This is a genomic window from Arcobacter defluvii (genome assembly GCF_013201725.1).
Taxonomy (GTDB): domain Bacteria; phylum Campylobacterota; class Campylobacteria; order Campylobacterales; family Arcobacteraceae; genus Aliarcobacter; species Aliarcobacter defluvii.
Window position 1 is genome coordinate 1,728,607 of record NZ_CP053835.1, and the last position, 115,343, is coordinate 1,843,949.

General features: G+C 26.0%; 100 protein-coding genes and 1 riboswitch (2 of these 101 only partly in view). Of the genes, 36 read left to right on the top strand and 64 right to left on the bottom strand.

Annotated features, from left to right (window positions below; all coding sequences use genetic code 11):
* Positions 1 to 339, bottom strand: partial view of a hypothetical protein gene (locus ADFLV_RS08750; RefSeq protein WP_129010599.1) — the start only. 2,133 nt of this gene lie to the left of the window's left edge; 339 of the gene's 2,472 nt are visible here — the first part of the coding sequence; it begins with the start codon at positions 337 to 339; its stop codon lies off the left edge, out of view.
* Between the two features lie 203 nt (positions 340 to 542).
* On the opposite strand from ADFLV_RS08750, the gene ADFLV_RS08755 reads away from it, so the two are divergent.
* Complete coding sequence (locus tag ADFLV_RS08755; RefSeq protein WP_129010598.1) at positions 543 to 1,058, top strand: DUF8051 family protein; 516 nt, start codon at positions 543 to 545, stop codon at positions 1,056 to 1,058.
* Positions 1,059 to 1,072: 14 nt separating this feature from the next.
* Here the strand turns inward: ADFLV_RS08755 and ADFLV_RS08760 are convergent, their stop codons facing one another.
* The 4 genes from ADFLV_RS08760 to ADFLV_RS08775 are packed head-to-tail and all read right to left on the bottom strand — an operon-like array spanning position 1,073 to position 2,875.
* A complete protein-coding gene (locus tag ADFLV_RS08760) occupies positions 1,073 to 1,318 on the bottom strand; it encodes a helix-hairpin-helix domain-containing protein (RefSeq protein ID WP_129010597.1) in 246 nt (81 codons plus the stop codon).
* Between the two features lie 23 nt (positions 1,319 to 1,341).
* The gene (locus ADFLV_RS08765) at positions 1,342 to 1,596 is read right to left on the bottom strand and encodes a GNAT family N-acetyltransferase (RefSeq protein ID WP_129010596.1); all 255 of its coding nucleotides are present in this window, start codon (positions 1,594 to 1,596) and stop codon (positions 1,342 to 1,344) included.
* Positions 1,590 to 2,591 (bottom strand): GNAT family N-acetyltransferase, encoded by a 1,002-nt coding sequence (locus ADFLV_RS08770; RefSeq protein WP_164968486.1) that lies wholly within the window; start codon positions 2,589 to 2,591, stop codon positions 1,590 to 1,592. Before ADFLV_RS08770 ends, ADFLV_RS08765 begins: the two co-directional genes overlap by 7 nt.
* A complete protein-coding gene (locus ADFLV_RS08775; protein ID WP_129010595.1) occupies positions 2,588 to 2,875 on the bottom strand; it encodes a chorismate mutase in 288 nt (95 codons plus the stop codon). The genes ADFLV_RS08770 and ADFLV_RS08775 overlap by 4 nt, the downstream gene beginning before the upstream one ends.
* Before the next feature lie 121 nt (positions 2,876 to 2,996).
* A riboswitch (FMN riboswitch) is annotated at positions 2,997 to 3,140 on the top strand.
* A gap of 74 nt (positions 3,141 to 3,214) precedes the next feature.
* Here ADFLV_RS08775 and ribB point away from each other — a divergent pair.
* The 4 genes from ribB (at position 3,215) to ADFLV_RS08795 (ending at position 7,303) form a co-directional block, all read left to right on the top strand.
* Positions 3,215 to 3,832: a 3,4-dihydroxy-2-butanone-4-phosphate synthase gene (gene ribB, locus ADFLV_RS08780; protein WP_129010594.1), complete on the top strand. Its 618-nt coding sequence runs from the start codon at positions 3,215 to 3,217 to the stop codon at positions 3,830 to 3,832.
* Positions 3,829 to 4,617, top strand: a complete 789-nt coding sequence (locus tag ADFLV_RS08785; protein ID WP_129010593.1) for an ABC transporter ATP-binding protein — start codon at positions 3,829 to 3,831, stop codon at positions 4,615 to 4,617. Before ribB ends, ADFLV_RS08785 begins: the two co-directional genes overlap by 4 nt.
* A 119-nt stretch (positions 4,618 to 4,736) precedes the next feature.
* On the top strand, positions 4,737 to 5,414 hold the full coding sequence (locus tag ADFLV_RS08790; RefSeq protein WP_129010592.1) for a response regulator transcription factor: 678 nt from the start codon (positions 4,737 to 4,739) through the stop codon (positions 5,412 to 5,414).
* A gap of 2 nt (positions 5,415 to 5,416) precedes the next feature.
* Positions 5,417 to 7,303 carry a 7TM diverse intracellular signaling domain-containing protein gene (locus tag ADFLV_RS08795; RefSeq protein ID WP_129010591.1) on the top strand — a complete coding sequence of 629 codons (1,887 nt, stop codon included), beginning with the start codon at positions 5,417 to 5,419 and terminating at the stop codon, positions 7,301 to 7,303.
* A 24-nt stretch (positions 7,304 to 7,327) separates the two neighbouring features.
* On the opposite strand, the gene dapE is transcribed toward ADFLV_RS08795, so the two are convergent.
* The gene (gene dapE, locus ADFLV_RS08800; RefSeq protein ID WP_129010590.1) at positions 7,328 to 8,428 is read right to left on the bottom strand and encodes a succinyl-diaminopimelate desuccinylase; all 1,101 of its coding nucleotides are present in this window, start codon (positions 8,426 to 8,428) and stop codon (positions 7,328 to 7,330) included.
* Positions 8,429 to 8,541: 113 nt separating this feature from the next.
* Here dapE and ADFLV_RS08805 point away from each other — a divergent pair, with 113 nt between their 5' ends.
* The 3 genes from ADFLV_RS08805 to ADFLV_RS08815 all read left to right on the top strand — a co-directional run bounded on the left by ADFLV_RS08805 (position 8,542) and on the right by ADFLV_RS08815 (position 12,598).
* Positions 8,542 to 11,541 carry a DUF748 domain-containing protein gene (locus tag ADFLV_RS08805; RefSeq protein WP_129010589.1) on the top strand — a complete coding sequence of 1,000 codons (3,000 nt, stop codon included), beginning with the start codon at positions 8,542 to 8,544 and terminating at the stop codon, positions 11,539 to 11,541.
* 89 nt (positions 11,542 to 11,630) lie between these two features.
* Positions 11,631 to 12,179: a hypothetical protein gene (locus ADFLV_RS08810; RefSeq protein ID WP_172658777.1), complete on the top strand. Its 549-nt coding sequence runs from the start codon at positions 11,631 to 11,633 to the stop codon at positions 12,177 to 12,179.
* A gap of 20 nt (positions 12,180 to 12,199) precedes the next feature.
* Entirely contained in the window at positions 12,200 to 12,598 is a 399-nt protein-coding gene (locus ADFLV_RS08815; RefSeq protein WP_014474414.1) for a DUF6858 family protein, read from the top strand.
* Positions 12,599 to 12,610: 12 nt separating this feature from the next.
* Here the strand turns inward: ADFLV_RS08815 and ADFLV_RS08820 are convergent, their stop codons facing one another.
* Positions 12,611 to 14,815, bottom strand: a complete 2,205-nt coding sequence (locus tag ADFLV_RS08820) for an endonuclease MutS2 (RefSeq protein WP_129010588.1) — start codon at positions 14,813 to 14,815, stop codon at positions 12,611 to 12,613.
* A 120-nt stretch (positions 14,816 to 14,935) separates the two neighbouring features.
* Here ADFLV_RS08820 and ADFLV_RS08825 point away from each other — a divergent pair, with 120 nt between their 5' ends.
* Positions 14,936 to 15,406, top strand: coding sequence for a hypothetical protein (locus ADFLV_RS08825; RefSeq protein ID WP_164968485.1), 471 nt, complete (start codon positions 14,936 to 14,938; stop codon positions 15,404 to 15,406).
* A 35-nt stretch (positions 15,407 to 15,441) separates the two neighbouring features.
* On the opposite strand, the gene ADFLV_RS08830 is transcribed toward ADFLV_RS08825, so the two are convergent.
* The 17 genes from ADFLV_RS08830 to ADFLV_RS08910 all read right to left on the bottom strand — a co-directional run bounded on the left by ADFLV_RS08830 (position 15,442) and on the right by ADFLV_RS08910 (position 48,393).
* Positions 15,442 to 16,776 carry an SLC13 family permease gene (locus ADFLV_RS08830; RefSeq protein WP_129010587.1) on the bottom strand — a complete coding sequence of 445 codons (1,335 nt, stop codon included), beginning with the start codon at positions 16,774 to 16,776 and terminating at the stop codon, positions 15,442 to 15,444.
* Between the two features lie 9 nt (positions 16,777 to 16,785).
* Complete coding sequence (gene mog, locus ADFLV_RS08835) at positions 16,786 to 17,322, bottom strand: molybdopterin adenylyltransferase (protein WP_129010586.1); 537 nt, start codon at positions 17,320 to 17,322, stop codon at positions 16,786 to 16,788.
* On the bottom strand, positions 17,319 to 17,834 hold the full coding sequence (bioV, locus tag ADFLV_RS08840) for a pimelyl-ACP methyl ester esterase BioV (RefSeq protein WP_172658778.1): 516 nt from the start codon (positions 17,832 to 17,834) through the stop codon (positions 17,319 to 17,321). Before bioV ends, mog begins: the two co-directional genes overlap by 4 nt.
* A complete protein-coding gene (locus tag ADFLV_RS08845; RefSeq protein WP_129010584.1) occupies positions 17,824 to 19,293 on the bottom strand; it encodes an AAA family ATPase in 1,470 nt (489 codons plus the stop codon). The genes bioV and ADFLV_RS08845 overlap by 11 nt, the downstream gene beginning before the upstream one ends.
* A complete protein-coding gene (gene mtaB, locus ADFLV_RS08850; protein ID WP_129010583.1) occupies positions 19,274 to 20,542 on the bottom strand; it encodes a tRNA (N(6)-L-threonylcarbamoyladenosine(37)-C(2))-methylthiotransferase MtaB in 1,269 nt (422 codons plus the stop codon). The genes ADFLV_RS08845 and mtaB overlap by 20 nt, the downstream gene beginning before the upstream one ends.
* 17 nt (positions 20,543 to 20,559) lie before the next feature.
* Positions 20,560 to 22,305 (bottom strand): mechanosensitive ion channel family protein, encoded by a 1,746-nt coding sequence (locus ADFLV_RS08855; protein WP_014474422.1) that lies wholly within the window; start codon positions 22,303 to 22,305, stop codon positions 20,560 to 20,562.
* Position 22,306: 1 nt separating this feature from the next.
* Positions 22,307 to 23,341: a 3-dehydroquinate synthase gene (gene aroB / locus ADFLV_RS08860; protein WP_129010582.1), complete on the bottom strand. Its 1,035-nt coding sequence runs from the start codon at positions 23,339 to 23,341 to the stop codon at positions 22,307 to 22,309.
* 81 nt (positions 23,342 to 23,422) lie between these two features.
* Positions 23,423 to 25,315, bottom strand: coding sequence for a bifunctional diguanylate cyclase/phosphodiesterase (locus ADFLV_RS08865; protein ID WP_129010581.1), 1,893 nt, complete (start codon positions 25,313 to 25,315; stop codon positions 23,423 to 23,425).
* Positions 25,312 to 25,914 (bottom strand): transglutaminase-like cysteine peptidase, encoded by a 603-nt coding sequence (locus ADFLV_RS08870; protein ID WP_129010580.1) that lies wholly within the window; start codon positions 25,912 to 25,914, stop codon positions 25,312 to 25,314. The genes ADFLV_RS08865 and ADFLV_RS08870 overlap by 4 nt, the downstream gene beginning before the upstream one ends.
* A gap of 56 nt (positions 25,915 to 25,970) precedes the next feature.
* Positions 25,971 to 36,395, bottom strand: a complete 10,425-nt coding sequence (locus tag ADFLV_RS08875) for an Ig-like domain-containing protein (RefSeq protein ID WP_129010579.1) — start codon at positions 36,393 to 36,395, stop codon at positions 25,971 to 25,973.
* 104 nt (positions 36,396 to 36,499) lie between these two features.
* A complete protein-coding gene (locus ADFLV_RS08880; RefSeq protein ID WP_172658779.1) occupies positions 36,500 to 37,099 on the bottom strand; it encodes a response regulator transcription factor in 600 nt (199 codons plus the stop codon).
* Positions 37,099 to 38,478, bottom strand: coding sequence for an HlyD family type I secretion periplasmic adaptor subunit (locus tag ADFLV_RS08885; RefSeq protein ID WP_129010577.1), 1,380 nt, complete (start codon positions 38,476 to 38,478; stop codon positions 37,099 to 37,101). Before ADFLV_RS08885 ends, ADFLV_RS08880 begins: the two co-directional genes overlap by 1 nt.
* Positions 38,471 to 40,630, bottom strand: coding sequence for a type I secretion system permease/ATPase (locus ADFLV_RS08890; protein WP_129010576.1), 2,160 nt, complete (start codon positions 40,628 to 40,630; stop codon positions 38,471 to 38,473). The genes ADFLV_RS08885 and ADFLV_RS08890 overlap by 8 nt, the downstream gene beginning before the upstream one ends.
* Positions 40,631 to 40,654: 24 nt before the next feature.
* On the bottom strand, positions 40,655 to 43,219 hold the full coding sequence (locus ADFLV_RS08895) for a TolC family outer membrane protein (protein WP_129010575.1): 2,565 nt from the start codon (positions 43,217 to 43,219) through the stop codon (positions 40,655 to 40,657).
* An 867-nt stretch (positions 43,220 to 44,086) separates the two neighbouring features.
* Complete coding sequence (locus ADFLV_RS08900) at positions 44,087 to 44,773, bottom strand: response regulator transcription factor (RefSeq protein ID WP_014474432.1); 687 nt, start codon at positions 44,771 to 44,773, stop codon at positions 44,087 to 44,089.
* Positions 44,773 to 47,730, bottom strand: a complete 2,958-nt coding sequence (locus ADFLV_RS08905) for an ABC transporter substrate-binding protein (protein ID WP_129010574.1) — start codon at positions 47,728 to 47,730, stop codon at positions 44,773 to 44,775. The genes ADFLV_RS08900 and ADFLV_RS08905 overlap by 1 nt, the downstream gene beginning before the upstream one ends.
* Before the next feature lie 24 nt (positions 47,731 to 47,754).
* Entirely contained in the window at positions 47,755 to 48,393 is a 639-nt protein-coding gene (locus ADFLV_RS08910; protein ID WP_129010573.1) for a hypothetical protein, read from the bottom strand.
* A 258-nt stretch (positions 48,394 to 48,651) separates the two neighbouring features.
* Here ADFLV_RS08910 and ADFLV_RS08915 point away from each other — a divergent pair, with 258 nt between their 5' ends.
* On the top strand, positions 48,652 to 49,878 hold the full coding sequence (locus tag ADFLV_RS08915) for a DEAD/DEAH box helicase (protein ID WP_129010572.1): 1,227 nt from the start codon (positions 48,652 to 48,654) through the stop codon (positions 49,876 to 49,878).
* 6 nt (positions 49,879 to 49,884) lie between these two features.
* On the opposite strand, the gene ADFLV_RS08920 is transcribed toward ADFLV_RS08915, so the two are convergent.
* Entirely contained in the window at positions 49,885 to 50,199 is a 315-nt protein-coding gene (locus ADFLV_RS08920) for a helix-turn-helix domain-containing protein (protein WP_129010571.1), read from the bottom strand.
* Between the two features lie 216 nt (positions 50,200 to 50,415).
* Here ADFLV_RS08920 and ADFLV_RS08925 point away from each other — a divergent pair, with 216 nt between their 5' ends.
* A complete protein-coding gene (locus ADFLV_RS08925; RefSeq protein ID WP_129010570.1) occupies positions 50,416 to 51,282 on the top strand; it encodes a GGDEF domain-containing protein in 867 nt (288 codons plus the stop codon).
* Here the strand turns inward: ADFLV_RS08925 and hemH are convergent, their stop codons facing one another.
* The 10 genes from hemH to ADFLV_RS08975 all read right to left on the bottom strand — a co-directional run bounded on the left by hemH (position 51,283) and on the right by ADFLV_RS08975 (position 59,798).
* On the bottom strand, positions 51,283 to 52,218 hold the full coding sequence (hemH, locus tag ADFLV_RS08930) for a ferrochelatase (RefSeq protein WP_129010569.1): 936 nt from the start codon (positions 52,216 to 52,218) through the stop codon (positions 51,283 to 51,285).
* A 1-nt stretch (position 52,219) separates the two neighbouring features.
* Positions 52,220 to 52,669, bottom strand: coding sequence for an SRPBCC family protein (locus ADFLV_RS08935; protein WP_129010568.1), 450 nt, complete (start codon positions 52,667 to 52,669; stop codon positions 52,220 to 52,222).
* 80 nt (positions 52,670 to 52,749) lie between these two features.
* Positions 52,750 to 53,451: a LytR/AlgR family response regulator transcription factor gene (locus ADFLV_RS08940; protein WP_228712363.1), complete on the bottom strand. Its 702-nt coding sequence runs from the start codon at positions 53,449 to 53,451 to the stop codon at positions 52,750 to 52,752.
* A gap of 5 nt (positions 53,452 to 53,456) precedes the next feature.
* Positions 53,457 to 54,452, bottom strand: coding sequence for a sensor histidine kinase (locus ADFLV_RS08945; RefSeq protein WP_129010566.1), 996 nt, complete (start codon positions 54,450 to 54,452; stop codon positions 53,457 to 53,459).
* Positions 54,453 to 55,160 (bottom strand): SIR2 family NAD-dependent protein deacylase, encoded by a 708-nt coding sequence (locus ADFLV_RS08950; protein WP_129010565.1) that lies wholly within the window; start codon positions 55,158 to 55,160, stop codon positions 54,453 to 54,455.
* Positions 55,161 to 55,188: 28 nt separating this feature from the next.
* Entirely contained in the window at positions 55,189 to 56,598 is a 1,410-nt protein-coding gene (locus ADFLV_RS08955) for an NAD(P)-binding protein (RefSeq protein ID WP_129010564.1), read from the bottom strand.
* Entirely contained in the window at positions 56,585 to 57,937 is a 1,353-nt protein-coding gene (locus tag ADFLV_RS08960) for a cryptochrome/photolyase family protein (protein ID WP_129010563.1), read from the bottom strand. Before ADFLV_RS08960 ends, ADFLV_RS08955 begins: the two co-directional genes overlap by 14 nt.
* Positions 57,937 to 58,893, bottom strand: a complete 957-nt coding sequence (locus tag ADFLV_RS08965) for a YbgA family protein (RefSeq protein WP_129010562.1) — start codon at positions 58,891 to 58,893, stop codon at positions 57,937 to 57,939. The genes ADFLV_RS08960 and ADFLV_RS08965 overlap by 1 nt, the downstream gene beginning before the upstream one ends.
* 66 nt (positions 58,894 to 58,959) lie before the next feature.
* The gene (locus ADFLV_RS08970) at positions 58,960 to 59,475 is read right to left on the bottom strand and encodes a 3'-5' exonuclease (protein WP_129010561.1); all 516 of its coding nucleotides are present in this window, start codon (positions 59,473 to 59,475) and stop codon (positions 58,960 to 58,962) included.
* Positions 59,472 to 59,798, bottom strand: a complete 327-nt coding sequence (locus ADFLV_RS08975; protein ID WP_014474447.1) for a DUF309 domain-containing protein — start codon at positions 59,796 to 59,798, stop codon at positions 59,472 to 59,474. The genes ADFLV_RS08970 and ADFLV_RS08975 overlap by 4 nt, the downstream gene beginning before the upstream one ends.
* Positions 59,799 to 59,925: 127 nt before the next feature.
* Between ADFLV_RS08975 and ADFLV_RS08980 the strand changes: the two genes are divergently transcribed.
* Positions 59,926 to 60,753: a flagellin gene (locus ADFLV_RS08980; RefSeq protein ID WP_129010560.1), complete on the top strand. Its 828-nt coding sequence runs from the start codon at positions 59,926 to 59,928 to the stop codon at positions 60,751 to 60,753.
* Positions 60,754 to 60,780: 27 nt separating this feature from the next.
* On the opposite strand, the gene ADFLV_RS08985 is transcribed toward ADFLV_RS08980, so the two are convergent.
* The 5 genes from ADFLV_RS08985 to ADFLV_RS09005 form a co-directional block, all read right to left on the bottom strand.
* Positions 60,781 to 61,206 (bottom strand): glycine zipper 2TM domain-containing protein, encoded by a 426-nt coding sequence (locus ADFLV_RS08985; protein WP_014474449.1) that lies wholly within the window; start codon positions 61,204 to 61,206, stop codon positions 60,781 to 60,783.
* 68 nt (positions 61,207 to 61,274) lie between these two features.
* Positions 61,275 to 61,622 carry a hypothetical protein gene (locus ADFLV_RS08990; protein ID WP_014474450.1) on the bottom strand — a complete coding sequence of 116 codons (348 nt, stop codon included), beginning with the start codon at positions 61,620 to 61,622 and terminating at the stop codon, positions 61,275 to 61,277.
* Complete coding sequence (locus ADFLV_RS08995; protein WP_041654811.1) at positions 61,616 to 62,803, bottom strand: sensor histidine kinase; 1,188 nt, start codon at positions 62,801 to 62,803, stop codon at positions 61,616 to 61,618. The genes ADFLV_RS08990 and ADFLV_RS08995 overlap by 7 nt, the downstream gene beginning before the upstream one ends.
* Positions 62,760 to 63,428 carry a response regulator transcription factor gene (locus ADFLV_RS09000; protein ID WP_129010559.1) on the bottom strand — a complete coding sequence of 223 codons (669 nt, stop codon included), beginning with the start codon at positions 63,426 to 63,428 and terminating at the stop codon, positions 62,760 to 62,762. Before ADFLV_RS09000 ends, ADFLV_RS08995 begins: the two co-directional genes overlap by 44 nt.
* Positions 63,418 to 63,660 carry a DUF1104 domain-containing protein gene (locus ADFLV_RS09005; RefSeq protein WP_129010558.1) on the bottom strand — a complete coding sequence of 81 codons (243 nt, stop codon included), beginning with the start codon at positions 63,658 to 63,660 and terminating at the stop codon, positions 63,418 to 63,420. The genes ADFLV_RS09000 and ADFLV_RS09005 overlap by 11 nt, the downstream gene beginning before the upstream one ends.
* Positions 63,661 to 63,818: 158 nt before the next feature.
* On the opposite strand from ADFLV_RS09005, the gene ADFLV_RS09010 reads away from it, so the two are divergent.
* From ADFLV_RS09010 to ADFLV_RS09025, 4 genes are read left to right on the top strand one after another with little or no spacing between them, the layout of a single operon-like run.
* A complete protein-coding gene (locus ADFLV_RS09010; protein ID WP_014474454.1) occupies positions 63,819 to 64,109 on the top strand; it encodes a hypothetical protein in 291 nt (96 codons plus the stop codon).
* Between the two features lie 30 nt (positions 64,110 to 64,139).
* Positions 64,140 to 64,787, top strand: a complete 648-nt coding sequence (locus tag ADFLV_RS09015; RefSeq protein WP_129010557.1) for a winged helix-turn-helix domain-containing protein — start codon at positions 64,140 to 64,142, stop codon at positions 64,785 to 64,787.
* 12 nt (positions 64,788 to 64,799) lie between these two features.
* A complete protein-coding gene (locus ADFLV_RS09020) occupies positions 64,800 to 66,572 on the top strand; it encodes an ABC transporter ATP-binding protein (RefSeq protein WP_129010556.1) in 1,773 nt (590 codons plus the stop codon).
* A gap of 37 nt (positions 66,573 to 66,609) precedes the next feature.
* Entirely contained in the window at positions 66,610 to 67,656 is a 1,047-nt protein-coding gene (locus ADFLV_RS09025) for an AI-2E family transporter (protein WP_129010555.1), read from the top strand.
* Between the two features lie 18 nt (positions 67,657 to 67,674).
* Here ADFLV_RS09025 and ADFLV_RS09030 read toward each other — a convergent pair whose 3' ends face one another.
* The 4 genes from ADFLV_RS09030 to ADFLV_RS09045 are packed head-to-tail and all read right to left on the bottom strand — an operon-like array spanning position 67,675 to position 70,356.
* Positions 67,675 to 68,775 carry a glycoside hydrolase family 3 N-terminal domain-containing protein gene (locus ADFLV_RS09030; RefSeq protein ID WP_129010554.1) on the bottom strand — a complete coding sequence of 367 codons (1,101 nt, stop codon included), beginning with the start codon at positions 68,773 to 68,775 and terminating at the stop codon, positions 67,675 to 67,677.
* 10 nt (positions 68,776 to 68,785) lie between these two features.
* Positions 68,786 to 69,214, bottom strand: a complete 429-nt coding sequence (locus tag ADFLV_RS09035; RefSeq protein ID WP_014474459.1) for a phosphate-starvation-inducible PsiE family protein — start codon at positions 69,212 to 69,214, stop codon at positions 68,786 to 68,788.
* A 10-nt stretch (positions 69,215 to 69,224) separates the two neighbouring features.
* Positions 69,225 to 70,079 (bottom strand): ADP-ribosylglycohydrolase family protein, encoded by an 855-nt coding sequence (locus tag ADFLV_RS09040; RefSeq protein ID WP_129010553.1) that lies wholly within the window; start codon positions 70,077 to 70,079, stop codon positions 69,225 to 69,227.
* Positions 70,080 to 70,089: 10 nt separating this feature from the next.
* Positions 70,090 to 70,356, bottom strand: a complete 267-nt coding sequence (locus tag ADFLV_RS09045) for a DnaJ domain-containing protein (RefSeq protein WP_014474461.1) — start codon at positions 70,354 to 70,356, stop codon at positions 70,090 to 70,092.
* A 99-nt stretch (positions 70,357 to 70,455) separates the two neighbouring features.
* Between ADFLV_RS09045 and ADFLV_RS09050 the strand changes: the two genes are divergently transcribed.
* Entirely contained in the window at positions 70,456 to 71,079 is a 624-nt protein-coding gene (locus ADFLV_RS09050; protein ID WP_129010552.1) for a DsbA family protein, read from the top strand.
* A gap of 31 nt (positions 71,080 to 71,110) precedes the next feature.
* Here ADFLV_RS09050 and ADFLV_RS09055 read toward each other — a convergent pair whose 3' ends face one another.
* The 3 genes from ADFLV_RS09055 to ADFLV_RS09065 form a co-directional block, all read right to left on the bottom strand.
* Positions 71,111 to 72,802 carry an L-lactate permease gene (locus tag ADFLV_RS09055; protein WP_129010551.1) on the bottom strand — a complete coding sequence of 564 codons (1,692 nt, stop codon included), beginning with the start codon at positions 72,800 to 72,802 and terminating at the stop codon, positions 71,111 to 71,113.
* Between the two features lie 135 nt (positions 72,803 to 72,937).
* Complete coding sequence (locus ADFLV_RS09060) at positions 72,938 to 75,340, bottom strand: PAS domain S-box protein (RefSeq protein WP_129010550.1); 2,403 nt, start codon at positions 75,338 to 75,340, stop codon at positions 72,938 to 72,940.
* Positions 75,341 to 75,350: 10 nt separating this feature from the next.
* Positions 75,351 to 76,136, bottom strand: a complete 786-nt coding sequence (locus tag ADFLV_RS09065) for a substrate-binding periplasmic protein (RefSeq protein WP_129010549.1) — start codon at positions 76,134 to 76,136, stop codon at positions 75,351 to 75,353.
* A gap of 262 nt (positions 76,137 to 76,398) precedes the next feature.
* Between ADFLV_RS09065 and ADFLV_RS09070 the strand changes: the two genes are divergently transcribed.
* On the top strand, positions 76,399 to 76,770 hold the full coding sequence (locus ADFLV_RS09070; protein WP_228712362.1) for a J domain-containing protein: 372 nt from the start codon (positions 76,399 to 76,401) through the stop codon (positions 76,768 to 76,770).
* Positions 76,771 to 76,772: 2 nt separating this feature from the next.
* Here ADFLV_RS09070 and ADFLV_RS09075 read toward each other — a convergent pair whose 3' ends face one another.
* From ADFLV_RS09075 to ADFLV_RS09095, 5 genes are read right to left on the bottom strand one after another with little or no spacing between them, the layout of a single operon-like run.
* Positions 76,773 to 78,893: a site-2 protease family protein gene (locus tag ADFLV_RS09075; protein ID WP_129010547.1), complete on the bottom strand. Its 2,121-nt coding sequence runs from the start codon at positions 78,891 to 78,893 to the stop codon at positions 76,773 to 76,775.
* Positions 78,893 to 80,239: an efflux RND transporter periplasmic adaptor subunit gene (locus ADFLV_RS09080; protein ID WP_129010546.1), complete on the bottom strand. Its 1,347-nt coding sequence runs from the start codon at positions 80,237 to 80,239 to the stop codon at positions 78,893 to 78,895. The genes ADFLV_RS09075 and ADFLV_RS09080 overlap by 1 nt, the downstream gene beginning before the upstream one ends.
* Positions 80,240 to 80,259: 20 nt before the next feature.
* Complete coding sequence (locus ADFLV_RS09085; protein WP_129010545.1) at positions 80,260 to 87,273, bottom strand: DUF4347 domain-containing protein; 7,014 nt, start codon at positions 87,271 to 87,273, stop codon at positions 80,260 to 80,262.
* A 17-nt stretch (positions 87,274 to 87,290) separates the two neighbouring features.
* Entirely contained in the window at positions 87,291 to 88,013 is a 723-nt protein-coding gene (locus ADFLV_RS09090) for an efflux RND transporter periplasmic adaptor subunit (RefSeq protein WP_014474470.1), read from the bottom strand.
* An 11-nt stretch (positions 88,014 to 88,024) separates the two neighbouring features.
* Complete coding sequence (locus ADFLV_RS09095) at positions 88,025 to 89,536, bottom strand: TolC family protein (RefSeq protein ID WP_014474471.1); 1,512 nt, start codon at positions 89,534 to 89,536, stop codon at positions 88,025 to 88,027.
* Positions 89,537 to 89,702: 166 nt separating this feature from the next.
* On the opposite strand from ADFLV_RS09095, the gene ADFLV_RS09100 reads away from it, so the two are divergent.
* The 3 genes from ADFLV_RS09100 to ADFLV_RS09110 are packed head-to-tail and all read left to right on the top strand — an operon-like array spanning position 89,703 to position 94,134.
* Positions 89,703 to 90,377 carry a response regulator transcription factor gene (locus ADFLV_RS09100; RefSeq protein WP_014474472.1) on the top strand — a complete coding sequence of 225 codons (675 nt, stop codon included), beginning with the start codon at positions 89,703 to 89,705 and terminating at the stop codon, positions 90,375 to 90,377.
* 7 nt (positions 90,378 to 90,384) lie between these two features.
* Entirely contained in the window at positions 90,385 to 93,591 is a 3,207-nt protein-coding gene (locus ADFLV_RS09105) for an ABC transporter substrate-binding protein (RefSeq protein ID WP_129010544.1), read from the top strand.
* Between the two features lie 48 nt (positions 93,592 to 93,639).
* Positions 93,640 to 94,134, top strand: coding sequence for a type II toxin-antitoxin system antitoxin SocA domain-containing protein (locus tag ADFLV_RS09110; protein WP_014474474.1), 495 nt, complete (start codon positions 93,640 to 93,642; stop codon positions 94,132 to 94,134).
* A 24-nt stretch (positions 94,135 to 94,158) separates the two neighbouring features.
* On the opposite strand, the gene ADFLV_RS09115 is transcribed toward ADFLV_RS09110, so the two are convergent.
* The 9 genes from ADFLV_RS09115 to rpmJ all read right to left on the bottom strand — a co-directional run bounded on the left by ADFLV_RS09115 (position 94,159) and on the right by rpmJ (position 100,740).
* Positions 94,159 to 94,716, bottom strand: coding sequence for an LOG family protein (locus ADFLV_RS09115; protein WP_129010543.1), 558 nt, complete (start codon positions 94,714 to 94,716; stop codon positions 94,159 to 94,161).
* A 128-nt stretch (positions 94,717 to 94,844) separates the two neighbouring features.
* Positions 94,845 to 96,290: an IMP dehydrogenase gene (gene guaB / locus ADFLV_RS09120; protein WP_014474476.1), complete on the bottom strand. Its 1,446-nt coding sequence runs from the start codon at positions 96,288 to 96,290 to the stop codon at positions 94,845 to 94,847.
* 20 nt (positions 96,291 to 96,310) lie between these two features.
* A complete protein-coding gene (gene gatA / locus ADFLV_RS09125; RefSeq protein WP_014474477.1) occupies positions 96,311 to 97,672 on the bottom strand; it encodes an Asp-tRNA(Asn)/Glu-tRNA(Gln) amidotransferase subunit GatA in 1,362 nt (453 codons plus the stop codon).
* 160 nt (positions 97,673 to 97,832) lie between these two features.
* Positions 97,833 to 98,183 carry a 50S ribosomal protein L17 gene (rplQ, locus tag ADFLV_RS09130; protein ID WP_014474478.1) on the bottom strand — a complete coding sequence of 117 codons (351 nt, stop codon included), beginning with the start codon at positions 98,181 to 98,183 and terminating at the stop codon, positions 97,833 to 97,835.
* A gap of 13 nt (positions 98,184 to 98,196) precedes the next feature.
* Positions 98,197 to 99,195: a DNA-directed RNA polymerase subunit alpha gene (locus ADFLV_RS09135; protein WP_014474479.1), complete on the bottom strand. Its 999-nt coding sequence runs from the start codon at positions 99,193 to 99,195 to the stop codon at positions 98,197 to 98,199.
* Between the two features lie 17 nt (positions 99,196 to 99,212).
* Positions 99,213 to 99,839 (bottom strand): 30S ribosomal protein S4, encoded by a 627-nt coding sequence (gene rpsD, locus ADFLV_RS09140; protein WP_014474480.1) that lies wholly within the window; start codon positions 99,837 to 99,839, stop codon positions 99,213 to 99,215.
* Positions 99,840 to 99,849: 10 nt separating this feature from the next.
* Positions 99,850 to 100,242, bottom strand: a complete 393-nt coding sequence (rpsK, locus tag ADFLV_RS09145) for a 30S ribosomal protein S11 (RefSeq protein ID WP_014474481.1) — start codon at positions 100,240 to 100,242, stop codon at positions 99,850 to 99,852.
* A gap of 10 nt (positions 100,243 to 100,252) precedes the next feature.
* Positions 100,253 to 100,621 (bottom strand): 30S ribosomal protein S13, encoded by a 369-nt coding sequence (gene rpsM, locus ADFLV_RS09150; protein WP_014474482.1) that lies wholly within the window; start codon positions 100,619 to 100,621, stop codon positions 100,253 to 100,255.
* Between the two features lie 5 nt (positions 100,622 to 100,626).
* Positions 100,627 to 100,740, bottom strand: coding sequence for a 50S ribosomal protein L36 (gene rpmJ, locus ADFLV_RS09155; RefSeq protein WP_014474483.1), 114 nt, complete (start codon positions 100,738 to 100,740; stop codon positions 100,627 to 100,629).
* A gap of 355 nt (positions 100,741 to 101,095) precedes the next feature.
* On the opposite strand from rpmJ, the gene ADFLV_RS09160 reads away from it, so the two are divergent.
* A complete protein-coding gene (locus ADFLV_RS09160) occupies positions 101,096 to 101,458 on the top strand; it encodes an HIT family protein (protein ID WP_129010542.1) in 363 nt (120 codons plus the stop codon).
* 9 nt (positions 101,459 to 101,467) lie between these two features.
* Here ADFLV_RS09160 and ADFLV_RS09165 read toward each other — a convergent pair whose 3' ends face one another.
* Together ADFLV_RS09165 and leuB are read right to left on the bottom strand one after the other, a co-directional pair.
* Positions 101,468 to 102,397 (bottom strand): DHHA1 domain-containing protein, encoded by a 930-nt coding sequence (locus ADFLV_RS09165; RefSeq protein ID WP_014474485.1) that lies wholly within the window; start codon positions 102,395 to 102,397, stop codon positions 101,468 to 101,470.
* Positions 102,398 to 102,441: 44 nt separating this feature from the next.
* Positions 102,442 to 103,476, bottom strand: coding sequence for a 3-isopropylmalate dehydrogenase (leuB, locus tag ADFLV_RS09170; protein WP_172658821.1), 1,035 nt, complete (start codon positions 103,474 to 103,476; stop codon positions 102,442 to 102,444).
* Positions 103,477 to 103,611: 135 nt separating this feature from the next.
* Here leuB and ADFLV_RS09175 point away from each other — a divergent pair, with 135 nt between their 5' ends.
* Positions 103,612 to 104,694, top strand: a complete 1,083-nt coding sequence (locus ADFLV_RS09175) for a tyrosine-type recombinase/integrase (RefSeq protein WP_129012098.1) — start codon at positions 103,612 to 103,614, stop codon at positions 104,692 to 104,694.
* A 307-nt stretch (positions 104,695 to 105,001) separates the two neighbouring features.
* On the opposite strand, the gene ADFLV_RS09180 is transcribed toward ADFLV_RS09175, so the two are convergent.
* A complete protein-coding gene (locus tag ADFLV_RS09180) occupies positions 105,002 to 105,388 on the bottom strand; it encodes a helix-turn-helix domain-containing protein (protein WP_129012099.1) in 387 nt (128 codons plus the stop codon).
* Positions 105,389 to 105,569: 181 nt separating this feature from the next.
* On the opposite strand from ADFLV_RS09180, the gene ADFLV_RS09185 reads away from it, so the two are divergent.
* The 13 genes from ADFLV_RS09185 to virB9 form a co-directional block, all read left to right on the top strand.
* Positions 105,570 to 105,767: a helix-turn-helix domain-containing protein gene (locus ADFLV_RS09185; RefSeq protein WP_129012100.1), complete on the top strand. Its 198-nt coding sequence runs from the start codon at positions 105,570 to 105,572 to the stop codon at positions 105,765 to 105,767.
* A 2-nt stretch (positions 105,768 to 105,769) separates the two neighbouring features.
* Positions 105,770 to 106,177 carry a hypothetical protein gene (locus tag ADFLV_RS09190; protein ID WP_129012101.1) on the top strand — a complete coding sequence of 136 codons (408 nt, stop codon included), beginning with the start codon at positions 105,770 to 105,772 and terminating at the stop codon, positions 106,175 to 106,177.
* Positions 106,177 to 106,458, top strand: coding sequence for a hypothetical protein (locus ADFLV_RS09195; RefSeq protein ID WP_129012102.1), 282 nt, complete (start codon positions 106,177 to 106,179; stop codon positions 106,456 to 106,458). The genes ADFLV_RS09190 and ADFLV_RS09195 overlap by 1 nt, the downstream gene beginning before the upstream one ends.
* Positions 106,455 to 107,546: a hypothetical protein gene (locus tag ADFLV_RS09200; protein ID WP_129012103.1), complete on the top strand. Its 1,092-nt coding sequence runs from the start codon at positions 106,455 to 106,457 to the stop codon at positions 107,544 to 107,546. Before ADFLV_RS09195 ends, ADFLV_RS09200 begins: the two co-directional genes overlap by 4 nt.
* Before the next feature lie 314 nt (positions 107,547 to 107,860).
* Positions 107,861 to 108,160 carry a TrbC/VirB2 family protein gene (locus tag ADFLV_RS09205; RefSeq protein WP_228712412.1) on the top strand — a complete coding sequence of 100 codons (300 nt, stop codon included), beginning with the start codon at positions 107,861 to 107,863 and terminating at the stop codon, positions 108,158 to 108,160.
* Positions 108,161 to 108,174: 14 nt separating this feature from the next.
* The gene (locus tag ADFLV_RS09210; RefSeq protein WP_129012105.1) at positions 108,175 to 110,940 is read left to right on the top strand and encodes a VirB4 family type IV secretion/conjugal transfer ATPase; all 2,766 of its coding nucleotides are present in this window, start codon (positions 108,175 to 108,177) and stop codon (positions 110,938 to 110,940) included.
* 56 nt (positions 110,941 to 110,996) lie between these two features.
* Positions 110,997 to 111,431, top strand: coding sequence for a cag pathogenicity island Cag12 family protein (locus ADFLV_RS09215; RefSeq protein WP_129012106.1), 435 nt, complete (start codon positions 110,997 to 110,999; stop codon positions 111,429 to 111,431).
* A 132-nt stretch (positions 111,432 to 111,563) separates the two neighbouring features.
* The gene (locus ADFLV_RS09220) at positions 111,564 to 112,268 is read left to right on the top strand and encodes a type IV secretion system protein (RefSeq protein ID WP_129012107.1); all 705 of its coding nucleotides are present in this window, start codon (positions 111,564 to 111,566) and stop codon (positions 112,266 to 112,268) included.
* 50 nt (positions 112,269 to 112,318) lie between these two features.
* Positions 112,319 to 112,606, top strand: coding sequence for a hypothetical protein (locus ADFLV_RS09225; protein WP_129012108.1), 288 nt, complete (start codon positions 112,319 to 112,321; stop codon positions 112,604 to 112,606).
* 46 nt (positions 112,607 to 112,652) lie between these two features.
* Positions 112,653 to 113,597, top strand: coding sequence for a TrbL/VirB6 family protein (locus ADFLV_RS09230; protein ID WP_129012109.1), 945 nt, complete (start codon positions 112,653 to 112,655; stop codon positions 113,595 to 113,597).
* Positions 113,598 to 113,709: 112 nt separating this feature from the next.
* Positions 113,710 to 113,877, top strand: coding sequence for a hypothetical protein (locus ADFLV_RS09235; RefSeq protein ID WP_164968547.1), 168 nt, complete (start codon positions 113,710 to 113,712; stop codon positions 113,875 to 113,877).
* On the top strand, positions 113,877 to 114,596 hold the full coding sequence (locus ADFLV_RS09240) for a VirB8 family type IV secretion system protein (protein WP_129012110.1): 720 nt from the start codon (positions 113,877 to 113,879) through the stop codon (positions 114,594 to 114,596). The genes ADFLV_RS09235 and ADFLV_RS09240 overlap by 1 nt, the downstream gene beginning before the upstream one ends.
* Positions 114,593 to 115,343 carry the 5' portion of a P-type conjugative transfer protein VirB9 gene (gene virB9 / locus ADFLV_RS09245; RefSeq protein ID WP_129012111.1) on the top strand. It continues 134 nt past the right edge of the window, so the window shows 751 of its 885 coding nt (coding positions 1–751); the start codon lies at positions 114,593 to 114,595; the stop codon falls past the right edge of the window. The genes ADFLV_RS09240 and virB9 overlap by 4 nt, the downstream gene beginning before the upstream one ends.

The window sequence follows — 115,343 nt, forward strand, 5'->3', positions numbered from 1 at the left end:
ATATTCATTTTCTTTAATTTTAAACAAATCATTTTCTATCACATAAAAATTGTTATTTTCTTCATAAATGCAAATAGAATATTCATTTTTTTTATCTCTTATAGAGTTTAAAAGTACACTTTTTCCTGTTCCATTTTCACCAATAAGCACACCAATATCAATATTTTTTGAATAAAAATCTTCTATAAAATTTGGATTTTCTTCCTTATTAAAATAAAATTCATTTTGCGTAGATTTTTCTTTATCAAGAGTAAATTTATATTTTTTTGATAGATGAATTATCGAACCTTTTTCAAAAGTTCCAAAGTCATCATAAAAGTAGATAAAAAGTAGTCGCATTTTGTTTCCAAGTTTTTAAATAATAAATTATTCTATCAAAACAATTGTTTATTTATCATCTAATAAAACTTGATAATTCAAATTATCTATTTTCTTTCTAAAACTCAAATGTTAAAAACAGTATTTTTACTTTCCGATAGTATTTTTAACCTTTATAAAACAACATTTTAAATAAAATAATTTTTTATTTATAAAGGTTATTTATGTTTTTAAAAAATATTCACTATGTTATAGCTTTTTTTCTAATTGTTTTATCTGTTTTGCTAACTATTTTAGTTCCAGGTGGACCAATTGAAACAAGAGATTTTTCGCACTATAGTGAGACTATTTTAACTTTATTTAATATCTTTCTTACTTCTTTAGGACTTTTGAGTTTTGTAGTTGCATTTCTAATAGTAAAAAAGAAAAAACATTCTATTATTTTGAGTACTATTATTGCCCTACTTTATATTTTTATATATTTAATTGATTTATTTGAAATTTTCCCAACAAGTCCTATGTCTATGTCATCAAGCCTATTTTTCATAGAAATTTTTAGTACTATTTTAGGGATTATTCTGATATTTTTGTGTAGCAAATACAATAATTTAGAGATAGACAATAGTGAAAATATCACTATAATAAAATTCTCTTTTTATAAGATTCTTACTCTAGTTCTTATTTTACTATTTGCTATTGGGATAGTAATCTTCGCAACAAAATCTGCAATGGGACAATAAATATATTTTTTATTTTAAAAATTTAAAGTCCTCTCTCTCGCAAACTCAATAGCATTAGAAACAGCTTTTTTAGCTTGTGGGGAGTTTTTCCAACAACTACTTCCTAAAATATCTGAAACTATATCTGTTATTTCTTCTACACTACTATTTGAAAGTTTTTCTAAAGAGTCAATTCCTATTTGTTCAAATCTTTTTATTACAGTTTCGCCTACAAACTTTATTTTTAAAAGTTCTTCTTTTTCTTCTTTTGAAAATGCCATAAAATATCCTTTTTTATTTTAATTTATTTTTCCATACTAAAATTTATTAGCTCAATATCATCTCTTTTTACTACATTTTTCTTAACTTCCATAAACTCAAACTTTTCAAAAAATGATTTTGCAGTTATACTTACATCAACTTTGATTTTAGCTATGTTTTCTTCTTTTACGATTTTAAATATATGATTTAAAAGTAATTTTCCAATACCACTATTTTGATATTTATAATGAACATAAAAACAATCATAATTTATAAGAAAAAATTGTTTATTTAACATCTATAATTCATTGGTTGATATTTTAAACCTAGATGCTCTTTTTGTTCACCACTTATTTTAAAACCAAAAGATTCATAAGTTTTTATAGCATAAATTGATGAATTTACACTCACAGTTGAAACATCAAAATTCTCTTTGATATAGTTCCAAAGCTCTTTTGCAATTCCTTTTTTATGATATTTTTCATCAACAAAAAGATGAAAAAGTCGAGTTTTATCTTTGATTGCTATAAATCCTACGATTTCATCTTTTATCACATAAACAAAATGCTCATACTCTAAACTAGAAATTCTTTTTTCAAAACTCTCTTGTGAAAGTTCATCTTCAAACCATTTTGGTACTTCTTTTTCAAAAATATATTTTGTTAAATCTTTTGATATTACACTTAATCTCAAAGCATCTAAAGTTTTTGCTTTTCCTATAAAATATTCAACATCAGGAAAAATATTTATCATTTCATCATAAGTTTTATTTTTTTTCAAAGCTTCAACTACAACATCTAAAGGTTTTGAATAAATCTTTGCTAAATCAAACTCATTTTTTTCTAGTTTAAAAGCGAGTTGTTCCAAAGGTGGAGTAAACTGTGCATTTACACCTTTTTTATTTCCTCTTGCATCGATTTTATACCAACCAAACTTTTTTAAATAAATCGCATTTAATCCATGTAAACAATAAATATCTTTTTTATATTCACTACAAGATAATCTTTGATAACAAAATCCCGTGGGAATACCATTTGCTCTTAAAAGTGCTGATAAAAGATGAGATTTTGCATAACACCAACCAGTTTTGTATTTCAAAACATCACTAGCTTTATAAGTAGTTATTTCATCTTTAAAATCACCACTATGATTGATATTGTCTCTTACATAAATAAAACAATTCTTCGCTATTTCTTCATCTGTTTTACAATCTTTTGCCAACTCTTGTGCAAGAGCTAAAACTTCTTTATTGTTAAAATCAATTATTTGGGTTTCTTCTAAAAATTCTTTCATTTTAAATTTTCAAACTCTTTCATCTCAAGCTTTATAAAACTTTCTATCATAGCTTTATAAACGTTTTCAACAACTTCTTCATTTGCACCATTTAATCGTGCAATATTTTTTACTTTTGAAATTACTTCTTCCACTCTTTTAGAAGCTTTTACAGCATCACTATCTTTTTTAAATTTAGCAGCTTGTTTTACAAAAGTACCTCTTAAAGCGATTAATTTTACTATTTGCTCATCGATATTATTTATGTTATTTCTTACTTCATCTATTGAATTACATTCAATCATTTTACTTCTTTATTTTAAATTTTTTAAGATATTTTTTTATATAAGGTTTGAAAGATTCTAACAAGTATTTACTAAATAAATCACTTTTATATAAGAAACTATTAGTTAAAATTTCACAAATTTATTTTCTCAGGGCAAGGTGAAATTCCTTACTGGTGGTAACTATTTTATAGAAGTCCACGAGCGCCTTATATTTTATAAGGGTCAAGCAGATTTGGTGAGAATCCAAAACCAACAGTCATAGTCTGGATGAAAGAGAAGATTAAACTTTATTATTTGTTAAAAAAATTAGGTTTATTGCCCTGATTCAATAAGTTTACTTTATAAAAAAGGAAAACTATGAATCAACAAAAAAATATTGAAAATGCTATAAAAGCACTTCAAAATGGAACTGGTATTATCATCACTGATGATAAAAATAGAGAAAACGAAGCTGATATTATCTTTCATGCAAATACGATTACTGAAAAACAAATGGCACTACTAATAAGAGAATGTAGTGGTATCGTATGCTTATGTTTGACACCTCAAAAGGTAAAAGAATTAAATCTTCCTATGATGGTTGAAACAAATCATTCTAAATTTCAAACACCTTTTACAATTTCAATAGAAGCAAAAGAAGGTATATCTACTGGTGTTAGTGCAAAAGACAGAGTTACAACTATAAAATCAGCTCTAAAAAAAGATGGGATAAATCATATAATCTCTCCTGGACATATATTTCCATTGTGTGCAAAAAATGGTGGTGTTTTAGAAAGAAATGGACATACTGAAGCAAGTATTGATATAATTAAAATTGCAAATTTAGAACCAAATGCTGTTTTATGTGAGATAACAAATGAAGATGGTTCTATGGCAAAAGGTGAACAAATTATAAATTTTGCAAAAAAACACTCTATGCCAATTATTAGTATTGAAGAAATTATTGAATATAGATTAAAAAAGGAAATTCTATGAATATAATCGATTTTGAAAATTTAAATGTAGGATATGATGAAAAAATCGTTTTAAAAGATGTAAATCTAAAGATTAAACAAGGTGAACATTGGGCAATTTTAGGAGCAAATGGAAGTGGAAAATCAACTTTGATGAAAGTTATCCAATCTGAAATTCATCCAAGAAGAGATAAACCATTTAAAAAAGAGATTTTAGGAAAAGCAACTTATTCTATTTTTGAGCTTAGAAAAGAGTTAGGAATTATAACAAATGATTTACATAACTATTTTGCAAGAGAAGCTGGTTATCTTAGTGGATTTGAAGTTGTTTTAAGTGGACATTATAGTTCTGTTGGGATATTTACACATCAAGACTTTACAAAAGAACAAATCACAAAAGCAAAAGAGGTTTTAGAGTTTTTGGATATTATTGATTTAAAAGATAAAAGAGTTGCTGAGATGAGTACAGGACAACTAAGAAAATGTATAGTTGGACGGGCACTTATTCATGAACCAAAAGCATTTATTTTAGATGAGCCAACAGTTGGACTTGATATAAAAGCTCAAATAAATTTTATAAAAATGTTAAAAAAACTTTCTATTAATTCATCTATTATTTTGGTAACTCATCACTTAGAAGAGATTTTTGAAGAAATTGAAAATGTAGCATTGATTTATGATAATACAATCTATAAAAGTGGTAAAAAAGAAGAAATTCTAACAAGTGAAAATTTATCAAAGATTTTTGAAACAAAACTAACAATAGGTGAAAAAAACAATAGATATTTTGTAGAAGAAATTTTATAAATAATTTAAAAAAATATATATTTATCTAAAGTCATACTAAAGTAATAAAGCCTTAAATTTTGATTTCTTTTAAGTTATAATAAAAATTTAAATAGAAATTAATAATTTTAAGGCTTTTTTTGACAAATTTTAAAAACTTATCAATTTTATATGTAGAAGATGATTTTGAAGTTCAAGCAAATATTAGCAAAATATTATCTCTTTTATTTCAAAAGGTTTATACTGCTTCAAATGGAGCTGAAGCTTTAGAAATATTTAAAGAAAATGAAATTCACATGATTTTAACTGATTATGAAATGCCTAATTTAAATGGTTATGAATTAATAGTAAAAATTAGAGAACTTTCAGAAACAATACCTATTGTAATACTTAGTAACCATACTGAAAAAGAGAAACTTTTAAAATGTATTCCTTTAAAACTTATGCAATATTTAGAAAAACCTATAATTTATGAAAAATTATTTCAAGTATTATATGAATGTAAAAAAGAAGTTGAAAAATATACTAATATCAAACATATTATAAATGAAACAACTTCTTATGATCCAAATGTGAAATTATTATTTGTAAATGATAAAAAGATTGAATTAACTGCCCTTGAAATAGAAGTTTTTGAATATTTATTTAATAAAAAAAATCAATTAGTAATGAAAGAAGAATTGATTGCTTTTATATGGAAAGAGCAAAATCATGGAGAGGATGCTTTAAAAAATCTTATTTATAGACTCAGAAAGAAAATAGGAAAAGAATTAATTGAAAATCATAAAAACCTCGGTTATTCACTAAAAAGTAATTAAATATGAGAATAATTCTTTTTTTACTGTTTTTTATATCTTTTTCATTTTCTAATACTTTTATATTAGAAAAAAATAATATTCCACAGATTTCTCTTGAAACATTTAGCGATACTTATATTGACAAAAATCATAACAAAACTATAGATGAAATAAAAAATGAACCTTTTAAAAATATTTCTAAAACAAACTTCAAAGCAACAAAAAGTCATATTTGGTCGAGATTTTCTATTTTAAATAATACTTTAGATACAAAAGAGATCTTTTTTAAAAATAGTAAAGCTGGCGTTGATATTATAGATGTATATATTTTCAAAAATGGAAGTTTTTATAAAAAAATTGAACTTGGAGATATGAGAGATATAAAAAATAGAGAACTAAAAACAAAAAAAAGCACTTTTTATTTAAATCTTGAAAAACAAACTCTTTATGATTTTTACATAATGCATAAAAGTTATAGTAGTATTTCAACTCTTTGGACTTTACAAAATAGAGTAACATTTGAAAAATTTGAAAATATCGAATCGACTGTTTGGGGTATTTTTATAGGTATAATATTTACTTTATGTTTTTATAATCTTGTTCTATTTTTTTCTATAAAAGAGTTTGCTTTTTTAAACTATATTTTTATGTCTTTATCTTTTGCAACTTACCAACTTTGCGTAAATGGAGTAGCATATCAAATATTTGAAAACGTGAATTTACAATATCTAAATAATCTAAATTGGATAATTGGTTTTTTAACACAAGTATTCACTATTTTATTTCCTATTTTATTTTTTAAACCTAAAAAAGAGACTTTTATTTTTAAATATTTTATTTCAATTTTAATCATTGATATATGTACTGTAATACTTTACTCTTTTTCATTTACTAACCCAGAGATTAGATATTTTACAAAATATACAGATTTTATAACATTTATTAGTATCCCTAGTTTACTTCTTATTTCTATTTGGGCAATAAAAAATAAACGTTCAGGAGCAATGTATTATTTATTTGGGCAAGTTTTTTACTTATTATTAGTTGTTTATGTTGTGATGGTTACTATTGGATATTTTGAATCTTTTGAATATATTTGGGTTATTGTTCCTATTGGTATTATTCTTGATGTAATTTTCTTATCTCTTGCTCTATTTAGTAGACTAAAAGAGATTGAACAAAGGAAAAATGAAACAGAACAACTTTTGATTTCACAAGCAAGATTTACAACAATAGGACAAAATATTGCAAATATAACACATCAATGGAAAACACCTATTGCACAACTTGGTTCGCAAATATTTTTGCTTGAAGCTATCTATGAACTTGATAAAAATAATTTTGATAAAACTATAAAAGAAACTTTACCTAAGATGAAATATAGTATTACATTTTTAAATCATACAATTGATGATATTTATAATTTTTACTCAAATCCATCATCAAAAGAAAATTTCAATATAGAAGAAGAGATAGAATCACTTCTAAGAATGATAAAAGATGCGATTAAATCAAATTCAATAAGTATTATAAAAGCTGTTGAACCTTTATCTTATTATGGTTATAAAGGAAGTTTTTTAAATGCTTTAATGATTGTTTTAGAAAATGCAATATATCAACTTAAAAATTTCAAAACTTCAAATAGAGAAATTTTTATATCTGTGAAAAAAAATAAAAATACAATAGTTATAAAAATAGAAGACAATGGTGGAGGAACAAAAAATATTGATATAGAAAAACTTTTTGATTTAAATTTTAGTTCTAAAAAAGAAGAAGGTAGTGGAGTTGGATTGGCACTTGCAAAAAAATTGATAACAAAAAGATTAGAAGGTGAAATAAAAGCAGAAAAAACAAAAGAAGGATTAGCTTTTATGTTTATTTTTCCTTTAAAAGAAGAAATCATAAACTAAAAATAGTTTATGATTTTAATATTTCTAAAATTTTTCTATAAGATTTTCAAAAACTTTTGTAAGACCTTCAACCTCTTTTACAGTTGTTCTCTCCCCTACACTATGAATAGTATCATTTATAACACCAAATTCAATAGCTTCGATTCCAAATGCTCCAAAATATCTAGCATCACTTGTTCCACCAGCCGTACTATGTTTTGTTTTAACTCCTAAAATTTCTTCAATTGAGTTTTCCATAGCCTTCACAACTTTTGATTCTTTATTTGTAACAAATGGATATGAACCTTGTGTTGTTCGTAAACTATAATTTAAATGCCCAAAAACTTTTTCTATATAAGCTTCAACATCTTCTTTTTTTGTGTTTGTAGAATTTCTAACATTAAACATCAAATCAAGTTTATTTGGTGTTACATTTGTTACTTGCATTCCTGCACGTATATCTGTGATTACCAGTTTACTTGGAGCAAAATATTCATCTCCATTATCCAAATCATAACCGGCTATTTTTTCTAAAAGAGGTGCTATTTGATGAACTGGATTTATTCCTTTTTCTGGATATGCCGCATGTCCTTGTTTTCCTTGGATTGTTAAATATCCATTGATACTTCCTCTTCGCCCTACTTTTATAGCATCACCAAAAACTACTTCACAAGTTGGCTCTGCTACAACTGCATAGTTTGGAATCATATCTATCTCTTTTAAATGCTCAAGCATTTTAATAGTTCCATATGTTCCTTCACCCTCTTCATCGCTAGTTAGTAAAATAGATAAAGTTCCATCAAAATTTTTTGCATTTTTACAAGCATATAAAAAAGCAGCATCTCCACTTTTCATATCTTGCGAACCCCTAGCAGTTATAATTCCATCTATCACATCAGCAGCAAAAGGATCAACACTCCAACCTTCTCCTGTTGGAACTACATCTATATGACCTGCAAAACAAAGATGTTGTGGGTTTTCATTGAATTTTTTATAATAAAATCTATTTTTTACACCTTCCATATCAACTTTAAGACAAGTCCAATCAGCTCCCAAATACTCTTCTATAAAATCAAATGCTCCATCATCATTTGGAGTTAATGATTTAAATCTTAATAATTTTTGAAATAATTCTATAATAGTCATTTAATATCCTTTTAATTAGGGGGAATTTTAGCTAACTTAACTTTATTTTGTTATAATAAAAAAGTTAAAAAAATTTTTAATTTTGTTATTTAATTACAAAAAAGGAACTTCAGGTGGGAAAATTAGAAAAATCATTTTATTGGTTATGCTTTATACTTTTAGTATATATAACTATAGGATTTAAACTTATTCCAATTATTTTAAAAGACCAATTAATCAAAAATTTAGATGAAAATCTAACTACAAAAACTTCTATTGAGAAAATAGAATTTAATCCATTTACAATTGCTTTAAAAATTCATAATTTTAAACTTTCAGATGAAAACAATAATTCAGATATTTCTTTTAAAGAATTAGATGTTGATTTTGCGCTAATGCGTTCTATTGAAAAAAGACATATCAGTTTTCAAACTATTTTTTTAGATGAACTTTATTTAAATATATTAGAAAATAAAGATGGAACATTAAATCTTACAAAACTTGTAAAACCTACACCTGAAAAAACAGAAGAGAGTTCTAGTTCATTTGATATTAAATTTCTTATTTCAAAAATTGATTTAAATAATGCAGATATTAATTTTACAAGCAATATAGATGAAAAACCTTTTACTCTTACTTTAAAAGATATTGATTATACTATATATGATTTAGGTACATATAAAGATGCTTTATCTTCAAATAATTTAACATTTAGAATAAATGAAGATACAAATGTAGCAATTGGAGGAGCATTTAAACTTGAACCATTTAAAATGTATGGAAAAATTGATATATCAAATCTAAAAATAAAAGAATTATTAGACTTTAAAAAAGATTTTTTTAATTTTAATTTAAATGAAGATGCAAATATAAATCTTGTTTTAAACTATAATATAGATACTACAAAAGATTTTGATTTAAAATTAAATAGTGAAAAACTAGAAATTAATAATATTGATTTAAAACAAAATAATAAATCAATAGCCTCATTAAAAAAACTTGATATAAAAAGATTTGATTTTGATTTAATCAATCAAAATATTAAACTTGATGGAATAAATATAGATACTTTAAATGCAAATATGATTTCAGATAAAAATGGAATAAATTTTGCTAATTTAATAAAAAGTGAACCTTCAAAAGAAGAAATTAAAACTGAACAAAAAGATGAAAATACACAAAATAATATATCTAAACCTTGGATTTTAAATCTTTCGAATATTCAAGCTACAACAAATTTTGATTTTGATGATAAAACAAATAATAGTTTGATAAATGCAAAAGCTACAACTTTAAATCTTAAAAATTTAAAAATAGTTGATTCAAAAATTGATTTAAATTTTCTTGACATAAATAATTCAAATCTAAGTTTTATTGATAATACAAATAAATTAAATATAAAATCAAAAAATACGAAAATCAACCTAAATACTTTATCTTTGAATAACTCGATTATAGATATTGATTCTATTAATCTTTCAAAAGAGAATTTAAATTTTGATGAAAAGAAATCAAATCTAAATATAAACTCAAAAAATCTTAATTTAGCTGTAACTAATCTAAAAATAGATGGGAATAAAATATCTTTAAAAAACTCTTCTTTAAAAACACCTAACTTAAATTTTGAAGATAAAAACTCAAAAATGAAAGTAGAAAGTACAAATATCAATCTAAATTTAAATGATTTTTTATTTAATAATGAAAAAATTACAGTTAATGAGATCAAACTTTCTAAACCAAATATAAATTTCAAAGATTCGATAAACAAATTAGATGTTAAAGCAAAAAACCTAGAGTTAAGCATAAATAAACTATCAAATAAAGGTAGTGACATATCAATAGATTATATAAGATTATTAAATCCAAATCTTGATTTTATAAATTTAGAAAATAATACTAAAATTGCAGCAAAAAATCTGGACTTAAGAATTAAAAAATTATCAAATCAAAAAAATCTATTTAAAATAGAAAAAACTGATTTAAATAATCCACATATTTCAATAATTCTGCCAAAAAACATATCAACTACTACAGAAGAAAGTATTGCACAAACAACAAAAAATACAAAAGTAGATAATAATAAAGCATCAACAAGTAAAACTAAACTAAACATTGGACCTGTTAATATCAATAATGCAATCTTTGATTTTGAAGATAAAAATTTACCAATTTCATTTAAAACAACTGTTTCTAAACTAAATGGAAAAATTTCTGAAATAAAAAATACAAAATCAAGTAAAACAAACCTTGAGTTAAATGGTGTTGTTGATAAATATGGAGTTGCAAAAATCACAGGAATTGTAAATCCAAATAATATAAAATTTTTAACAGATATAAATATGAAATTCCAAAATATAGCCATGGAAAACTTCACACCTTATACGGGGAAATTTATTGGTCGTGAACTAAAAAGTGGGAAACTTGATTTAGATTTAAAATATAATATTGATAAGTCTAATCTTGATGCAAAAAATAATATTGTTATTACAAAATTAGAGTTAGGAGATGAAGTACAAAGTCCTGATGCAGTATCTTTACCATTAGGAATTGCAATATCTTTACTTGAAGATTCAGATGGTGTTATAGATATAAATCTTCCTATTTCTGGTAATGTAGATGATCCACAATTTTCTATTGGAGCAATTTTATGGAAAGCTTTTGTAAATCTAATTACCAAAGCTGTTACAGCTCCTTTTTCATTACTTGGAGCTATATTTAATTTTAATGAAGATGAAATAAAAAGTGTAAAATTCGACTCTTTAGAGAGTGAAATTACTCCTATTCAAAAAGAAACTTTAGACAAAATAGCTCAAATTTTAACTGCAAAACAAGATATTGCTATAAAACTTCAAGCTTCTTATGATAAAGATAAAGAAACACAAGCTTTGAAAGAAAAAAAATATCTTGCAAGAAAAGATGATGATAGAAATCTAAAAAAAGAGCAAATTGATGCTTTAATCTCAAAAGAAACTATCAAAATTTCTGAACTTGAAAAGGTTGCAAAAGATAGAATTTTAAATATCAAAGAGTATTTAGTAAAAGAGAAATCTATCAATAAAAAACAAATTATTTTAATAGATGAAATATTAACTTCAAATTCTTCAATAGATTTAAAAATCGAACAACTTAAATAAGAATTATTAAATTTACTTATAAATAAAGAATAATATTGACTTATTATTCTTTATTTGTTATTATCCTCCAAATTAATAAAAGGGATAAAATGTTTAATAAAATAATACCCATAATTGTGATATGTTTATTTAGTTTGATTTTTTATGCTGTTTTCACAAAAGCTTCTCATAGTGCAAAAAGTAAAAGAGTAGAATGTCAAACAAAAACTACAACTTTTGAAAAAATATTTGTAGAAGAACCTATAAAAGAAGCAATTCAATCCTTCAAAGCAGGAAATTATGAAATAAATTCTTCAATTGAATACTCAAAATATATGAAAAGCCATTTAATTGATATTCTAACTAAAGAACAAAGTGACAAAATTTTACAAAATATTATAAATAAATATTTAATTCAAAGTGAACAACAAATACAGGATAAAAAACTTTTTATAAACTACTATATTTATGAAAATGATAAAGCAGATAGTGGGAAAAAAAATAGTGAAGCAAAAAAATATGCAGGTTATTTGATGTTTGATTTTAAATATGACAAAAAATTAGTTTATAAAATCCAAATAGATTATATGGATTTAGATGCAAAAGATTTGGAAGATAGAATGAATTGTGCTATAAATTCATTTTTATTGATTGACTAAAATTTAATTAAAGGAAAAAAATGAAACAAAAAATTTTTAAAGATAAATATCATATTTTTGAAATAGAATATAAAAAAAGTGAACTAACTTATAAAAGTGTAGATGAGATTATCTCTGCTTTACAAATAAGAATTGATGCTCACCCTGTTATTGCTTTTATAGCAATTTTTGATCAATACAAACATACAAGTTCATTGAAAGATGGAGAAATTAATCCAAAAATAAAAGCTGCAAAAAATATAATTTTTTGTTTTGGAAAAGAGTTACCAACTCCAGAAGTAATGGCAGTTCGTCCTAGAAGTATCGGTGTTTGTGAAACAGAAGATTCATTTATATTAAACTTTTTAGAAGCACCAAATGAAAATGCAAATAAAACAATGGAAGAGTTTGTAAAATCTCTAAAAACTTATATTTATTAAAAAATTTGGAAACTAAAGTTTTATAACTTTAGCTCCAAATCCTCCACTGCTTGGATGAGCATCTTCAAAACCTTTTACTTTTGGATGTTTTTTCAAAAACTCTTTTACTGCAAATGCCAATTTTCCAGTTCCAATTCCGTGATAAACTAAAACTTCTTCAAATCCAGCAAGTAAAGCATCACTTAAAAACTTATCTAAATTTTCAATTGCTTCATCTGCTCTTTGTCCATGAAGGTCAAGTTTTATACTTCCAGTTTCTGGTCGTTGAATAGTTACAGTTGCTTTTTTAGAAGGAATTTTTGGAGGTGGTGGATTTCCACTTCTACTTAAGTCACTTAACATTACTTGAACTTTCATTCCCATGTCATTTTCAATGTAAGCTTTATTTCCTTTTATTGAAACAATTGTTCCTTTTGTATTTCTATATTTAACTCTATCTCCAACAACTAACTCAACAACTTCTTGAACCTTTTCAACTTTAATCTCTTTTGCTTTTTGATGAGCAATATTTAGATGTTGATGAGATTCACTTACAAGTTTTGCTTTTATAGCTTTTTTTGCTTCATCTCTTGCATCACTATATTCTTTGTGAAGTTTTGATTTTTCACTATAAATATGTTCATCAAGTTTTTCTTTTTGCTCTTTTAAATTAGAAGTAATTCTTTGCATATTTGCAATTTCTTCATCAAGTTTTGTAATTTTTTGTTTATATTCTCTCTCCAATGAACTACTTCTTTCTATTAGTTCATTTAACTTATCTTTATCTTCACCATAAACTTCTTTTGCTCTTTTTACAACACTAAGTGGAATACCATATCTAGAAGCAGTTTCAAAAGCATAAGACCTTCCAATTGTTCCTTGTAAGAACTCATAAGTTGGTCTTTGATTCTCTTCATCATAAAGAGCAGCAACTAATTCTACATTATCATTTGAAGCCATAAGTGCTGCTAATCTTTTATGGTGAGTTGTAATAATAACTTTTATATCTCTTTGAATTAAATCTTCTATTATTACTTTAAACAGACTTGCAGCTTCATCTGAATCAGTTCCAAGTTCAATCTCATCTACTCCAACAATTGCATTTTTTGCACTAAAAAGTTTTGAAAACTCAACCATACGACCTGCAAATGTTGAAATATCATTTTTTACACTTTGAGGGTCATCTAAAACTGCATTAATAAATTTAAAATTACTAACAACTGTATCATGATGAGCTTTATATGGAAGTAAATATTTTGAAAGAAAAACAGCTGATAAAATTGATTTTAACATCATTGTTTTTCCTCCCGCATTTACTCCTGTAATCATTACAACGGATTTTGTAAAATCAATTGTAATTGGTTTTGGATTATGTAAGGCTGGATGACAAAAATCAACAAGTCTATTAACATCATTTTTTGAAGGAAGAATAAAATTTTTATCTCCCATTTTTGCAAAAAACAGTCTTGCTTGATAATGATCAAACCTATCAAACTCTTTATTTAAAAACTTTAAAAATAGAAGATTTTTTTCAAATAAAGATGAAATCTCTTTACAAATTTTATATAAAATCTCTTCTTGTTTATTTTTTAAATCACTTTGTTTTTGTTTTAACTCAGAAATACTATGAGGAACAACATAAAAAAATCCAGAATTTGATCTATCAATTACACTTCCACTAAGAACATGATTAAATCCACCACGAACAAGTAAAGCCTCTTCACCATTTATATAATGAACTTGAGAATCAACTAAATAAGTTCTAACTTTTGAAGAATTTATAATCTTATAAAGGCTTTGTTTTATTGCTTCTTTATTTTTTGAAATTGCATATTTGATATTGTCAAAATCTTCATCTATTCCATCTTTTAGATTTGCCTTATCATCAAAATACTCAGATATTTTTATAACATCTGTTGGAATGATAATTTTATCTAGCCATTCAAGCATCTTCCCATCAAAATTAAATCTTTTTAAATATCTAAAATAGTTTATTATTTTTATAAATTCAAAAATCTCATAAATTTTTAAAATACCTTGTTTTTGTATATGCATCAGTGCACTATCAAGATTTTCTACTTTGTTAGGTGCTTTAAAATCAAATTTTGATAATTCATTTATAAGTTTAAAATGAAGGTTAATATCACCTTCTAAAATAATAGATTTTTCTCTTGCTAATAGCTTTGAAAAACTATCAATATAATCGATTAAGTCTAGTTTTTTTAGTATTTTTTCCATGGCGGGAATTATATCTAAAAGGCTATAATATTTTTATGAATATATCTACAAGAAAAATATCCTTTCACATTAGTTCACAATTTAATGTTAAAATAATAGTATATTAAAAAAGGAGTAGATATGTCGGGGAGAAAAATTGTTATTTCACTTGTTACACTAAGTCTGTTATCATCTTCATTATATGCAAAAAAAGATGAAAATATTATACAAGAACCTTTAAAAGGAAAATATAAAGACTATAAAGAATTAAATGTAAAAGAACACAAAAATAATATCAAAGAAAAAAGTAAAAAAGAATATAAAAATTATAAAGATTATGAAGAAGAAAAATATCATAAAGGACTTACTGAAAAAGAAAAATTTTTACCAAAAGGTTTAGAAAAGAAAGTTCAAAAAGATGGAACATTACCTTCTGGTTGGCAAAAAAAACTTGCAAAAGGTCAAATTGCTGATGATAGAATCTTAAGAAGTGGAACAATGATAAATTCTAAAAATTATCCATTTGTAAAAAATAGTGATATTTATAGAGTTGAAGATAAAGTTTTCAGAGTTGCCCAAGGTACAAATATGATTATGGAAATTTTCAAATAATCCTAGCTTTTATAAAGCTAGGATTTTAAAATCTACTAGATGAAATACTGCCAATAAATTAATGCTATAAAAGTAACCATTAAAATAGCTAAAATATTAATAAAAAATCCAAATTTTGCCATTTCTTTCACTTTTACAGCTCCACTACTCATAGCAATAGCATTTGGTGGAGTTGCAATTGGAAGCATAAAAGCATAACTTGCACAAATAGTAGCAACCATTAAAATAAGAGTCATATCTATATTAGTAACTTCACCTAAAGAATAAATAATAGGAAAAGCTATTGAAATAAGTGCAGTATTTGAAGTAATTTCAGTTGTAAATGTTATTAATGCTGCAACCATTAAAATAAGTATAATTACAGGTAAATTTGTCAATGATAACATATAATTTGCAACTTCATTTGCTAATCCTGTTTTTGAAAAAGCTGTAGCAATAGTAAATCCTGCACCAAATAAAAAGATAATTTCATAAGGAATTTTTTTTGCATCTTCCCACTCAATAAATCCAATTTTTGGTACAAACATCAATAAACCAAAACCTAATAAAATTGCTGTTTCATTAAGTCCTAAACCTGAATAATAAGGTTCAATTTTTGAATTTACAAGTAATAATACAATTAAACCCAATAAGATATATAACAATCTTTTTTGATCTTTTTGTAAAATTTCTGTATGTTCAACTGTATTATCAAGTTTTACATCATTTAAACCTAAAGATAGTAAAAATGGTATTATTATTAACATAATTAAAGCTAAAGGCGCTGTTAATAAAATCCATTGGATAAATGCAATTGGTTCAAGTGAGTGTTGTTGCATAAATCCTAAAAGAATCAAATTTGGCGGTGTCCCAATAGGAGTAATAATTCCACCTATACTACATCCATAAGCGATTGATAAAGCAAGTCTAGCTTTAAACTTGATATTTTCAGTTAAAAATATTGCAATTGGTATAAGTAAAAGTGCTGTTGTAGAATTTGATAAAACTGAACTTAAAAGTGCTGATGTAAAAGCCAAAGAGAATATCATTCCTCTTGGAGTTTTAGGAAAAATTGTCAAAAGTTTATTTGAAATATATTTATGTAAATCTATTTTTTGTGTTGCAATTGCTATCATAAATCCACCCATAAACAAAAATATAGTTGGATTAGAATAGTTTGTTGTGGCTGTTTTTACATCAATCAAACCAAAAGCTGGAAATAAAATAATTGGAAGTAAAGATACTACACCTATTGGTAAAGCTTCATTTGTCCATAAAATTACAAGTAATGCAATTAAAGCAATTAATGTAGCGTGTTGAGTTGTAAAAAATGAACTTGCAACTAGAAAAAATCCTATAGATACAAGAATTGATATAAATATATTTTTCAAATTTTTCCTTTATTTCTTAGGTCTAAAAGCTTTTATAACTTCTTCATTACACTCTAAATATGGACCTTCCATCAAATCAATACAATAAGGAATTGCAGGAAAAACAGCATCTAAACACTCTTTTATTGATTTTGGTTTTCCTGGAAGATTTACTATTAAAGAACTTCCTCTTAAACCTGCTGTTTGACGTGAAAGTATTGCAGTTGGTACAAATTTTAAAGATTCTGCCCTCATTAATTCTCCAAATCCTGGCATCATTCTATCACAAACAGCTTCTGTCGCTTCTGGAGTAACATCTCTTTTGGCAGGTCCTGTTCCACCAGTTGTTACAACTAAGCAACATTTTTCGTTATCTACTAAATCTTTTATTGTATCTTCAATTGTTTTTTGGTCATCTGCAATACATCTATAAACTCTTTCCCAAGAAGATATTAAATAACTATTTAATGTATCAATTATAGCTTTTCCTGATAAATCTTCATAAATACCAGCACTTGCTCTATCACTTGCAGTTATTATTCCAATTTTTGCTATTTCTTTATTCATAATAAATGTCCTTTCTCTTTTATATAATATATTGTTGCAAATTTTTGAAAAAACTCTTTTACTTTTAAAGAATCAATTATTTTATCATCCGCTCCTAAATAAACTTCAATTTTTACACCTTTATCTACTAATTTTTGAAGTTTTTCTTCATTCCAAACATATGTTAAAAGTTCTTCTAGTTCTTGAGCTGTTCCCAATTTAAAATATTTTGAAATATCTTTATTTGAAGGATAAATTACATTATTTAAAAAAGTTTGGACATAAGTATTTTCATCTTTTTTGAAATACATAAGTTGAGTTCTTTTAAATTTTTCATCGAAATTTTGAAAAAATGCAGGTGAAAAGAGTTGAAGTTTATCAACTCTATCTTGTGTGTTTAAAGCTTCTTCAAAAGCCTTTATAGCTCCATAAGAAAAACCAGAAATTGTAAAATCATTTCTTATAATATATTCATCAAAAAGTTCTGATTCATTAAAAAAACAAAAACCAGAAAAAAAACTTTTAGAAATCATCAAGAGTAATTACCTCATTTTTCAACATAATATCTTTTAATCTAATTATCTCATCGCTATTTTGCGATAATTCAGTTCTTAAATCGTTTTTTACATTTATTAAAAGTTCATCTATTGAATTTGCCATTTTATATTTTTTTACTATTTCATTTGCTGTTTTTTCAGCAGATTCTAAATCCTCATGATTTATTGCATATTTCTCTTTTTTAATAACTTCAACACCTATAAATCCAGATAAATCTCTTCTGATATTTTCACATAATTCATGATAAGATGGATAAGTTGGAGCTAACTTTTGTACACTTTCATCAAATAAAGCAACTTTTGTTTTTGAAATAAATGCTTTACTTGCTTGATAAATTGAAAGAATTTCTTTTTGCTTATCATCAAGTATTTTTAACTGTTTTTTACCAAATTCAAGCTTGTTTTTTGCAACTTCAATATCATCATTATCTAGTATTTTTTTATTAGATTTAATCATATTTAATAAAGCTTCATTTATAAGTGTTGCTAAACTTGCTGAACTAAAACCTGCTGTTTCGTTTACTAATTTATCTATATTTATTTCGTAATTTTTACCATTTAAATATAACTCTAAGATTTTTTTTCTATCTTCAATATTTGGTAAGCCTACATGAACACGTCTATCAAATCTTCCTGCACGTAATAATGCATCATCTAAAACTTCTATTTTATTTGTTGCTGCAATTACGATAACACCGCTATCTCCATCAAATCCATCCATTTGAGTTAACAGTTCATTTAATGTTGATTCTCTTTCATCATTTGATTTACCACTTCTTGCTTTTCCAACAGCATCAATCTCATCTATAAAAATAATTGCTGGGGCACTTTGTTTAGCTTTTGCAAAAAGTTCACGCACTTTTTTAGCACCCATACCCACATAAATATGCACAAAACTTGCACCACTTTGATAGAAAAATGGTACATCAGCTTCACCAGCGACTGCACGTGCTATCAATGTTTTTCCAACACCAGGAGGTCCAACTAAAAGTACACCTTTTGGGAGTTTAACTCCAAATTCAAGATATTTTTTTGGATTATTTAAAAAATCAACTATCTCTTCAAGCTCTTCTTTTATCTCTTTTATTCCAGCTACATCTTTAAAAGTTACATTTGAAGTTACAGCTTGAATATTTGAATTTAAATCATCTGTAGAAACTTTTGCTTTGCTTTTTGTAAGCTCATTTTCAAAAGTTGTTGATTCTTTTTTATTTCTATTTAAAAAAGCTCTTACTTTATCTTGTTTTAATTTTAAGAATAAAGCAAAAAAAAGAAGTAAAAATAAAAAAATAATTCCTATATAATAAGATGTTCCTTCAATATGAGAACTACTTTTATATATTGTATACAAAAATAAAATCAACAGTACAACTGCTGACATAGCCATCAATTTAAAATTTTTATCTATATTTTTGTTATTTGAATCTTGCAACATTTTTTTCAAGCCTCACTTCATAATCGTCTAAAAAGACCCAATCTCCAACTAAATCAACAGGAGAATCGATTTCAATTTGATTAAAGAATTGATCTAAACCTATATATTTTCCATTTTTTTCTTGCTCAACTAAAACTTCTAAAGTTTTTGTATTAGCTTTTCTAAATTCATAATTTTTTTGTTCTATTATGCTAGTTAGTTCATTATATCTGATTTTTGCAATATCACCTTTTATCTCTGGTTTCATTGTTGCGCTTGGTGTTCCATCTCTTTTTGAATAAGTAAAAGCATGAACATGAGTTAGAGGAAATTTATGTAGATTTTCCATTGCTTCTTTCCAAATTTTTTCAGTCTCCCCTGGATGTCCAACGATAAAATCAGTTCCTAAAGCATAACCATTATCTCTTAAAAATTCAAAAAGTTCTAAATCAGATAAAACTTTATTTCTTCTATTCATAATTTGTAACATCTCTTTTGAAGTATGTTGAAGGGCAATGTGAAGATGTTTTGCCATAAATGGCTCATTTATCAACTCTTTAAATTCATCATCAATTTGAATAGGTTCAATGCTTCCCATTCTTATACGTCTAACACCTTTAATTAGTGCCATTTTTTTAAGAAGTTTTGCAAGACTTGTATGTTGTTTTTTTCCATAACTTCCAACATTTGTTCCAGTTAAAATAAATTCACCAAAACCATTTGCAGCCAATGTTGTAACTTGCTCTAAAATTTTATCTTCACTATAACTTCTTGCATCTCCCCTTACATAAGGAATAATACAATATGAACATCTAAAATCACATCCTTCTTGGATTTTGATAAATGCTCTACTTTTACCAACAAACTCTTCAACGATTGTTTCATCAATATGAGTTAAATCACCAGCTTGAAAAAATCTCTCTTCTTGCAGTAATAATTCATTGATTTTTTCTTTTTCTGAATGTCCAAATAAAGAATCAACTTTATCTTCTTTAAAAAGTGTCTCTCCCTTTGTCCAAACTCCACATCCAGTAAAAACAACTCTTGGAGTTTTTGGAAGTTTTTTTAAAGAGTTTATATAACCACGTGCTGTGCTATCTGCACTATTTGTAACTGTACAAGAGTTTATTACAACTACATCAGCATCTTTTTCTTCTTGTGTTACTTCAAAATCTTTTAAATTACTCATCATAACTTGAGTATCAAATACATTTGTTCTACAACCAAAAGTTTTAAAATATACTTTTGGTTTAGTTTGTGAAAAATTCATAAATCTTTATTTCCTAATTATCTTCTTATTATTTCGTCTTCCAAATCTTTTGGAACTCTTTTACTTTTCATTGCTGGACCATACGCATTATCTGTTCTATTAATATTAATTTGTTGAGTTGGATATGCAATATGAATATCATCTTCTTTCATAAATGCATCAAGTATTTCTGGACTTATCGTACTTCTTAATACAAGTGCTGCATAAGAATTTGTTAAATACCAAGAAGATATTACTATTCCATGAGGTTCAACAAATGTAAATACTCTTGGTTCAACTCCAGTTGCGCGCAATTGATATTTATTTCTCATTTTTGAAAGTTGTTTTCTTGTTATATCTGTATAACCTTTTGAATAATGTTTTAAAATCTCTCTTGCTATTTTTTGTGCTTTTTTATGATTTGAATCAAAAGTAATTGCTATATCAATTCCATCCCAAACTGTTCTTAAACCTGAATGGGTATAGTTTGCTATTAATTCAGAAAAAATATAGTTATTTGGAATAAAGAAAATTCTTCCTGTTCTTCTATTTGTTGTATATGAAGTTAAAGTAATATCTTCCCTAATTGTGATTTTAAATAAAGAGATATCTAAAACATCTCCAACAGTTTCAACATTTCCTTTACTAACTTTTATTCTATCTCCAACTTGAATAGATCCAGATGTTACAATAACCATCCAACCAAAAATAGACATAAACCAATCTTTTAAAGCAATAGCAATCCCAGCAGATGCAAATCCAAGGATAGTTACAAGATATGAAACATTATCTATATATGAAAATAAAATTACCATCACAATCAAAAATACCAAAGTAAAATTGATTATCTTGTTTATCATATAATAGTTTTCATTTTGAGAAAAATATTTTTTAAGTGCAAGTTTTACTAAAAAAGCGAATATTGATAAAACAACTATTATTATAAAAATGATTAATAACTTTTGTCCTTGTTGAGAAACTTGATTTTTTATTTCTAAAATAACTTGCTCAATTTTTCTTGTATATACTTCTTCTGTAGTAGATACAATATCCAAAACCATTGAGAAGTCTTTTTTTTGTTTATCTAAAAAAGTAATTTTATCTTTGTATTCTGGCTTAGAATCAAGATTAAATAATTCTAAATAAATAACTAACTCTTCTTCTAATTTTGTCACTAAATTATCTATTTCATAATCTAAGTTTTTAAACATTTTTTTATTATTTTCAAGTTTCTTAATATGAGATAAAGCATTTATTATTCCAAAAGGATTTGTGATATTTTCATATTTCTCAATTTCAGGAGGATTTATTAAAGCTCCAATTGGTGAACCTTTATACTCATCAATCAACTCTAATTCATTCTCTTTTACACGAATTTTATTATGTAATTGATATACTTGTTCATCTGTTGTATTTGATTTTCTTTTTAAACTATCTTTTAAACTTTCAAGTTCAGCTGAAATTTTACTATAAGATAAATAGTTAGAATATCTTTTTAATAAAATATTATCTTTTAATTCAAAATCTATTCTTGCAATTTTTTCAAGCAAAATATTTATTTGAGCGATATTTTGCATATTTTGCTCTTTAGTTTTTTGCTCTTCTATTTCTTGAAGTTTTTTTTCTTCTTCCAATTTTTGAGCTTCTTGCTGTTTCTCTTGCATTATATTTTGTTCAATTTTTTTAACTTCTGCTTTGTCTTTTTTACCAACAGTATTGTTTGTATCTTCAACTGCAAATGCAAAACAAATAAATAATAATAAAATTCCTAATTTTTTAATCAATTTAAAAACCTTTTAAAATCTCAATAACATCATCTTTTGTAATTTCATTAGTAATTTTACAATCACCAATACCAATAGGTAAAATAAACTTGATTTTATTATCTAAAGATTTTTTATCTAAAAAGAAATGTTCATAAAAATCTTCAACATTTTTAATTTTATAAGTTGTAGGGATATCATATTTTTCAAGTAATTTATTTACTCTTAGTTCTTCATCTTTGCTCATAAATCCAAGTTTTACTGCAAGTGCATTTGCCATACACATACCAATACTAACTGCTTCACCATGTAAATATGTATTATAATTTGTTTCATTTTCTATTACATGACCAAAAGTATGTCCATAATTTAAAGCAGCTCTTATTCCAAGTTCTTTTTCATCTTGTGAAACTACATTTGCTTTTGTTTCAACTGATTTTGCAATTGCTATTTGAATATTTTTTTCATCATTTAAATCATGAGATTCAAGCCACTCAAAAAAATCTTTATTAAAAGTTACTGCCATTTTTACTATTTCAGCAACACCTGCTCCAAATTCTCTTTTTGGTAAAGTTTTAAGCATAGATGGATCGATATAAACAGCAATTGGTTGATGAAAAGTTCCAACTAAATTTTTTCCAAATTTATTGTTTATTCCTGTTTTTCCGCCAACACTCGCATCAACTTGAGAAAGTAATGTTGTTGGAATTTGAACAAAATCAATTCCTCTTTGATAAATTGAAGATGCAAATCCAGTCATATCTCCAATTACACCACCACCAAATGCAATAAGTAAAGATTTTCTATCAAGTCTATTTGTAAAACAGTGAGCCAATATAGACTCTATTGTTTCCATATTTTTATACTCTTCACCATCTGGAATAGTACAAATACTTAACTCTCGAGCCTTTAATTTTGATTTTAAATATTCTAAATGAAAACCACTAACTGTTGGATTTGTAACAATCACAACTTTTCTATCAAAATATAAATCTTTCAGTTCATCTATAAAAATATCATATGAATTATCATGGGGTAAAGTTATATTAACAGTCATTTTTTATTTATCCAAATTATTTATTTAATAAGGATTTTATAATAGCTAAAAAAAAACTAAAAAGAGGTTAAAACTCTCTTTTTATTTTTCTTCACTTAAATTTTGCATTATAGGACCACAAATAGCATTTATTCCTATTTTAGACAAAATATCTATATCTGAAATATCATTTACAGAAGTTGCAATAAGTTTTATATCTAAAGATTGTGTTAAGATTTTTAAAACATTTAAACTTTGTCTTGATTCTAATAAAAAATATTTAGAAGCTTTAATATATGAAGGTTTTAACTCTTTTAAATATGAGTAATCATCACTATTTGCTATGAAATTAAATATTGCAAATTTAAAGTCAAATTCTTTAAATAAATTTATATAAATAACACTATTATGAAGATTCTTATTAAATGCTTCTTCTTCTATTTCAAATATTATATTTTTATTATTTGATATTTTGGTAAATAACTCTTTAAGTTTTGGATAATTATTTAAATCTTCTATAAATACTGTTGGTAGTTGAATAGATATATCTTCATCTTTATTTTGATTATTTTTTAAAACTTTTTCTATAATATGTAAATAAACATCATTTAATCTACCTAGTTCTAAAATAGGAGCAATAAATCCTCTATATGAAAAACTATCTTCATCATAATTTAGTTCAAAACTTATAGTTTTATGTAAAATATCTTTTAAATTAATATCTACAACATTTCTATAAAGTAATTTGAAATAATCCTCTTCAAGTGAAATATTTATTATTTTTATCCATTCTTCTTTTGTCATACATTTATCAATATCTTTTATAAAATAAAACTCTTTTTCAGTATAAACTTTTGCTTGAGAAATCACATAATCCATTTTAGTTAAAAGTGTACTAACACTTTGTTCAGCTTCATATTTGAATAATCCAATAAACATTTTTTCTTTTATAATTTCTAAAATAGAATAAGCTTTTTTAGTAAACTCTAAAATATCTGCTTTTACTTTTTCTTCATTTATATTTGGAAGTAATAAAACAAATTCTGAACCATTTATTCTTACTACTAAATTTGAATCTTTTTGAAACTCTTCTTTCATTAAATTTGAAAGTTTTAACAAAATATTATTTGTTCTTTCATAACCAAACATTTTATTCAAAATATCAACTTTTAGAGATACAATGGCAACAAATCCCTTATTATTTGGATTATATTTATCTAAATATTCATTTGCTTTCAAAATAAAATATTTTCTATTATTAAGTTTTGTTACTTCATCAAAATATAAAAGTTCTTTATTAAGTTTTAAAACACTATTCGTATTTTCAAACATTTTTTCAATTTTATCTATCATACTATTTATACTTAAAGTTACAGATTTAAACTCTGAAGTAAAAGGTAAATCATTTTGGATAATAAACTCATTTTTCATTACAGCATCAGCTTGTTTTTTTATGACAATAAGTGGTTTTAACATATATTTAAATAGATAAAATAGAATAAATAGTAAAAGAGTAAAACTCAATAACAAAGAAAAAATAAGATTATTAAAAATAGAATATATTTGATTATAAAAAATTGTTCTGTCATTATATATTTCTATATTTCCTAAAACATTCCAACCATTTGAAATTGTAGATTTTGCAGATATTTCACCGATATTTATCAGTTTTATAAACCAAGATGGAATATTTTTTTCATCTAAAACTATCTCTTTTTTTACTTCATAAATGATATTTTCATCTACATCTTTGAAAACGATTTTTTCATAATTTCCATTATCAAAGGTTGCATTTATAACTGTTTTGATAGAACTTATATCAGTTCCGGCATTTGTAATTGATAAACTTATACTTGATACACTATTTTGAACATTTTCATATAAAGATTTTTCTGTTGAATCTTTTATTATTTTAAATGAAACTACTGTTATTAGTATAAATAATATTGCAAAAATAAATGACAATACAAGTGAAACTTGTTTAAATAAACTCATATTTTGTTCTCCCTAAAATTTTTTAATACAACATCCCATTTTTTATGAGCTGCTGTTTTACCACCTTTATCCAAAATATTTGGATTAAAATTATAAATTGGTTTTAAATCACTTCTTTTTGATGCAGGAAAAATTATTTTTCTTATACTATCTAAGATTAAGGGTTCTGATGTTGGTGTTTCAAAATATGTAAGAACCATATGAGCATCTTTTGCTCCTTCAAGTCTAACATAACTTAAAAACATTTTAGATGTAGGAATTCCTAAATGTTTTAATGCAAAATATTTTGCAATAACATAATCTTCACAATCTCCTTTATCTTTTGCTAAAAATTCATAAGGAGAAGCCCAATAATCACTAACTCCATAAATATCTTTATCATCGCCATATTTTACAGCATTAAAAAAATCATTTACTTTTTCAAGTTTTGTTTTTGTATCACTATTTTCTAATTTCTTCAATAACTTATTTAATGCTAAAAATCTGTTTTTTGCAAATTTATTATATATTTTTTCCACTTTCTGAATCAGTGAATCATTTGCAAAATCTGCTGAATAACTTGTAAAGATTAATAATAAAATGATTATAAAAATTTTCATAAAAACATTGTATCAAAATATATAAAGAGATAAAAGAATTTATCTCTTTAATATTTTTAAATTATTTGATCTTGAATGTTTTGTTCAACTTTAACTTGAACAGAATTGTCATTAGTATTTGTATAAATATCAAATCCACTATCAGTTCCTGAACCAGCTGTTTTTGACCATCCTGAATCAGAAAATGAAACTTTATCTTCATTTGTACCAGTAATTTTTAAAGTATTGCTACTATCAGTCATATTAAGTACATCTTGTAAAGTTATATTTTCAAGTTTATTTTCTCCACTTTGACTTAAATCAATAGTATTAATATTTTTTAAAGTACTATTTGATGATAAATCAGCAATTTTGTCAAAATCTAAGCTAACTCCTGAATCAAGAGTGAAATTACCTGAAACATCTGAAAGTTTTAAATCAAATGTTTTAGCTAAACTACTATCACTTTCATCTGTATTTGTTCCATCTGTATCAACTGTTTTAGCAGTTACTGATACACCATTTACAGATTTATCATGTAATAATTCAATATTATTTATTTGATCAAATGCTATTCCTTCTATAGTCCATTTACTTCCACTTTCATCCCAACTAACATCAATAGCTGTACCATTAGCTGTACCATTATATCTAAATTGAGCAGATTCATCTAATCCAGTTAATTCAAGACTCATAGTTTCACTTCCATCTGTATCTTTCATATTTGCATTTAAGTTTAAACTCACCCATGAATAAGCATCACCAAATGTCATAGTTGGATCAATAGTTACACCATCAGCAACAGCATTTATATGTCCTGTCACATTTACTGCAACAGGAGTTGATGTTGATAAATTCTCTTCACTAATTGTAAATTTAGTTATAAAATCAAAATCACCTGACCAATTTGATGGAGCATTAATATAAACTTCTGGCATACTTCCATCAGAAGAAGCTGGAATTAACCATTTGTTTCTTGTAACATTTGTATCTGTATCAATATTTGGAGTTAAATCAAATGTACCATTTGTTACACCAATATTTGTTGCCATTACTAACTCTGAACCAACTTTATACCAAACTGTAAATCCATTTGGTACTTCATCTAAAATAATATTCCCAACTTTTTCAGAACCATCTGTAAATGTACCTGCTGTTATTTCAAGTTTAACTGGATTTGCTAAAGTTGTACTTCCAACTGTAACTGCTACATCTTCAACTCCTGTTGCAGTTACAACAGAAGCATTCAATTCTACATCAATTATAGGTGTCACAGATATTGTTGTACTACCTTTTGAATCTAATGTTACACTACTTCCTGTTTCTTTATTTTGAACACTTACTTCAAAAGTTACATTTCCATCTCTATTTGTTGCAGGAGTATAAACTAATCCTTCAATTGGAGTATCAACAGTAAATGCAGCAACTCCTGATTTTGGAGTAATTGTAAATGTACCATCTCCATTATCAGTAATATTATATTTTCCTGAACTATCTGTTAATGTTCCTTTTGTTCCTTCTCCATTAGCATTAGAATCTAACCAATTTTCAGTTACTTTTATAGTAATACTATTTCCTATAAGTTCTGTTTTAGTTCTATCATTAGGATTTGATAAAGTTATAGAAAGATTACTTGTACCATCTTCATTTATATTATCAGCATTTACACTAATAGTCATCTCATCTGTTAAAGGTAATATAGTCTGTGTTGATGATACTGTATTTCCTTTATCAAATGCTCCATTATAATATGTTGCAATATTAGCTGTAAATGTAAAGTCACCTTGTAAACTACCTTCTTGAAAAGAGTTCATATCTTTTGGAGTTGTTATTTTTACATTTGATAATTGAGTATTCATATCAGCTGCATTTCCACTTCCAACTACTACATAGTAAGTTTTTCCACCCTCTTCATAAGAGTAATCATAGCCCGTGATTGTTGAACCATCTGGAATATCTGAAATAGTAATAACTGCTCCACCATTTCCATCAGTACCACCAACTACTAATGCCTCTGCTAAATTAAACTCTGTATCTTCTGTAATATTAGCTGCTTGAACTGCTAATTCTAAATCAGCTGGTGTTCCAGGTTGAGTTCCAGGAGTATAAGTTTTTTCAATATGGATAGTTTGAGAGGCACTTTTAATTTCTGCATTAACATCTTGTGTATAAGTTGTTATTGTTATATCTCTACTATCAAAATCTGCACCTTGATTTACTTTAAATGTAATATCTTGTAATGCACCATCTGTATCTAAAGTATTATCAGCTGGATTTGAGATAACCCAAATACCATTATGTTCACTTCCTGAATATCCATAATATGTAGCTCCTATAACTTCTACACCCATAGGAACACCTGTTATAACTATTTTTTGTACTGTTTCACTTCCATCTGTATCAGAACTTGTAGTTGTAACTGGAACTTTAAATTCTGAATTTTCAGTTGTAACAGACACATTTGTATCAGTTATTGTTACATTCCCTGATTCTTTTGTAATTGTTCCAACAATTAAACTTGGAGCATCTGTAACTGCTTGAACATTTACTGTATGAGTATGAGTAAAGTCAGCTGTAACATCTGCTGTTCCAGTTGCAGTATCTTTTACAGTATAAACAACTGTTAAATCAAAGTTATCTGTACTATCAGCATCATTTACAGTTGTATTTTTTGCATAAATACTATCTGCTTGTTCTGGTGTTAATATATAATATCCTCCACTTAATGTTGAAGTTATAGATTGAGTCATAGCTGAATCTAAATATAACTCATATCCAGAAGGAACATCTGAAGCTAAGATTTTAACTGTTGTTATAGTTTCACTTCCATCTGTATCAGTTAATGATGGAGCTATATTTATCTTATTTGCACTTCCATCTGCATCTTCATAAATAGTAGAAGAATTTGTAACTGACACATCATCTACAACTGGATTAACAAAAATATTTATAGTTTGAGTATCCCAAGTTTTGCTATCATTTTCTCCTGCTTTTTCAGTAGTTACATAAGTTAAATCAAAACTTGCACTTCCACTAAAATTTTCTGGAACAATTATTTTGATTTTTCCAGCTATTATATCACTTGCTTTTACAACATACATTCCATCTTCTATATAATATGGACTACCTGTATCTACTGTAAATCCAGTTGGTAGAGCTATTTTAACTGTTAATTCTTCGCTAGCATCAGAAGAAGCAAGATTAGCTGGTGTTGTATATATGTCTTTTAGATTAAGCTGATTATCTTCATTTACATTTATATTTGTATTTAAATTTATTCCAACTGGAGCATCTGCAATATTTTTTACAATAACATCTATATTTTTTGTAGCCGTCCAAGCACTTGTAACTTCTGTTGTTCCATTATTATCAACTGTTTGAGAAGATACTTTTAATGTATAATCTGTATCATCATTGTGTGCTGGAATAAATTTTGATAATTTATCATTTTGATAATCATTTATTTCAATTGTATATTTTCCACTATTTTGAGTCACTGTTATATTTCCCGAAGATACAAAATCTTTATCTACTAATACCCAATCACCTGTTCCACTGTTCAAACTTTTATCAAATACATATAATACCGAACCATCAGGGATATCTTCTATTTTTACATTAAATGTTTCAGAACCATCTTTATCATCTGAACTCACTTTAATATTTAAAGCTATTCCAGCTGATGGATTATTGATACTATCATTAGGATTTGAACTATTTCCGTTATCTCTTCCCGCATCTTCATATCCAACTGATTGTGCTACTTGAATAGTTGCTAATTGAGCTACAGGTTCAACAGTAACTTCAAAGTTAACACTATCACTTTCTTCTATTCCTGCAGTATCAGTACTATCAACACCTTTATCTTGCGATGTTAAAGTAATAGTTCCAGTTACTTTTCCACTCCAATAATCAGGGAATTTCATACTAAAATCAGGATCTGCTGTTTTATTTGCATTATCATCAAAGTCTATTGTATATTCATCATTTACATCTTTATAAACTTTAACATCTGTTTTATCACCAATTGTTATATAAATATATTCAGGTAATTCAGTATTTGTACCTGCTGTAAGTTTTATAGTATAACTTCGTTTTTCAGAACCATCTAAATCTAAACTTGTATCCGTACCACCTACCGATGATGTTCCACTTGTATTAGTTAAAAGTGCTTTTAAATCTATTGATGTATCAATAACTGAACCACTTTGTGGATTTGGATTGTACTCTTGAATATTATTGAATACAATAGTTTTTGTTCCTGTATCTACTGATTGTACTTGAGAATTTATAGTACCATCCCAATTTAAAGTAAAACCATCTGTTACTGGATTTATTTTTACAGTCATATTTGCTGTTGTTTCATTTTCTACTTGACTTCCATAAGTAGCTGTGTCTAGTGGTATACCACTATCATCTACTTCATAAGAAGTTACATCAATTTTGATTTTTATATCTGTATCATTGTCTTCAGCATGTTGGATTTGTAATGATTCATACTCTGCTTTTGTAAGATATAAAGTATTAGATGCTCCTAATTGTACATCTTTATGATGATAACTATAATCTACGCCTGATTTATCATCTGTTAAAATCACAATCTTTAAGGTTTGATTTGCAGAATCTATTGTTGCAATTTCATCTGTACCACTAAAGATTTTTGCACCATCAACATTATTTCCATTTGTAAATGTAAGTGTTATTTCTCCATTTCTTTCAGGATTATCTCCTGTACCACTATTTTTATCAGTTTGATCTTTTGATAAAGTAGGAGTAATTAATCCTAAAGGTATTTTATTTTCTCCTTCTGCTTGATTACCAGTATTTGTATCATTATAAGTTGAAGCATCTTCATAAGAAGTTACATCATTTACTGTAATTGTTGGAGCATCTGCAACTGGTTTAACCTCAATATTAACTCTTCCTGCTGCTGTATCACCATCAAAGTCACTAACAGCATATTCAAACCAAGGTTTAGCATTGTAATTACTATAATCTTCAACTGGTGTAAAAGTTACAGTCCCATCACCATTATTTGTAAGTGTTCCTATTTCTTTTGTACTATCATTTGGATCTGTAACTATTTTAGTTTGACCATCACTTAATGTTGTATAAGTTGTACCATCACCATTTACTCTAATTTGAATCTCACCATCTTTAAAGCTTTCAGGAGAGATTACAATATTTAAAGAATTATCTTCATTAACTTCAACATCTCTATCTACATTTATTGGTAAAGAGTCATTTACTTTTACTTTAAATGTTACAGTATTACTTGTTTGTCCTTGGTCTGTTATTTTAAATCCAAATTCAAAAGTTAAATCGTCATCGTTTGTAGCATCTGCTGAATCTCCTGCTATTGGATGGTCAATGTTTTTGTATTGAGTATAAGTATAACTATCTTTTGTAGTTGTACCACTAGCAATATCACTATCTTTATTTAAAACTATTTCAAATACTTTGTTTGAATTAGCTACTGCCCCATTACCCACATCAGCACCTATATATCCAATAATTTTATTACCTATAGTTTGATAATTAATTGTTTGCCCACCAGCTTTTAAGTTTCCTAATCCATAATCTGTTGTACTAGCAAAATCTCCTTGATAAATCTTTGTTGCAGTATCATCAAAAGATAAACTATAGTTGTTATCAGGATTATTTGGTTTTTGAATACCTAAAGATTGAGTATCTGTTATTGTTGAATTAGCATTTGTCACATCAAAATCATCTTCATCAACAGAAGCATTTACAGGAGTTCCTAAAGTAATCCCATCTTTGATAGTTCCTGTTGTAGTTTTATCTGCATGAATCGCAACATTTTCAAAAGCTCCTGATTGAGTAACACTAGAAATAGTTACATTATAAATTTCATTCCCTTCTAAAGTAAAATCATCTTTAGTTACATTTGTAAAATCACTATGATTTGTTCCACCATTAATTACCACTTGTTTTACTATTGTAGATAAATCACTTTCAGTAAAATCTCCACTATTTACAGTATAAGTTAAATTTACGGTTACAGATTGTCCAGCTGGAACAGTTACAGGATTTCCATCTTTATCAACTAAAGTTATTGTATGTACTAAATTTCCACCCTCTATTGTAGAAGGTGTTTGTGTTATTTTTACATAAACCGTATCATCTTGTCCATAGTTTCCATTTGTCGGATCATCATTTCCTGTTCCAGTATCTGGTTGTTCAACATTTGCTGGATTATCTTTTATAGTTGAAATCACTATATCATTTGAAGTATCAATAGATGGTGATTCATATGGTGAATTTATTAAATCTGTAATTTTAACAGTAAAGTTTTCATCACCTTCTGCATAATAATCGTCTTTTGCATTCACACTAAATACTGTTCCTACTGTTGTCGATACAACTGTCGTATTATCATAATCTGTTCCAGCTGTTGCATCTTTATCACTACCATCAGTTATTGTTCCATAATTTACAGTTACTGTTCCTCCTTGAGTTGCAAGAGGTTTTCCATCATTATCTACTGCAACTGCCATATAGTAAAGATTTCCACCTTCAGGAGTTTCATTTGTATTATCTATATTTAAAGTTCCATCAGGATTTGTAATATCTGCTATTGTAGTTGTAAGTAAATTTACAGCAACTAAAACAATTTTTACAGGATCTACATCTGATTCTGTAGTCTGATTAGATGAATTATCATGAATAGTTGTAGTTACATCTTTATAATCACCATTTTTATCACCAATTTTTACATTTTCAAACTCACCTGTATTCTCTATATCTGTTATTGTAAGCTTAAATTTTTCTCCATCATCTTTATATGGATCATCAATTGTGTCAACAGTAAAAGTATTTGAAGAATTATTAGCTGGAATTGTAACTTCTATTGTATTACCATTATTATATTCTGTATCACCATCTTGTGTAGTAGTATTATTGTATGTTACTGTTATTTTCGTATCTTTTGTAACCTTTACTTCATTTCCATCTTTATCTACAAGTTTTATAGTATAACTTGAAGTTGTATTCCCTTCATTTACATCTGCAGGTCCAGTTATAATTGCATAAACAGTATCTTCTTCTCCATAATTCCCATTTGTCGGTTCATCTGTTCCAGTTGATGTATCTGGTTGATCAATTTTTGCTGGATTATCTTTAATTGTTCCAATAGTTGTTATTTTATCACTTGATGCACCATTTGCTACTGTATGAGATGCTATATTTTCAAATGCATTACCTGAATTATCTATATGATTTATAGTAATTTTTAAGCCTTCATCACCTTCTGCATAATAATCATCTTTAGTTGTTACTTCAAATTCAGTATAGCTAGTCCCACCAATAATAGTTATACTTGTCTTAGGTGTATAATCTTCATTTACAGTAGCTTCTTTTGATGTATTTCCCTCATAAGATAAATCTACTGTTAAAGTTTTTCCTGCTGGTACTTTTACCTCTTCTCCATCTTTATTTACTATTACAACTTTATATTTTAAATTACCACCTTCATTTGTAGTATCTGTAATTGCTTCAATTTTCACAAATAATTTTTCATCATGTATTGTAGTAGTTACAGGAGTTGTGTCAATATTTACACTTTCATAATTTCCACTATAAGAGTTATTATCTATTACAACTTTATATTTTTCTGTTGATTCTGAAGATAAATCTTTGAAAACTTCTGTACTAAAACTTTGTCCTATCGATACTGATGTTTTTGGTGTATTATTAAAATCTTGTGTTCCATCTGTTAGAGTTTTAGTTGGAGCACCTGTTGCTGTATCATTTTGGAAACTTATATCTATTGTACCTGTTTGTACAGAAAGTTTTGTAGAATCATTAAAAGTTGTAGTTCCATTTTCAAATGCATATGCTATATAGTTTGCATTTGTTCCCTCTTCTGCTTCGTTTGCTAAAAGATAATTACCATTTCCATCTTTTATAACATTTCCATTTTCATCTGCTGCAAAAAGTTTAATAAGTACTATTTCTTTGTCACTTTCTTGATTGTGATTTGTAGGATCATTTGGATTATGGGGAGTAGTGTTATCAACGGGATTACTATTATCTTTTATTGTTGTAGTAACTGCTTCATTATTTATAGTCACATTTTCATATATAGGTGTTGTTGGATGAGTATATGAACCACTATTTATTGATACTGTATATATCTCATTATTATCAGAAATATAGTCATCTACAGTTACTACTTCAAAAGCAACTCCTATATTTACAACTTTATCTTTAACTAAAATAAAATCTTCTGAACCATCTTCTTTTGTTTGTGTTGTTACACCCACTGCTGTTCCATTTGCTGTATCAACTGTTACTGTTCCACCTTGTAGTGATAACTTTGTTTCTGTTGTAAATGTTGTACTATTTGGTTCAAATGCTAATGCCATATATTTTGCATTATCACCTTCATTTACTTCATTTACTATTTTATATGTTTTTCCATCTGCTTCAAGTATTGGATTTCCAGAAGCATCACAAGCTACAAGTTTAATTATTACAGATTCGTGATTTGCTTCAACACCATCATTTGGATTATTTGGAGTATTATCTGTATCATCTAAAATAGTAGTAGTAACATCTTTATTATTTCCATTTTTATCACCTATTACTACATTCTCAAACTCATTTGTATCTACTTTTGTAATTGCTACATTATATTTTTCACCATTATCTGCAAAATAATCATCTATACTTTCTACTGTAAATGTATTTGATGAACCATTTGCTGGAATTGTTACGTTTATTGTATTATTGTTATTATATTCCGTATCACCATCTTGTGTAGTAACATTTGTATATTTTACTGTTACTGTTGTTGGATTTGTAACTACAACTGCATTTCCATCTTTATCTACAAGTTTTACTGTATATGTTGTTGTATTACCTTCATTTACTGTTGTTGCACCTGTTATAATTGCATATACTGTATCCTCTTGTCCATAATTTATTCCATCATCTGGATTATTTGGATTTGAAGGATCTGTTGGTATTGTTGGTTGTTCTGTTGTTGATGGATTGTCTAAAATAGTAGTAGTAACATTTTTATTATTTCCATTTTTATCACCTATTACTACATTCTCAAACTCATTTGTATCTACTTTTGTAATTGCTACATTATATTTTTCACCATTATCTGCAAAATAATCATCTATACTTTCTACTGTAAATGTATTTGATGAACCATTTGCTGGAATTGTTACGTTTATTGTATTATTGTTATTATATTCCGTATCACCATCTTGTGTAGTAACATTTGTATATTTTACTGTTACTGTTGTTGGATTTGTAACTACAACTGCATTTCCATCTTTATCTACAAGTTTTACTGTATATGTTGTTGTATTACCTTCATTTACTGTTGTTGCACCTGTTATAATTGCATATACTGTATCCTCTTGTCCATATCCACCTGGTTCAGTTGGTGTTCCAGGTGTTCCATTTGATGGATTATTCACTGGATTATCTAAAATTGTTCCTATACCTTGTGGTTTAGAAATATTTGCATTTCCAACAACATTAGAAATATTAATTTTCATTGTTTCACCATTATCTGATACATAATCATCAGTAATTGGAACTTTTATAGTAACAGTTCTACTTCCTGCTGGTATTGTTATTGTTCCTCTGACATCAGTATAATCAATACCATTATTTGTAGCTGTAATTGGTGAAGTTACATAATCAAAAGTTACAGGAGAAGCAACACTTCTATCTAAAGAAACTGTAAATACTAAAAATCCTTCACTTTCATAAGAACTAACATCATTCACACTTAAATTTCCAATAATTACTGTTGGTGTTTCTATCACAGGAGGTGTTACAACTGGTTGTGGAGTCGGAGTTGGAGGAGTTGGAGTCGGTACAGGAGGATTTGTATATTCAGGTCTATCTATATTTCCAGGAGATGTTAATCTATCTTTTGATTCATTTTCAAAAAAAGATTTATCTTCAAATACTTGAGTTCTTGCTTTAAATTGAGCATTTCTTAAATCACTTACTATATCAGTTGCATTTCCATCTCTTGCTTGAAATTCACCAGTTGGGGCTGTTTCATCTTCTGCTTCTTCTTGACCTTCTGCTGTTTCTTCTTTTGTAACATCACTGTTATTTGCATCAGTAAAAGCACCTTCATCATTGGCATCTTTTTGTTCATTTGTAAATTCAGCATCTCGTAAATCACTTACAACATCAGCATTTGAATTATGTTCATCAGCTTTTAAATCTAAACCTTCTCTTGTAAAAAACAACTCTTCTGTTCCAAAAGCTGTTTCAATTAAAGAAGAATCTATTAATTGTTTTTGACCTTCACTTAAAACAATAACATCATTTCCAGAAAGAAGAATTTCTATTTTTGATGATGAAGAATTTCCATTGTCACCATAAACCGTATCATTCTCATAGATTGTATCACCTTCTTGTAAAACTCTAATATTACCATTTTCATCTTTTGCATGAAAAATTCCACTTGATAAGCTTTTTACACTTCCTGCAATTGTTGCCATAGTTTTTCCTTTTTTGATTTTTTTCTATTATATTTGGATTTTAGTCTATATTTTTTTATTTGTATATCACCCAAAAGGGTGATTTTAAGAAGATTTTTGGATTTTTATTTAGAAAATAATCCTGCAAAAGATAATCTATCTTTTACATTTAATTTTTCATAAATATGCTTTATATGTGTTTTTACAGTATTTATTGATATATCTAATTCTTGACTAATATTAAGATTTGTATATCCATTTTTTAGTAACTTTGCTATTTTTTTCTCAGTTTTTGTTAAAATTTCAAAAAGTTTTTCATCATCATTTTTATTATCTTTGTTTTCGACCATACTTTTTAACAATTGTGTTGTAATTTGTGGCATTAACCAAATATAATTATTAGAAATAGCTTCAACGGCTGAATTTAAATATGAAGAAGTCATCAAACAATTTCCATAACCTTGCACACCTTTTTCAAGCCATTTTCTTGCATTTTCAAATTCAGGAACTCTTTTTAAAACTAAAATCTTATTTAAATTTTTCAATAAAAGTGATATTATAAAATCACTATTTTCTAAATTTACACAATCACTTAAAATCAATATTGAATTTTTTAGATTAGATAAATCTTCATAATCTTCTATAATATTTGTTTCATATTTGTTTAAAATATTTTCCCATCTAGAAATAAGTGCAATATCATTGCTATAAAGTGCTATTTTCATTATCTTTCCGTAAATGTATATTGTTTTGTTTTTAATATTGGTTTTAAAATATAATCCAATATTGTTTTTTTACCAGTAATAATATCAACATCAGCAACCATACCAGGGATAATCTTCATAGATTTATCTTTCTCACCAATATAATTTTTTTCTGTTTCTATCCTTACCAAATAATATGTTTTATCATCTTTTTCAGTTATGGTATCTGGACTTATATTTATAACATTTCCATCTAAACCACCATAAATAGAGAAATCATATGCAGAAAATTTTACAATTGCTTTTTGTCCATGATAAATAAATGCAATATCTTTAGGTAAAATTTTTACTTCAACAATCAATTTATAATCTGTTGGAACAATTTCTATTAAATCTTGTGCAGGTTTAATTGCACCTCCAATCGTATTTATATGAAGTTTTTGAACTATTCCATTTGAAGGAGATTTTACAATTGTTCTTAAAACTTGATCTGTTGATGCAACTGAATTTGCTTCCACATCTTTTAATGAAGTAATCGTTTCATTTAATTTTTTTCTTGTTTCTGAATCATTTATTTGATATGTTTCATCAATTTTTTTGTTTATTTCTAAAATCTCTGATTCAATTTTTGTTACAGATAAAATCACACTTTGAAGTTTTTGTCGAGCATCACTTTGTTCTCTTTGAAGTTTTAGAAAATCAACTTGTGAACGAATTCCTCTATCAACCATTGGTTTAGTCATTTCAACTTCTTTTGAAATAGCATCAACAGAAAATCTCATATGAGCAATAGTTTGTCTAGCATCTTTTAGTTCATTTTCTTTTTGTTTAATTTGCTCTTTTAAAATCAATATTTTTGATTCTAGTTGCTTTACATTTGTTTGAAATAACTCATTTTCATTATTTAAAAAATCATTTAGTTGTTGATTATCTGTTAATTCATAAGTAAAAGTTTCTCTTTTTAATTCAGCTTCTAATCTTTTTATCTGAGCTTGTAAATACAATGATTTTAGTTCATTTGAAGCTGCAGTAGAGTTTGATTTTTCATTACTAATTTTTATTAAAATCTGATCTTTTTCTACAAAATCACCCTCTTTTACTAAAATCTCAGAAACTATTCCACCTTCTAAATTTTGAACTATTTGATTTTGACCATTGGGAACTACTTTCCCTGTTCCTCTTGCTATCTCATCTATTTTTGCTACTGATGCCCATATCAAAAATATAGTAATAGTTATTAAAAAAGATATAAGAATCCAATGTAATTTTTTAGGTCTTGTATGAATTACGGCTGCACTTAAACTATTCATATATTCATAATCATTCAAATTTAATGCTTTTTTAGGTAATTTAGGAGTTTTTTGAAAAAAAGCAGAAAATATCTCTTTATAATTAGCCATTATTTGCTCCTAATTTTCTTATTACTTCTATTTTTTCATCATCTAAAATTTTTTCACCATTATTCATAACTATTATTCTTGTAACTAAATCTAGCATATTCATTTTTTGAGTAACTAAAAGTAGTGTTCTATTTTCTATGTTTTCTTTTAAATTAGTTAATATATGATTTTCACTTGTTTGATCCATAGCATTTGTAGGTTCATCAAATAACCAAATATTAGAATCATTTATTAAAGCTCGTGCAATTCCAACACTTTGTCTTTGACCTCCTGAAAGTCCAGCACCTCTTTCACCTATTGGCATATCATAACCCATTGGATGAAGTTTAACAAGCTCATCTGTTCCACTTATTTTTGAACATTCAAGCATCCATTCATCATCAACAAATTTATAGTTTCCTAAAATATTGTTTTTTATGCTATTTCTGAAAAGATGAATATCTTGAGGAACATAACTTATTTTTTTTCTTAAATCAGCAGGATCTATTTGAGAAATATCAATTCCATCAATTAAAATTGAACCACTTTCTGGCTCATAAAGTTTCAATATCAATTTTGCAATAGTTGATTTTCCAGAACCAATTCTTCCAATAAAAGCAACTTTTTCACCCTCTTTTATAGAAAAACTAACATTTTTCAAAGCATAAACTTCACTATCTGGATATTTAAAAGAAACATTTTTAAACTCAATATTTCCTCTTAAAGATGGTCTTTTTACAAACTCTCTTGCAATTGGTCTTTCAAGAGGTTTATTCACAATTTCATCAAGCATTTTAAATGAAGTTTTTGCATCTTCATAATTTGTAATTAATCCAACTATTTGTCCCATTGGAGAGATTGCCCGACCTGATAAAATCATTGTTGCAATTAAACCTCCCATTGTAAGTTCAAAATTTTGAATTTGATAAACACCAAAAACAATAATTAAAACTGTATTTATTCCAACTAATAATCCTGTAATTGTAGGTATTGAAGAAGATATTATTCTTGATTTTAAACTTTTATTTGCAATTTCACCAGTTGATTCTTCCCAATTAAATTGAATATTTCCTGACATTCCTTGGGCTTTTATAGTTTCAATATTTTGTAAGGCTTCTATTAGTATTCCATTCTTTTTTGCACTTGCTTCATAAGTACTTTCAATACTACTTTGTAGAGGTTTTTTAATCATTAAAGCATAAATTATAATAATCAAAATAATAAATATTGGAACTAAAACCAAAATTCCTGAAATATAAAATATTACACATAAAAAAAGTATTGCAAATGGAAAATCAATCAAAACACTCAAAGTTGCATTTGTCAAAAAACTTCTGATACTATCAAAGCTTTTTAAATTATTTGCAAATGATCCAACAGATTTAGGATGAGCTTGCATTTGTAAATCTAAAACTTTTTCAAAAATTATAGAAGACATAATTATGTCACTTTTTTTACCAGCCATTTCTAAAAAATATGTTCTTAGAAATTTTAAACTCGCATCAAGTAGAAAAACTACAACTATTCCAATTGTAAAAACAAGAAGTGTTTCTTGGGCATTATTTGGAATAACTCTATCATAAACATTCATTGTAAAAAGAGGTGTAGCAAGAACAAATAAATTTATTAAGATTGAAGCAAGAATACAATCTAAATAAATTTTTTTGGAAAAGCCTAAAGTGCTCCAAAACCAATGTTTTTGATTTGATATATCTAATGTTTTTTTGCCATTTTCATGTTCATATTCGTATGCTTTTTTTAACATAAAAGCAAAACCCAAATATTCATTTTCTAATTTATCTATCTCAATCCACTCTTCTAAAGGTTCATCAATACCTGCAAAAATAATTTTTACTTTAGTTCTATCATCATTAAAACTATCTAAAATACAGCTATTTTCATTTGATAAAAGTAAAATTACAGGTAACTGTAAATTTAAAAAATCTTTTATTGGTTTTTCAATTATTGTAGTTTTTAATCCTGCTCTTGAAGCAGCTCTTGAAAATAAGGATTTTGAATTAGTTTTAGAAAAAAGCATTTGATCTGTCAGGTTAGAGCCAATTGGCAAACCTGACAGTAAAGATTCACTAGAAAAAGGTTTATGAAATAATCTTGTATATAAAACTAAAGATTCCAATAAGGTATCTTTAGTTTTTAAAATTTTATTACTCACTCTTCACCTTTTTTATATTCTGCATTATTTTTTAATTCTTATAAGTTCAGCTTCAATTCTTCTATTTAAAGCTTGTCCTTCTGGTGTATCATTGCTTGCAATTGGTTCAGCAAAACCTTTTCCAATTGTTTGAATTCTTGAAACTTCAACTCCATTTGCAACTAATAAATCTTTTATTGCATTTGCTCTTTTTTCAGATAATTTTTGATTGTAAGAAGCTGAACTTTTATCTTTACTTGCATGTCCTGTAATTACTGTATTAAACTCTTTATTATCATTTAAATATTTTGCAAAAGCTAATACTTTCTCTTTTGTATCTTCTTTTAGAACAGCCGAATTGTTTTCAAATAAAACTTCTAAATTTATTTTATTTGTACAACCATTTTCATCAACTGTATAACCAGCTGGTGTATTAGGACATTTATCTAATTCATTAATAACACCATCATTGTCATCATCTAAAATAACTTTTTCAGCTTTTTTAGGTACATAAAGGGCAATTGCAACTACATTATTAAGAGTTTTATCTCCTCTATTTGTTTCTAAAAATGCTTTATCATAATCAACTCTTGATTCTTCAATAATTACATCCTTATTAACACCATTCTTTACTAATTCATCTTTTATATTTTTTGCATAATTTGCAGCTTTGTTGTAACTCTCTTCTTTATCTTCCATAGCTTGTGTATGTCCAATAACTGTAACTTTAATATCTTCATCTTTGTATTTATTAATTACTTTTGCAACTTCAGATATATTGTTATCATTTGAATCAAAATTATCCATATTTACAAAATCAAATCTTTTTATTAGTGCAAAATTATCATACATTAAATGATTATCTAAAGGTGTCGATTTTATATTTTTGTTTGCTGCCACATTAAATTCATAATCATATAAACCTAATTTTTCAGATTTTTTTGGACTTTGTTCAGAATAAGCAATTACACTATTTAAATAATCTTCTTTATTTACAGTAAATCTATTTACTGAATTCTCAACTTCACAACCATTTGCATCTACAGTTGCACCAAATACTGTTTCTGGACATTTATCTTTAGAGTTTGGAACACCATCTAAATCAGAATCTTCTTCTTTTTGAGAACATCCATAAGGAGTAATATCATCATTATTTTTAGAATTATCACAAATATCTAAAGAATCAACTATTCCATCATTATCAACATCAAGTTTTACAGGTAATTCATCTTTTATTACCTCAAAAGGTTTAAGTGTTGGAGAAGCTATTTTGTCATAAGCTTGTTCATCTTCAACAACTGCATTTACAAGTAATCCCATCGCATCTAATATTCTATATTGTGCAAAAAGCTTATCCATTTGTGCATTTATAATTTGACTTTTAGAATTTACTAAATCATTTTGTGCAGATAATAAATCAAGTAAAGTTCTTCTTCCCATCTCATATTCACTTTGATAACTATCTAAAGTTTCTTGTGAATATTCATAATATTTGTATAACTCTTCAAGTTGTTGTCCTAACATTTCATAAGCTGACCAAGATAACTCTAATCCTTCGATTGTTTGTCTTTTTAAATCTCTTTGTAATTCAACTTCTTTATTTATCGTACTTTTACTTTTTTGAACGTCAGCTGTATGAGCTCCACCTTTGTATAAATTCCAACTAAGAACAACATATGCTTTTAATCTATCATCTGGCATATCAAAATTATTTCTTCTATTAACATCATTAAATACTTGTTCTACTTCTAAATCTACTGTTGGATAAAATTTACTTTTTTTCTCTTTATATAAAGCCTGTGCACCTTTGATATTAAAATTACTTACTAATATTGAAGGATTATTTTGAATCGCATACATTGTTGCTCTTTCTTTACTTTCAGGCATTGCATAGTTTAATGCAGGAAGCGTAAAAGAAGAAATATCTGCATCTCTACCTAACAATCTTTTAAATCTAAACTCTTTATCTATTGTATTATTTTTTTGAACAACTAAATTTGATTTTGCAAGTGATAAAGAAGCATAAATTTTTGTCATTTCAGATTTAGTTGTTAATCCTTGATCATATAAAGATTGAACATCTTTATAAATTTTTTCATTTATAACTACATTATCTTTTGCATTTTGTAATAATTGATAACTTCTAACAACATCTAAATATGCTCCTACCATTTGAAATGCAATATCATTTGCATTTTCTAAATAATGATGAGCTGCACCTAAAATTCTTGCTTTTTGATAATCAATTTTATGAGTAGTACTAAATCCATTAAAAATATTTTGTGTAAGTTTTAATGACTGTGTGTAGTGATTGTATCCTTCATCTATAACATTATGATTATAACTACTTTCATTTGTTTCATCTTTTAAATTACCAGCTTCATTTCTCCCAAAAGTTGCTCTATAATCAAGAGATGGAAGCCATTCTGATTTTGTAATTTCTAAATCTTGTTGTGTTTCATTAAAGTTTTTAAGTCTTTCTTGTACTATTGGATTTGTATCCAATGCTTCTAAAACACTCTCTTTTAATGTCAAAGCTTGTAAATTTATACTAAATAAACAAACACTTGCGACTACACTTATTAGTCTCTTCTTAACTTTTAATTCCATTTAAATCCCTTTGATTAAAATATAATTTTATAAATTACTAAAAAATAATTTATAGAATGATTACTTACATTGAATTATATATATTAGAAGTATCACAAAAGTATCAGTGACAATAATTTAAGACAGTTTTTTACTTATTTAATTAAAATTAATTTTCTTTTGATAGAATCCTTCATCAAATTGGCTTTTCTAGGGGAAAATGAGTTAATTTTACATTATAAAAATAGGATATTTTATTGCTAAATATTAAAATAATTTTTCTAATTAATACTTTTTTATTATTCATTTTTTCTGTTTTTTTTATTATTTATTTTTTGAAAAATCCGCATAATAAAATTATTAAATTTATTACATATTTTGTTTCATCATATTTTTTGGGATTTGTTTTATTTATTTTTAGAAATCAAATTTCTGATTTTTTTTCAATAGTTATTGCAAATACATTATTTGCAACTGGATCATTAAATTTATATTTAGCAACTAGAGCCATAGTCAATTTAAAATCTAAATGGGAGTTTAGATATTGCTTACCTGTCTTTATTATCTTTATGGGACATTATATTTTCACATATATTGATTTTAATATACATATGAGAGTAATAATTTTTAATCTTTTTGCTATGGTTTATACTTTTTTCTCATTTTTGTTCTTTTGGAAAAATTCTTCAATAAAATACAGAATTTTTGACAAAATATCATCAATAATATTTTTAATTGGTTCTATTATGTTTTTTATTTTATCTTTATACTCTTATTCAATCAATATATCAGCATACTATTTTAGTAATACAGATTTTTTTCTTATCTTACCTAATTTATACATACTTGCATTAAATTTATGGATTATTAGTTTAATAGCATATAGAATCAAAAATTGATTTTATATCCTTCATTAAAAATATTTAAAATTGTATTTTCAGGTAGTTTTTTTCTTAATCTTTTAACCATATTTTTAAGTCCATTTATTGTAATTGATTCATCATATCCCCAAACATGTTCAAAAATTTCTTCATAAGTGAATACTCTATTTTTATGTGAAAAAAGTAATCCTAAAAAATTTCTTTCTTTATTTGTAAGCTCAATTACATTATTGTGATGCTTCAACTCTTTTAACTGAACATTCCAACTATATTCTAAAGACAAATTAATTTTTTGTATAGGAGAAACATCATATTTTAATAATTCACTTATTGTCAATTCTAAAGCTTCATTTATCTCTTTTCTACTAATTGGCTTAACTAAATATTTTGTAAGTTTTAATGTTACAGCCTTTAATAAAAATGATTTATCAGAATGTGCTGTTAACATAATTGCTTTAGTAGAATAATCATTTTCTCTTATTTTCTCAAGTAATTCTAAGCCATTCATTTTTGGAATATTTATATCAACTATCATAATATCTGGTTTTTTTGATTTATAAAGTTCATAAGCTTTTTCTCCATCTTCTGCTTCAAAAACTTCACTAAAAAACATTTTTAAATATGTAACATAATTTTCTCTAATTGCTTTTTCATCTTCAACAAATAATATTTTATATGGATAAATATTTTCCATTATTTTTTTCCTTTTGGTATTTTTATTGTAAAACACGCACCATTTAATTTATTTTCGACACTTAAAGTCCCCAATAAACCATTTTCGATAATCATTTTAGCCATATAAAGACCTAATCCTGTTCCTTGTAATTTACGCTTTGTAGTAAAATAAGGTTCAAAAATCTTATCTAAAAGATCAACATCAACTCCTAAAGCATTATCTTCTATATCTATTACTATATTGTCATCTTGATTAAAGGCATTTATATTAATTTTAGGTGAAGATATTTTCATTATAAGTAAAGCATCTATAGAATTATTTAAGATTGTAAGAATAACTTGTTGTAATTCTTCTAAATGACTATTAATTTCTAAATCTTCTTCTATATCTACAATTACTTGAATATGATGTAAATGTATTAATCCTTTTACAATATCAATTGCTTTTTGAACAGCTGTTTCAATCTTAAAAATACTTGTTTGTTTATTTGGACTAAAAAAATTTTTAAAATCATCAATAGTTTTAGACATATATGCAGTTAAAGATTCAATTTCTGTTAACTTATTTTCAACAATTTGATTTTTAAATTTATTTTTATTCAATACTACATCTATTAAAAGAACCGAAGAGTTAATTTGAGCCAAAGGTTGTCTCCATTGATGTGCAATATTTTCAATCATTTCTCCCATTTGTGCTAATTTACTTTGATGCATTAGCATTATTTGTTGTTTTGTATTTTTTTGAATTTCATTTTCAATTCTTTTTTCTAAAGAACTATTTAATTCTTCTAATTGTTGTTTTGCTTCTTGAAGTGATAATTCATTATTTCTTTGTTGAGTTATATCATAACCTATATGAAGTAATTCATTATTTGGAAGTCTAATATTTGCCCATTTTGTAATAATTTGTCTTCCATCTTTAGTCATTGGCATCCACTCTTGATAAATATTTTCACTATTATCATTAAAAGCATCAAAAATTCTTTTTTGAATCAAAGGATCAGGATAAAATAAATCTAAAGGATTTTTTTCTTCTTTTATTTCTTTAAAACTCCAACCAAAAACTTTTTCACACTCTTTATTCCATAAAACAACTTTTCCATCTTTATCAAAAGCATCTAAAAGAACAGGAGCTATATCAAAAAGTGTTCTAAACTTCTCTTCACTTATTTTTAACTGCTTTTGAATTAGTTCTTTATTTTTTATCTCTTCTGTTAATTTTAAATTCCAATATATAAAAATACAAATTAACACTATTCCAAAAAATAGTGTTTGAGATAATAATTGATAATCACTTTTTACTTGATACTTGATATTATTCCATTTTTGCATAAAATAAGTTCTATCATTACTATCAATAGATAAAAGAGCTTTTTCTAATATCTCATTTAATATATGCTCATCATTCCTTGAAGCTATACTTAAATAAAATATTTCAGAAAATTGTCCCGTTATATTTATATTTGACATATTATTTTTTTGTATTTCATGATTTATAACCATAGAATTATCTAAAAAACCAAAAATCTTTTCTTGTTCAACAAAGGCTAATCCCTCTTGAATTGAATCAACTTCTATTAAATTTATATTAGGATACTTATTTTTTAATAATTCTACAATTGAATAATTTTTTACAACACCTAATGTCTTATCTTTTATACTTTCTAAATTACTAATAAATGGCAAACCTCCTTTTGTTGCAACTACTAAAGGTGTTTTAATATAAGGAGATGTAAAATCAAGATATTTTTTTCTTGATAATGTTTGTTCTGCAAGAGATAAAATATCACAATCTCTTCTTTTTATTTTTTCTAAAGATTGAGACCAACTATGAGTTTCAATAAGATGAATTGGTAATGCAATTTTTTGGGATATTGCTTGTATAAATTCAGCAGCAATACCTATATGTTCTCCATTTTCAATTTTTTCCAAAGGTAACCAGTTTGGATCAACACACATTTTTAATTCTTTTTTATTTGCTAAATATTCTTTTTGTTTAGGTGTTAAATCAAGAGTATTTAAATCATTTTTATATATAAATTCCTCTAATTTTTCTTTTGATTCTTTAGGCAAAAGTAATGAGTTAGCAAAACTATCTGAAATTAACTGAACTCTTTCAAAATCAATACTTCCTATAGGATAAATGTTAGTTAACATTAGATACTCAATTTGATTTGCTTCAAAAAGTAAAGCTTCTTTAGATTTATTTTGAGTATTATATTTTTTTATTATTATATCTGCTAACTCTTCTTTATGTTTTAAAGCATATTCCCAACCTTTTATAGAAGCTTTTTTAAATTTTTCAACTCGTGTTGGGTTATTTATTAGTTCACTTTTAGTTGTAAAAAGATTTAAATCATAAAACTTCGTTCCAAAAGCAGCTGGATCTAAAATATTATATTTTACACCTAATTTATCTAAAGTATAAATTTCGTTTGTAGTAAAAACACTTAAGGCATCAACTTTTTTAGTAATAAAACTCTCTATTCCAAATTCTCTAGGAACATTCCTAAAATCATTTTTTGTAACATTAAACTTATCTAACATTGTTAAAAAAATTTGTTTGTGGCTACTATCTAATAATCCCATAATTTTTTTATTTTTTAAATCAAGAGGAGTAAATATATCTTTTTGAGTTACCAATACTAAAGGGGATTGTTTAAAAAAGTTAGCTACAAAGATAAGAGGTTTTCCATTCATATAATCTGCAATTAATGCTGAATAAGTTAATCCATAATCAGCATTTTTATTTATTACTTCATCAACTATATTTTTTTTAGGATCAAACTCTATAAACTCAACATCAAGTCCCTCATCTTTATAAAAACCTTTTTCTTTTGCCGCATAGAATCCTGCAAATTCAAACTGATGTTCCCATTGTAATTGCAATTTTATTTTTTCTAGATTTGAAAAATCACTATTATTTGCATAAAGATTAGAAAGTAACAAATAAAAAAACAGTAATATATATCTCAATTCTTCCTCTTTATATAAAATTATCTATTTTGAAGATTTTATCAACAAAATACTCAACCATATTGTTATAAAAAACAGATATAAATATACTAAAGTAATCATTAAATCTGTCGTAGCAAGATAATTTATGGGAAATTTAATATTTGAAGCTTTAAAAGTTCGAACAGTAAACATAATAACTCCAATAAAAAATAATAATGAAGATATTAAATCAAAAATTTCAAATTCTTTTCTTCTATTTTTCCAAAATAATAAAGTTATAATAAAACCATAAATAATACAAAAAATTGAAAATATAACTATTCTCATCGCAACATCGTAATAAACATATGTAAACAAAATTAAACCAAATAAAATAACTCCAATAGGAATAAAATAACGATCATGCCATTTTGCATTTAAATTCAATAAATCACGAATTCCAATATATAAAAATATGTATCCTAAAATCAATACTATATTTCCAATTATTATAGATAATAAATCAGGAATAACATTTCTTAAAGTAGTTAATACTTGACCTATAAAAAAAAGCACTGAAAAAAGTGCAAAATATTTAGGATATTTTCTATGAGGTAATTTAAAGTAAAAAATTAAACTTGTTATCATTAAAAAAATCAAACTAAAAAAAGAAATTAAAATTAATATTTTTATATCTAACAAAAATTATTCCTAAATAATAATATTGAAATATTATTTTATTCAATTAATACAAAAGATTTAATAAATTTTTAATAAACAAAAAAATTATACATTTAATATTCAAAATTTTAAGTAAAATTTAAAACTAATATCTTTTTAGATATAATCGCTAAAAAATTAAGATTAAAAGGAAAAATTATTAAAACTTTTACATCACTAAACTTAGATGAAAAAATTATTAATGCATTAAAAGATTTAGAATATGAAGAAGCAACTGAAATACAAAAAAAAGCAATTCCAGTAGCCTTAAAAAGAAGAGATATTTTAGCTGCAGCTCAAAGTGGTACAGGAAAAACAGCAGCTTTTTTATTACCTATTTTAGAAGAATTAATTGAAAAAAAGCAAACAAATAGTTTACCTATTTTAAGAGCTTTAATATTAGTTCCAACAAGGGAACTTGCAACTCAAATAGCAAAAGCTGTTGATGATTATGCAAAATATTTACAAATAGAAAGACTTGCTGTTTTTGGTGGAGTTTCTTCAAAAGAACAAGAAAGAAAACTTGCTAAAGGTGTTGATATCTTAGTTGCAACATCAGGAAGATTGATGGAACACTTAAAAAATAAAACAGTAGATTTATCAAGTGTTACAACAGTTGTAATTGATGAAGTTGATACTATGCTTGACATGGGATTTTTAGAAGATATTGAAAAAATTCTTCCAAATGTTGGACCTCATAGACAAATTATGATGTTTAGTGCAACAATGAATCAAAATGTAAAAAAACTTGCAAAAGAATTTTTAACAGACCCTGTTGTAATAGAAGTTGCAAGTCAACGTTCAAGTGTAAAAATAATAGAACAACAAATAGTTTTAGTTGATGCGCATAAAAAAGCTGAACTATTATCATACTTAATTGGATCAAGAAACTATTCTCAAGTTTTAGTTTTTGTAAATATGAAAAAAGAAGCAGATGATTTAGTAGCACATTTAGAACTTGATGGACTTCCTGCTGAGTGTATTCATGGAGATGTTAGACAATCTGCAAGAGCAAAAGCTCTAAGAAAATTCAAATCAGGTGATATTAGAGTTTTAGTTGCAACAGATATTGCAGCACGTGGGATTGATATAGAACTTTTACCTGTTGTTGTAAACTTTGCATTACCAGAAACAATAGCTGATTACACACATAGGATTGGAAGAACTGGACGTGCAGGAAATGCTGGAACGGCTATTACTCTTTTAAGTGTAAAAGATTATAAATTTATGATTGAAATTGAAAAAGAATTAATCATAAATATTCCAAGAATTGAGATTGAAGGTTTTGAAACAACAGAAAAAAAACCAAGACTTTTTAAAGCAAGACCTAAACAACTTAGCGTTAAAAAAGCAGAAGCTAAAAAAACTGCTCAAAAAACAGGATATACAAAAACAAATACTCCAAAAAAAGTAGCAAAAAAGAAAAAAACTACAAAAAGAGATGTAAATAGAAGTTTCCGAAAATAAAATATCTTAAGATATTTTATTTTTGATATATTCAACTTTAATTAGATGATATATATATTCCTTTTCTTCTTTAGTCGAATTATTTAGCATTTTCAAAATTTCTTTTTCATAGTTTATCTTTATTTCACTATTTCCAGTAAGTAAATAAATTTCATCTTCATAGCAAAATTCTGCTATTTTATTAACAATACTTACTGTTGGTTCATTTTTATTAGATTCATAATTCTGAAGAGTTCTTTTTGAAATATTTATTTTCTTTGCTAACTCTTCTAAGGTTAAACCTGCTTTTTCTCTAGCTTCTTTCAATCTCAAATGCAACATTTTATTTCTTTATAGTAAAATTTTTCCATTTTTACTGACAACGGAGTAATAATTTGCTACTATTTCAGTAGTAATAAAATTATTAAGGGAATTATTTTAATACTTAAATAGCCAATTAACCGGCTATTCTACCAAAATTTTTATTTTATGTAAAATAAGGTATCAATACAATCAAAATTTTTATGATTATTGTAAAAAATAAAAAAGGTCTAATAGTTGGCAATACATATTTATACAAAAAAAGAGATTGAAGACGTTATTTCTAAAAGTAATAAATTTATCTTTAAATGTTCTTTTATTTATAATAATACAATAAGAGAAATAATTTGTAAAAAAACAATAAAAAAAGAAATTATAAAAAAATATACTAATCATTCTTTTAAAGAATTTATTCAATTTATCTCAAAAATAGATTCTCAAAAAAACTATTATGAACTATTAAGAACTCATAAAAAATTTCATTTTTTGATCAATAATATATTATTAAATCATTTAGAAAATAAAATAATAACAGAAGAATTATTTGATAATTTACATTTTAACTATCAGAAATTAACAACTTCACTTAATGAAATTATATTAAGATTTGATTTTACTAGAAATCAATTGGATAAATTAACTGGAGCATGGAATAGAGAAATATTTCTTGAATTTTTAGAAAAAGAACATTCTGAAATGAAAAGAGGAGAAAAAGCTTTTTCTCTTGTTTATTTTGATATTGATTTTTTTAAATTTATAAATGATACTTATTCTCATAGTTCAGGGGATTTCATATTAAAAGAATTAATAAAACTAATAAAAGATAATTTGAGAGAATATGATTCTATTTCTCGATGGGGAGATGATGAGTTTTTAATCTTATTACCAAATACTTCTATAAATGAAGCTCTATTTATTATAAACAGGATAAAAGAAATAATAAATCAAAAGATTTTTTCAACAAACTCTTTTGAAATAAAAATAACTTGTTCTTTTGGTATTGTAGAAGCAACTTTAGAAAAATCAATCAATGAAGTAATACATAAAGCTGATGAATTATTATATACTTCAAAACGATTAGGTAGAGATAAAATTGAGTGTTGATTAATATTTTTTCATTTCCTCATAAATTTCTTTTAAAGCTTCTAAAAAATAGAGATGATGATTTGGTGCCTTTGCTACCCTATAATCTTTTATTCCTAATTCATGTGCTAATTCGCCATACTCAAGAACCAATTCTCCTAAAGTTTCTGAATTATCAACAGTAAAAGATATAGGATAAACAATCACCTTTGAGCTAATTTCTTTAAGTTTATCTTCCATATATGGACGTAACCACTCCATTGGACCAAGTCTTGATTGATAAGCCATATGAATTTTTTTAAATCTTATATTTTGTTTTTCAAGCTCTTTTTTTGCATATTCAACATTTGCTAAAATATGTTTTTGATATAAATCACCTTTATTTATAGTTCTTTGTGTTAATCCATGAGCTGAAAAAATAAGCTCAAAATCGTTTGAATCATCATCTTTTAAAGCCTCTTTTATTCTCTCAACTATAGCTTTGTTATAAAAATCATTGTCATAATAACTATCTATTGTTTTTATTTTATTTTCTATTTTTAGATTTTTAGCAACTTTGATTAAATCTTCCCAAGATGATTTTGTTGTTGTAGTTGAATAGTGTGGATACATAGGAATTGCATAAATTTCTTCATAATCTTTTACTTTTTCTAAAATATCTTTTGCAAAAGGATATGTATATCTCATCTCATAAAAAACATCAGCATCAACTATTTTTGATAAACGTCTAACTAATCTTTTTGTGTGACCAACTATTGGAGAAATTCCACCTAATTTTCTATAATTTTCTTTTGCTATTTCTAATCTTTTTGAAACAATAATTGCACCAATTAATGCTCTTATTGGTTGAGGAGCACCTATAATATATTTATCATTAAACATATTTTTTAGAAAAACTTTTACTTCATCTAAATTATTTGGTCCACCCATATTCATCAATATTATTGCTTTTTTCAAGTTATTTCCTATTTTCTAAAATTTCTTTTGTAATTTTATGTCTATAATCAAACATTTTTTGCAAATCATTTCTAACAAACCATTCAAATAATTTTCCAAAAATTCCAAATGGCATATTAAATGTAATTACATCTTTTAATTCACTCATATTTCCATGTTTTATAAATATATGTTTGTGTTCCCAAAAAGCAAAAGGTGATTTTAAAGCCACATCAACCAACAAACTTGGTTCATCAATTTTTTCTATTTTAACTTCCCAAAGCATAGGAATAAAATATTTTGTACTTTTGATTTTTAATATTTTTGAAATTTGTGGTTTAAAATCTTTTGTTAGTAATTCTACTTTTGTATCAGTTGGAGTTATTTTTTTTATATTATTTGTATCAATATGAAAATCAAATAAAGATTTAATATCACAGTTTATATATGAACTTTTTATAAATGTTTGCATTTTTTGCTCCTTGTATAAATCTTTTATACAAGGATAATTTACAAAAATAAAAGCAAGTTTAGTAGGTCATTTTTGTAGGTTTATAAGCTTCTTCTTTCTATATACTCTCTAAATTCTTTAGCACCCTCTTTTGAACTTGTTATTATTTCACCAATTCCATCAAAAGATATTTCAAGTTTTGATTGTTCTACACTTCTCATAGATTTTATTTTATCAACATTTACGATGTAAGACCTATGAATTCTAAAGAAATTTTTTCCATTTAAAAGTGTCTCTAAATCCCCTATTTTTCTTCTTACATAAGCATCTGCTTCTTTTATTCTTATTATTACTTCATCAAGGTCAGCTTTTATATAATAAATCTCATTTATATCTATCAAATAGAGTTTATCTCCTCTTTTCCCTAATATCTTTTTTGATTCATCTACATTTGAACTTTTAAATAATCTTATTTTTTCTAAAATATTTTTTATATCATTTGATTCAATTGGTTTAACTAAATAACCCATTCCTCCACTTTGAAAAGCTTTTAAAGCAAACTCTTCATAAGCTGTTTGAAAAACTATAAAAGTTTTTGGCTCGATATTTATAATCGAATCAGCAAGTTCAAAACCACTAATATTTGGCATAGAAATATCTAAAAAAACGACATCAAATTTTGTTTTAGTTATCTCTTTTAGTGCAACAACTGGATTATTAAACTCTGTAATATCTTCAATTCCATTTTCATTTAATAATCTTTTTAATCTATCAAGAGCTAATTTTTCATCATCAACAATCATTACTTTCAAAATTTATCCTTTATTTTTATTATAAACTTCATTTTTTCATTTTCTATCTCAAACTCTAAATTTCCAATTTTTTGTAACTCTAATCTTTTTTGAAGATTTGATAATCCTGTACCAAATTTTGGATTTGTAGTTATTTTTCCATCATTTATTACAATAATACTATTTTTATCAAACTTTATATTTATATTTATAATAGCACCTATAAATCCGTGTTTTATCGCATTTTCTACTAAAAGTTGAATTGAAAATTTTGGAACTTTTATATCTTTAAACTCTTCAAAATCATCAATTTTTAAAACAATTTTTTCATCAAATCTTACATTTTCAATATTTACATAAGTTTTTACCATAGAAAGTTCTGTTTCTAAAGTTATTAAACTCTCTTTATTTATAGCATTTCTTAAAAATTTCGAGATTTGAATAACTGCATTTTCAGCTTTTTTTTGGTCTTGATAAATTAATTCTGATACAGAATTTAAAGCATTAAATAAAAAATGAGGATTTAGTTCATTTTCTAAAGCTTTCAATTTTGTCTCTAAAATTTGATTTTTTATCTCTTCATTTTTGTATTTCATAGAAATAAACTGATGTAAAATCAATCCAACTAAAAAAGTCAAAAATCCAATGGTGATTGATATATAAATCCAAAAAGGTGAAATAATATTTAAAATCTTTAAATCAGCAAAAGAAAAAAGTAAAAATGAAAAACTAAAACCAACAAATCCAGATAAAAAAGAGAAAATAAAACTAATCAAATACCAAAACTTTTTTTTCACTTTTGGAAGAATAAATTTATTTGAAATCGTTATCAAAAAAAATGCAAATAAAGAAATAAAGATAGCTGTACTTGTACTAAAAATAATAGTTGAAATATTTTGTAAATCATAACTTAAAAAATAGAAACATAAAGAGATAAAAAATCCAAAAAATGCACCAATTATGATTATATAAAGCCAATCTTTTGGTGATATTTTTAATTCAACTATATTCATTTATTTTCCATTTCTTAAAAATTCTTCAATATCAAAAGCTATTTCATCAATAGCTTTTGTAGCCTCTTTATGTAATACTTTTGTATATAACTCTTCCATCAAATAATCACTTGGCTCTATATTATTTAAAATAGAAAGTTTAATATCCGGATTTAAAAACATATCAGTATTTATAACAGCTCCACTTGTTCCAATTACTACTAAAACTTCGCAATCATTAAACTCCATAAACATATCTTGATATTTAGGTGCCATTTCACCAAAGAATACAATATTAGGACGTAAAAAATTATCACATTTTGGACAAACTTTAAAATTATCTAATTGTTTTTCATAAGAGATATCAACTATATTTTCACAACTTTCACATTTTACTTCTTTCAAAAAACCATGTAAATGTAAAACATCAACACATCCAGCTTTTTCAAACATATCATCAACATTTTGAGTGATAACTGCTATTTTATCTTTATATTTTTCTTTTAAATTAGCTATTACTTTATGGGCATGATTTGGTTCTTTATCTTTTAATTCAACTCTTCTTGAATCATAAAAATTCAAAGTTGCAACTCTATTTTTTTCTAAACAACCTAACATACAAACATCTTCTATTTTATGATTTTCCCATAATCCACCACTATCTCTAAAAGTCGAGATTCCAGATTCTGCACTAATTCCTGCACCACTTAAAATAATTACTTTCGCCATATTTATCCCTAAAAATATATATTTTTCATTATAACATTTTATTCAAAATATCAGCCCCAATAGCAACCCCTGGCCAACCTTGTCCTGCAAAAATAGTGTCACCAACATTATATAAATTTTTAAAAGGAGTATTACAACTAGGAAGTTCTAAAATATTTTTTAAAGTAATTGCTTTACCACCACAATTTGTTCTATTTATATATCTATTAAAAGTTTTAGAAGTTGCAGCAAAAGATATAGAAATCTCCTCTTTTTTTACAAAATCAAAATTTTTTAAAAACTCATTTATAATAAAATCTTTTGTCTCTTCTTTTTTATTTTCATACTCTTCTTTAGTCAAACTTTCCCAAAAAATAGCTTTTGAGTGTGTTGATATAGTTATAGAATAACCATTTGTTGAGAGTTTTTCATCATTTTTATCAGAAAACGAAACAAAAAAAGAGTTTGATATACAATTTGGAATATTCTCTTTTAAAATTATTTGATAGTGATGTAAAAAGTTCTCTTTTGAGTTTAGTTTTAAATAAACAACAAAAGCACTTTGGTCATTGAATGAAAACTTTTCATAATATCTTTTTATATCTTCATCTAAAAAAAGTTTTGAACTCTCAAATATTGTAGAATTTAATATAACTTTTGAAGCTAAATATTCATCTTTTGTCGAAATTATTTTATATTTATCTTCAAATCTTTCTATAGAAATTATCTCTTCTTTATTTGATACATTTACCTCTTTTAATAAATCTTCAACTATTTTTCCCATTCCACCATTTGAGTAATAAACTTTGTGAAAAGGATAAGATAATCCTAAACTCAAAGCAAGAAGTGACAAATCTTTAGAAGTTGTTTGTAAAGTTATCAAAAGTTGTGAATCTATAAAAGCTTTATACTCTTTTGAAATATTTGGTAAAACTTCATTTATATATCCATCTGCTGTTTTGAACAATAAAAATCCGAACTCTTTGAAAAGTTCAACTATAAAAAGTGCTGTTTTAGCGTATGCTTTAAAACTATATTTTGAAAAATAAATATTTTTTAATTTCCAAAATTTTTCATCTATTTCTTTTATGGTTTTCCAAAAAATTCTATTGTTTTCATGATAATAAACACTATTTAAATTTGATAAAAACTCTTCAAAATTTTCAACTCTATCAACTATTTTTTTATTTTGAATAGTTCTAATTGCCACATGACTCTCAATTAGCTCAGGCTTTAATCCAACTTCATCAAATATTTTTTTTATTACATGATTTTCTTCATATCCTACAAAAGTTGTGGCTCCCGCGTTAAAAAATTCTCCAAATCGTTTAAATGTAGAAGCACAACCACCTAAGTTTTTATCTTTTTCAAAAAGTATTAAATCTTTTTTTTGATTTAATGAAGCAATCATTGCTCCACCAATTCCACTGCCAATTACTGCAATTTCAACTTTTTTCATTGTTTGCTCTTTTAAACTCTTCAATTGCCCTATTTCTTGAAAATTCAATACTTACTATTTGAGCTGGATAATTTAAAAATAGATTTGATTGAACACCATTTTCAGTATGGATTAGTTTAGGATTTACCTCTTTTAATTCTAAGATTACTGATTTTATAAAAATTGCATCTTTATCAAATTTTGCACTTTGTAAATATGGATTAAAAATCCTAAAATATGGCACAGCATCAGCACCAGTACTAGCAGCCCATTGCCAAGAACCAATATTTGAGCTTGCTTCATAATCAAGTAGTTTTGAAGCAAAATACTCTTCACCTTTTTTCCAATCTATAAGCAAATTTTTTGTTAGATATGAAGAAACAATCATTCTTAAACGATTGTGCATAGTTCCAGTTAAATTGAAATATCTCATAGCTGCATCAATTAGAGGAACTCCAGTATTTCCATCACACCATTTTTGAAAATTTTCTTCATTTAAAGACCAATTTACTTTAATTTCATTTAGATTTTCAAACTCACTTTTTGGGAAATGAAACAAAATATAGTTATAAAACTCTCTCCAAAAAAGCTCTCGTATATAAAAATCTTTTTGACTTTGAATTGCTCTTACTTTTTTTATTTTATTAAAAAGTTCCCTTGGACTTATAAGACCAAATCGTAAATGAACAGCTAGATTTGAAGTTGCATTTTTATAAAAAAAATCTCTATCTTCTTGATAATTTGAAATTTTTAAAGAAAATTCATCTATAAGTTCATCTGCATTTTTTTCTAAAAATTCTGGTAGTTTTTGTTTTATAAATCCTAAATCCTGTAAACCTAGAATAACATCATAATCAAACTCTATTTTCTTTAGATTTTTATTTCTTTCAAATAAAACTAAACTCTCACTTTCCCAAATAAAACTAAGTGATTTATAAAAAGGAGTAAAAACTTTATATGGAGTTTTATCAGATTTTAAAGCATCTTTTGGATGAATTATAAATGAATCTGTAAAAGTTTCCATTGCAATGATTTTAGATATCTCTTCATCTCTTTTTTTTGCATAATTATCAAAATCAACTGAACATAAAATAGTATCAAAACCCTTGTTTTTTAGACTTTCAAAAACTTCTTTAGGAGTTCCATAAAATATTGCTAAATCAAGCCCAATACTTTTTAAATCTTCTTTTAATTTTAAAACATTTTTATAGATAAATGTTACTCTTTTATCATCTTTAGAAAGTTTATCTAAGATATTTTTATCAAATATAAAAATAGGCAACACTTCATCTTTAGCATTAGCTAATATTGCACTATCAGTTACTCTTAAATCTCTTCTAAACCACAAAATTTGTTTCATTATTTATAAGCCTTAATATCACTTCGTAAAGCTAATTCACTTGGATATGGATTTAAAAATTTTTGGATTTTTAAATACTGTACATCAAATCTTTTTACATATAAATTTATAAGTTTCATAACTGCAATCAAAGGAATAATTTTTTCTTTATACTCAGATAAAGCTTGTAAAATCTCTTCTTTTTCTTCTTTTGTGATTAGCTTTTTGAAATATCCAAAAATATGAAGAAGTACGTTGTAAGTTTTATTTACACTTCCTTTTAAACTTATCGCTTTTAAAAACTCTTCTTTGTACTCTGCTAAAATTTCATTTAATTGTTTTTTATCTTTATTTGCAACAATTCTTCCTAAAGTTGTATAAGCTTTTTGAGATTTTAAATAGATTAAATATTTATAAGAAGTATGAAAAATCACCAAATCATTTAAAGTTGGATTTGATTTTAAAAATTCAAATAGATGTTGATATGCAAAAATCTGCATCAAAAAATTTTCCCTAAGCCAAGGGTCAATCAATCTTCCCTCTTCTTCAACTGGTAAATATGGATATTTTTCTTTTATTTTTTTTGCAAATACTCCAACACCATTTTTCACGCTAGGTGCATTAAAAGGTTTGTAAACTTTTACCCTTTCCATTCCACAAGTAGGAGATGCTGATTTTAAAATAAAACCACATAAATCATCATTTTCAATTCTATTTGCACATTCAGTTGAGATATTTTCAAGTTCAGTTGTTACATCTTTTGGATTTTTTGTTGAAGTTACAATTTTTAGTTGCCCATTTTCATCTAAAGTTTGTCGAATAGCTTCTCGTGGACTTCCCCAAATTATAGTTTCTGGACAATAAGATGATGTTTCAAAATATTTTTGTAAAACATCAACTATAAACTTATCAGTTGCTCCTACACCATCATATCGACATTTTGTTCCAATCAAACAAGCAGAAACTCCTAATTTCATGAGAAATCCTTTTTTTATTTTATTTTATAACAAAAAAAGGTCTATTTGTAGGTAAATTTATTCAGTTTATAGATTCAAATTCATTCTTTTTAAAATCTCATAAGTCTTTGTCACATCATAAGTTGCACTATGATATTTTTCTCCATCAAACTCTATTCCATAATATAAACAAGTTTCATCAAGTTTTGGATTTTTTACTCTTCCATTTTTTCCAAAAACATTTACTATTTTTTTATTTTCATTCATTGTACAAATATGATTTTCAAATTTAACTCGATTGTTTATATGTCTTAATTCAAACTTTATATTATGAGCAATTAAAGTTTGAGTTCCAAAACAAAACTCTTCAAAATCTTCATCTTCAGTGAAATATGAACTATAATTTTTATCTTTTCTATAATCAAGAATTAAATCAGGAGTTAATCTATGAACTGCATAAGAGTAAAAATTCACTGGAAATCGTGATAAATAATATCTATGAAATTTATCCAAGATATTAAAATCTTTGTCTATTTTAACAGCTGCTATTTCTATTACATCACCAATATTTGAACTATTTGTTTCAAAATCTAAAATTATCATTTTATATATTTTTCTCTTTTTTTATAAACTATTTCTTTTATCTTTTTATAATTTTTTGAATTCGTAGTATATAGTTTTTCTATTAAATCTTCATATTTTTTATAGGTATTCCAAACGTTTGATGCATGTTCAAATCTTTGCATTTTTAAAAGTTCAAAACTTACACTTGCATTTACAAAAGCTTTTAAAATAAATGATTCCTCTCTTGTTTTTTCATCATTTTTATATTTTTTCCAAAGTTCTTCTAATTTATTATGTGCTTCAATAAAATTTTCTATTTCTAATAGAAAAATAATGTCATTTAATTCTTCATTTAATTGCATTTTTTAGCCTATTTTAGTTTCTATATTGTATCAAAAGTTAATAATAATTTTAATTGGTTAATAATATTTTAAAACAATAAATACTATGATTAAATAGTAAGATGAATTAATTTTAAAGGAGTTTATCATGCAAATAAATTCAAACTCTGTCTTAAATCAAAATGTTTATTTAAATGCAAATCAAGCACTTACAAGAATAGCAACTGGTGTTGAACTAAATCAATCAAGTGATAATGCTTCTAGTTTGTCAATTGCAAACAGTTTATTAACACAATCAAATGGTTATGCGCAGGCTATTGAAAATACAAATTCAGCAATTGCAGCAACTCAAATAGCTTCAGGTGCAACAAATGAACAATCAAATATTTTAAATAATGTAAAAGAAAAACTTCTCCAAGCTTCAACTGATACAACAAGCCAAGAAGGTAGAGATGCAATATTAAAAGATATACAAAAACAACTAGAACAATTTGATAAAATTGCAAGTAATACAAACTATAATGGAACAACATTACTTCAAAATAGTCAAACAGATACATCTTCTTCTCAAACTTTGCAGTATCAAACTGGATTAGTTGGTCAAGATATTATTGAATCAGGTGGAGTACAATCGAACACACAAGGATTAGGACTTACAAATTTAGTAAATCAAAGTCCAACTACTTTTGACTCAAATACAGCAAAAAGTTTTTTAGAAACTGTAGATAATGCAATAAGTAATTTAAATGATATTAGAGGAAATATAGGTTCTGTTCAAAATCAATTAGAAAGTTCAAATAGAAATCTTCTAACTCAACAAACAAGCACTTTGAGTGCTGCTTCACTTTTTGATACAAATTATGCAAAAGAATCTTCAAACTTTTCAAAACAAAATATATTAGCTCAAATTGGTGCTTTTGGACAAGCCCAATCAAATAATATAAATCAGCAAACTGTTTTAAGACTTCTTTCATAAAAAAAGCTCAAGTTAAAACTTGAGCTTTTATCTTCTATATCCATGATGAAAATCATGGAAATTTCTATGATGGTGTCTAGGAGGATAAAATCCAGGATAGTAATAAGGTCTTGGGAAACTATCATAAATTACAACTACTTCTGTAGGTGGTCTTCTATCATAATAGTCATCGTAATAATCATCCCTTATATATGTTGTAGTTCGTTCATAGCCATTATTATAAGGCGTATTATTATAATTTGAATAATTTCTTGAATCTCGTGAATTATTTGCAATTGTTGCACCTAATAAACCACCAGCTACTCTTGCAACATCTTTGCCACTACCTTTTCCTATTTGATTCCCAATAGCAACACCTAATGTTGCTCCAACTACTGTATCTAAACCAATTGAGTTATTATCTGCAAATACTAAAGAACTTGAAATTAAAAGTATTGATAAAATTTTTTTCATTTAATATCCTTTTATCTTGTTTGGATTAGTATAAGCCTTTATTGTGAATATATTGTGGAAGTAAAAAATTATTTCAACTTACCAAAAATCTTATATTTTTCCCAGTAAATATCTAAAGCTTCATTTAATTTTTTATCAGATAATTTTGTTTTTTTCTTTATTCCAAATCTTGTTATAAAAGATTCAGACATTATAGTTTTTTCTTTAGTTGGATTTTTCAAAAAAGCAAACATTGCTTTTTTTACTTCTGTTTCACTACTATACTTTAGTAAATATCTATAAAAATATTTATCTATAGTTACAGGTATTCTATTATGACATTTAACACAATCTGTTTCATATATATTATTTTTATCATTTTTAGCAGCAAAAAGAGTTAATGAAAATAAACTTATAAATATAAAAATTCTTACCATCTAATCTTTACCTTTGTACCAACATCAATTTCTGAAGTAACTTCAATCTTAAAATCATACTCTTTTGCAATCAAAGAAACAATATTCAAACCAATACCAAAACCACCTACACTTTTATCAAATCTAGAATATCTTTCAAATAATTTGTCAAGATTTTCTTTACTTATTCCTTTTCCACTATCTTCAATACTTAGGCTATTTTTACTCAATACTACTTTTATAAAACCTGAGATTTTATTATATTTTATTGCATTAGAAAGTAAATTATCTATTAATTTTGAAATTTTTTTAATATCACAAAAAATCATAACATCTTCTTTTATGTATATATCAAATCTTATTTTTTTCATTGTTGCGATACTTGAGAAAAAGTCTATTCTTTGTTTTAGAATATTTGATAAATTAATCTCTTCATTATTAGATATTATTTGATTATTTAAAGTTACAAAAGTTAAATCTTCATAGATATTTGAAATAGTTTTTGCTCCAATTTCTATTCTATTTATTTTTTTTGCAAGTTTTTCATCTAACAAATCTTTATTTATCATTTCAATATTTGTAATAATTGCAGTAACAGGAGTATTTAACTCATGAGTTGTATCTTTTATAAATCTATCAAGCAAATGTAAAGCATCTCGCATTGGTTTTAAAAAAAGTTTTGATATAAAGTATCCAATAAGTATCATAAATAAAAAAGCCCCTAAAAAGGCTATAATCATCTTATATTTTATATTTTCAAACCAGATATTATCATCAGGAATTTCTATAATTACATATTTTGAACCTAGATAGTAAGATTCAGGTTCTTTTATAAAATGAATTTGATGACCGCTTAAATAAATGACATCATCCAAACTTACTTCTTCTGATTTTAAAGTAGAAAAGATTTTCTTTTTATCACTATCAAAAATTGCCGATTCAAACTTTTCATCTCGTGGATAAATATTATTTTTATCAATATTAATATGTAAATCTTTTAATCTAAAGATTAGATTATTTGAATAATTTTGTAAAAGTTGTCTCTTTTCTTGTAACATCAAATCTTTTTGGAATTGATAATATAAAAATGTAACAACACTTAAAATTACCAATACAAGAAAAGAGTATAAAAAAGAGAAACCTAGAATAGTTCTAGTTTCACTCTTGGTTAAATCTATACCCGAGTTTTTTAAGACTAACAATTTTATCTTTTCCTAAAATCTTTCTAAGATTTTTAATATAAGTTCGTAAAGAGTTATCACTATACTCTTCATCATAATCCCAAACATAATCATAAATTCTATCATGAACTAAAAGTTCATTTGGATGCTGTAAAAAAAGTTTTAAAAGTTTTAACTCTTTTAAATTTAATTTTACTTCAACTCCATTGTCTCTTAATTCATTAGATATAGAATTAAATGTGATTTTTTCTGTAATATTTATTAATTCATTTTTATTAGAAAATTCTCTTTTTAATATTGTCTGAACACGAATTAAAAGTTCTTTTAACTCGAATGGTTTTCTAATATAATCATCACAACCACAAGAAAATCCTTCTTCTAAAGAATCCATAGAATTTAAAGAAGTAATAAAAATAGCTGGAGTATTTTTGTTTTGATTTCGAACTTCTTTTAAGACATCAAAACCACTTTTATTTGGAACATTTACATCAAGTAATAATAAATCAAAATTATGTTCATAAATAGAAGAAATTGCTTCATCTCCATCATAAACACAAATTACATCAAAACCTTGTTCTTCGAAATAATCTGATACCGTTTCACTCAGATTTAAATCATCTTCTAATAATAATATTTTACTTTTCATTTTCAAGTTGCTTTTCTTCTAATGTTTCATTTAATCTTTTTTCATATTGAGTTCTTTCATATTCACTCATTTTTGGAATTCTAGAATTTAATTCCTTTAAAAAAGATAGTTTATTCTCATCTTTTACATAACCAATTATTTCAATTAATTCTTGTGTGCTCATTTCAGAATAATCTTCTTTGGCAATCAAAGAACTAAATAATAAAAAAATTATTAATACAACTTTTTTCATCTTCTCAACTTTTTTATTTTCATTGTAACATAACAAACGTATAATAATTGTTGAATATACAATATATTTATTCAAAAAAAAAGAAAAATAATTATCAATTGATAAATTTTAGGATTCTCTAAATAATTTTTCACTAAAATCAAATAAAAAGAGAGATTATGTTTAAAAATATATTAATTATGAGTTGTTTAATTTTTTTATTAAATGGTTGTTTTGGTGAAAAAAAAGAAGAAAAATGGACAGCTTTTATATATCCTAAAAAAGAAGATACAAAAAATAAAATAAAAAGTCCTATAACTTTTACTTCTCTTGAAGAGTGCAAAAAAGTCTCTATTTTAGAAATTAAAAATCAAAATTTAGAAAATATTGCTTCATTTAATTGTGGACTAAATTGTATTTATCATGATGGTATGAAACTTGATATTTGTGAAAAAATGTCAAATGAATAAAAATTTTAATTTTAAATAATAAGGATAGTAATGAAAGAATTAAAATATTTTAACATTTGTTACCATTCAAATATTCTTGATAATAAATTTAGTGAATATCTATCTTCTTATTCTAACAACTCTTTTAATTATGATAATCATGAAGAATTAATAGATTTAATAAATACTAAGGATATTCATGTAGTTATTACAAAATATAATTTTGAATTATTAAAACAAGTCAGAGTTTTAGATAAACAAATACAAATAATTGCAATTTTAGACCAATTAAATGATACTCATTTATTACAAAGTCTTGAATTAACTCAAATAAAATTTATCCATAATTTAAATTGTATAAATGATTTTATTGATACATTAAAAATTTGTATAAAAAATTTAGATTCAAAAACTTCAAATATACAAACACTAAAAAATGATTTTGTGTATGATACATATAATAAAATTTTATTTAAAAAGAATGTTTTAATTCCCCTAACAAAAAAGGAAATTTTATTTTTTGATTTTATTTTTAAAAATAGCAATATAGCTTTAAGTTACGATAAGATAAATAATGAAATTTGGAATGGTTCTATGACTCAGGATGCATTAAGATCTTTAATTAAAGAAATAAGAAAAAAAACTTATAAAGAATTAATAAAAAATGTCTCAGGTGTAGGATATAGGATAGATATATAAAGCTTATGTTAAATGAATGAAAAAATATCTTTAAAATATATTTTCAAGCTTTTGCTTGAAAATAAAAAATCACTTATTTTTGGGCAAGTAATAACTATAATTGCTATACTAATAAGTGTCCCTATTCCTCTTCTTTTACCACTTTTAGTAGATGAAGTATTACTTAACAAACCTGATTTTTTTGTAACAAATATTGATAAACTTTGGGGAAATGGCTCAGCTTTTTATTATATTGCAATAGTTACATTTATTGTTTTATTTTTAAGATTAACTTATTTTATTTTTAGTGTAATTATCACTAAAATATTTACAAAAATTTCTAAGTTTGTAACATTTAAAATAAGAGAAAAACTCTTAAATCATCTTGAACTGGTGAATATGAATGAATATGAAAGTTTAGGAAGTGGAAGTATAAGTGCAAACTTAATAACTGATGTTAATACTTTAGATAATTTTATTGTATCTGTTTCAAGTAAATTAATATCTTCTACTTTAACTTTAATTGCAGTTGCAATAGTTGTGATTAAAATAAATTTCATTTTAGGTTTAATGATTTTGTTTATTCAACCTATAATCATGATATTATCAAAAAGAATTGCAAATAAAACAGGTTTATTAAAAAAAGAAGAAAATAAAGCAGTTGAAATTTTTCAAAATAATATAAATGAAACTTTAGATTTATTTGGTCAAATAAAAGCTAGCAATAAAGAAAAATATTTTTTTGAAGATTCAATAAATAAAGCAAAAAATATTCAAAAAACTTCAAATGAATTTAACTATAAAAGTGTTGCTTATGAGAGATTTTCATTTACTATTTTTTTAATTGCATTTGAAATTTTTAGAGCTGTTGGATTGATTTTAGTTGCTTATAGTGATTTATCAATTGGTTTAATGTTTGCAATGTTTGGATATATTTGGTTTATAATGACTCCAATCCAAGACATTTTAACTATTCAATACTCATATGCAAGTGCAAAAACTGCAATAAATAGAATAAATAAGATTTTAGAATTAGAAAAAGAAAAAAATGGAACAATTAAACTAAATAAAAATACAAAAAAAATAGATATTTCTATAAGAAATCTATCTTTTTCATATAATAAAAGCAAACAAACTTTAAAAAATATCTCTTTTGATATAAAAGCAGGAGAAAAAATAGCTATTATTGGAGCAAGTGGAAGTGGAAAAACTACAATTGCTCATATCATTTCAGGCTTTTACTCTAAAACCTCGGGAGATATTTTATATAACAATATTAGTATTGACGAAATTGAAAGACAAAGTTTAAGAGAAAATATCTTTTTAGTTTTACAAATGCCCATTTTATTTAATAATAGTTTACGATTTAATATCACTATGGGAAATGAAGTTATAAGTGATGAAGAAATTTATAGAGCTTTAAAAATTGCTCAATTAAATGAAAGTATTGAAAATATGCCAAATAAACTTGATACGATTGTAGGAAAACATGGAATAAGACTTAGTGGAGGTCAAAGACAAAGATTATCAATAGCAAGAATGATTATAGCAAATCCAGCTATTGTAATTTTTGATGAATCAACTTCTGCACTTGATGTACATACGGAAACAAAACTTTTTAGTGATTTAGAAGAATTTTTAAAAAACAAAACTGTTATTACTATAGCACATAGATTAAGTACAGTAAAAAATGCTGATATGATTTATGTAATAGATGATGGGAAATTAGTTCAAAGTGGAAATCATAAGGATTTAGAAGAAAAAGAAGGTCACTATTTAGAATTTGTAAAACAACAGCTTATTTAAACTATAATAACAAACTAAAAAATTTAAAAGGTATTAGATGGATGCAATAAATTTAAAAAACTATTTTTTCTATTTTGCAAGCTTTGTTGTAATTATAGCTGGAATTAAAATGTCAAGTGAAGTAGTTGTTATACTATTTTTAGCAATTTTTATCTCTTCAATATTTTCATCTTTATTAAAGATACTGCAAAAAAAACATATACCTAAAGTTTTATCATATATATTTATTTTATTTTTAGTAATTTTAGTGAGTCTAATGTTAGCTTATGTAGTAAATATTTCATTAAAAGATTTTATTACAAATCTTCCAGTATATGAAGAAAAATTTAAAAATTTGATTTTAAATTCAATTCATTTTATACAAGCATATGGTGTTGAAATCGATAAAGCAAAAATCATGGAAAGTCTAAACTTTGGTTCTTTTTTTGGTTTTACTACAAATATCATTGGAAGTATTAGTACTTTCTTATCAAAATTTCTTTTAGTTGTAATTGGTGTAGCTTTTATTTTAGCAGAATCAAAATCTTTCCAAACAAAACTAAGAGTTATTTTTAGAAATAATGCAAGAAAACTTGAACATTTTAATCTTTTTTCATATAACATTCAAAGATACTTTGTTGTTAAATCATTTACAAGTTTTTTAACAGGTTTTATAATTGCTATTATGTTGTCATATTTCGGAGTTGATTACCCTATTTTATGGGGTGTTATTGCAATGCTTTTCAACTTTGTTCCTGTTGTTGGTTCTATTATTGCATCATTTCCTGCGATATTATTAGCAATAATGAATCTTGATGTAAATGCAACTATTTGGATTACAATTTTCTATGTTGTAATAAATATTTCAATAAGTAATATACTAGAACCAAAACTTATGGGAAAAGAACTTGGTCTTTCTCCTTTAGTTATTTTTTTCTCTTTAATTTTTTGGGGTTACATCTTAGGAATAGTAGGAATGTTCTTAGCTGTTCCAATAACAATGACTTTAAAAATTGCTTTTGATTCAAATTTAGGAACGCATTGGCTTGGAATTTTAATGTCAGATTTATCAAGAAAAAGAGAAAAAAACAATAAAGAAGCATAAAAAGGAGATAACTCCTTTTTATAATTTATTTAATAAACTATCTATTCTTTTATTTGCAGTTATTATTGTTTCTAAAGATATTTGTTCACTTAAAATTTGAGTATAAACTGTATCAACAATCTCTTTTAATGTTATAGGTTTTGCTAATTGATTTGCAAATAAAAGCATATTTACTCCTGAATTTATAGCTAAAGTTAACGTTTGTTTTAAATCATAATGTTTTGAAATAGCATACATTTGTAAGTCATCACTTACTAAAACTCCATCAAAACCTAATTTATATCTTAATAAATTTGTATTTATATTATAAGATAATGTTGCAGGATATTCTTTGTCTAATTTTTCATTAAAAACATGAGCCGTCATAATCATATTTGCTTTACCATTATTAATTAAATATTTATATGGCTCTAACTCTTTTTGATTCCATGTATTTGTTATATCTACAAAACCTAAATGAGAATCACCTAAAGATGAACCATGACCAGGAAAGTGTTTTAATACAGAAATGATATGCTCTTTTTTTAATTCATCAATAAAAATTGAAGAGTATTTTATAACCTCTTTTGAACTCTCTCCAAAAGAACGTCCTCTTGTTACAATTACTTTATTTTCTTTATTTATAGCCAAATCAACAACAGGAGCAAAATCAAGATTTATTCCTGATTCTTTTAAATCAATTGCAAGATTTTTATATGTTTGTTTTGCAAAAGATTCACCTTTTAAAGCAACTTCACTTGCTTTTGGAGTATTTACAAAACCATCACTACTTTTTAATCGTTGAACTATTCCACCCTCTTGGTCAATTCCAATAAGTAATTTTTGTTTTGATATTGATTGAAGTTCTGAAGTTAAAATCTTTAATTGCTCTTTATTTCTTACATTTTTTACTTTTTTCTTATCATTTGGATCTTTATCAAATAAAATAACACCACCTAAACCTGCTTTAATATTTTGATATATTTCATCTTTTTGGCTTATATTTTCTCCATTAAATCCTAAAATCACCATTTTTGCAATCATTTTTTCTATATCTTCTTTTGAATAACTCTCATTAGCAAAAAGATTATTAAAACCAAAACAACATATAAAAACTAAAACTAAAAACTTCTTTTGCATATAAACTCACTTAATTTAAAAATTTATCTTCTATTTTTTCTTTTAGAAGATTTCTTTGTGATGTTATTACAGATAAATATCTAATAAGCATCAAAAATAAAATAACTCCTGATAATATCAAAAGATTATAATTTATTGGACTTGAGAAAATTGCCTCAATTGTATTCAAATCCTCTTTATTAACTTTTACTACATTTACAATAAACTCTCTTAAAGCCAAAATTATAAAAGCATCAACTAACAAAGTCATAGAAACTCTTTGTTCTCTTACATAATTTACAACTGCTCGTACAATCTCCAAAAAAATCACAAAATAAAGCATATAAATAATAAAATCCATAAGTTTATCAAGAGCAAGTGCAATCAAAAATAGTACTGATGTAATTGCTAATTCGATATACAACTTATCTGAAAAAAAATTTAATATTGTTCTTCTCATAAATGCTCCTTTAAATTTTTTTATTTATATTTAACCACTCTTTTGGTAATTCATTTATATTTTTATTTGCCATAAAAATAGTTGTTGCAATCATTGCTCTTGCACTTGAATCTCCACCAGCTTTTGAGTTATTTATAATCATCTCTTTTAAATTATCATATTTTGCTAAAAGATGAATAACTCCACTAAATCCACCATCTATATCACAAGCTGGCCCAAATTCTCGAATTGCTTTAAAGCTATCTTCATCTTTTGAATTTAAACCTTTTTCTATCATAACTTGAAATGAATCATCATATTCATTTTTAAGTTTTAAAATAGACTTTGTTATGTCATTTTTTTCTAAAACTAAAAGAAGTAATCTTGCAAAAAAATCTACACACTCTTTTGCTTTTTTACTATTGTGGGTTACTTGTACAAAAATTTGTACATTTTTTAAAAATTCTTCTTTATTTTTTGATACTTTTAAAAGAGGAGCAATTCTTCCAACAATTGATAAATCAGTTGAATTTGAGCCACTTGGAGTGGTTTTATTCTCAATATTTAAAATAGTATTTCTTGAAGCAGAATCCAAATATCCTGTATAATTTTTCATTTTTTTATACCAAAAATCTCTATATAAATCCACATCAAAACTATTTTTATCTTTCAAAAATTCATATAACCAAAGAGTTTGATCTCCATAATGAGTAAAATCTCCTGCTTCTTTTCCTTTATGCCATAAAGCTTTAGGAGCATTTAAAACTTGCCAATTAAAGTTTTTATCTAAAAGTTGTTCTTCATCATAAACCCAATGCATTCCTAAACAGTAAGAATCTATAACTAACACAGATAAAACTAAATCTTTTATTTTTTCTTCAAACATTTGTATCTCCTTATTTCACCCAATTTTTATAGTTCGTAAATGCTGGAAACTGATGTCTAAACTCATCTTTATCAAATGAGTAACAATATGAATCCATATAAGCACAAAGTATTTCGTAATTCTTTTTTAATTCAATAAACTTTTCATCACTACCTTCTGGCATATCAGGATGGTATTTTTTTGACAATTTTAAATACTTTTTTTTCAAATCTTTTCTTGAAACTCTTGTTAATATTCCAAACATATCAACAGCTTTTTCAAATTCACTATAATCCATATAAATCCTTTTAAATTCATACATATTGTACTCAAAAAGTTTTAATATCAATTTAGGTAATCTAAATAAAAATAATAATTAATTTTTAGAAGGATTTTTATGGTTTATACTCTATATTATGTACATGACCCAATGTGTTCATGGTGTTATGCATTTAAAGCAACATTAGATGAACTAAAAAAACATTTAGCATCAAATATAAAAATAGTTTATGTGGTTGGAGGTTTAGCAAAACATTCAGATGAGCCAATGCCAAAAGAAATGCAAGAAAAAATAGAAAATATTTGGTATGAAATAGAAGAAGTAACTGGAACTAAGTTTAATCATGATTTTTGGAAAAATTGTATTCCAAGACGTTCAACTTATCTTGCATGCCAAGCAACTATACTTGCACGTTATGAAGATAAAGAAGATGAAATGATAAATGCCATTCAAGAAGCTTATTATCAAAAAGCATTAAATCCAAGTGATGCTTCAACATTAATTAGTTTAGCAAAACAAATAGGAATGGATGAAAAAAAATTTGAAGAGGATTTAAAATCACAAAAAATAGAAGATGATTTACAAGAAGAACTAAACTTTAGACGTTCGCTTTATGTAAAAGTTTTTCCTTCATTGATTTTAAAATATAAAAAAGAACTATATCCAATAAATATAAAATATAATGATTATAAAAGTATGTTAAATCAAATAAATGATTTAGTAGAAAATAGCTATTTTTAAAAAGAAGAAGTTTTTACTTCTTCTTTTTTATTTATTTCATAAGTGGATCAGTTAATCCTAAATAATACATTCCAATTAAACCAACAATTCCAACAACTAAACAATAGTAAATTGTAGGAATAATAGTTTTTCTTAAAGTCTCACCTTCTTGGTCAAGTAATCCAACAGTTGCACTAGCTGCAACAACATTGTGAATTGCTATCATATTTCCAGCTGCTGCTCCAACTGCTTGAAGAGCAACCATAAATGCTGTAGAAACACCTAACGCATCAGCAACACCAAATTGGAATTGACTTAACATCATATTTGAAACTGTATTACTTCCAGCAATAAATGCTCCTAAAGCTCCAACAACTGGTGCAAATAAAGGATAAATATCTCCAACTGAATGAGCAACAAAATTTGCCATTGCAATTGGCATGGAATCAAATCCAGAAGCATTAACACCTGAATTAATTAAAACTCTTACAAGTGGAATAGTAAATACAAGTACAAATCCAGCACCAATCATTACTCTTGAAGATTCACCAACAGCTGCTTTTAACTCTTTAAATTCCATTTTATGTAAAAAATAAGTGATAATTACAACAAATACTAAAATTCCTCCTGGTAAATATAAAGGATTCATAGTAAAGTTTAGACCTTCTCCTAAAATATTTTTGTATGAGAATGCTAAAGACATAACAAAAGCTTTTGCATCAGCACTAACTCTTGTTAATACTAAAATTGCAGCAACTAATACATAAGGAATCCAAGCTTTTGTTAAAGACATAGCTTCTTTTGATGTCATTGCATCAAATTTCATTTCAAATTTAGAAACCCATGCAACTGGCCATTTTTCTCTTGGAGCAAAATCCCAAGATTTTTTAGGAACTAAGAATCCATTTTTAGCTGCTAAGACAACGATTGGTAAACCAACTAATGCACCAATTAATGATGGGAACTCTGCACCTAAAAATACACCTGTTAAAGCATAAGGAATTGTAAACGCAAGACCTGCAAAAATTGCAAAAGGAATTATTGATAATCCTTCACTCCAAGATTTATTTTCTCCAAAAAATCTTGTAAGCATGATAATCATAAATAAAGGAATAAATGTTCCAGCAATTGCATGAGTAATAGCTACTTCTGATGTAATAATTTGAAGATATGAATCCCAAGAAGAACCAAAATTTGATAAAGTTGCTCCAATTCCAGCTGAATCTAATCCTTTATTTACTCCAATTAAAATAGGAGTTCCAACTGCACCAAAAGATACAGGAGTACTTTGGATCATCATACCAACCATAACAGCTGCCATAGCAGGAAATCCAATAGCTACAAGTAATGGAGCAGCAATAGCAGCAGGTGTTCCAAAACCAGAAGCTCCTTCAATAAATGAACCAAATAACCAAGCTACGATAATAACTTGTATTCTTCTATCAGGACTAATATTATTAAATCCTTCTCTAATTACAATAATTGCACCTGAATGTTTTAGTGTATTTAAAAGTAAAATAGCACCAAAAATAATCCATAAAACAGAAATTGTGATTAACATTCCTTCAATCGTTGAAGCAAGAACTCTTTCAAAAGAAACTTCCCAAACCAAAAATGCAACTGCGATTGTTGCAATATAAACTAAAGGCATTGCTTTTTTTGCAGAAACTCTAAGTCCTACAAGTAAAATACCAGCAAATATGATTGGTAACGCAGCAAAAAATGCTTGAAAACCTAAACTCATAAACTTTCCTCCTAATAAAAATTAGACTAAGAATAGTTTTGAGATATGATATTTTTATGAGAAAAAATATCTAGTAAGAAAATAACATAAATTTATCTATAAAAGTGATAATTTTGGTAACAAATTAGTTACATTTTATATAATTATTCTAAATTCTGCTCCAATAAATTTTTGATTTTTATATACAAAATTTTTATTTGAAACAAAAATTTCTCCATTTAATCCTTTTGTAATTATCTCTTCACTCATATATAAACCAATTCCCGTTCCAACTGATTTATGTTTTGTTGTAAAATATGGTTCAAAAACATGGGCAATAACATTTTCATTTATTCCACCTGCATTATCATAAATCTCAATAATTTTTTTTCCTTCTTCTTCATAAAGATTTATAAATATTAATTTTAAATCTTGTTCTTTTTCAATAAAAGCATCTTTTGCATTTATTAAGATATTCATCATAACTTGTAAAAATTGGTTTCTAATACCTTTTATTTCAAAATTATCATCATTGACAAAAACAAGTTCAATATTATGTTTTACTAGCTCTGTTTTTATCAGATTTAAACTACTATTAATAGCTTGTTTTACATCAAAGTTACTTTTTACTGAGTCTTCTTTATAAAAATTCCTAAAATCATCAATAGTATTTGATAAATATTTTGTAGAATTTAAAATCACTTCTATAAAATCAATAATTTCTTCTTTTGAATAAAACCCCTCTTCTTCATGAAGTTTAATAGCACTCGTTGAAGAACTAATCACACTTAAAGGTTGTCTCCATTGATGGGCAATATTTCCTATCATTTCACCCATAGCTGATAATTTTGATTGTTGAAAAAGAAGTTTTTCTTTTTCATGTAAAAGTCTTTCTTGTTCTTTTTGTAAAGTTATATCAGAAAAAACTGCAATATAATTTGTCAATTTATTATTTTCATTATAAACAGCATTTATTTTTATTCTTTCAATATAAAGTTTCCCATTTTTATCTTTATTTGTTATTTCACCTTCCCAATAACCTGTAGAAATCAACTCTGTCCACATATTTTTATAAAAATCTTCTTCTTGAAGACCTGATTTTAAGATTTTTGGATTTCTTCCAACAACTTCTTTTAATGTATATCCAGTATTTAATTCAAATGCTTTATTTACATTTACGATATTTGCTTTATCATCAGTTACAACTATTCCATCATGGGCATTTTTGAAAACAATATGAGCATTTTTAAGTTCTTTTTCTCTTTGTTTTTTTATTGTAATATCTAAAGCAATTAGTACATATTCAATATGTTCATCAATTTCAAAAGATGATATTACGATTTCTAATACTCTTGGTTTTCCATCTAAATCATATATATTTAACTCTTTTTGTACTTTTTCACCATCCGTATAATTTCTAAAAATACTTTCTAACCATTTTTTTTCACTCTCAGGCCAACATGAATATTCCCAAATATTTTTATCTTCAATTTTATTTTCAAAAAATAAAGATAGAAAACTCTTATTTATATCTAAAATTTTTCCATCAGAATCTACTATTAGAGCAAAAAAACTACTTTGTTCAAACAAAATTTTAAATTTTTTATTTAGAGAAAATTCTTTGTTAATTCTTTTATTATAAGTAATTAACCATGAAATTATTAGAATAATAGATAAGATTAATAAAGCAAAAATAGTTACTAAAAAAGTATAACTTTTTTCTTCCCAAGTTTGTAAAGTTTTGTCAAAATTCAATCTTACTATTACTAAAAATGGATAATTTAAAGTGCTGTTATAAGAAAGAATAGTTTTTTCTTTATTAAAATCAAAAATACCAGAAAATGAATTTTTTTCTTTTATAATAGTCTTTAACTCATCACTAATATCTATATTGCTTTGTTCTCTAAAATCGTTTGAAACCAATAATGTTCCATCTATTTTTAAAATATCAATATAACAATGTTCAATATTTAAAAAATTATTATATCGATTAAGTAAAAAATCACCATTTATGGCAATTAAAACTTTAACTCTTTTATAACCTAAAGAAACCTCTTTTAATATAGGAAAAAAATTTATATCCAAATTATTCTTTGAATACTCGATATTTTTTGCATCAAAAAAATCTCTTCCCTCTTTCGTATTTCCAACTCTTAAAATATCTTTACTATAAGTTGGTATTGGATAAAAAGATTCTAAATTTATTAAAAGATTTTTATTTAACTTATTTGAGCTATATATGATTTTATTATTCTCATCTAAAATATTTATTGATCTTATTTCTAAATTCTCTTTTAATAAATTTAGTAGTTTATTATTAATAATTTCCTCTTTTTCTTCATTTTTTAAAAGTACCACTAAACTTTGAGAAAATAAATCCATAGAGTTTATTGTTTTTGTTAGATTATCAACAAAAATACTTGAATATAATTGAACTAATTTTAAATGAGTTTTTATTGTTTCATCTTTTAAAACACTTATAGAAAAAAAAACACCTGAGATTACAAGAAAAATGATAAATAAACTTGCAATAATTATTTTTGAAACTGTAAACTTCATCAAAATATACTTATTTTAATTTAACAATTGGTTCTAAACCATTTTTTTTAGCTAATAAAAGAAGTCTGCCATCTACTTTTATATCATCAATAAATTTCTCAACTCTATTATAAAATTTATCATCACCATATTTCATAGCCCAAGCATAATCAGTTTTAAAATAAGTAGTTTTTGGTTCTATTAATTTTGCCCAATTAGTTTTGATTAGCATTCTTTTAGCAAAAGGATAATCTGTCATAAAAACATCAGCACGACCAGATTGAACTTCTTCTTCCCTTTGATGCATTTTATCCACAACTAAAAGTTCAGCATTTTTTAATTTTTCTTTCATAATTGGCTCATGATAAGTTCCCTTTGCAACTGCAACAATATTACCTTTTTTATCAATATCATCCCAATTTTGAATTCTTCTATTATTTTTTGTAGTAATTGCATAAACATCACTTGATAAATGCGCTGTTGTAAATCTAATCTTTTCTCGTCTTTGGGCAGTGTTTCCAATTGCAAACATTGCAATTTGACAAACATCATTATTTATATCATCAATTAAAGTTGCAAAAGAACTCATTACAAACTCTAAATTTACATTTAAATCTTTTGCCAATTCTTGAGCTAAATCACTATCTATTCCTGAAAATTGTTGAGTTCTTTGGTCTAAATAAGAGATTCCATAATATTCAGGCCAAACACAAACTCTTAGTTTATTTGTTGATTTTATCTCATCAAGAATATCTCCATTTGCAAAAAGAGCTAAAGAGAAAAATAATAGTAAATATAATTTTTTAATGTGTCTCATTTAATATTCCTAATAACGTAAAATATCAATGATTATACAAAATATAGGTATAAACTATATTAAATGAAAATCTTTATCAATAAAATAATTTTTTGTTAATATTGATTAATTTATTTATAGTATAAAGCATTATATAATACGCAACTATTTAAAAAGGGATTTTATGTATAACAACACAATTATTTATATATTTAATAGATTAATAAGACTAGCCATATTATTTTTTATTCTATATTTAATTTTTACAAATTTTGGTACTTTTATGATAATAGTAGGAATTTTTGTTTTGATTATCGCTTTTATTATTTATAACTTTAAGAAAAAAATGAAAGCAAATAGTTTTTCATTTAGATTTGATAGCTCACAATTTCAAAATGGTACAAATTTTGATTTTAGAGATTTTAATAACTTCAATAATTCAGGCTTTCAAGGTTTTGCAAATGCTCCAAGATTTAATGAAGTTGAAAAAGCAAAAGAGTTTTTTGGATTTACTCACTCTCCAACAAAAGAAGAGATAAAAAAAAGATATAAAGAACTTGCACGTAAATATCATCCAGATATGAATGGTGGAAATGATGAAAAAATGAAAGAATTAAACAATTATAGAGATATTTTGATGAAAACTGTAGAGTGAATTTAAAATTCACTCTCTCTTATTAGAACTGAAACTGCTTTTTTAAAGATTCTTGAAATTATACTTGAAGATTCTCCTTGAGTAACTAAAACTCCAACCTTTCTATTTTCTAAATTTAATGAAATATCATTTAAATCTATTGAGATTTTATAATAAGCTTGTTCTGTTTTTATCCCTTTATTTTTATCTTGTCTTGTAGCTATTTCTCCTCCAAAATCAGAAGATAATTCAGGAAATTCTAAATATGGAACAGAAACTTTTGAGATATTTGATATTTTTGAATGAATATCTTTTATATCTCCTGAACTAAAAATAAATTTACTATTACTATTTTCTTTCAATAATTTAAAATCATTTTCATTACAAAAACCAACTATTTTGTAGTTTAAATTATCATATAACACAAAAATTGGCTCTTTTTTATTTATCCATTGATTTACTTTAAAAACATCATTGAAATAGATTTTTCCATCAAAATTTGCTTTTATTTCAAACTTATCTATAACTTTTTTTAAACCATCTAATTCATTTTGTTTTTTCAATAAAGATTCTTCTAAAACAAAACGTTTATTTAGATTTTCTTTAAAACCTGCTTGTTTATTGATTTCAAGTTCAATTTGTGTTATCTCTTTTTGAATTTGTGATATTTTAAACTCAAGTTGTGGAGATTTAATTTTCAATAATAGTTGATCTTTTTTTACATAATCTCCATTTGTAAAAAATATTTTTTCTATAAATCCATCTTCAGCAGAGTAATACTCAATATAGTTCTTTGATTCAATAATTGCTGGCATTTTGATATTTGTATTCCAAGGAATAAATATCAAAAATAAAAATATTATAAATAAAGTTAAAGAGATTTTATTTCTTTTATTAAATTCTACTTGTGCTTTTTTACTCCACCAAAATTTTAACTCTTTAAAAATAGGTAAAAAAATAAACCAAATAATTTCAACTAAAAATAAAACTATTCCTAAAACTTTAAAAGCATAATAATAGACTAAAACAGCTATTCCTAAAAATAAGAAAAATCTATAAATCCAAGTTCCTATGGCATAAACAATAAAAAATCTCTCTTTTTCTTTTGGTAAGATTTCTGGTTTTACTTCATCTAAACCTAAAATATTTTTTCTTATAAACCATCTTGCCATTGCAAAAGAACGAGGTTGTAAATTTTTACTATCTGTAATATCTGATAAAGCATAATAACCATCAAATCGTAAAAATGGACTAATATTTATAAGTAATGAGCTAATCCAACTTGTTGTTGCAATAATAAATAAAATACTTTTTAATATCCCATCAGGAGCAAAAGACCATAAGAAAGTGGCAATTAAACCTAAATAAAGTTCTACTTTCATTCCAGCAACAACGATTTTTAATCTTTGATATTTTGATTTTAATTTCCAAGCATTTGTTGTATCTGTATATAAAACAGGAAATAAAACTAAAAATGCAACTCCCATAGTTGGAACTTTACAACCATATCTTTTGGCTGTAAAAGCATGCCCTAGTTCGTGAAAACTTTTAACAAAAACTAAAGATAAAAAATAGTAAAAAAAACCTTCTTTTGAAAATAAATACATAAAAGTTGAAGTAAATTTTTCCCAATCTCTTAAGACAAAAATAATTCCAATAAAACCTAAAACTAAAACAATATTTTGCCAAAGCTTAGAATATAAAAAATCAACCCTAGTTTTATTTCTTTCAAGCCAAAGGTCTGGTTTTAAAAGAGGAATTCTAATAAATAGATAATTATGAATTAACCATTTAAAAATATTTTGTTTTGATTGTTTTTGAACATTTATCATTCTTGAAGTATATTTTGAATCATCACAAACAATTAAATTATTATTTATTAAAAAATTAACAAAAGTTTGTAAAGATTCTTTATCAATCTCATAATCTTTTTTTTCTAAAATAGTTACAAACTCTTCAAGTTCAATATCACTTTGCCAATTTGAAATTAATTCAAAAGTATCAAGTCCAATATCAAAATATTTATTTTGAATTGGATCAAATAAAAGCCATCTTTTTGAACCATCTTCAGCAACGGAAGTTTCTAAAAGTTTTAAATCATCTCTTATTTTTGGTAATATCGTTTGTTCTTGTTGTTGAAACATTACCAACCTATCCATTGTCTAACGGCAGTTATTGGTTTTCTAAATAAATAGAAAAATAAAGATACTTTTTTTGAATAAATCTTTGCAGTTCCTCTAAGTCCAATTGAAGGGATGTAACCATTTTCTTTTATATCATCAAAATTTGCAGTTATTCTATAAGATAAAATATTTTGTTCTGTAAGTTCTGGTTTATAAGAGATATATTTTATTTTTGCACTCCAAGAGTTTGTTGGATCATTATCAAAAAAAGCTTTTACAATTGCATTTTCTTCTAAAAAAATAGCATCACTAACAGGCAACATAATTTTTAATTCAATATTATTTGGTTTTGCTATTAAAAAAATTCTTTCTCCTGTTGATACAGGTTTTCCTTTCCAATCATTTGGATTATTTATAATTGCAATTCCATCTTCTTTAGCAAATATTTTTGTTTTATCAAGTTGGTCTTTTGCATAATCAAGTTCTGCTTCTTTTAATTTAACTTGATTCTCCAACTGTGAAATTTGACTTTTTTGTTTTGGGTCTAAAAAACTACTCTGTTTTGTACTAAAAAGTTCGGCATTTGTAACATCCAAAGTTCTTTTTGCTACTAAATAATCATTTGAAAAATCCACATCATCAAATTTTACAATCAATTGATTTTTTTCTATTTTATCATTTGGAAAAACTTTCACTTCTTCAATAACTGCATTTAATGGAGATGTTACAACATAAGGATTTTTTGCATCAACTTCAAGTGGTGCTAAAACAGACAACCTAACAGGTAAAAACATCAAAATAAATAGCACAAGAACTGCTATTTTAAAATATTTATTTTTAAATGATAAATTCTTTAAGGTTTGAGAAATTCCACAACTTCGCATTGCAAATAAAAAATAAGTAAGAGAAGAAGACAAGTGTTTAATCATCAAAATATCATTTTCAACCCAAGATTCTTCTTTAAATAGAAGAAAAATATAATCCGTATCACTATTTTCTTTTGATTTCTTTAAAGGAATATATAAGATATTTGATGGTGCAAATTCATGAAGAGATTTAAAATTTATCTCTTTTAAATCATTTTTAGTATCAACAATAAAAACATCTTTTGCTTTGTCATTTTTATGCAAATCAGTTATTACATCTTCTACCCATTGTACATAAGGAGATGTTGAATCAACTACTGAAATATCTGAAATAGCTACAACTTTGTATTTTCCTGTTAAATCAGTAGTTAATAAAATACCTTGTGAATAATTCACAAGGCTTCTTGTTCCATTTACTATTTGAAAATAGAGCTCTTTTTTACTTTCACAATTTCTACAGTTGTGCTCCAACTGTAGAAGTTTTGATATATTTGATTCCAAATTTTATTTTGTCCTTTATGTTAAGCAAACAATTTAGTCAAATAAGAACCATAACCATCTAATTTTTGATTTTCAAAAGCTATTTGCTCTTTTAATCCTATAAATTTCTCATTTACTTCTGCTTGCATTTTTTGTTTTAATTGTTTTAAATCTAATTTCAAATTTAATACTCTTGTTGTTCCATCTAAATTTATGGCTTTAATACTTATTTCAAGTTTTTCTAAATCTTCAGGAATTACTCCACTAATATTACCAGTTCTTGGATCATAAGACAAGCCATTTGGTAATGGAGTTCCATCAATTTGTGTAACTATAAAGTTTTGTGCAGATTTTATATCTACAACTTTAATATCTATATAATTGTTATTTATTTTAATATCTTCAATAGTTATTCCAACTATAGAGAAAGAATCTTGATTATCTTGATTAAATACAACTTGACCATTATTTAATACATTTAAATCTACATTTGCTTGTAAGATTCCTTTTTCGTTAGTATTTCCATTTACTTTATTTGCTGTATTATTTTCTCCTTGATTATCATTTCCTTTTCCATTTTGAGAATCTTTTCCATTATTATCGCCTATAGATTCTGTATCAATAAATCCATTTCCAGTATCAGTACCTATTCCTTCATTTGAATTATAATTTAATACTCCTAAATTATTTTGTCCATTATCATTAAAATTATTTAGTGAAATATCACCATTATTAATATTTGTTTCCCCTATTTTTGGAACTTCTATCAATACTGGAGAATCAGCTTTAGGAGGAGCAATAACTAATAAACTAAATGTTCTTGACACGTTTAAAGTTGGTGTACCAGAATCTTTTACTTTAACTGTTATTTCAAATATTCCTGATTCTATAGCTCTACCTGAAATAATTCCAGTATTAGAATCTATTGTCAATCCTCTAGGAAGATTGTCTGCTTCAAAAGTAAAGGTATCAGTTGTATCCAAATCACTAAATAAATAAGCAACTTCTTTTAGAAAATCTTTTCCAAATGGAGTTTTATCATCAATATCGTCAATAGAAACTATTGGAGTATCATTTGTTCCTACAATTGTAATAGTTACTGTTTGTTCATCAAAAGCATTTGAACTATCATCATCCATCGCTTTTATTGTATATGTTAATGTTAATGTCTCTCCACTTGCTAAATAATCAAATGTTTCTTCCCCTGAGTTAAATGTCCATGAAATTGTCCCTATTTGATTTGTTCCATCTATTGGTGTTTGTGTAATACTCAACATATTTGCTAAATCAATATTTATTGGTTCTAATGAATCTGTACTCATTACATTTCCATTTGCATCTTTTTGTACTGAACTTACACTATGACTTGTTGTTATCACATCTGTTCTATCTAAATCTACTACACTTAAACTTCCTGTACTTGTCAAAGTTGTATTTGTCTCATTTATTGTCACTGCTTCTACATCTGTACTTTCAACTGTTATATTTGGAGTATCATTTGTTCCTACAATTGTAATAGTTACTGTTTGTTCATCAAAAGCATTTGAACTATCATCATCCATCGCTTTTATTGTATATGTTAATGTTAATGTCTCTCCACTTGCTAAATAATCAAATGTTTCTTCCCCTGAGTTAAATGTCCAATTTATAACACCAGTTGTTGAAGAATTTGAAATTATATTTCCACTATCTAAACTTAACATATCTAATAATGTAGCATTATCTGAAAGTAAACCATTAGTTGTTCCACTTGCAACAACATCAACTTTGCTAACACTTACTGTTTGTGTAGTATCAACATCAGTTACGGTTAATGTTCCTAAAGTTGTTAAAGTTGTATTTGTTTCATCTATTGTTGCTGTTTCTTTATCACCTGATTCTACTGTTATAATAGGATTATCATTGCTTCCTTTAATAACAAAACTTACCGTTTTTATAATCTCTTCAGCTCCTGAAACTACTTTTATAGAAACTGTTTCAGTTATACTATCCCCTGGTTTTAAAGCTTGTAATTCAGGAATACTATTTGAAATATAATATGTCATTACACCTGTTGTTGTATCAAAATATACTCCACCGTATTGTGTTGTTCTTGAAACTTGATTACCTTCTAAAAACCAAACTTGTTGAGAAGTTGTTGTTTGAGTATTATTGTCATAAACATTTTCTCTAATATCTGTTAAATAAGTTGTATCAAAAGATACTGCATCATCAACATCAACAGCTGAAAAAGTTATGTTAGCTACACTTGTTCCAACAATATCATTATTAACTCCACCTGCTTCAATTAAATCAGCAGAATTTACATCTGTTGTAACAACTAAACTGTCATTAGCTCCATTTATTGTGATATTTAAAACTGCAATATCATTTCTATTTGTACTATCTTTAATAGCATAGTTAAATGATTCTGTTAATGAATCTCCTACATTTAATGCTTCAACATCACTATTTGTTTCATCTAATGTATAAGTATAAGCACCCGTCGTTTCATTTATAGTCAATGTACCATAACTTCCTGTTATTGTGTAAATTATATTTCCATTTCCATCATCAACACCTGAAACAACACCACTTCCAGCACCCTCAAGACTTCCAACTCTAACTTCAACTAAAGTTTTTGTATCTCCTGGATTTAAATCTGTATCATTTGTAAATAAGTTTCCACTAATTGCTCCACCAGCTGTCTCATTATTTAGTCCTCCACCTTCAGTAACACTTGCTGTATCATTTACAGCAACAGGTGCAACAGCACCTAATTGAACAGTTGTAGGACTAACTGATTCAGGATTATTTAAACTATTTTGGTTATCTGTATATGAAGCTACAACTCTAATATATTTATTTCCATCATCATTTGTTAATGTATAAGAACTTCCTGTTGCACCACTTATTTGTGTCCAAGGTCCAGTATTTGAATTTCCACGATACCAAGTATAAGTTGGTTCAACTCCAACTAACCCATCACTATCATTTATTGTAGCAACAACAACATCACCAGATGCCCAAGTTCCTGATAAACTAACATTTCCTGTATCATCCACATTTGCGATAGATAAAGCATTTGATTCTTGAGTTTCAGCAACATCTCCACCATCTGTATAGAACACTTTAGCTCTTACTTGTTTACCTGCTTCATTATTTGTCAAAGTATAATTTACATTTGTTGCATTACTAATATCTGTCCAAGTAGTTCCATTATCACTTACTTGCCATTGATAAGTTATTCCACCTGATGGATCTCCATCTGGGTCTGTTACAGAAGTCACACTTAATGTTTGCCCTTCTGTTGGTGTTCCTCCAACTGTTACAACTCCTGGATTATTTGCAGTATATGCACCAACAGAACTTGTTGAAGCTGGATCTTGTAAATCTAACTTAAATGTTGTTTCATTACTTGCTCCACCTGAATCTGTTGCAACTAATTTTATATCCAAAAATGGAACATTTCCTATTGGTGTTCCTGATATTGTTGTACCTGTTATTGTAAGCCAAGAAGGTGCTGCTATCCAAGCTGTACCATCCCAAACTTCTGCGCTATAAGTTAAAGTTGAAGTAGTCGCACTTCCATCTGCATTTCCATCTGGATCAGTAAATAAGTTACCAAAGTTATAACTGAAATCTTGTTCTTCTGTTACCAGTTGATCTTGTGCAACTGCTGTACCATTTAATACTGGTGCATCATTTGGGTTTGTAATAATTAAATCAAACTCACTTATTGCAGTTGAACTTTGTCCATTTTCAGTTGCTGTTATCGCTATTACATAAGTAGCAGCAGTACCATAAGGTGGATTTCCTGATAATACTCCAGTAGTTGGGTCTAAAGTCAACCAAGAAGGTAAAGGATTTCCATCAGCCGTTGCACTATAAGTTACAGTGTCACCTACATCATCAAATGTAAATGCATTTGATGGTATTTTAAAGGTATGTTCTCCTGAACCATTCCATATTTGATCGGGAATAGTTTGGTCTGTTGAAATTGTACTATCAGCACCATCATCTACATAAATAACAAATTGAGTTGTTGTTGATTTTCCACCACTATCAGTTGCTGTTAAATCAATAATATATTTTCCAGCAGCTAAAGTTCCATCACTTAAAAATTCTCTTGTTGTTGTATTAAAACTTAAATCTGTTCCATTTACATCATTATCTATTGATTGTCCTGCAATACTTGCTGAATAAGCTAATGCTGAACTATTATCAATATCATCACTAAACATATCTGTACCAGTACCAATTGGGATAGTATAAATAGGTGTTCCTATTGCTCCTTGAACAATAGCAACTCTATCAATTGGTTTTTCTACAACTGGAGCACTATTTTCAACATCACTAAATGTTACTTGGAAAGTATCAGTAGCACTTGCTCCCTCAGGATCTGTTGCAGTAACTTTTACATAAAAACTTCCATCTGTTATAGTGTCTTTATTTCCAAGAAAACTTCTTGTTGCTTCATCAAATGTTACACCTGTTGGTAATGAACCATCACCAACTAAAACACCATTACTATCAACTTGTTGAACAGTATAAGTAAGCCCATTACCTTCTCTATCTAAAAATGTATTTGCAGGAATTTGATAAATCCAATTACCATTTCCACTAAATGTTTGGTCACTTATAGTTTGACTTACTTCTGGTAAATCATTTTCTCCAACAAGAGTAATAACCAAAGATTGATTTGCTTGTGCTCCATTTGAATCTATGATTTTAAACATAAATTCATCAGTATCCGTATCACCAGCTGCAAGAGCATTTAAAGCCTCTTGTTTATTTGGTGTATAAATCCACTCTTTTGTTGTTCTATCTAAGCTTAATACACCATATTTACCCTGTAAAGTGTATGTATTTCCTGATAGTGTTCCACCTTGAATTGAGAAATTTAATGGTGTAGTTGAAATATCATCTTCAACATCTGTTCCACTTAAAGTTCCAGTTAAAGAACCAGAACTTGGTGTTAAAGAAGAAGGTACATCATCTGCTGATGTTTCTGTTATCGTTGCAGCTCCTAAAGCACTTGTAATTACAGGTATATCATTTACAGAGTTTACTTGAACTGATAAGGTTGCTGTTCCAGATGAAGCTAAAACTCCACCTATTCCATTTCCTTGATCTCTTAATTTTACAGTTATTGTTCCTGGTGTTCCAAAATAATTTGCAACAGGAGTAAATCTTATTTTATATGTATCATTCAATATCGCACCAACTGTTACTGTATTCCAGCTTGCTCCATTATCGCTTGAAAACTCATAAACTCCTTGTGTAGCAGAGTCTGCATTTATACTTACAACTTCAACTGAACTTAAACTATCTGGTGAATCCACATCATTAAAAACTGGGTCAAATAAGCTATCAATTCTGCTACCTTTATTGTCTTCACTAGCTACATCTTCATTGATAGATTGAAGTTTAAGATTTGCGTTATTTGTCACTGTTGGAGCATCATTTACAGAATTTACTGTTACATTTACAGTTGCTGTTTCGTATTTTCCTCCACTTAATACTGTATAAGTAAAACTATCACTTCCATGCCAGTTTGCAGTTCTTGGAGTATATCTAACCTCCCCAGTTGAAGCATTTACTATAGTTACATTTCCATAAGCTCCTTGAGTAACTGATGAAATAGAGTCATTTCCTTCAAAAGAGTCATTTGATAAAAGATTATAAGTAACAGAAGAATCTTCATTTACACTTATTGAATCATTTGCTATATCTGCAACAGCTGTCACATTTATATTTATTGTTCGATATACAGTATCTATACCATCTGTTAATTTAAAGGTTATAGCATCACTTCCATTATAATCAGCACTTGGTGTATATGTAAATGTATCACTTGCAGTTGGACTTCCTGATTGTGTTGCAAATCCTGAGATTGTTCCATGAGAAGGACCTGAATGTAAAGATAAAGTTACATTATCATTTAAAGTCATACCATCTTTACCTGAAACAGTTATATTTACACTTCCATCTTCAGCAACAGTTGCACTTGTTCCTGATGTAAATTCAGGAGCAGCATTTCCACTTGTAGTAAAATTTGCCGATTTAACATTATAAACCCATCCTGAAACTTCTCCATAAATTCTAATAGTAGCTGTTCCAGCCGTATTAAAAGTTACATTATTAAAAGTAGTAGTAGAATCTACACCATTAGCTCCTTGTAAATAACCTAGAAATCTTTCACTTGTATCATTTGCATCTTTAAAATAAACAGCATTTCTTTCACCTTGAGCATAATCAACATCATTTGCAACTATTTTAATAGTCCCTGTTCCTGAACCTGCTAAGTTTGCATATAAATATTTACTTGTACCAGCACTTCCACTACCAATAGGACTAAAATTAAAATTTCCATTAGCATCACTATCTAATGTACCTACGTAATTACTCGCAACTAAACTACTAGCTTCAATACTCCCAGTATTAACTTCTAAAACCCAATCACCACCAAGAGCACTTGAACCAGTTAAATCATCAGATGCAGCAACATCTGCTTCTGTGATAGTTGCTAATTCTGTTATAAACTCTTCTCCACTTCCATCATTTGCTACATTACATCCATAAAGTAATATATCCCCATTCTCTGTTAATGATGATTTCATACTTTGTAATACTGCATCGAAATTTTGCAATGTATCTTTATTTAATACATCATTCCCTACAGTTATTTCACCTGTTTCTCCATGAGATAAAATATGTATTGCATCTATATTTGTTTCATTCTCTAATATTGATTTTATTTCATCTAAAGAACTTACTAAATAAGTCTCTACACCTTCTCCTACTCCATCAACTAATGTTTGATAATCTTTTACTGTTACATCTACAAAGGCTACTTCTTTTCTAGTCTTTTCAAACCCTTGAACTGCTTGTGCTTCATGTACACTATTCTCTGCATTATTATTTGTCATATCATTTGTAGTTGTTGAGTCATTTGTTGGTGTAAAACTACTATTATCAAGGACATCAACAGCTGTGGCAACTGCTGCCCCATCAAAAAGAATTCTTTGCTCTAAAGCACTAATCATTGGTTTTTTTAAATTTTTTCTTTTCATCTCTTATATCCTTGATATTAGTTGTTTTCTTGGTAAAAGTTAGCTGTTGCACTCATACCTGGAATAATATTTTCAAATGGTTTTAACAATTTCGCTCTTACTGTTATAGATTGACTTGTTGGATCAACAATCGAATCTATTTGTACTATTTGTGCTTTTACACTTGTTTTTGTTTCATCAATATTCAAATCAAATTGAGTACCTCTTTTTAACCATACAAGCCAAGAAGAAGGCACAACTACTTTTGCTTCAAGATTATCTAATCCTACTATTTCTAAAAGTTCATCTTGAGGTTTAATACTTTGATATTTTGATACTTTTTTAGATGCTATTCTTCCATCAAATGGTGCTTTTATTTCACATCTTGATACATTTATACTAGCTATATCACTCTCAGCTTTTTGTTTATTAAAATTTTCTTGAGAAATTTGTATTTCAAAGGTACCTACTGAACCATAAGTATCTAATTTTTTATTTTTCTCTAGTTCTAGTTTTGCTATATTTTTTTCAACTTCAATTTTTCTTTTTTGAGCTTTATATATTGAGCAATCTATTTTTATCAATGATTCACCTTTTTTAAAGGCATCACCTTCTTGTTTTGATAATTCTATTATTTCTCCTGCTATTTCACTTGAGAGAACTGTTTTATCAAGAGAAACTATTACTGCTCTTGCTGTTAAATTTTCATTTGCATATAAAGTAGTTGAAATCAACAAAACTGAACTTAGAAATTTTTTCATTTAGATAACCTTTAATTTTTTACTTCAACTTTTTTTACACTATCATCTACTTTGATTAAAGCTGTTTCAGTCTTTTTATTTTCTATTTCTTTTTTATTATTCTCTTCAACTCCTAAAGAAGCAAAGATTCTTCCATAACTATTTTGTACATTTGCATAAGCTGATGAGTATCTTAAAGTTGCTAGGATATTATTTAATTTTTCTTTTATTAAAATCAATCTACTATTTATATTTAGATTATTTTCTACTTCTGTTAAGTTATAAATATCATCTGCTACATTCAAATACTCTTTTGCAAGTGTGTACTCTTTTTTAGCTTGATTAAATTTCACTATTGAAAGGTGTACTTGAGATAATACTGCCATTGAAAGTGCTAATTTTTGTTCTTTTGCTACTTCTACTTGAGTTTTTGCTAATTTATTCATTTCATTACCTTTAAATACATTTAAAAGATTCCATGAAACATTTGCTCCATAAGAGTACCAATCATTATTTAGTAAATAATCACTATCATCATAAGACAATGATGCATTTAGATTAATTCCTGGTAACATTTTAAGTTTAGCTGCTGTTATCTCTTTTTCAGATATTCTTTCTTGATATCTACTCTCTGTTACTTCTGGTCTATTTTCTAATGCTATTTTTTCCATTTCATCTAGATTCATATGAAATTCTGGAATTACATAATCTTTTTCTACTTTATCTGCTAATTCAAATTCTATCCCTGGTTTTAATCCCATTAATTCTGCTAATTCTATTTTTGCTGAAATTAGACCACTTTCTAGTGTATGTAATGATCTTAAGATATCTAACAACTCTCTTTGATAAGAAAGAGCTTCCATTGGAGATTTCCCTACTCTTTGATCTTGTATTTGTTTTGAATCATTTAATGCTTGTTTTACTTCTACCATCATTGGTTGTATTCTTTTTAATAAATCTTGTGCTGAAACTGCTTGGTAGTAGGCTCTTCTTATATCTTGTGTTAAGTTATGTTCAACTTTTTTCTCTTTTTCTTTTGCTATTAAAAATTTATCTGCTTGTTGTTGTGCTCTTACATAAGACAATCCAAAATCTAATATATTCCAACTAAATCCTATATCTGTTGTCACTCTTTCTTTATCTTGAGATACTGAATATGAAGGATTACTTCCTAATGGTTGTGGATTCCCATCAATGAACGATGTACTTGCACTTGCTGCATAGTTATTTCTTTCTGAATATCCTGCTGCTGCTGTTAATCCTGGTAACATATCATAATAAACTAAATCTAGTTGTTTTTGTGATAAAGCACTCTCTAATACTTTTACTTTTTTTTGTAAATTATATTTTAATCCCCTCTCTATCGCTTCATCCAAAGATATTGGTTTTGTTACGGGTAGGACAACTTCATTTAATACATTTAAATCTTTTTTTACTTGTTCTTGTATATCTTCTTTTTTCATCATTTCAGGTTTTACAGCACAACCTGTTATTACAAACGATGTTACTATTGATATTGCAGCTATCCTTGTTACTTTTCTCATAATTGTTTCCTTCTACTCTTGTTTTTGATTTATTATGATGTTATGGTAACATTCTAATTTCTCAGCAAAGTCACAAAAATTAATTTTTTTTATCTTTTTTTGAGATGTATTTGAGATTTAAATATATTATTATTAATATTTAAATAATGATATTGAAAGGCTTATTATGCAATTTTTTAATGATAAATATCTCTTATTATTAGAAGACAATGATGAATTTATTGAAAATGCAATTTCTTTATTTAATATGTTTGTTAAAAAAACTTTTATTGCAAAAAATATTGAAGAGGCTTTTAAAATTTTAGAAAATGAGAAAATTGATTTAATAATCTCTGATATTAATTTAAAAAATGAATCAGGTCTTGATTTTATTAAAAAATTTAGAGAAACTAACAATGAAATGCCTATTTTAATACTTTCAGGCTATAAAGATGAAGATTTATTATTTAAAGCAATGACTTTAAATTTAAGTGGTTATTTAATAAAACCAATAAATTTCAATGCCTTAATTGAAAGTTTAGAAAAATGTGAACATAAAATTAAATTTAATAATCAAACCATAATAGAGTTAAAAGATTCTTTCAAATATGATAAAGAACTAAAAAGAGTAATAAAGCAAAATGAAATTTTTGAATTAAACAAAAAAGAAATCTTATTTTTTGAAATGTTATGTGAAAATAAAAAAAGAATCATAACAAAAGATATGTTTATTCAATTTGTTTATGAATATGAACCAATGAGTGATAGTGCTTTAAATAATTTTATATTAAGAATTAGAAAAAGATTTGGAAAAAATTTTTTACATACAATTCCTGATATTGGTTATAAAATGATTATTTAAGGGAAATATGAAAAAAGTAATAAAACTACTATTTATACTGACAATAATATCAAATAATTTACTATATGGGAACTTAGAAAAAGTCTCTTTACAACTAGAATGGAAACATCAATTTGAATTTGCAGGATTTTATACTGCATTAGAAAAAGGTTATTACAAAGATGTCGGTTTAGATCTTCAAATCAAAGAGTTTCAAGATGGTATAAACATTAGTCAAGATGTTATTGATGGAAAATCTACTTTTGGTATCTCTTCATCTGCTCTTATTTTAGAAAGATTAAAAAATAAACCTGTTATTTTAATTGCTTCTTATTTTAAACAAAATGCTTTAGCATTAGTTACAAAACCTTATATTAAAACTCCTGCTGATTTAAAAAACAAAAAAATCATGGCTTTAGACTGGGAAATGGGTCACACAAGTTTAGGAGTTATGTTAAAAGATTATGGAATAACTTCTGATAGTTTTACTTTAATTAATCATGATTATAAAATTGACAAATTTGTAAATGGTGAAGTTGATGCTATGAGTATTTTTATAACTTCACAACCTTATGAGTTGGACAAATTAGGAATTAAATATAATATATTAAATCCTGCAAATTTTGGAATATATTCTTATGATGTTGAATTATTTACAAGTGAAAATATTATAAATAAAAATCCAGAAATGGTTGAAAATTTTATTGAAGCAACAAATAAAGGTTGGGAATATGCTTTTAAAAATAAAGAAGAGATAGTTGATTTAATTTATAATAAATACACAAAAAGAAAAACAAAAGAATCTTTATTATATGAGGCGAATCAAACTGAACAAATATTTAAAACAAACATATTTAAAATAGGAGCTATAGCTCCTGAATTAATAAAACTAAATGCTGATTTATATACAAAATTAGGTTTAGTTGATAAAAATTTAAATATTACTTTTGCATTAGATTCTTATTATTTAAGGGACAATTATAAAAGATTAATACCATTTTCAAAAGAAGAAAAAGAGTATTTAAAAAAGCATTCAACAATAAAAGTACACAATGAATCAAACTGGCCACCATTTAATTATAATTTAAAAGGAAAGCCAACAGGTTTTTCAATAGAATATATGGATTTGGTAGCTTCAAAACTAGGAATAAATATAGAGTATATTTCAGGTTATAGTTGGAACGAATTTATAGAAAAGTTAAAAAAAGATGAAATAGACGTAATGTTAAATATTTCAAAAACAGCACAAAGAGAAAAAGATTTTATTTTTACAAGTGATTATGTAAAAGCCATAGATACAATTTTTATAAAAAAGAGTGATATAAACTTAAAGAATATAGAAGATTTCAAGGGAAAAACACTTGCAGTAATAAAAGGATTTTATGAAGAAGAGCTTTTAAAAGCATATTATCCTGATATTAAATTACTTTTAGTTAAAGATTCCCTTGAGGCATTAGAGAAAGTTGCTTTTGGAGAGGCTGATGGAGCAGTAGATAATTTTGCTGTTGGAAATTATTACATACAAAATAATCATATCTCAAATTTAAAACCAGGTTTTTCAATAGATGATGATAGATTTAATCTTAAGATGTATTTAGCAACAAATAAAAATAATATTATATTAAGAGATTTATTAGAAAAAGGCAAAGAACAAATTAGTGAAAAAGAGATTATTAGTTTAAAAAGAAAATGGATTAATTCAGAAGAATATGAAAAAATTTCTAATATAAATTTAACAAAAGATGAAAAAAATTATTTAGCTAAAAAAAAAGTAATCACAATGTGTACAGATCCTGATTGGGAGCCATTTGAAAAGATAAATGAAAAAGGTGAACATGAAGGAATTGCTGCTGATATTATAAATTTAATCTCTTCAAAATTAGGTATAGAAATAGAACTTATTCCTACAAAATCTTGGGAAGAGAGTATTATTTTTTCAAAAGAAAAAAAATGTGATATATTAAGTTTTTTAAATGAGACACAAAAGAGAAAAGAGTGGTTAAATTTTACAGAACCAATTTTTGAAGATCCAAATGTGATTGTTGGAAGAATTGAGAATGAAGATATAAAAGATTTATCAAAAATCAAAGCGTCAATAGCCTTGCCAAAAGACACAGCTATGAGTGAAAGATTTCAAAAAGATTTTCCTAATTTGGTAATTATTCCAACAAATTCAGAAGATGAGGCTTTTAAATTTGTAGAAAACAAAAAGGCTGATTTTACAATTAGATCTTTAATTGTTACTGCTCATACTATTAAGAAAAATGGTTTATTTAATCTTAAAATTATCTCTCAACCTTTAGAATATAAAAACATACTTAGAATTGGTGTTTTAAAAGATGAAGACTTATTAAGAAATATATTGAATAAAGCTATAAAAACAATAAGTAAGAAAGAGCTAGAACACATAGTCAATAATCATATATCTGTAAAAATTCCATCTGAAACAAAATATTTATCAGTGTTTATTTATATTTTAATATTTATTATTTTAATTGTTATTGTTGTATTACTATGGAATCATCAATTAAGAAAAAAAATAGCAATAGAAATAGAAAGAAATTCTACTCAGCAAGATTTAATGTTTAGACAAAATAAACAAGCAGAACTTGGAAATTTAATTGGAAATATATCTCATCAATGGAGAGATTCTCTTACAAAGATTGGATATATAAATCTAAATTTAAGAGCAAGAATCTTACAGGAAAAAGATATATCTAAAGAATTCTTAAATAAAAGTACTTTAGAAATAGAAAAAAGTTTAGATTTTATGTCAGAAACTATGCAGAATTTTTTAGATTATTATAAACCTTCATTAAATACATTAAATTTTGAAGTTTATGATTCAATAAAAAGTGCTTTAAGTATCATAGATACAAAAATAAAATATTCTAATTTAGAAATAAATTTTATTGGAGATTTTACAATCAAAATAAATGGAATTAGAAATGAATGGATGCAAGTTTGGATAAATCTTATAATTAACTCAATAAATATAGCTGAAAAAAGAGAGATAAAGAATCCTCAAATTTTAATTTCATTAAGTCAAGAAGAGATTGAATTTGAAGATAATTGTGGAAAAATTGATTCAACATTATTAGAAGAAATGAAAGAAGAAAGATATAGAGGTATTGGTATAAAAATGGCTAAAGAAATTGCAAATAAAAATAATAAAAAAATGATTATTATAAATAGTGAAGATGGCGCAATTTTTAAATTTATTGAAAATAGATAATTTATTTTTTATATTATATACTTCCATTAGATAAACAAAGGAATTTTTTTGAATATAGACATGACAAAAGTAGCAAATGTAATTTTATATATGTTACATAAACAAGTAAAACACTTAAATGATAAAAAAGTATCAATCATACTTTTCTTAATAGATTATAATCATTTGAAATATTGTGGTAAAAAAATATTTAATGAAGATTATATAAAAGGAACTAGACATCCAGAACCTGTTATTCTTAGTGAATTATTTGATATTGTAGCAAATGAAGAAGATTTGGAAGAAGATGATGAAAGAATTTTTTTAATGCAAGAATTATTGGATTATTTAGATATTGCTGTTGAAAAAAAAGAAAAATTTATTGAATTGAATTTTATTAAAATGGAAGAAGATTTTGATGAAACTTTATTTGATAAAGATGAAATAAAAACTATACATAAATTAATAAATCAATATACAAATACAACTGCAAGAAATATTGCAAATGAATGTTTTAAAATTGATGAAGTAAGAAATACACAAAAAGGTGAGTTAATAATCTAAAAAAGAGTTTTATTAAACTCTTTTTTACCATTTGTTTTTAGGAGATTTATAATTTTCTAAAGATTTTAATAGTTCTTTTTCATTATCTGTATTTATAAGCATTTCAGAATAATCTTGTTTCAAAAATCCCGATAAACACATAGAATCAATCAACTCAAACAATTTATCATAAAAACCATCTATATTATAAAAAGCACAAGCTTTATTGTGATACCCAAGTTGTGCCCACGTCCAAGCTTCAAATATTTCTTCGAGAGTTCCTGCACCACCAGGAAGAGTAACAAATGCATCTGCCATATCAGCCATCATAGCTTTTCGTTCATGCATTGTGTTTACAACATAAAGTTCTGTAATTCCTGTATGAGCTAATTCTTTATTTTTTAATTTTTCAGGGATTACTCCATAAACTTTACCACCATTTTCTATAACAGAATCAGCAATAATACCCATTAGACCAACTTTTCCTCCACCATAAACAATATCAATATTATTTTGAGCAAAGAATTTTCCTAATGATTTTGTAGCCTCTATATATTTAATATTATTTCCTGAACTTGATCCACAAAAAACTGCAATTTTCATAAGTATAATCCTTTATAATTATTTTGAATAAAACATTTATTATATGGTAATTAACTTAATTATAGATTTTAAATAGAATTTTTTAATATGTAGTTGAAAGCAGAATTAATAGATTCTGCTTTCAAAATTTAAATATGATAGTTAGGAGCTTCATTTGTAATTGTTACATCATGTACATGAGATTCTCTTAATCCTGCACTTGTAATTTCTACAAATTCTGCTCTTTCTTGGAATGTTGGAATATCTTTAGAACCTAAATATCCCATAGAACTTCTTAATCCACCAACCATTTGATGAATAATATCTGCTATACTTCCTCTAAATGCAACTCTTCCTTCTATTCCTTCAGGTACAAGTTTATCAGCGGCTGTTCCTTCTTGGAAATATCTATCTGTACTTCCTTTAGTCATAGCTCCTATTGAACCCATTCCTCTATATGTTTTGAATTTTCTTCCTTGGAATAATACAACTTCACCAGGAGATTCTTCTGTTCCAGCTAAAGCACTTCCCATCATAACTGAACTTGCACCTACAGCTAATGCTTTTGCAACATCTCCTGAATATTTAATTCCACCATCAGCGATAATTGGAGTTCCAGTTTTTGCACCTTCAGCTGCACATTCATCAATTGCAGAAATTTGAGGAACCCCAACTCCTGCTACAATTCTAGTTGTACAAATACTTCCAGGTCCAATTCCAACTTTAACAGCATCAGCTCCACAAGCAATTAAATCAGCTGTTGCTTCTGCAGTTGCAACATTTCCAGCAATAATCTGTACATCCATTTCAGCTTTAATTGCTTTAACTGTATCTAAAATACCTTTTGAATGTCCATGAGCAGAATCTAAAACTAAAACATCAACACCAACAGCGACTAATGCTCTTGCACGATCTAGCTGACCAACACCAATTGCTGCACCTACTCTTAATCTTCCAAACTCATCTTTGTTTGCATTTGGATATTCTCTTTTTTTATTGATATCTTTAATTGTAATTAATCCAATTAATTTATTATTTGTATCAACAATTGGTAATTTTTCAATTTTATTAGCATGCATAATATCTGCTGCTTCTTCTAACGTTGTACCTTCTTTTGCAGTAATTAGTGGCATAACAGTCATTTTATCTTTGGCTTTTTGAGTAAAGTCTTTTGTAAATCTCATATCTCTATTTGTTAAAATTCCCACTAAAATACCATTATCATCAACAACAGGTACACCTGAAATTTTATAAGATGCCATGATATCTTCTGCATCTTGTAAAGTTTGAGATGGTTGTATTGTAATGGGATCAATAATCATACCAGATTCAGATTTTTTTACTTTTTTACATTGTAATACTTGAGTTTCTATATCCATATTTTTATGAATAACTCCAATTCCACCAAGTCTTGCCATTGCTATTGCTGCTTCATATTCAGTAACAGTATCCATTGCAGCACTTATAAAAGGAATATTTAATTCAATTTTTTTTGTAAGTTTAGTTTTGATACAAACTTCTTTTGGTAAAACTTCTGATTTAGCTGGTACTAAAAGTACATCCTCAAATGTTAATGCTCTTTTTCTTATTCTCATTTTATTATCCTGGTTAATATTTATTTTATATAGTTAATTGCTTTTTCTAAAGATAAAGCACCATCAAACAAAGTTTGTTCATCATAAGCTTTTGCAATAAATTGTAATCCCACAGGCATTCCATTTTCATCTTTATCAACAGGTAAAGAGATAGCTGGAAGTCCAGCAAGATTAATAGAAATTGTATAAATATCACTCAAATACATCTCTAATGATGTTTTAAATGAACCAAATTCAGGTGCAGTTGTTGGTGCAACTGGAGATAATATTAAATCAGCTTCTGCAAAGATTGCTGAATATTCATCTTTAATTAAATGTCTTACTTTTTGAGCTTTTATATAATAAGCATCATAATATCCAGAACTTAATACAAAAGAACCTAACATAATTCTTTTTTGTACTTCAGAACCAAAACCTTGTGATTTTGTTTGAACATACATATCTTTAAGTCCACCTTCACCTTTTCTATTTCCAAATCTAACACCATCAAATCTAGCCAAATTTGCACTTGCTTCTGCAGTTGCTACAATATAATAAGTTGAAACTATTTTATCTGTATCTAACATATTTTTATGAATTATTTTATGTCCAGCTTTTTCTAAAGCACTTATTGCTTTTGAAAAACCTTTTTGAATTGCTGGACTAGCTTGTGATACAAAATTATCAATAACTGCAATAGTTAATTTTTTATTTGAATCTAATCTAGGAGTAACTGCTTCATATTCAATATTTGCAGAAGTTGAATCCATTGGATCATATCCAGAAATAATATCATATAAAATTGCTGCATCTTCAACATTTTGAGTAATTGGTCCACATTGATCAAGTGAAGATGAATAAGCAGTTATTCCATATCTTGAAACTCTTCCATAAGTTGGTTTCATTCCAACACACCCACAATAAGCTGCAGGTTGTCTAATACTTCCACCTGTATCTGTACCAAGTGCTGCAATAGCAATTCCAGCAGCAACTGCTGCAGCTGAACCACCTGAGCTTCCACCTGGAACTTTTGTATTGTCAATAGGATTTAATGTTTTTCCATAACAAGAAGATTCAGTAGAACTTCCCATTGCAAATTCATCCATATTTGTTCTTCCAAAAGGAGATAATCCAGCTTTTTCTAATTTATTAATTACAGTTGCATTATATGGTGAAATATAGCCTTTTAAAATATTACTAGAACAAGTAATTTCCCAATTTTTAACATTAATATTATCTTTAATAGCGATTGGTATACCTGCACCAGTTTTTGAAATTTCTGTCGAAACTAATTGTTCAACATAAGCACCTATATTGTTTTCTTTTATTTTTGAAGTTAAATCATCTCTTAATTTTTTTATATCATCACTACCTAAAGTTAGTGCTTCTTTTAGAGTTATCAATCGGTTCTCCTATGATTTTACAGTTGTAGTATTGCGCGAAATAATATCAAAAAGTTAATTAAAAAAAGGTTAGGAAAAGATTTTTAAGAAATTAATTTGAGAATAAAAAAAAGGTATAGAAACTTAATTCTATCCCTTTCAAATTAAAAATAAAAAACTATTATACAAATGAGATGAATGCCATTGGTGTAGCATCACCTCTTCTTATTCTAGTTTTTACTATAGAAGTATATCCACCATTTCTACCTTCGTATTTTGGTGCAATTTCATTAATTAATTTTTTAGTAGCTTCTTTACTTTGTAAAGCTGCAAATACATATCTATGTGTATTTAAATCAGCATTTCTTGCAACAGTTACTAATTTTTCAATATATCTTTTTAATTCTTTTGCTTTAGGTACAGTTGTTTCGATTTTTTCTCTTTCAATGATTGCAATTGCCATATTTTTTAACAATGCTTTTCTATGAGAAGAAGTTCTACTTAACTTTCTATATCCATGCTTATGTCTCATATTAAACCCTTAATTATGCTTTTAGTTGCTCTAATTTTCTTCTTAATGCAGAAGCAACATTTTCTGGAAGTGTATTTTCAACTGGGTATCCTAAAGATTCTAATTTTTCAGCAATCTCATCATAAGATTTTTTCCCAAGATTCTTAATATTTTTTACTTCAACTTCACTCATAAGTACTAATTCACCTAAGTATTTTAGTCCAGCTCTATCTAAAGAATTGAAACTTCTAGCACTTAAATTTAAATCATCAATTTTGATAACTAATTCTTTAAGTTCAACTGGCTCTTCACCACTTTCACTCACTGTTACTTCAGATAAATCAAATACTTTGTTAAATACTGACATTTGTGAGTACATAACTGAAACTGCTTCTTTAAATGCAGTTATTGGAGATATTTGTCCATTTGTTTGTACTGTAAATACAGCTTTTTCAAAGTTAGGATTATCTTCAACTAACATTTTTTCAATATCATAAACCACTTTTTTAACCGGTGTAAAGAAAGCATCAATTGGAATATAATCAGCACCAACAATATCTCTAATGTCTTCGCTTGGCATATAACCAATACCTTTTTGAATAATAACTGAAAATGTTAAATTACAATCACTATTAATTGTAGCTAAGTGAGCATCTTTTGATACAACTTCAACATCAGAATTAATAAGATCTTCACCTTTAATTCCTCTTGGTCCATTGAATGAATACTCAACTACTACTTGCTCTTTATCACCATTTATTTTAAACTTAATATTCTTTAAATTTATAACAAAAATAGCTATATCTTCTAGCATACCTCTTAATGAGTCAAACTCATGAGAAGCACCTTCAATTTTCACTGCAATTGGTGCATAGCCAACCGAAGAACTTAACAAAAGTCTTCTCAAAGGGTGTGCTAAAGTAATTGCAAAACCATCCTCAAATGGATATGCTGATATTTTAGCCTCATTATCACTGATAGCCTCTATTTCAACTTCAGTTGGTAAAAACGGAGTTTCTGCAAATTTTTTCATTAGCTACCTTTTACTTATTATTTAGAATATAACTCTACTATTAATCTCTCTTCAACAGGAATAACAACTTCTTCTCTAGCTGGGATTCTTGTGAAAATTCCAAATACTTTATCTTTATCAACATTAACCCAATCAACCATACCAGTTTGATTTGTTAATTCTAATGCTCTTACAACTTGAGGATTAGATTTTGATTTTTCTTTAATTTCAATTTTTTGCCCTGGTCTTACAATGTAAGAAGGGATATCAACTTTTTTTCCATCTACTAAGATATGTCCATGTGTTGTAAATTGTCTTGCATTTGCTCTAGTTGTAGCAAATCCCATTCTAAATACAACATTATCTAATCTTTGTTCGATTAAAGTAATTAGGTTAGCCCCTGTATTACCTTCTCTTCTTGCAGCTTCTTTAAAGTATTTTCTGAATTGTTTTTCAGAAACACCATACATAAATTTAGCTTTTTGTTTTTCTCTTAATTGTAATCCGTACTCAGAAATTTTAGCTCTTCTTTGTCCGTGTTGTCCTGGAGCAAATGGTCTTTTTTCTAAAGCACTTTTACCTGATAATCTTCTCTCACCTTTTAGTCCAAGATCCGCATCAAGTCTTCTTTCGATTTTTTCTACTGGTCCTCTGTATCTTGCCATTATTTACTCCTTACACTCTTCTTCTTTTAGGAGGTCTACAACCATTGTGTGGTAATGGTGTAACATCTTTTAACCAAGTAACTCTAACTCCATCCATAGAACCTACTGCTTTAACAGCTGTATCTCTACCTGAACCTGGTCCTTGAATTTTAATCCCAACGTTTTTAATTCCGTGTTCCATTGCTTTATTCATTGCATCTTCAACTGCAGCTTGTGCAGCAAATGGAGTTGATTTTTTAGAACCTTTAAATCCTAAATTTCCAGCACTTGACCATGCGATTGCGTTTCCTGCATTATCTGTAACTGTAACCATTGTATTATTAAAACTTGCAGCAATATGTACGATACCGTCAGCAATATTTTTTCTTACAATTTTTTTTCTAGTAACTTTTCTTTTTGCCATCTACAATCCCTTATTTAGTTGCTGCACCAACAGTTTTCTTTTTACCTTTTCTAGTTCTGGCATTTGTTTTTGTTTTTTGCCCTCTACAAGGTAAACCTTTTCTATGTCTTAACCCTCTATATGATCCTAAGTCCATTAAAGCTTTAATATCCATTGCAACTTTTTTTCTTAAATCCCCTTCTACCATGTAGTTTTCTTGGATTTCTTTTCTAATTGTTGCTGCTTCATCTTCAGATAATTCAAATGCTCTTTTATTGTAATCAATACCAACTGCATCTAAAATTAATCTAGAGTTATGTAATCCGATTCCGTAAATATACGTTAAAGCATATTCCATTCTCTTTTTATTTGGTAAATCAACACCCGCGATTCTTGCCATGTGTCTTATCCTTGTCTTTGTTTGTGTTTTTTGTTTTCGCAGATTACTCTTACGACACCTCTTCTTTTGATAACCTTACATTTATCACACATTTTTTTTACTGAAGCTCTTACTTTCATAAGTCTTGTCCTCTTTATTTGTGTTATTACCAATTTTCAACAGGGAAGAACTACTTAATGAAAAAAGCAAAACTTTGCTTTTCTGTAGTTCACACTAAATTTTAGACTTAAAATCTAAAAATTTGTGGAGCCAAGCTAAGAGTTTTTAATATATTAAAAACTAATTGCTTTTTTCTGTTTCTGCCCAACTCTTTATAAAATATAATTATTTTACAAAAACTTCCTCAATGGTTGAAAAAATGGATTCGGATTATAATTAATTTTTACTTAAAGCAAGTTGAAGATATATGTTTTTAATTTATTTAATTTTAATTATTGTAATATTCAAAAAATTTGAATTAATAAAGGACTTCTTGTGTTAGAGCTTTTTAAAAATGAGTTAATAAAAATAGAAATTGAACCATCAGAAATTCCATGGTTAAAAGTATTTACAAATGAGCCTATAAAAGAATTTTCATATTGTAATGAAACTACAAAAAAAGAGATTTGGAAATACTTAGACTTAATAGAAAAAGAGATGATTAATTATTTTAAACCCGAAAAAATAAATATAGCATCTTTTGGAAACTATGTTCCTCATGTGCATTTTCATATTATGGCAAGATTTAAAGAAGATTCTTTTTTCCCAGAATCAATGTGGGGGAAAAAACAAAGAGAGTCAAATTTAAATTTACCCTCTTTTGAAGAATTTTATAAAATTTTAGAAAAGAAGTTTTAAAACTTCTTTTTAACCATCTTGATTAATTTGTTTTATTAACTCTTCTAAAACTACTTCTGCTTTATCTGTATCAATCTGACAACCGCCTGCTGCTTTATGCCCTCCACCATTATACTTAAGCATCAATTCACCAACATTTGTTTTTGAACTTTTATTTATAATAGATTTTCCTGTACTAAATACAATATTTTGTTTATCTTTTCCCCAAACAACATGAATAGAAATATTTTGCTCTGGATGCATTGCATATACCATAAATCTATTTCCAGGATAAATTATTTCTTCATTTCTATAATCTATTATTAATAAATTATTTTTGATAGTAGTACATCTTTTTAATTGCTCTACAAAATCTTTTTCATATTTAAAATATAAATCTATTCTTTCTTTTATATCAGGTAAATCTAAAATTTCATCAATATTATGTCTTGCACAATATTCAATTAAATCCATCATTAATTGATAATTTGAAATTCTAAAATTTCTAAATCTTCCAAGTCCAGTCCTAGAATCCATTAAAAAGCTTAATAATGCCCAACCTCTAGGCTTTAAAATATCATCTTGCGTAAAATCAGCAGAATCCGCTTTATTTGCTCCATTCATCATTGCAGTAAAATATCCAGGGAAAACTTCATCTCCTCCGTAATATTCATAAACAACTTGTGCTGCACTTGGAGCATCAGGATTAATAATATGATTGTCTTTTTTCTCATTTCTTAATGTTTCACTAAAATGATGATCAAATGCTAAATATACACCATCAACATATGGAAGATTCGTTGTTATATCATCTTTTGTAATTTTTATTTTTCCATCTTGCATATCTTTTGGATGAACAAATGCTATTTCATCAATAATATTTAAATACTTAAGTAAAGTACCACAAACTAAACCATCCATATCACTTCTAGTAACTAATCTATATTTTTTTTCACTCATAATTAATCCTGAAATTTATAATTTATTTATTTTATCATAAAAAATTATTTATTAATATATTTAACAATGACATCGCCCATAGCAGAAGTATTTAAAACTTCTTTTGCATCATATGCTGCTAAATCTTTTGTTCTATATCCATCTTTTAACACTGATTTTATTGATTCTTCTATTAAATCTGCTGCTTTCTCTTCATTTAAAGAATATCTTAGCATCATTGCTGCACTTACTATTGTTGCCAATGGATTTGCTATTCCCATCCCTGCTATATCTGGTGCTGAACCATGTATTGGTTCATATATTGCTGTTTTATCTCCTGTTGATGCTGATGGAAGTAATCCAATCGAACCAACTACCATTGATGCTGTATCAGATAGAATATCTCCAAAAATATTTCCTGTTACAATAACATCAAATTGTTTTGGGTTTCTTACAAGTTGCATTGCTGCGTTATCTACATACATATGACTTAAAGTTACTTCTGGGTAATCTTTTGATAATTCATTCATAGTATCTCTCCAAAGTTGAGAAACTTCTAAAACATTTGCTTTATCTACTGAACAAACTCTTTTATCTCTTTTCATTGCAAGTTCAAATGCTGTTTTACCAATTCTTACAATTTCTGGTTTTGTATATACCATTGTATTAAATGCTTTAAATCCATCATTCTCTCTTGGTTTACCAAAGTAAATACCACCAATTAACTCTCTTACAATCATAATATCTACGCCAGTAATTACTTCAGGTTTTAAAGTTGATGCATTTACTAATTCATCATAGATAATTGCAGGTCTTAAGTTTGCGTAAACACCCATTTCTTCTCTAAATTTTAATAATCCAGTTTCAGGTCTTAATTCTCTAGGAAGTGTATCCCATTTTTCTCCACCAATTGCACCAAACAAACAAGCATCAGAATTTAAAACTCCATCAACTGTCTCTTGTGGTAATGGAACACCTGTAGTATCAATAGCAATACCACCCATTAGATATTCTTTATAATTTAATTCAAAATTACATTTTTTTGCTGCTGCATTTAATACTTTTATTGCCTCATCAACGATTTCTGGTCCTATCTTTATGTCTTATATTTACATAAACTTCCAATTCTTACTAAAAAAGCCTATTTTATAGTATTCATAAGTTCATATACTATAATATACAACTTATAAATTTACATTAATTTACATTTAAAAAAGACACCTAAAAGGACACCTTTGGCAATACCAAAAACAACAAAGACTAATTATCCTGGAATAAGTTACTATAGTGATAGTCAAAAAGGTAAAGTATTTTTAGCAACATTTACAATCAATAAAAAGAAATATAGAAAAATCATTGGTTATGAAAATGATGAATTTAAAACAAATGCAAAAATTGCTTTTTTGAAAAAAGAAGAGATGAAAAGTGAGATTGAAAATAATACATATATAAAAAAAGATTTAACTTTTAAACAATTATGGGAATTATATTTTAATCATATAATAGATTCAAAATCTGTATCTAAAAAAACTTTAACAAGTAAAAAAAGCACTTACAATTGTCATTTTAAATCAAGATTTGAAAACCTAAAAATAAATTCTATTCAAACATATAATATACAACTATTTGCAAATGAACTATTAAAGACAAAATCTCCTAAAAGTGTTGATAACTATCTTGCAGATTTATCAGCTCTTTTCAAATTTGCGATTAAATATAAAATTACAACAAATAATCCTGTAATACTTGTAGATAAACCAAAATACGATAATACAAGAGAATATCCTTTAGATTTTGTAGAATCAAAAAGATTATTCAATACAATAATAAATTTTAAAGAACCTTTATATAAAGACATATTTACTTTTTTATTACATGGAAGAAGAACTGGAGAAGTTTTAAATTTAACTTGGGATATGATAGATTTTGAAAAAAGAACTTATACTATTAAATATGAAATAAACAAAGCAAAAAAGAATATGAGTTATGAAATGACTGATGAGCTCTATAATATCTTTATAAATATAGAAGATAAAGATGGATATGTATTTAAATCTTTAGTAACAGGGGAAAAAATAAAAAATCTTAGATGGGCTTGGGATAGAATACTTAAAGAAGCAAATATTAATAAAAGTATGAGAATACATGATTTAAGACATTTAATTGGAGAAATATCTTTAAATAACACAGATAATAGTATGGAAGTTGTAGCAGCTATATTAGGACATAGTTCTACTAGACCCACAAGAAGATATGCAAAAGTTCAACAAAAAGTTGCAGCACAAGGAATTAAAAAAGTTTTTGATACTTTGAAGTAATACCAGGGGAGTGATGAAGTCCCCCTTTTATCAATATAACTTAATAGCAAATATTAAGCATATCAAAAGTAGTATTACTAATTTTTGAAACAAAGGTACTCCTTTTGAGAGAATCCCACTTTCCCCAGAATTTACATTCTTACCAAACCACCCAGCAAAAAAAAAGGTAAAGCTATAAAGCTCTACCTTTCTATGATTCTCTCTATTCAGGTCATCACTCCTGAAAAAAGGAAACCTTTGTTTCATGGAAGAATTATATCATGTTTTTTCTAAAATGATTAATCCTTCAAAGCAATTTTTATTTATATTAATCGCTTTTCAACTCATCTTCAATTAAATCAGCTTTTATTCTATGATAATAATATTCTTGTCGTTTTTGAGAAAGTTTCTGTATATCATTAAGTAATTCATCTTTAAATAAAGATTTATTTTCAACTAATAAATTAGAAGTATCATTTATATCTTTTTTAGGCGTTTCATTAGTTCTAAACATATTACCTGTATTTGTCAATAGCCAATTTATATTTATATTGAATACTTTATTCAAATTATTAATAATCTTAAATGGCAATTCAACTTGACCTTTTTCATATTTTGAGATTAAATTTTGTGAAGTTTCCAATTTTTCAGCAAATTCAGTTTGATTTAATCCCAAAATCTTCCTAATATTAAGAAAGTTATTATTTATACTCATTATATTAATAATCCTATTGACATTTATTATTGTTTTGAATATAATTATTCAATAAGTTAATAAACTTACATTTATTTACATTTTAGCCTTTAAGGATACCTAAAAATCCATTAAAAAGTGGATTTTCATACTCTTTTATAGGTGTAGGTTTATTTCATAAAAATAATAAAAAAGGATAAAAATGAATGAAAATCTACTCACTAAAGAAGAATTAGCTGTAAGACTTAATTTATCTGTCTATGAAGTAGAACAATTAAGAAAAACAAAAAATATGCCTTACACCAAAATTGGAAGAGTATATAGATATGACCTAGAAATAGTTTCAAAGTTTATTAAAACTTTATCTTCTACAAATGAAAAGAAAAAATCAGGTAATTAAAAATGAAACTATATGAGACAAATAATAGCTTAGAAAATATGCTTAAAAATTTAAAAATTGAAGAAACTCTCATTAATCAAATAATTATTAGATATTCAACGAGTAAGCTGACTAAAACTTTTGTAGAAGAACTAAAAAAACAAAAAGAAGATGAAAATCCAATAAATTTAATTTTACATTTTTTCCTTCTAGCTGACAAAATGAAACCTATAACTTGTGATAAAAAAACTCTTTCAAAACTTACTGGACTTTCTGAAAGAACGATAGATGAGAGAAGAAGAGCTAGACAACTTCCATTTATTCAACTAACAGGTAGCTTTAATGAAAAAGGTGGACGAAAAATAATAATTTTTGACCCCGATGAAGTAACAAATTATTTATATAGTGAAAAAGTAAAGGCTATAAGCTAATGGAAAATAAACATAGTTTTTCTCATATAGAACCTATTTTAATAGATAAAAACTTTATTAGATATTTAAATGAAGAACAACTAAAAGTTATAGGAGCGATATTAGCTTCTAATCAACAAAAATCTTCTTTTCCTTTATCAGATAAAAGTATCGCTTTTTTTGGTGGATTCAATGATATTAAAATTGTCTCAAACATAAAAAAATCACTAGAGGATATTGGTCTCTTAAAAAAGGATATGACACTTGATTTTGTGAATTGGGAAAGAAACATAAAAAAATGAATAAATTAAAAATTATAAAACCTAAAACTAGACCTATACAAATTGAGCCTTGGTTCTTTAGATATTTAAATGAAGGACAACTAAAAGTTGTAGCTGCTATCTTATCTCATGCAGATATAAAAGATAGACAATCAAATTCATTTCCTTCTAATAGAGTAATTGCATTTTATTGTGGATTCGGAAATTTTGAAAAAGGTTCAAAAGCTTATGAAAAATATGAAAAAATAGAAGATGATGAAAAAATAAAATTTAAAAATGAAAAAATGAAAAATGCAATCATAACTGTTGCAAATATAAAAAAATCATTAGAAAAAATTGGACTTCTAAAAAGGGAATATGTAGGACCAAAAGGTAAACAAATTGTTTATATGACTTTAGATTTAGAATGGAAAAAAGAACAATATTTAAAAGAGCATGATGAGTTCTTTAATGATGTCAAATATGAAGATAAAGAAGATGAAAAAGAAAATATAGCTAAAGAACTTGCAGAACTACAAAGATTAAATGAAGAAGGAAATATATCTAAAGATAATCTAGCAAATAGATTAAAAAATTTAAGTAATAAGATAAATGCATCTAATACAGAAAATTCTCAAGTTCCTCTTGAAGATATAGAAAAAGTTGCAACTTATATAATGAATACTTCTAAAGTTCAAAATAAAATAGATGAAGGAATTATTGAAAATAAAGAAGCTTATAAAAAATCAATAATTAAATCAATTTCAAATAATAGTTTCAATGGTGTAGATAAATATTATGAAGCTCTGGTAAAAAAAGAACAAAAAGATATTCTTGAAACACTAACTATATCTTTAGAACAAAATGAAAATGAAAATTTCTACCAAAAAAATATTTTATACTTCAAAGATTTAATATTTACAAATAATATTTTCCTAGCAACTTATCAATCAAAAGATAAAAATTTTTCTAAAAAATACATAATTTCAGATGAAAAAATAAAATACTATTTACATTCATCTTATTTCTATACAAAACAAAATAAAGAACTACTAGATAACTATAACCAAGCAATAAAAAATTATCAAGAATTAATTAATACCCATAATTCAAAAAATAACTCTTCCTGATTACCTAATTATAAATTTTTAATTAAAACAAAACTCCGACTATGTGGAAGTGATAGGAGTATAAAACAAGATTCACCCTAAGCATAAACAGTAACTTGAAAGACTGGAACTAAGGCAAAAATCTTAGATTTGGAGTAGGAGTTACATTTTATCAGAAAAATAAGTAGTTAATCTACTTATTAGATATTTAAATTAATTAAGCGTATTTTGATTTGTGTTAATTCTAATTTTTAGAGTTAATTAAAATCAATTATAAGGAGAAAAGAAGATGAATTTTTATTATTAAAAATAATAACTTAATAAACACTAAAAAAATAAATAAAAGGAAAAGAATGAAAAGAAAAATTATGATGTTATTAGCTCTTATGATATTACCAAATTTACTTTGGGGAGCATCAATTAGTACAGATGGCGCTACAAATGTATTAGAATCAATAAAAACAGCACTTTTTGCAGTTGCTGGTATTACTATTACTGTATTAATTGCTTATGTATCTTATCAGGTTATGCACAAAGGTCGTCCAATTGATGAGATGACAAAAATTATTGTTGGAGCTGGTTTATTAGCTTCTGCTACTGCGATTGGTGGAGTTTTTGCTTCATTTGTTAGTTAAGTAAGGTTTATTTTATGGCAAAGCAACCTGAAATATTATTTAAAGGTATGACTAGACCTGCTATGTTATATGGTGTTCCAATTTATCCTTTAATCTTAGTTATATCAATTTTTGCACTTGTTTCAGTTTGGACTAATATTATATATATGTTTTTTGTCATACCTGTAATACTAGTCATGAAATTTATTGTTATGCAAGATGATTATATGTTCAATTTGCTTTTTCAATCTTTTAAAACTAAAACACCTACCTTAAATAAAAAATATTATGGTGTAAAATCATATTCAAGTATGGAGTATAGAAAAATGAATAAAAATGTAGGATTTCCAACATTATCAATTTTAGGATTAGATTCTAACCCTACTTTTGAAAAATTCATACCTTTTTCATCTTTGATAAAAAAAGATATTGTATTAACAAAAGATTTCAATTTGGTTAGTTCGTGGAAGATTCAAGGAATTAGTTTTGAGGTAGAATCTGATGAGAATCAAGATTTTATAAAAATATTATTAGCAAATGTTTTTCAATCGTTTTCAAGTGAACCTGTAAGTTTTTATTTCCATTCTACAAGGTTTGATATAGATACAGATTTGAAAGCAAAATATGATAATTCTTATTTACAAGAAATAAATGATTTATATTATCTGTCTTTTTCAAAAGGTAATAGTAAATCAACAGATTTATATTTAACAATGATTTATAATCCATTTTTAAATAATCTAGAAAAAAGTAAATTTTTAAGTTCTTCACCAGAAAAATCAAGAAAAGAACTTTTAAATTATATTTCTAAATTTCATGATTATTCTAATAGATTAGAAGCAAATTTAAGTAAATTTGTTGCTAAAAAATTAAAAATATATGAGAAAGAAGGTAAAACTTTTTCAACACAATTAGAACTTTATAATTATTTATTGGGAGGTAAATTTCAAAAAGTAAGAGCATTAAATACACCTGTTTCTGAATATCTTATAGGTTCTTTAAAAAATATACAGTTTTCAAATGATTTAGTTCAACTTAATTATATTGATGGAACTAAAAAATTTGCACAACTAATTGAAATAAAAGATTATACTTCAATAACTTTTACAGGGATTTTAGACATTTTGATGTATTTGGATGTAAATTATACCCTTACACAATCCTTTACTCCAATGCAAAGAAATAAAGCAAAAGAAAAATTAAAAAAGCAAAAAAAACATTTTAAATCAACTGATGATGATAGTATTACTCAAGAAGCTGAGTTTGATATAGCTCTTGATAGATTAACGAATGGTGATTTATGCTTTGGTAACTACCATTTTTCTTTATCGGTTTTTGGTGAAACTATTGAAGAAACAAAATCTAATACAAATAAAGTAATTACTTGTTTGCAAGATATTGGATTACAAGTTATTCTTGCAGATATAGCACTTCCTTCTAGTTATTTTTCACAAATACCTTGCAATTTTGGTTTAAGACCTCGTGTTAGTCCAGTAACAAATGAAAATTTTGCAAGTTTAATAGCTTTGCATAATTTTGCAAAAGGTAGAAAAAAAAACAACCAATGGGGAGATGCGATAACGATATTAAAAACTCCTTCAAAACAAATATACTATTTCAATATTCATGCTGAAAAATCCAAAAATGATTTTGGCGAGTTCACATTAGGTAATTTTTTAGTTTTAGGACAAAGTGGTGGTGGAAAAACAGCAATGTTACAATTTCTAAATAATCAATTGCTGAAGTTTGCAAATAAAGAAACTTTTCCTAAAAATATTCCTGATAATTTAAAAAAGATGACTTTAGTTTATTTGGATAAAGATTATGGTGCTAAAGGGAATATTTTAAGTGCTGGAGGAAGATATATCAATATTCAAAATGGACTTGAAACAGGATTTAATCCATTTATGATTGAAAATACTAAAAACAATAAAAGAAATTTACAAATATTAATGAAAATTCTTGTTACAGCAAACGGAGAAGTATTAAAAACAAGTGAAGAAAAAGAACTTGCAAATGCTATTGATTTTATCATGGATTTTATTCCATTATCTAAAAGAAAGTACGGCATTTCTTTACTCTTAGAAAACTTAACGGATGATAACACTGATGAAAATTCTTTAAAACAAAGATTCTCATTATGGAAGAAAGGTGCAAAATATGGATGGGTATTTGATAACGAAAATGATTTATTAGATTTTCCTGATGATATTAATATTTTTGGAATAGATGGAACAGAATTTTTAAATGACCCTGATGTATCAGCTCCTTTAAGTTTTTATATTTTATGGAGAGTAACAAATTTAATTGATGGTAGAAGGTTTGGATTAATTGCAGATGAATTTTGGCAATGGTTTGCAAATCTTCTTATTCAAGAAGAAATTTTTAATAAACTAAAAACTATTAGAAAAGAAAATGGTTTTATAGGTATGGCTTCTCAATCTGTGGAAGATGTTTTAAAATTAAAAATTGCAAGAGCAATAGTTGAACAAACATCTACACATATTTTCTTTCCAAATGAAAAAGCTAATAAAGATGATTATGTTGAAGGTTTATCTTGTACAGAAGAAGAATTTAACATAATTAAAAATTTTAATACAGGCATGTACCCATTTTTGATAAAAAGAGGAAAAGAAGCAGCTATTGTAACTCTAGATTTAAGCACTTTAGGAAAAGAAAATATATCAATAATTTCAACAGGGATAGTTCATGTCGAAAAAGTTGATGAAATATTTAATAGAAATGATATTTCTTTAGAAGAAAAAGTTAATGAACTTAGAAATTATTATAAAAATATTTAATGAATAAATAATGTTAAATAGCAACAACAAATTAATAAAGAAATGGAGAAATAAAAATGAATAAAAAAATATTACTAAGCTTAACAACTTTAGTAGTTTTAGGTACAGGTTGTTCAAACAAAATACCAAACGCTCAACCAGTTAAATGGCAAAAAGATAGTGCATTAACTATAAATCAAGAATTTTTATTAACAAAAGAGTTTAAAGTTCCAAAAGACCCAATATTAGACAAACAAAATTGGACTTTTCAAGCTCATGCAGAAAAACAAGGAAAATATCTTTTTAAAAATGAAGATATATCTAAAATATTTTTAGTTGGACATAACGCAAGTGAAATTATTTTAATTGGGAGAGAAGATTTAATAAATGAGTATAAAAACTATTTTTTAGAAAATCAAGTTACAGCTAATATAAAACTCCAAGCAGTAAAACCTATACATAAAGACTATAATAAAGTAAATATACTTTTCTTTAATACTATTAGTAAGTAAAAACCAAGAAAAAAAGAACTAGGTCGGATATGGCAAACTTATAAAATAGATCAAGCGAATGCGTAATCTATTTTATAAGGCAAACATACCGAAAACTCGAAGAGTTATAAATCAGAAAAGAATGGAGAAAAAATGAAAAAATATCTACTAAGTGCAATCTTGAGTACACAGTTATTATTTAGTGCTGGTATTCCTGTTATTGATGGAGTTGCAAATGCACAAGCAATGGCTCAGAATATAAAAACAATTGCAGAATGGGCAAAAGAAGCAGAAAGATGGGCAAATACTGTTACACATTATCAAGACCAGTTAAAAGCTTACGAAGATGAATTATTAAGTAAAACAGGTATTAGAGATACAGTAAGCTTTGTACAAGATTTAAACAGATTACAAAGTTATGCAAAAATTTATGGAAATGATTATTTAGATTTAGGTGCTGCATTAGCTAATAAGAACTCAATGGTTGGAAATCAAGCAAGACAATTATTTGATAAATACAATGTTTTTGATAGATGCTCAAGTAGTATTAATAAAGAAGCTTGTGAAAATAAACTAGAAAGAGAAGTAACAACAATAGCGACAGTTCAACAAACAAAAACACTTGTTGATAAATCAGCACAAAATTTAGAGAATTTATCAAAAAAAGTATCAAATACAGAAGATATAAAAGAAAGTCAAGATATTGCAAATGCAATAAATATTGAAATAGCTCAATTGCAAGTAGTTCAAATGAAAATGGATATGTTAGATAAACAAAATAATGCTGTTGATAAAAGTGAACAAGAACAAACAGAAAGATATTTTGCTTCAAAAGTTGGAGTGAAACCAAAATATTAATATTCATTTAGATAAAATGAATTATTAAATTATAAAAAAGAAGGTAATTCATGAAAAAAATTATATTAGGAACGGCAATAACATTAGCTATTTTATTATTATTAACTGGTTGTGGTGAAAGTGCAGAAGATAAAGCAAAACTAGAATTTAAAGAAAAGATGTTATCAATTAAACCTGAAAACTTTTTTATTGAAGTAGAAAAAACAAAAGATTTCTATGAAAAAGAGTATGGGATGAAGGCAAATGTATGGTTTGAAGAACTTAAAGAGACAAATGAATGGGAAGCTTTAGGAATTGAAGCTCTAAAATTACGAAGTGGTAAAGCACCAAAATATTAAAAAAAGGAGAACTTATGAAAATAGAATATAAAAATAAGTTAAAAAAATGGGATTCTTCGAATACTTAGGTGTATGGATAGATTCCCTTTTTGATTTTATAAAAAATTCTTCAAATACAGATGTTGTACAAATTCTTAGCACTTTAGTAGGATTAACAATCACGCTACAAATTATGTTTAAATCTTATCAGTCTTTTGCAGGTAAATCTAATGAGCCTGTGAAAGAGTTGATTTGGGATATTACGATTAGAGTTTTAGTAGTTGGTGTAGCTCTAAATTTAAATGGATACCTAGATACTATAAAAACAGGTATGGAAAATCTTCACAATATCATGTCGGGAAATACAAATTTATATGCAGAACTAGATGAAAAATTTAATGCTACGACGAATTTAATTTCAAAAATTTGGCATGAATATAGTTTTTTAAAATCTGGTCATTCAATCTTTGCAACAGGATTATCAATAATTTTAGTTTTTTTAGGTTTCTTGTTTGGAATAGTACCATCATTTTTAATTGTTGTTACAACAGGAATAACATTAAAAATCTTATTATTAATAGCTCCTATTGTTATTTTTGCTACATTATATCCTTGGTTCAAAAATGTTTTTACCCAATGGTTAAATATATTTATAACTAATCTTTTAACCGTATATATTGTTGGAATATTACTTAGTAAATTTACTGAGAAATATGGAGATTTTATTCAAAAAGCAGATAATAATTTCCAAACTTCAGATGTTTTAATTATTGGTTTTAATGCTTTAATAATGGGAACTCTTCTTGCTGGGCTTTTAAAAGTTGCAATATCTCTTGCAGATAAGATAGGAACTGTTAGTATAGAAACTTTATCCCAAAAATCTTTAACAAATAAGGATAATTTTACGAATGGAAAAGATGCATTAAACACTATGCAATCGACAATTTCAGCTCCAAAAGCTGGTGCAGATTTTATACTTAATAAAATGAAAGGGCTTAATTCTAAATTTTAAAATTGGTTTTAGAATATTAGATAAATAAAAAAGGTAGGACATTTGTTCTACCTTTTTTTATGTGTTAATTAATATTATTTAGTATTAATTAGTATTTATAATAAGGATAAAAATGAAATATTTAATTTTTTGTTTTTTAATTTTTTTATTTACAGGTTGTGCAGCAACAACAAATACTGCTCAAATTGTAGAAGAAAATAATAAAAAATTGTTTGATAGTAATAATTGGAAACCAATAAATAAAAATCCACTTATTGAAAATGAAAAGGTGATTAAATAATGAAAGAAAAAAAATATATAACTGAAAGTAATTATAAAGAAGATGATGCTTTAGATTACGAAACTTCTCGGAATTATTTAATTATTAGTAGTAACAAAAGAGCTTGGCTTGTAGCTGGAGCATCTCTATTTGTTGCTGTTTTGTTAGCTATTGCATTAGCAACATTAATACCTTTAAAAAGAGTTGATTTAGCAGTAGTTAAAGTTGATAAAAATGGCTTTATAGACATTATAACAAATTTAGATGAACAAATTATAACAAAAGATGAAGCACTAGATAAACATTTTATAGGTAAATATGTAAAAACTAGAGAACAATATTTTTATAATACTTTAAATCAAGATTATGAGAATGTTCAAATGTATTCAAATAAAGATGTATCAAATGTATATGTAAAACAAATGACAGAAACCAAAACTGGAAAGCTTGATACTTTAAAAAATAAATTTGAAATTGAAGCTGAAATTTTATCTATTGTTCTAAATGATAGCAATGGTACTAAAACAAGTACAGTAAGAGTTGAATTAAAAGAAAAAGATGTAACAACAAATTCAGTTGCTGTTATTACTAAGGTTATTACATTAACTTATGAATATATAAATTTGAAACAAAATGCAAAACAAAGATTAGAAAATCCTTTAGGATTTATAGTTAATTCTTATCGTATAGATGATGAAATAAAAAGAGTAGATGATGAAATAAAAGAGGAAAGTAAATGAAAAAAACAATTTTAATTTATTTTTTAACAATTACAATACTTTTTGCAATAGAAGTTCCTAAAAGTACAGTTTTTGATAAAAGAGTAGTTTATACTGACTTTAATAAAGATGATGTATTTCAAATATATGCAAAAAATGGATATACAACAGTAATCCAATTTGCAGATGATGAAAGGATTCTTGATATGGCTTCAGGTTTTTCAAATGGATGGGATTTTCAAGATAGAAGAAATTTTATATTTATAAAACCTAAAGCTTATGAATCAACTTTTGCAGTTGATGAATATGGTGAAACAGTAAAAAAAACAACAATAATTGAACCAACTCCGATTGAATGGAAAACAAATTTAATAGTTTTAACAAATAAAAGAGAATATATCTTTAATCTTGATTTAAATGTTGAAAAGAATAGCTTTTTTAAATTTACTTTTAATTATCCTTTAGAGAAATTAAAAAAAGAAGATATAAAACAACAACTTGCAAAAGCTGAGTCTGAAAAGCAAGATATTCAAGTAGAATTAAATAGAACAGCTGTTCCTCGAAATTGGGATTATTATATGAATATTAATCCTGAAAGCGAGAGTATTGCTCCTTCATTTGCATATGACGATGGTCTATTCACATATCTTGGATTTGACAATACAAAAGATATGCCCTCTATTTTTTTATATGAAAATGAAAAAGAGAGTATTTTAAATACTCATGTTAAAAAAGAAGGTAATTATGATGTTTTAGTAATTCAAAAAA

Coding starts and splice junctions, on each gene's coding strand:
- ADFLV_RS08755 (WP_129010598.1), top strand. CDS start 543: ATGTTTTTAAAAAATATTCACTATGTTATAGCTTTTTTTCTAATTGTT.
- ADFLV_RS08760 (WP_129010597.1), bottom strand. CDS start 1,318: ATGGCATTTTCAAAAGAAGAAAAAGAAGAACTTTTAAAAATAAAGTTT.
- ADFLV_RS08765 (WP_129010596.1), bottom strand. CDS start 1,596: ATGTTAAATAAACAATTTTTTCTTATAAATTATGATTGTTTTTATGTT.
- ADFLV_RS08770 (WP_164968486.1), bottom strand. CDS start 2,591: ATGAAAGAATTTTTAGAAGAAACCCAAATAATTGATTTTAACAATAAA.
- ADFLV_RS08775 (WP_129010595.1), bottom strand. CDS start 2,875: ATGATTGAATGTAATTCAATAGATGAAGTAAGAAATAACATAAATAAT.
- ribB (WP_129010594.1), top strand. CDS start 3,215: ATGAATCAACAAAAAAATATTGAAAATGCTATAAAAGCACTTCAAAAT.
- ADFLV_RS08785 (WP_129010593.1), top strand. CDS start 3,829: ATGAATATAATCGATTTTGAAAATTTAAATGTAGGATATGATGAAAAA.
- ADFLV_RS08795 (WP_129010591.1), top strand. CDS start 5,417: ATGAGAATAATTCTTTTTTTACTGTTTTTTATATCTTTTTCATTTTCT.
- dapE (WP_129010590.1), bottom strand. CDS start 8,428: ATGACTATTATAGAATTATTTCAAAAATTATTAAGATTTAAATCATTA.
- ADFLV_RS08810 (WP_172658777.1), top strand. CDS start 11,631: ATGTTTAATAAAATAATACCCATAATTGTGATATGTTTATTTAGTTTG.
- ADFLV_RS08815 (WP_014474414.1), top strand. CDS start 12,200: ATGAAACAAAAAATTTTTAAAGATAAATATCATATTTTTGAAATAGAA.
- ADFLV_RS08820 (WP_129010588.1), bottom strand. CDS start 14,815: ATGGAAAAAATACTAAAAAAACTAGACTTAATCGATTATATTGATAGT.
- ADFLV_RS08825 (WP_164968485.1), top strand. CDS start 14,936: ATGTCGGGGAGAAAAATTGTTATTTCACTTGTTACACTAAGTCTGTTA.
- mog (WP_129010586.1), bottom strand. CDS start 17,322: ATGAATAAAGAAATAGCAAAAATTGGAATAATAACTGCAAGTGATAGA.
- bioV (WP_172658778.1), bottom strand. CDS start 17,834: ATGATTTCTAAAAGTTTTTTTTCTGGTTTTTGTTTTTTTAATGAATCA.
- ADFLV_RS08845 (WP_129010584.1), bottom strand. CDS start 19,293: ATGTTGCAAGATTCAAATAACAAAAATATAGATAAAAATTTTAAATTG.
- mtaB (WP_129010583.1), bottom strand. CDS start 20,542: ATGAATTTTTCACAAACTAAACCAAAAGTATATTTTAAAACTTTTGGT.
- aroB (WP_129010582.1), bottom strand. CDS start 23,341: ATGACTGTTAATATAACTTTACCCCATGATAATTCATATGATATTTTT.
- ADFLV_RS08865 (WP_129010581.1), bottom strand. CDS start 25,315: ATGAGTTTATTTAAACAAGTTTCACTTGTATTGTCATTTATTTTTGCA.
- ADFLV_RS08870 (WP_129010580.1), bottom strand. CDS start 25,914: ATGAAAATTTTTATAATCATTTTATTATTAATCTTTACAAGTTATTCA.
- ADFLV_RS08875 (WP_129010579.1), bottom strand. CDS start 36,395: ATGGCAACAATTGCAGGAAGTGTAAAAAGCTTATCAAGTGGAATTTTT.
- ADFLV_RS08880 (WP_172658779.1), bottom strand. CDS start 37,099: ATGAAAATAGCACTTTATAGCAATGATATTGCACTTATTTCTAGATGG.
- ADFLV_RS08885 (WP_129010577.1), bottom strand. CDS start 38,478: ATGGCTAATTATAAAGAGATATTTTCTGCTTTTTTTCAAAAAACTCCT.
- ADFLV_RS08895 (WP_129010575.1), bottom strand. CDS start 43,219: ATGGAATTAAAAGTTAAGAAGAGACTAATAAGTGTAGTCGCAAGTGTT.
- ADFLV_RS08900 (WP_014474432.1), bottom strand. CDS start 44,773: ATGGAAAATATTTATCCATATAAAATATTATTTGTTGAAGATGAAAAA.
- ADFLV_RS08920 (WP_129010571.1), bottom strand. CDS start 50,199: ATGTTGCATTTGAGATTGAAAGAAGCTAGAGAAAAAGCAGGTTTAACC.
- ADFLV_RS08935 (WP_129010568.1), bottom strand. CDS start 52,669: ATGCAAACATTTATAAAAAGTTCATATATAAACTGTGATATTAAATCT.
- ADFLV_RS08940 (WP_228712363.1), bottom strand. CDS start 53,451: ATGATTGTTGATGATGAAAAATTAGCTCTTGATAGATTAAAAAGATTA.
- ADFLV_RS08945 (WP_129010566.1), bottom strand. CDS start 54,452: ATGAATATAGTTGAATTAAAAATATCACCAAAAGATTGGCTTTATATA.
- ADFLV_RS08950 (WP_129010565.1), bottom strand. CDS start 55,160: ATGGCGAAAGTAATTATTTTAAGTGGTGCAGGAATTAGTGCAGAATCT.
- ADFLV_RS08955 (WP_129010564.1), bottom strand. CDS start 56,598: ATGAAAAAAGTTGAAATTGCAGTAATTGGCAGTGGAATTGGTGGAGCA.
- ADFLV_RS08960 (WP_129010563.1), bottom strand. CDS start 57,937: ATGAAACAAATTTTGTGGTTTAGAAGAGATTTAAGAGTAACTGATAGT.
- ADFLV_RS08965 (WP_129010562.1), bottom strand. CDS start 58,893: ATGAAATTAGGAGTTTCTGCTTGTTTGATTGGAACAAAATGTCGATAT.
- ADFLV_RS08970 (WP_129010561.1), bottom strand. CDS start 59,475: ATGATAATTTTAGATTTTGAAACAAATAGTTCAAATATTGGTGATGTA.
- ADFLV_RS08975 (WP_014474447.1), bottom strand. CDS start 59,798: ATGCAATTAAATGAAGAATTAAATGACATTATTTTTCTATTAGAAATA.
- ADFLV_RS08980 (WP_129010560.1), top strand. CDS start 59,926: ATGCAAATAAATTCAAACTCTGTCTTAAATCAAAATGTTTATTTAAAT.
- ADFLV_RS08985 (WP_014474449.1), bottom strand. CDS start 61,206: ATGAAAAAAATTTTATCAATACTTTTAATTTCAAGTTCTTTAGTATTT.
- ADFLV_RS08990 (WP_014474450.1), bottom strand. CDS start 61,622: ATGGTAAGAATTTTTATATTTATAAGTTTATTTTCATTAACTCTTTTT.
- ADFLV_RS09000 (WP_129010559.1), bottom strand. CDS start 63,428: ATGAAAAGTAAAATATTATTATTAGAAGATGATTTAAATCTGAGTGAA.
- ADFLV_RS09005 (WP_129010558.1), bottom strand. CDS start 63,660: ATGAAAAAAGTTGTATTAATAATTTTTTTATTATTTAGTTCTTTGATT.
- ADFLV_RS09010 (WP_014474454.1), top strand. CDS start 63,819: ATGTTTAAAAATATATTAATTATGAGTTGTTTAATTTTTTTATTAAAT.
- ADFLV_RS09015 (WP_129010557.1), top strand. CDS start 64,140: ATGAAAGAATTAAAATATTTTAACATTTGTTACCATTCAAATATTCTT.
- ADFLV_RS09020 (WP_129010556.1), top strand. CDS start 64,800: ATGAATGAAAAAATATCTTTAAAATATATTTTCAAGCTTTTGCTTGAA.
- ADFLV_RS09025 (WP_129010555.1), top strand. CDS start 66,610: ATGGATGCAATAAATTTAAAAAACTATTTTTTCTATTTTGCAAGCTTT.
- ADFLV_RS09030 (WP_129010554.1), bottom strand. CDS start 68,775: ATGCAAAAGAAGTTTTTAGTTTTAGTTTTTATATGTTGTTTTGGTTTT.
- ADFLV_RS09035 (WP_014474459.1), bottom strand. CDS start 69,214: ATGAGAAGAACAATATTAAATTTTTTTTCAGATAAGTTGTATATCGAA.
- ADFLV_RS09040 (WP_129010553.1), bottom strand. CDS start 70,079: ATGTTTGAAGAAAAAATAAAAGATTTAGTTTTATCTGTGTTAGTTATA.
- ADFLV_RS09045 (WP_014474461.1), bottom strand. CDS start 70,356: ATGGATTATAGTGAATTTGAAAAAGCTGTTGATATGTTTGGAATATTA.
- ADFLV_RS09050 (WP_129010552.1), top strand. CDS start 70,456: ATGGTTTATACTCTATATTATGTACATGACCCAATGTGTTCATGGTGT.
- ADFLV_RS09055 (WP_129010551.1), bottom strand. CDS start 72,802: ATGAGTTTAGGTTTTCAAGCATTTTTTGCTGCGTTACCAATCATATTT.
- ADFLV_RS09060 (WP_129010550.1), bottom strand. CDS start 75,340: ATGAAGTTTACAGTTTCAAAAATAATTATTGCAAGTTTATTTATCATT.
- ADFLV_RS09065 (WP_129010549.1), bottom strand. CDS start 76,136: ATGAGACACATTAAAAAATTATATTTACTATTATTTTTCTCTTTAGCT.
- ADFLV_RS09070 (WP_228712362.1), top strand. CDS start 76,399: ATGATAATAGTAGGAATTTTTGTTTTGATTATCGCTTTTATTATTTAT.
- ADFLV_RS09075 (WP_129010547.1), bottom strand. CDS start 78,893: ATGTTTCAACAACAAGAACAAACGATATTACCAAAAATAAGAGATGAT.
- ADFLV_RS09085 (WP_129010545.1), bottom strand. CDS start 87,273: ATGAAAAGAAAAAATTTAAAAAAACCAATGATTAGTGCTTTAGAGCAA.
- ADFLV_RS09090 (WP_014474470.1), bottom strand. CDS start 88,013: ATGAAAAAATTTCTAAGTTCAGTTTTGTTGATTTCAACTACTTTATAT.
- ADFLV_RS09095 (WP_014474471.1), bottom strand. CDS start 89,536: ATGAGAAAAGTAACAAGGATAGCTGCAATATCAATAGTAACATCGTTT.
- ADFLV_RS09100 (WP_014474472.1), top strand. CDS start 89,703: ATGCAATTTTTTAATGATAAATATCTCTTATTATTAGAAGACAATGAT.
- ADFLV_RS09105 (WP_129010544.1), top strand. CDS start 90,385: ATGAAAAAAGTAATAAAACTACTATTTATACTGACAATAATATCAAAT.
- ADFLV_RS09115 (WP_129010543.1), bottom strand. CDS start 94,716: ATGAAAATTGCAGTTTTTTGTGGATCAAGTTCAGGAAATAATATTAAA.
- guaB (WP_014474476.1), bottom strand. CDS start 96,290: ATGAGAATAAGAAAAAGAGCATTAACATTTGAGGATGTACTTTTAGTA.
- rplQ (WP_014474478.1), bottom strand. CDS start 98,183: ATGAGACATAAGCATGGATATAGAAAGTTAAGTAGAACTTCTTCTCAT.
- ADFLV_RS09135 (WP_014474479.1), bottom strand. CDS start 99,195: ATGAAAAAATTTGCAGAAACTCCGTTTTTACCAACTGAAGTTGAAATA.
- rpsD (WP_014474480.1), bottom strand. CDS start 99,839: ATGGCAAGATACAGAGGACCAGTAGAAAAAATCGAAAGAAGACTTGAT.
- rpsK (WP_014474481.1), bottom strand. CDS start 100,242: ATGGCAAAAAGAAAAGTTACTAGAAAAAAAATTGTAAGAAAAAATATT.
- rpsM (WP_014474482.1), bottom strand. CDS start 100,621: ATGGCAAGAATCGCGGGTGTTGATTTACCAAATAAAAAGAGAATGGAA.
- rpmJ (WP_014474483.1), bottom strand. CDS start 100,740: ATGAAAGTAAGAGCTTCAGTAAAAAAAATGTGTGATAAATGTAAGGTT.
- ADFLV_RS09165 (WP_014474485.1), bottom strand. CDS start 102,397: ATGAGTGAAAAAAAATATAGATTAGTTACTAGAAGTGATATGGATGGT.
- ADFLV_RS09180 (WP_129012099.1), bottom strand. CDS start 105,388: ATGAGTATAAATAATAACTTTCTTAATATTAGGAAGATTTTGGGATTA.
- ADFLV_RS09185 (WP_129012100.1), top strand. CDS start 105,570: ATGAATGAAAATCTACTCACTAAAGAAGAATTAGCTGTAAGACTTAAT.
- ADFLV_RS09190 (WP_129012101.1), top strand. CDS start 105,770: ATGAAACTATATGAGACAAATAATAGCTTAGAAAATATGCTTAAAAAT.
- ADFLV_RS09195 (WP_129012102.1), top strand. CDS start 106,177: ATGGAAAATAAACATAGTTTTTCTCATATAGAACCTATTTTAATAGAT.
- ADFLV_RS09200 (WP_129012103.1), top strand. CDS start 106,455: ATGAATAAATTAAAAATTATAAAACCTAAAACTAGACCTATACAAATT.
- ADFLV_RS09210 (WP_129012105.1), top strand. CDS start 108,175: ATGGCAAAGCAACCTGAAATATTATTTAAAGGTATGACTAGACCTGCT.
- ADFLV_RS09215 (WP_129012106.1), top strand. CDS start 110,997: ATGAATAAAAAAATATTACTAAGCTTAACAACTTTAGTAGTTTTAGGT.
- ADFLV_RS09220 (WP_129012107.1), top strand. CDS start 111,564: ATGAAAAAATATCTACTAAGTGCAATCTTGAGTACACAGTTATTATTT.
- ADFLV_RS09225 (WP_129012108.1), top strand. CDS start 112,319: ATGAAAAAAATTATATTAGGAACGGCAATAACATTAGCTATTTTATTA.
- ADFLV_RS09230 (WP_129012109.1), top strand. CDS start 112,653: ATGGGATTCTTCGAATACTTAGGTGTATGGATAGATTCCCTTTTTGAT.
- ADFLV_RS09235 (WP_164968547.1), top strand. CDS start 113,710: ATGAAATATTTAATTTTTTGTTTTTTAATTTTTTTATTTACAGGTTGT.
- ADFLV_RS09240 (WP_129012110.1), top strand. CDS start 113,877: ATGAAAGAAAAAAAATATATAACTGAAAGTAATTATAAAGAAGATGAT.